The following is a 114,461-nucleotide window of genomic DNA, read 5'->3' on the forward strand; positions in this document are numbered from 1 at the left end:
CGGCAGGCGGCGGGACATGGTCGTGTACTGGTCGCAGCGGCGCACGAAGGCGTGGGGCATCCGCAACACCTTCGCCTGGTACACCAGCCACGGCTACCGGGGCGAGACGGTGGACGTGCGATGAGGGCGGCCGCGCACGAGCTGCGGGTGCAGCTGGCGGCGCACCCGCTCGCGTACCCGGTGATCCGCCTGCTCGGGCGGTTCGGCCCGGTGGTGCGGGTGCCCGGGCTGGGTGTCGTCGTGAACGAGGCGGCGGTGGCCAGGGAGGTGCTGACCGACACCGGCACCTTCCGCAGCGGCGGCGGCACCGAGGCGGACCTGTGGACGCCGGTGTTCGGCCCGTCGATGCTGGTCAACATGGACGGCCCGGAGCACCGGGCGATGCGGCGCAAGCTCGCGGAGTTCTTCACGCCGTCCTACGCCGGCCGGCTGGTCGAGGCGGTGTGCGCGGAACCGCTGGCCCGGGTGGCCGAGACGCTCGGCCGCGGCCGTCCGGTGGACGTCGTGCGCACGACGAAGATCGTCGCGGGTGCCGTGACCAGTGCGCTGGTCGGGTTCACCGTCACCGGCTCGACGGCCGAGCGGGAGGCGGCGTACCTGCGGATGGCCGGGCAGGCGACGGCGATCATCGGCCTGGTCAAGCTGGGCAGGCTCAGCCTGAGCGCCCAGCAGATCGCCCGGGCCCGCGCCATCGTCGCGGAGATCGGCACCACGACCTCGCGGGCCTGGGCGGCGGGCGACGAGAACACCGCCGTCGGCCGGATGCGCAGCTTCGGGCTGACCGAAGCCGAGGCGTGCGGGCTCGCGTCGGCGTTCCTGATCGCGGGCACCGAGACGATCGCCGGCCTGCTGCCCCGGCTGGTCGCGGTGCTGCACGACCACGGTGAGCTGGCCGGCGTCGCCGCGGCGCACCGGGCCGGTGACCCGGCGCCGGTGGCGGCCGCGATCGCCGAGACGGCCCGGCTGATCACCCCGGCCCCGATCATCCTGCGCAACGCGGTGCGGCCGGGCCGGATCGGCGGGGTCGCGGTGCGGCCCGGGGACCGGGTCGTCGTGTCGACGCTGAACTGCGCCCGGGCGCTCGGCCGGTTCGACCTCGGCCGCGCGCACCCGCCGCAGCTGCGGCACCTGTGGTTCGGGGCGGGGCCGCACTTCTGCCTCGGCTACCCGCTGGCCATGGCCGAGATCCACGCCGTGCTCGGCACCCTGTTCGACCACGCCCCGCTGCGGGTCACCGCCCGCCGGGCCGAATCCGGCGTGCTCTTCCCCGCCTACCGCCGACTGGAGGTCAGCCGCGCATGAACGACCTGGTGACCCGGTTCCTGGACACGGCCGCCGAACGGCCGGACGAGGTGGCCGTCATCGACCCGGACGGCCGGACGGCGACGTTCGGCGAACTGCGCCGGCTGACCCTGGAAGTGAGCACCGGCCTGCGGGCCGAGGGCTTGGCTCCCGGCGACGGCGTGCTGTTCGCGGTCCGGAACTCGGCCACCGCGATCGGCCTGTTCCTGGGCTTGCTGCGGGCCGGCGCGGTGGTCATCTCGGCGGACACGGCGGTCGGGCCGGCGCTGGTGTCGGCGCGGATGCGCGCGTACCGCCCGCGCTGGCTGATCGCGGAGTCGCTGTTCTTCACCACCAGCGTGGTGGGACCGGTCCGCGCGTTCTGCCGTCGCCGCGGCTGGCCGGTGCCGGACCTCCGGCAGCCGCTCGCCGACCCCGGTGTCCGGACCGTCCACATCGGACGCCGGCTGCCCGGCGTGCCGCGCTCGGCCCTGGCGCTGAAGGACCTCTTCGACCGGATGCCGTCCGCCGCCCCCGAACCGGATGCGGACGCGCCCGCGCTCGTCGTGTTCACTTCGGGCACCACCGAGCAGCCGAAGGGGGTCGTGCACTCGCTGCGGACCCTGACCGCGGCGGTGACGATGCTCGGCGAGTACCTTCCGTTCGCGCCCGGGGACGTGATGCACGCGGACGGCATCGTGGCCGGCCTGCCCGCGCTGCTGGGTGGCGCCCGGCTGTCCCTGCCGAAGCCGTCCGCGTCGCCGAAGCGCTTCGCCGAGGACCTCGCGACCCGGCGGGTGACCCACGCCTACGGGGTGCCGGTGCACCTGGCGGAGGTGTGCCGGGTGCTGCCGCGGTGGCCGGACCACGTCCGCCACCTGGTGATGGGCTCGGCGCCGGCGGCCCCGGCCGTGCTGCGCCAGGCGATGGCCGCGGTCCCCGCCGGGCAGGTGCTGTCCGTCTACGCGATGACGGAGGCGATCCCGCTCGCCGTCGCCCGCGCGGAGGACAAGCTGGCGCACATCGAGCGGGGGCTGCCGGGCGACCTGCTCGGCACGCCGTCGCCCGGGGTGAGCGCCCGGATCGCCGCCGACGGCGAACTGCTGGTCTCGGCGCCCAATGCGTGTCTCGGCTACCTGGGTGCGCCGCCGCTGACCGAGCTGGCCACCGGCGACCTGGCCAGGCTGGACGACGCCGGCCGGATCGTCCTGACGGGCCGCAAGAAGGACATGCTCATCCGGGGCTCGTACAACATCTACCCGGGGTTGTACGAGCCGTCGATCGCGCTGCTGTCCGGCGTCCGGGAGGCGGCGATGGTCGGAACGCCCGATCCGGTGACCGGAGACGAGAGCGTGGTACTCGCGGTGGTGGTCGACAGCGACGACGCCGACCCGGCCCGGCTGGTCCGGCGGCTGCGTCGCCGGCTGCCGGAGCTCATCGACGCCGAAGCCGTGCCGGACCGCATCGTGGTCCTGCCGGAACTGCCGCGGTCGGGCCGCTCGCGCAAGCTGGACCGCGGGCGCCTGCGCGAGCTGGTCACCGCGAGCCGGCCATGAGACTGGCGGTGACGGGCGCGACGGGTTTCGTCGGCGGCGCGGTCTGCCGGGCGGCCACGGCGGCGGGCTGGGAGGTCACGGCGTTCGGCCGGCGCCCGGCGGCGGACGCCCGCCACCTGGGCGGCGCCCGGTACCGGCCGTGGGACATCGGCGCGGCCAAGCTGGCGGACCCGCCCGACGTCGACGCGGTGGTGCACTGCGCGGCATCGGCGACCGACACGGGAGTGGCGGACGAGGTGTGGCGGACGAACCTGCTCGGCACCCACCACGTGCTGGTGTCGTTCCCGGACCGCCGGATAGTCCACGTGAGCAGCGCCAGCGTGTACGACCCGTACCGGCCGACGGTGCGGGCGAAGGAGCACGAAGCCCCGGTCAGCCGGTACCTCAACGCGTACGCGGCAGCCAAGGCGGCGGCCGAACGGCTCGTGCTGGCCATCGCCGACGACCCGGTGATCTTGCGCCCGCACGCGGTGTACGGCCCCGGAGACACGACGCTGCTGCCTCGCCTGCTGGAGAACGTCCGAGCGGGCCGGTTGCTGGTGCCGGGCAACGGCCGGGTCCTGGTCAGCATGACGGCGGTGAGCAGCGTGGCGCGCGCCTGCCTCCTGGCGGCGGCCGGTGACGCGGTGGGGGTGTTCAACATCGCGGACAGCGACCCGATTTCGATCGACCGGGCGTTGCGCGGCTTGCTGGCCTCGGCGGGGGTTCGAGCCCGGCCGCTGTACGTGCCGGCAGCGCTGTTGTCCCCGTTCGCGCGGGTGTTCCCGGGTGGGCGGTTGAACCGGTACGTGATCAGCCAGTTCGCGATGGAGCGAACACTGGACATCACGGCGGCGATCGACCGCCTGGGCTACGAACCGGAGCCGACGACGTTCCCGGCGCCTTGAGTGCCGAGGTCTTTCAGAAGCGGCGCGACATGGAGTTGGTGGCAGCGGGGTCGATACGCGCGGCTGTAAGGGCGGCCCTGGTGAGGTATGCACCTTGGAAGTCGATGTCCGACAAGTCCGCGTTGGTGAGGTTGGTGCCGGTGAAGCGGACTCCCCGGAAGCTCGCGCGGGCGGCCCGCACGCCGGCAAGATTCGCGTTGCCGACGATTGCGCCCTCGAGATCGGCGCCTTCCAGCATCGCGCCGGTCAGCCGCGCCAGCGAGAGATCGGCGCGGCGGAGGTTGGCTCCGCGAAGGTTCGCGCCGGCGAGCGATGCCCCCTTGAGATTCATCATGGACAGGTTGGCGCCCGGCAGGAACGCTGCGTTCAAGTCGAGCGCGATGTCGCCGGGCCATGGCCGGAGACCATCGAGCCTCAGGTAGGCGTCCGACGGACGGTGCAGGCAGAGCAGGCGCAGAGCTGTCCGGCGGACTTGGAGTTCTTGAGATCGCGCTTCATGCCGTTCGTGCTCTTCGGGCGTGGCGCCCTCGGACAGTTTGTCGGGCGGGCTGTACTGCATGCGCAGGTAGGCGCAGAACATGTTCAGGATCGTTTCGCGCTGCGACTCGTTGTCCTGGCCCAGCCGGTCGAGGGCGTAGAGGCCGCCCAAACGGACCGATGCCTTCGGCGATCCCAGCTGCTCGACGGCCTTCGCGTACAGCTCGGTGACCCGCTTCTCGGTCGCGTCGAACGTCACGTCGGCTGCGGTCAGTTCTTGATGCGTCTGCCGCCGAACCGCCAGCAGCAAGGCGAAGATGCCGGTTGCGCCGGCCGCGCTGCCCAGACCGGTCTTGATCGCCTCCACCCGGGCCGCGCCGGGATCGCGGGCCCGGTCGGCTTCCCCCAGCAACAGCGTGGTCGCGCCCCACGCGACGCCACCGACCACCAGAGCGGCTCCTGCCACCACCGTCCAGCTGACGCCGACCGGACGGGGAGTCCGGCGGGCCCGGTACCGCGACAACGCTCGTGACAACAGCCGCCACCACAGGCGGACGGTGATCGCCGCAGCGGCGACCAAGGCCGCCAGCTTCCCCAGGAACAGGGGGTGCAAGCGGAGCCAGCGGCCCAAGGCCGGCCAGTCGACCGGCACCTGGGTGACGAGAAGAACCAGTACGGCGACTTCCGCCAAGATCAACACCAGTGCGACCAAACGCGGCTGGTCTTCGATGAAGTCCTTCATACGCGGTGAGTCGTACCGCGCGTCTCTCTCGCTACGACCGAGGCGTCCCGGTACCGCAGAATCCCTTCCACACCAAGCAGGAACGTCTCGCAGATCGGTGCCGGGTCGGTCAGGCAGCCCGCCGCCATCGCGCCGTCGCGGAGGAGGACGAAGTGCCGGGCCGCCGGCTCCGGGGCCGTCTCGCCCGTTGCCGCGAGCAACTCCGTCACCGTGCTCAGGAACCACTCGCGGTGGGTCAGGACCGCCTGGTGCACCGGGTGGGCCGGGTCCGGGTACTCGGCCGCGGCGTTGAGGAACGCGCATCCGCGGAACCCGGGGGAGCGGATGCCGTCGGCGATCGTCGCCGCTACCGCGCGGACGATGTCCGCCGGTTCGTCCGCTGTCGCGCGGGCCGCGTCGACCTGGGTGCGGATGGCTTTGTCCGCTTCGGACAGGTACGCCACCAGCAGGTCGTCCTTGCTGGGGAAGTGGCGGTAGAGCGTGGCGCGGGTGACGCCCGCGTCGGCGATGACCCGGTCGATGCCGACCGAGTGCAGTCCCTCGGTGTAGAACAGCCGGCTCGCCGACGCGAGCAGCCGGGCTCGGGCTTCGGACACCAGTACTCCTGCCTCGCGGACGCTTCCTCCGCAGCCTAGCAGATAGAACGGTCGGTCTTGACGGCGTCGATGTCCGCTGCCATAGTCGGCAACGAGACAGATCGTTCTATCTACCGGGAGGGCTCATGACCACCGAAATCGCACCGTCCCTGCGACGGCTCTACTTCGTCCGCTTCGCCTTCGCCCTGGTCTGGGCGGGCCTGCTGTTCGTGACGGCGTCGAGCCTCGGGCCGGTCAGCGTCGCGCTGCTGGTGCTGTACCCGCTGTTCGACGTCGCCGCCGCGCTGGTCGACGCACGCACGTCGAGGACGGGCACGCTGTATGTGAACGTCGTGATCAGCCTGCTCGCCGCGGCCGGCCTGGCCGTCGCCGCCGCGTCCGGGATCCCCGGCGTCCTGCGCGTCTGGGGCGCCTGGGCGATCGTGGCCGGCGTGGTCCAGCTCGTCGTCGGCGTCGCCCGGCGCGCCCTCGGCGGACAGTGGCCGATGATCCTCAGTGGCGGGATCTCCGTGCTGGCCGGGGCTTCCTTCGTCTTCCAGGCCACAAAGGACGGTGCCTCGCTGGCGCCGCTCGCCGGTTACGCGACGCTGGGCGGCGTCTTCTTCCTCGTCTCCGCGCTGCGGCTGGGGACGCGGGACCGTCGCGCGGCTCAGGTCGGCTGAGGCGGCGCCTGCAGGCCCGAGAACACCGCGGCGATCAGGCGCCGCCCCTGTGCGGCGCCTTCGTCGTCGTTCGCGACGCGCCACAGGAAGCTCATCAGCATGATGATGTCGGCCGGGTCGTGCCCGGGGGCGATCGTGCCCTCGGCCACGCACGCCTCGACGAGCTTCGCCACCGCGGCCGCCGCCGGGGCCCCGGCGGCGCGGATCAGGTCCTGGGCCGCTTCGCTGTGCAGCGCGTCGCCCAGGCCGTGCTTGATGCGGATGTAGGCGGCGAGCGTCTCGAACCACTCGACGAAGGCGGCCTTCGCCGACGCGTGGCGCGTCAGGACCTCGTCGGCGGTGGTGGTCAGGCGCTCGATGTCGTGCCGGTAGGCCGCGAGGATCAGGTCTTCGCGGGTGGGGAAGTGGCGGTAGAGCGTGCCCGCGCCGACGCCGGCGCGCTTGGCGACCTCGCTCAGCGGCACGAGCGGATTCTGCGCGAAGAGCTCGTGCGCGGCCTCGATGATCGCGACACGGTTGCGCGCGGCGGCCTTGCGCTGGGTGCCGTACGTCCCGTCGGTCATGCCCCGATCATGCCCCATCTTTGACATGCGGAGAATCCTCCGCTAGCTTGGCGGCTACTTGCGGAGAATCCTCCGCGAGTTTTCGTCCAGGAGACTCCCCATGCGTTACGTGAAGCTCGGCACCACCGGCCTGGACGTCTCGCCCATCGCGGTCGGCGCGATGAGCTACGGCGAACCCGACCGCGGCCACCCCGTCTGGTCGCTCGGCGAGGCGGAAGCGCGCCCCCTGATCAAGCACGCGCTGGACGCGGGCATCAACTTCTTCGACACCGCGAACATGTACTCGGACGGGTCGAGCGAAGAGATCCTGGGCCGCGCCCTCAAGGACTTCGCGGTGCGCGACGACGTGGTGATCGCGACCAAGCTGCGTCACCCGATGCGTCCCGGCCCCAACGGCCGCGGCCTGTCGCGCAAGGCGATCATGACCGAGGTCGACCATTCGCTGCGCCGGCTCGGCACCGACTACATCGACCTCTACCAGGTGCACCGCAACGACCACGCGACCCCGCTGGAGGAGACCCTCGAAGCGCTCGGCGACCTCGTCAAGGCGGGCAAGGTGCGCTACCTCGGCGCGTCGTCGATGCACGCGTGGGAGTTCGCGAAGGCCCTGCACCTGCAGAAGCAGCACGGCTGGGCGCGGTTCGCGACCATGCAGAACCACTACAACCTCCTGGCCCGCGAGGAGGAACGCGAGATGATCCCGCTGTGCCTGGACGAGGGCGTCGGCACGATCATCTGGAGCCCGCTGGCCCGCGGCCGCCTCGCCCGCGCCTGGGACGACGCGAAGTCGACGGCCCGCGCCTCGACGGACGGCGCGTTCGCCGACATGCTGTACTCGCCCGCGGAGGAGGCGTCGAACCGCGCGATCGTGGAAGCGGTCGGCCGGATCGCCCAGGTGCGCGGCGTGAGCCGGGCCCAGATTGCCTTGGCGTGGCTGCACCGCCAGCCGGTGGTGACGGCCCCGCTGGTCGGAGCGGGCTCGGTGCGGCAGCTGGACGAGGCGGTGGCGTCGCTGGACGTCGTCCTGACCGACGCGGAGGTGCGCGAGCTGGAAGCGCCGTACACGCCGCGCTACGACTTCCAGGGGATTTCGGACGAAGCCGAGCTGGACGCGATCCGGGCCCGCATTCCCGGCATGGCGTTGAAGTAGCGCGGGTCCCGGCTGCGATCATCCCTCCTGCCGAACCACCCCCGCCCGTGGAGGAACACCGATGACCGCACCGGCGCGTGACGCGCTCGTCGCCGTGGCCGGGCTGCTCGCCCCCGGCGTTCCGGAGGTGGCCGCCCGCGCCGCGTCCGCCTGCGATGATCCCGATGGCTACCTCGTCGAGCACGCCGATCGGCTCGACGAGCGGGGCATCGACGAAGCCGGACCGGAGCTGCCGTGGATCGCGCTCGTCGACGCGCTCGACGATCACCGGCTGCTCGCCGAAGTCGACTGGAAAGAAGATCCCGGGGAGATCGCCGGGCAGCTGCAGGCCCTGCGCTCCGCGCCGGCCGCCGCGGAGTTGTGGGCGTCGCTCGGCCGGATCGAGCTGGCGACCCACGAATTCCTCCGCGCCGCGGGGGAGCGCTTGCGCGCCCGGGGAACCGCGCTGGCCGTGCTCGACATCGAGTCCGACTGCTACCCGCTCGTGCTCCTGCCCGCCGAGCGCGCCGATGAGCTGGTCGCCCTCGCCGCGGCCGCCGGGTTCACGGCCGTCGTCTTTTAGCTGGACGGCCGGACGGCCGGCGGTCCCGGTGGAGGGCGCGACCCCCAACGACGCGCCCGCCACCGGGTCGCCCCGGCATTCCCCCTCTTCCGCCGTGGCCCTAGGGTTCCGGACGTCGTCCTCGTTTCGTCCTCGCGCCGCCTCACCTGCGCGTTCCGGATCGCGGACGCGGGGGAAAGCCTTGACCGAGGGGGAATGCGATGAGGTTCCGGATTCTCGGGACGCTGGAAGTGCGCGCCCACGGGGACCGGATCACCCTGGCCAGCCCGCGCCAGCAGCGCGCGCTCGCCGCCCTGCTGCTCAACGCCAACTCCGTCGTGCCGGTGGAGCGCATGGTCGACGCGCTCTGGGAGGACGAGCCGCCCGTGACGGCCGTCAAGCAAGTGCGCAACTCCGTTTCGGCGCTGCGCAGCCGGCTCGGCGAGGCCGGCGCGTCGATCGTCACCGACGGCCCCGGGTACCGGCTGCAGGCCGGCTCCGACGACCTCGACTCCCTCCGGTTCCGCCGGCACCTCGCGGCCGCCCGCGGGCTCGCCGGGCAGGCGAAACTCGCCGACGCCGTCGAGGAGATCCGGGCCGCGCTCGCGCTGTGGCGTGGCCCGGCGCTCGACGGGTTGCGGACGACCACGCTCGCCGGGCGCGCCGCCGTGCTCGACGAACAGCGCGCCGAAGCCGTGGAGCTCTGCGCCGAATGGCAGCTGCGGCTCGGCGAACCGGGGGAGGTCGTCCGCCGGCTGACCGAGTTCTGCGGTGAGCACCCGATCCGCGAGCTGTCCCACCTGCTCCTGATGCGCGCGCTCGCCGAAGAGGGCCGCTACGCCGAGGCGTCGGCGGTCTTCCACGGCCTGCGCCGCCGGCTGGCCGACGAGCTCGGCGTCGACCCGAACCCCGACCTGCGGCGGCTCCACGAGCGGATCCTCGCCCAGGCCACCCCCGCCGAGCCGGACACCCCGGCCGAGCTACCTACCGCGGTCGCCGAACCGCCGCCGGCGCACCACTTCGACCGCGCGGTCGCCGAGCTGGCCGAAGCCGTCACGTGGCAGTGGCGCGCCGAAGCCGAGCTGCGTTCGCTGCACCGGCCGCAGCCGATCGCGCTGCGCTGGTCGGCGGACGTGCGGCCGGGACGGCCGGCGCTGCGCGGCGACCTCGACGACATCGCCGGAACCTTCGCCGCGTTGCCGACGCCGCAGCTGCTCGTGCTCGGCGAGCCCGGCTCCGGCAAGTCGGTGCTGGCGCTCATGCTGACGCTGGAGCTGCTGCGCGTCCGCACGCCCGGCGCCCCCGTCCCGGTGCTGCTGTCGCTGGCTTCCTGGGATCCGCGGCGGGAACACCTCGACCGGTGGCTGGCGGCCCGGCTCGCCGACAACCACCCGGCGCTGCTCACCGCGCGGGAGTACGGGCGCGACGCCCCCACCCGGCTCGTCCTCGGCGGCCACGTCGTCCCGGTGCTGGACGGCCTCGACGAGATGCCGACCGACCTGCGCGTCGCCGCGCTCGACGCACTGGACCAGACCATGGCCGGGGGCCGGGCGCTGGTGCTGACCAGCCGCTCGGCCGAGTACGAGCAGGTCAGGCGCGAATCCGGGCCGGTGCTCAGCGCGGCCACCGTGGTGCGGCTCGAAGCCGTCGACCGGCGGGAAGCGCTCACCTACCTCTCCGCGCGGCAGGGTACCGGGCAGGACCGCTGGCGGCCGGTCGCCGAACGGCTGCGCCGGGAGCCGGGCGCGCCGCTGGGCCGGGTGCTGCGGACGCCGCTGATGGTCGACCTCGCGCGGATCGCCTACGGCCGCCCCGGCGCCGACCCCGCGGAGCTGCTCGACGCCGAGGACGACGGCGTCCTCGAAGGACGGCTGCTCGATTCGTTCGTCCCCAACGCCTACGCGCAGGTGCCGCAGCCGCCGGGCCGCAACCCGCAGACCAGCCCGTCCGGGCGGTACACCGCGGCGCAGGCGGCGCACTGGCTCGGTTTCCTGGCCCGGCACCTCGAGCAGGCACGCAGCCGCGACCTGGCCTGGTGGCAGCTGTACCGGGCCGTTCCGGTCCGGACCCGCTCGGCGCTCGTCGGCGCGCTGGTCGCGGTGTTCTTCGTCGTCACCGGCTGGGTCGACGAAGGCCCGGGGCTGGCCGCGATCTACGGTGTCTCGTTCGGCGGCGCCGCCTACCTGACCCACCGCTTCGGGCGCGCGCCGGAACCGCTGCGCACCGAACTGCGCTTCGCGGGCGCCGCGGGGAAGTTCGCCGGCCGGTTCGCGCTCGGCGCCGTCGTGGGTGTCCTGCTCGGCCTGGGCTGGTCGCTGGCGACCGGCCTGGTCGTCCTGCTGGCGCTGGTGTTCGGCCTGGTGTTCGCGGTGCACGTGTGGCTGGCGAAACCGGTCGACGCCAGCCGCGTGGCCAGCCCGGGGACGATCCTGCGCAACGAGCGGACCGGCGCGATCGCGCTGGCCGGTTCCTTCCTGGTGTCGCTGGGGCTGTTCGACGGGATGGCGTTCGCGTTCACCGCCCAGACGCGGTTCCTGCCGGTGCTGGGCGGCCGGTACGACCTGGCGCTGGCCGTCGCGGGCGGGCTGGCGGGCGCGCTGTTCGGGTTCTTCATGGCCCGCGGCGCCGCCGCGGTGTGCTACGGCCTCGCGGGCGCGATCGCGGGCGGCCAGGTGTTCCCGCCGGCGACGAACCCGGTGCTGCCCTTCGTGGTCGGCGTGTGCTTCGGCGGCGGCATCGGCCTGGCGGTGCTGGTGACGCGCGCGTGGGGCAACTACTTCGTCCACCACGTCTGGCTGGCGGCGACCGGCCGGCTGCCCTGGCGCCTGATGCGCTTCCTGGACGACGCCCACCGCCGAGGCGTCCTCCGCCAGGTCGGCGGCGTTTACCAGTTCCGCCACGCCCGAGTGCAGGAACGGCTCGCGGGCGGGTCCGTCCCCCGAGTGTGACACCTTCGCTCGTTTTCGGTATCCCCGTGTCGGAAATCGGCCGGAAAACGGGCTTGGAAATCGCACGAAAGCGGGAATCGGCAGCGTCCGGTTGCCCTGCCGCCGCCGCGCGGTTTACGTTGGCCCTCCTACCGCACTGAGCCATGATCAGGGGTGATTCGATGCGACAGTGGCGGGTGGACGGCGGCGGTTCGATCGGAATCGACATTACCGTGCGGCGGATCGCGGATTCGGTGACCGTCGTCGCCGTGCGTGGCGAAATCGACAGCTCGAACGGCGAATCGCTGTCCGACGTCCTGCTCGGGGCGCTGCCGGAAACCACCCGGGTGATCGCCGACTTCAGCGCGGTGACGTTCTGCGGCAGTTCCGGCCTGCGGGCGCTGCTGCTCGCGAGCGATGCCTGCGTGGGCTGCGGAAGCGAATTGCTGGTCGTGCCCTCGCCGGTGGTCCGGCGCGCGGTCGAAGTGTGCCGGCTGAGCCCGCTGGTGTGCCTGGCCGCCGCGGAGGACACGGTGACCACTTTGCTGTCCTGACCCGGCCCTGCGGCGCCGGGACCGCATTCGGGGCGCGGGAAGGTCGTCACCGACGCGCTCGGGCCGTTGGCGTCGATCCTCCGGGTCAGGAGCGAGCCGGCGGACGCGGGAGGGAGCGGGGCGGCAGGTGCGGTACCGCGCCGAGCTCGGGCCGCACGTACCGCGGCTGTCCGGTCAGCGCGCGAAGCAGTTCTTCGATGCCGGCGTCGGACAATTCGGTGACGTGGTAGCGGTCGGCGCAGTAGGGCTGCAGGAACAGCGGGATCTCGTCGATCTCGTGGCCCGGCAGCACCACCGGCAGCAGCCGCGCCGTCCACGTGCGCCGGTCCTGGTGCAGCAGGTCGCGGATGGTCGCCGACTCGGCCTGCACACCCCGGTTGTCGCCCGTCTTCGCGAGACCGTCGCCGGCGCGCCGGTAAGCGGGCGAAGCGATGATCAGCACGAAGTCGGCCTTCGTGATCAGGCCGGTCGCCCACGCCTGCCAGTCCTGGCGGCCGGGCCCGGCCCACTGGTCCATGTCGGCGTCGATCCCGTTGCGCACCAGCAGTTCCGCCAGCGTCCGGACGGTTTCCTTGTGGCCGGGATCGTCGTGCGCGTAGGAGAGGAACACCTCCGGGCCGGACACCGGCGGCCGGCACACCACGCGGATCTCCCGCGGCCCGCCACCCGGCCGGAGCACGACCTCGCCGCCGCGCGCGAGCCCCGCCCGCTCCAGGCGGGCCACCACGTCGGCGGTGTCCCGGTCCTGCGGCGCCGCGCCGGGCACGCGGGCGTGCAGCACGAGACCGCCTGCCGTGACTTCGGCCCGCTCCAGGGAAAACACCAGCCGCGCGACGCCGGGCCGGACCGCACTGGCGCCGAGGTGCCGCAGGACGGTCGCGCTGATGGCCCCGAACACGGCGGCGCGGGCCACCGCCGGGTCCACCTGCGCTGCACCGGCGTGGAAATCGAGCAGGCCGTCCAGGGTCGCCCGCAGTTCGGCTTCGGGCGCCCCGAGCGCACCGGCGAGCTCGGCGACGAGCGCGGCATCGATGGTGACCCGGTCGCCGGTCGCGGAGGCCAGGCGGGCCAGCCAGTCGTCGAGCGTCACGGCGGTCATTCAACCGCAGCCGGAATGTCAGCGCGGCGGCGCGGTCGTTCGGCAGACGATGGACGCCGGCTCCAAGTCCGGCGCCTGACCTGCGGGCACTCCAGTGTGGACATTCAGCGGTGGAGGTGCCGGTCCCAGTCCTCCGGGACGCGCTCGGCGGGTCCCGGTGCGGTCTGGGTGAGCGGGCGGTGGGCGGGCTCGGCCAGCGCCGGGCCGGACTCGAACATCACCTCCTCGTCGTAGTCCCAGAACCACTCCTCGCCGGGCTCGAAGCTGCGCACGATCCGGTGGCCGGTGGCCGCGGCGTGGGCGCTGGCGTGCTGGCCGGGGGAGGAGTCGCAGCACCCGATGTGCCCGCATTCCGCGCAGCGCCGCAGGTGGAACCACCAGCCCTGCGGGTCCGCGGCGTCGCACTCCGCGCAGCCCGTGCCGCTGGGCGGCACCGAAGGGTCGATTCCCTGCATCCGAACTCCTCTGCTCGTCCTGCACGCGGCGGCGCGATCGGGGCACGCCGTCAGCGAAAGGCTACGGCCCGCCGCCGTCCGGTGCACCCGGCCCGGCATCCGTCGCCGCGCCCCCCGCGGTCGCGACGGCGAGGTCCTCGGGCGGAGCCCACAGCGGTGCGGCGCCGGCCCGCTCCGGATGCAGCCAGTGGTGGCGGGCCGCTGTCCCGTGCGCGATCTCGAGGAACGCCCGGACGGTCTCCGGCTGCTCGCCGTCGCGCCAGGCGAGTGACCACGGGTAGACCGGCTGCAGCTCCTGCGGCCGGTGGGCCGGGATGCCCGCCGCCGCGTACCGGCGGGCGTAGCTGTCGAACTCCAGCAGGTGCGCGCGGGCCGGGGCGCGGCTGAGCGCCGCGTGGCAGGTGTCGAACGTGCCCGGGTTGCCCAGCCAGTTCAGGGCCAGGCCGGTGTGCCGCTCCAGCGAGCTGAGGTAGTGGCCGTGCACGTTGTACAACGCCGTGCCGGGGGCGTCCGCGAAGACCTCCAGGGGTCGTTCGTGCACCGACACCGACGTCCGGTGCGGGTCGCCGGGCCTGCCGACCAGCCAGAACGGCTCCAGGCGCAGCAGCGCGTGCCGCCAGCCCGCCGGGTGGGCGGCCTGCATCGCGCCGGTGACGCGGATGATCGCCACGTCCAGGTGGTCCTCGAGCAGCGCGGTGAGCTGGCGGCCGCTGTCCATCTGGCTCTGCACGAGCCGGACGCCGGGGTGGGCGGCGAGGAACGCGTCGGCCACCACGCGGCTCGTGTCCAGCTCGAAGATGTGGGCGATCCGCAGGTGGTGCGGCGCCGGTTCGCGCAGCATCCGGTCCGCGGTGGCCAGCAGCTGCCGGGCGAGGTGCAGGAACCGCTCGCCGCGCGGGGTCAGGGCGACGTGGCGGCTGTCGCGCACCAGCAGGGGGCCGCCGACGTCGGCTTCGAGCTTGCGGATCTGCTTGGACAGCGTGGGCTGGCTGATGAACAGCTTGGCGGCGGCCCGCCCGAAGTGCAGCTCGTCGGCGACGGTGACGAAGTACCGCACCAGCCGGAGGTCGAGGTCCATGCGGCCTTCCGCGCGAAGGGGTGGAGCGGGCACCGACGATGCCACCACGGCTATCGATGCGCGCGCAACAGGTCTTGGACGTGGTGGCCGTGCATCGGGTTGGCTTCGGGAAAGCCCCCGCGCACTGGAGGATCGATGACCCCCGTCGTGTTCATCCACGGTCTGTGGCTGCACGCCACCTCGTGGAACCCGTGGATCGAGCACTTCCGGGCGGCCGGGTACGCCCCGGTCGCGCCCGGCTGGCCGCACGAGCCCGAGACCGTCGAGCTGGCCCGGGCGAACCCCGGCGCCGTCGCGGACGTCGGCATCGACGACGCCACCGGCCACTACGCGTCGATCATCGCCGGGCTCGAGTCGCCGCCGGTGCTCATCGGCCACTCCTTCGGCGGCCTGATCACCGAGAAGCTGCTGGGGCAGGGGATCGGCCTGGCCGGCGTCGCCATCGACCCCGCCCAGATCAAGGGCGTCCTGCCGCTGCCGCTGGCCCAGTTGCGCGCCGGCCTGCCCGCACTGGGCAACCCCGCGAACCTGCACCGGTCGGTGTCGCTGACGGAGAAGGAGTTCCGGTTCGGCTTCGGGAACGCGCTGAGCGAGGAGGAGTCGGCCGGCCTGCACCGGCGCTGGACGATCCCGTCGCCGGCCCGCCCGCTGTTCCAGGCCGCGGCCGCGAACTTCGTGCTGCACTCCCAGGCGCAGGTCGACACCGGCCGCGAGGACCGCGGCCCGCTGCTGCTGATCTCCGGCACCGCGGACCACACGGTCCCGGACGTGGTCACCCGATCGACGTTCAAGCAGTACCGGGACTCCACCGCGGTGACCGAGCTGAAGCAGTTCGAAGGCCGCGGCCACTCGCTGACCATCGACCACGGCTGGCGCGAAGTCGCCGACGCCGTGCTCGGCTGGCTGCACGAGCAGGGGATCCGCTGACATGGACCTCGGCCTGGACGGCGCGGTCGCCGTCGTCACCGGAGCCGGCCGGGGCATCGGCCTGGCCGTCACCGAAGCTCTGATCGCCGAGGGCGCGCACGTCGTGGCCGGCGCGCGCGTCCCCGGTCCGGACCTGGAAGCCCTGGTCCGGGCGAGAAAGGCGCACGCGCTGGCCGTCGACCTCGGCACCTCCGACGGCCCGGGCCGGCTCGCCGAACTGGCCCTGGCCGAACGGGGGCGGATCGACATCCTGGTCAACAACGTCGGCGCGGTGACCCCGCGGCCGAACGGTTTCCTGCTGGTCACCGACGACGAGTGGGCCCGCTCGGTGACCCTGAACCTGCTCAGCGCCGTCCGCGCCACGCGGGCCGTGCTGCCCACGATGGTGACCGCGGGCCGCGGGAGCATCGTCACGATCGCCTCGGTCAACGCGCACCTGCCCGACCCCGGCGTCATCGACTACAGCGCGGCGAAGGCGGCGCTGGTCAACTTCACGAAGTCGGTGTCGAAGGAGTTCGGCCCCCGCGGCATCCGCGCCAACGCGATCAGCCCCGGCCCGGTCGCGACGGACCTGTGGCTCGGCGCCGGCGGCGTGGCGGAAACCCTGGCCGCCGCGACGGGCGCGGACGCCGAAGCCGTCGCCCGCGAGGCCGCCGCCCACGCGGTGACCGGCCGCTTCACCCGGCCGGCGGAGGTGGCGAACCTGGTGGCGTTCCTGGCGAGCGACCGGGTGGCCGGCAACATCACGGGCGCCACCCTCACCATCGACGGCGGCTTCAGCACCGAGACGCACTGAGGTCTTCTCCGGGCTGGTGCGGCTGTTCGTCACGCTGGGCAAGCGGCTCCCGGCTGCCGGGAGTAGCCGGCCCGTGCGCGGGGTATCCGCGCCCTGACCGTCCGGAAGGGAATCGCCATGGGAATCCTCGTCGCCCTGCTCGTGGTCTGGGCCGTGCTCGTCGTGCTCGGCATCGTCGTCAAGGGGCTGTTCTGGCTGATCATCGTGGGCGCGGTGCTCTTCGTCGCGACCGGGGTGATCGGCTTCGTCAAGCGAGAGGCGCTCGGCCGCCGGCACTGAGCGCGACACCGGCCGCCGCGACGACGTCGAGGGCCGCTTCCGCGGGGGAGCGGTCGTCGGCGTCGTCGCCGCGCTCCGGGTGGGTGGCGACCGAGCCCGGATCGACACCCGTGACCACGATGCCGCTTTCGCGTAGTTCGGCGGCGAGGGCCACGGTGAGTGCGTCGAGGGCGTACTTCGCGAGCGAGTGGCCGGGCGCCCGGACCCCGCCGGTCCCGGCGGTGAGCTGGCCGGCGGCCGCGCTGGCGACGTTGACGATCCGCGCGCCGGGCGCCGCCCGCAGCAGCGGCAAGCAGGCCTGCACGAGGGCCAGCGCGCCGAGCACGTCGACGTCGTAGGCGGCGCGGGCCTCGGCCAGGTCGGCGTCGAGCAGGGACAGTGCGGTGAAGTCCGGCATGGTGGAGGCGTTGTTCACCAGCGCGTCGAGCCGGCCGAAGCGGGTGCGCAGGAACTCGGCGCACGCTGCGACGTCCGCCGGAAGAGTGACGTCGAGCCGGATCGCGTCGGCGGAAAGTCCTTCATCGGAGAGCTGAGCGGCCAGTGCGCGGGTCCGGTCGAGGTCCCGGCCGGCGAGGACCACGTGGTAGCCGCGGGCGGCGAATTCGCGCGCGACGGCGAAGCCGAGCCCTTGCCGGCGGCTCGCTCCGGTGATCAGTGCTGTTTCGTTCATGACTCCTACTGTAGGTGATCCCCACAATTGAGCCAACCCGCGGACGCTGACCTAGGATCGCCGGCATGGCCACTTCGTCCCCCGACCGTCCTCGCGCCCTGCTGCGCTGGCCCACCTACGTGATGGGGCACCTGCACCGCAGCGGCGTCAGCCGGATCGACGCGGCCCTGGCCGGCTCCGGGGTGTCCCTGCGCGAGTTCTACGTGCTGGTCTGCATCGGCGAATCCGGCCCGCTGTCCCAGCAGCGCGTCGCCGACCGGCTCGGCCTGGACCGCAGCGACCTGGTGAAGGTGCTCGACCGCCTCGAAGCCGCCGGCTGGGTGCTGCGGGAGCGCGACACCGAAGACCGCCGCCGGCACGTCCTCACCCTGACCGAGGCGGGGCGGGCGACGGTCGAGAAGGTCGAGGAGGTCTCGAGCGCGGTCACCGCCGAGCTGCTCGGCCTGCTGAGCCCGGCGGAGCAGGAAACGTTGCACCGCCTGCTGCTGAAGGCATTCGGGGAGCCGTCCGGCTGACGGCGGCCGAGCTCCGGTACCGGCCGTCCGAGGGCGGGTCAGCGGGTCGTCAGTGCGCCGTCAGCGTTCGCCGCAATCCTTGCCGGGCAAGCACGTTCGGAGAACCGGGAGGGTGACGGCGCGATGACTTCGCTGGTGGCGGTGTCCGCCTACGTGCCCACGACCGTTTCGATCGAATCGCTGCAGGACGAGCTGGGGCTCTCGGCCACGCAGCTGCGGCGCTTCCGCCGGATGTACGGCCTTTCCGACGTCTGCCGGTCGAGTGAGTCCGAAGCGGACATGCTGCTCGGCGCGGTCAGCAAGCTCGACTTCCTTGCCGGCCAGGAAGAACGCGTCCGCTACGTCGTGCGCGCCAAGACGATGCCGGCCGCCAGCCCGTACCCCGTCAACCCCATGCTCGGGGTGCGGGAGGCGCTCGGGCTGGAGCACGCGGCCATGTTCACCGTCACCGACCACGCCTGCGCTTCCGGGCTGCTCGCGGTCGACCTGTGCGGCACGCTGCTGGCCGCCGACGGCGATCCCGACGCGCTCGCGCTGGTCCTCACCGGCGAGAAGGCGTTCACCCACTCCGCGCAGGTCATCCCCGACGTCGCGATCATGGGCGAGGCGACGGCCGCGGTGCTCGTCGGCCCGGGCGACGCGCAGGACACGATGCTCGGCTACGCCACCACCACGCTCGGCGGCCCGGGTGGCGAAGTCATCCTCGACGACGAGCAGGCCGCGGAGTTCCGGCGCATTTACCCCGGTGCCGTCGCGGACGTCGCGCGCGAGGCCGTCGCGGCCGCCGGGCTGACCGTCGACGACATCGCCATGGTCCTGCCGCACAACGTCAACAAGATCTCGTGGGTGCGCGCGAGCGGGGCGCTGGGCATCCCGCGCAGCCGCATCTTCCTCGACAACGTCGGAACGACCGGGCACAGCTTCTGCGCCGACCCGTTCCTCAACTACCACACCGCGAACGGCCTGGGCCTGCTGGCGCCCGGGGCCTGCTACCTGATGATCTCGGTCGGCCTCGGGTCGACCTTTTCCGCCATGGTCTTCCGGAAATGAGGAGCGCTTCATGAGTGTCGAGTTCGAGATCCAGGGTGTCGGCATCACCGAACTCGCGGAGCGTCACGGCACACCGCTGTTCGTCTACGACGGCAACGAACTGGGCGGCCGGCTGACCGCGCTGCGCGAACGCCTGCACCCGCGGCTGGAGATCTTCTACTCGCTCAAGTCCAATCCGAACATCTCCGTCTGCGCCCTGCTGCACGCCCACGGCGCGCGGGCCGAGGTTTCGTCGATGGCCGAGCTGATCACCGCCCGGCGCGCCGGGGTCGCCGGCAACGACATCATCTTCCTCGGCCCCGGCAAGAGCGCGTCGGAACTGGCTGCGTGTCTCGATGAAGGCGTCTACACGGTCGTCTGCGAATCGTTCGGCGAGCTCCGGCTGCTCGACGACCTCGCGCGCGAGCGGGGGATCGAAGCGCGCGTCGCGCTGCGCGTGAACCCGAGTTTCGCGGTCAAGGGTTCGGGGCTCACCATGGGCGGCAAGCCGCGCCAGTTCGGCATCGACGAGGAGCAGCTGCTCGCGTCGACCGGGCTCGTGGCGCGGCACCCGAACCTGCGGCTGATGGGCGTGCAGGTCTACATGGGAACGCGGATCCTCGACGAGGAGCCGATCGTCGAGAACACGCGGCGGATCTTCGAGCTCGCCGAACGCGTTTCGCGCACGATCGGGTTCCCGCTGGAAATGGTCGACGTCGGCGGCGGCCTCGGGGTCGCGTACTTCGCCGGGGAACGGGACCTCGACCGCGACCTGCTGGCGTCGATGCTGAACCCGGTGATCGACGAGTTCGCGCAGCGGCACCCGGCGACCCGGCTGGTGATGGAACTCGGCCGGTACCTGACCGCCACGTCCGGGACCTACGTCGTGCGCGTCCGGTACACCAAGACCTCGATGGGGCAGAACTTCGCCGTCGCCGACGGCGGGACCAACCACCACATGGCGGCCGTCGGCATCGGGTCCTACGTCAAGCGCGACTTCCCGATCCGGCTGCTCAACCGCATCGACGAGCCCGCCACCGAAACCTGGCAGATCACCGGGCCGCTGTGCACGCCCAACGACGTGCTCGCCAAGAAGGCCGCCCTGCCGCCGGTGCGCAGCGGCGACCTGATCGGCGTCACCCGGTCCGGTGCCTACGGCCCGACGGCGTCCCCGGTGCTGTTCCTCAGCCACGGCTACCCCGCCGAGGTGCTGGTCTACGGCGGCCGCGCGCACCTGGTCAGCGAACGCGACCAGCCGGCGGACCTGCTGCGCCGCCAGCACCTGCACGAGTTCGCGCCGCTGGTCCCCGCGGGCGCGGAGCGCTAGGCGATGTACCGCGCGGCCGCACCGGTCCTGTCCGCCACGCCACCGCCCGGGCTGCAGCCGTTCCCGCTGCGCCTGGCGACGGCGATCCGGCGCGAATTCGGGCCCGGGGACCGGGAGATCGACGTCCCCGAGCTCCACCACTACTTCGCCGACCTCAGCCGCGGGCACGAGATCGGTTTCCGCCCCAGCCGGGTGACGCGGGCGCGGGGCAACACCTTCCTCGCGATGGCCCGCGACCTGCTCGCCGGGCAGCTGTCCAGCGAGCCGATCGACCTCGCGATCGTCGCGCACGCGGCGCCCGAGTTCGACCCGCGGCTCTCGGCACCGGTGAACCTGACGGCCGTGCTCCCCGGCGGGCCGCTCGTGTTCGCCGTGTCCGGGCAGGGCGGCCTGGCGCCGTTCAGCGCCCTGCGGATCGCGGCTTCCTACGTGCAGCGGCACGGGTACCGGCGCGTGCTCGTCCTGATCATGGACCAGGGTGTCACGCCGTACGACACCCCGGAACGCATCGGCGACGCCGCCACGGCCCTGCTCTTCGAGCCCGGCGGTGACCGCGCGATCCGCGTCGGTGTCCTGCCGGGCGTGGCGCCCGCCGCCGTGGCCGGGTTCCGGCAGCCGGGCACCGCCGCGATCGTCGGCCGGGAGCTCGACCGCACGGGTGCGTGGCCGGGAGCGGGCGTCGCCCCGCCGGAGTACCCGTGCACGGGACTGTGGGCGCCGCTTGCCGGCGGCCCGGCCGACGGCCCGCTCCTGCTGGCCGACTACGACCCGCACCACCGCGCGCTGGGCGTCTGCGTGGTGGCCGAGCCCGCCTGAACCGCCCCTATGATGGTGGTCGTCAGCGGGCTCAGGGTGGGGGACGGACAAGTGCGCGTGGTCATCGGCGAGGACCAGTTCCTGCTCCGGGACGGGCTGGTGCGGCTGCTCGAGGCGCACGACTTCGAGGTGTGCGCGGCGGTCGACAACGGGCCGGACCTGCTGGAGGCGATGCTGCGCGAGCGGCCGGACATCGCGATCGTGGACATCCGCCTGCCGCCGTCGTTCACCGACGAGGGCCTGCGCGCGGCGATCGAAGCCCGCCGCCGGATGCGGGGCTTCCCGGTGCTGGTCCTTTCGCAGTACGTGGAACGCCTCTACGCGGACGAGCTCCTCGCGGACGGCGAGGGTTCGGTCGGCTACCTGCTGAAGGACCGCGTGTTCCACGGCGACCAGTTCGTCGACGCGGTCCGCCAGGTCGCGGTCGGCGGCACGGTGATGGACCCGGACGTGGTGACCCGCCTGCTGACCCACAACACCCGCGACGACCGTCTGGAACGCCTGACGGCCCGCGAGCGCGAGGTGCTCAAGCTGATGGCGGAGGGCCGGTCCAACAGCAACATCGCCGGCGAGCTGGTGGTCTCGGAGAAGGCGGTTTCCAAGCACATCAACAACATCCTGGCGAAGCTGAACCTGCCGCAGTCCGAGGACGCCAACCGGCGTGTGCTGGCGGTGCTGGCCTACCTCAAGCACTAGGGTGTACCGATGCTGAACGAGGTGGCCGACGGCGTTTGGGTGCGGCAGAGCGAGTGGGTCTGGAGCAACAGCACCGTCGTGCGCGGGGAAACCGGGCTCGTCCTGGTCGATCCCGGGATCACCGGTGCCGAACTGGACCAGCTCGCCGACGACGTCGAGCGGCTCGGGCTTCCCGTCGTCGCCGGCTTCAGCACCCACCCGCACTTCGACCACCTGCTCTGGCACCCGCGGTTCGGTGACGTCCCGCGGTACGCCACGCCCGCCTGCGTCGAGGTGGCCACCGAAGCCCGGGAGCGCGCGCAGGCGATGGCGAAGGAAACCGCGCCGGACATCCCGCTCGACGTGGTCGCCCTGCTCACCCCGCTGCCCGACGGCGGGGGACCGGTGCCGGGCGAGGTCATCGAGCACGACGCGCACGCCGTCGGGCACGCCGCCCTGCTGCTCGCCGACCGGGGCGTCCTGCTCGTCGGCGACATGCTCTCCGACGTCCTGATCCCGCTCCTCGACCCCCGCCGCGACGGTCAGGAGGTCGCCTATCCGGCGGCGCTCGACCGGCTGGAGGAGGCCGCCCGGGACGTCGACGTCGTCATTCCCGGCCACGGCGCCGTCGCGAAGGGACCGGAGGAAGTGGCGGCCCGGTTCGCCACCGATCGCGCCTACCTCGACGCCGTGCGGCGGGGCGAGGAACCGGACGACGGGCGCTGGGGAAAACGGCGGTAGCTCAGGACCCGAGCGGCTCGAGGGTGCAGGGGATCTCGATCGTCACCATGGTCGGGCCGCCCAGCGGGCTGAGGATCGTGATGAAGCCGTCGAGCGGGGCCAGCCGCTTTTCGATGCCCCGCAGGCCCGTTCCGTTCTCGGTGTTCGCGCCGCCGCGGCCGGAGTCGCTGACGTTGATCACCAGCCGGCCGGACTCGTAGTGGACGTGGATCTCGCCCGTCTGCGCGCCCGAGTGCTTCATCGCGTTGTTCAGCACTTCGGACACCGAGAAGTACGCCGCGGTTTCGACCGCGAGAGAAGGCCGGCCGGGCAGGTCGATCGTGGTTGCGATCTGCAGCGGGTTTTCCAGGGCCAGCGTGCGGATCGCGTCGGCGATGCCGCGGTCGACCAGCACCGGTGGCTGGATGCCGCGGACGAGGTCGCGCAGCTGCTGCAGGGCTTTCGCCGAGCTGTTCTTCGCTTCGTCCATCAAGGACCGTGCGGCCTCGGGGTGGGAATCGAGCACGCGCATCGCGGCGTCGAGCGTCATCCCCATCGCCACGAGGTGCGTCTGCGCGCCGTCGTGCAGGTCGCGCTCGATGCGACGCAGCTCCGTCGCCTGGGAACCCACCGCGTCGTCGCGGCTTTCCGACAGGTGCTGCACGCGGTTCGTCAGCCGGGTGACCTCGGTCGGGGACAGCAGCGTGGCCGCCAGCTTCGCGTGCAGCCGGAGCAGGTGGGGTGCGCTCCACAGTGCGAGCGGGAAGTGCGCCAGGCCGAGGATGGCCGCGAACCAGGCCGTCGGCTGGTCGTCCACCGGGATGACGACGTACCAGCTGCCGAGCCACTCGGCGGCGTCGGACCCGACCAGGAACGGCATCGCCAGCCCGCGCAGCCCGTGCAGGATCAGCAGCAGCGGAGTCAGGGTCAGCAGGATCCCGAGGGAGCTGTCGACCAGCAGCCACAGCACGTCACGCCAGTTCGCGCGGTCGCCGAGCAGGTGGTGGCAGCGGCGCGCCGGCGAGCTGCCGCCCGCCGGCTCCGGCAGGTACGGCACAGGGATCCGCACGCCCGACCACGCGGCGGCCGACGCGCGCACGCCGTTGGTCAGGTACCGCATCAGGAGCACGGCCGGGGGCAGCACGAAGAGCCCGGCGCCCACGCCGAGCAGCGAGCCGGCGGTGACCACGACGACGAACACCGCCAGTTCGATCACCGCCACCACGGCGAGCGCGCCGCCTCGCAGGGTCGCCAGACCGCCGTCGCGCAGCAGCGACCGCGTCATGCCGGCGACCGGGCTTCCGCTAGTCATGGCGCCCATTATGCGCAGCCGGAACCGTTCTCCGCGGTAGTGCTAACCCCCGCATAAGTCCGCTCCCTAGCACCCTCGGAAATGGCTTCGCGGCTTCGTAACGTGGTCGCGGTAACGGATCGAAGAACGCGAAGCCACGCCAGGGGAGCCGCAGATGTACCAGCAAGGCGACACGGTCGAAGTCGTGCGGCTGCTGTCCGTACGCAAGGCGTACGGCAAGGACCGGGCCCAGGTTCTCGCCCTCGACAACGTGACGGCGGGCTTCGCCGGTGGCACGTTCACCGCCGTGATGGGGCCGTCGGGGTCAGGCAAGAGCACGCTGCTGCACTGCGCGGCGGGCCTCGACAAGCCGACGTCCGGCACGGTCACCCTCGGCGGCACGGACCTCAGCGCGATGCGCGAGGTCGAGCTGACGAAGCTGCGGCGCGACCGCATCGGCTTCGTGTTCCAGGCCTTCAACCTGCTGCCCGCGCTCGACGTCGAGCAGAACGTGACGCTGCCGCTGCGGCTGGCGGGACGGCGGGCCGACGCGGCCTTCGTGCGCCGCATCATCGAACAGGTCGGGCTCGGCAAGCGGAGCCACCACCGGCCCGCGGAACTGTCCGGCGGCCAGCAGCAGCGGGTGGCGATCGCGCGTGCCCTCGTCACGCACCCCGAGGTGATCTTCGCCGACGAGCCGACCGGGGCGCTGGACACGCGGTCCGCCCAGGAAGTCCTTACCCTGCTGCGGGACGCGAAGAACGCCTCGCGGCAGACCATCGTGATGGTCACCCACGACCCGGTCGCCGCCTCCTACGCCGACCGCGTGCTGTTCCTCGCCGACGGCCGCGTCGTCGACGAGCTGCGGCAGCCGAACCCCGAAGAGGTGGCCCGCCGGATGACCGGCCTGGTCGCCCGCACCGAACAACGGTCCCCGGAGGGACCCTGGCTGAGTGAGCTGACGCGCTGATGCTGGCACTCGTCCTGCGCACCCTGCGCTACCGCACCGGTGGTTTCATCGCCACCCTCGTCTCGGTGTTCGTCGGCACCGCCGTCATGCTCGCCTGCGGCGGCCTGATGGAAACCGGCATCCGGACCGTGATCCCGCCGCAGCGGCTGGCCGCCGCGCCGATCGTGGTGGCGGGCAACCAGTCCTACGACCTGCCCACCGTCGGCCACGGCGAGGACGCCGACCACGAGACGGCGACGCTGTCCGAGCGCGTCCGGCTGGACGGGGCGCTCGCGAACACGATCAGCGGAGTGCCCGGCGTCGCCCACGTGGTCCCGGACGTCTCCTTCCACGCCGACGTGCTCGCCGACCAGGGCGGCTCGTCCGTGCCCGGCACGCAGGCCGGCCACAGCTGGGTTTCCGCGGAGCTGGCGCCCTACCGGCTGACCGACGGCGTCGCCCCGATCCGCGAAGGCGAGGTCGTGCTCGACTCCGCGACCGCCGGCCGGATCGGCGCGCACGCCGGCAGCAAGGTCGACGTCGCCGTCCACGGCGGCGTCCACTCCTACCAGGTCACCGGCATCGCCGACGCCGGCCGCAAGATGGCGGGCGACGCGGTGTTCTTTTCGCCCGCCGAAGCCGGTGGGCTGAGCTCCGCGGCCGGGAAGGTCGACGCCTTCGGCGTGCAGCTCGCCCCGGGTGCCGACGTGAACGCCGTCAGCGCGCAGATCGCGACCGCGGTGCACGACCAGCACGCGGTGACGCTGACCGGCGACGCCCGCGGCTCCGCCGAGTTCGCCAGGGCGGCCGGCGACGGCGAGCTGCTGATCATCCTCGCGGCCGTGTTCGGCGGTCTCGCGGCGCAGGTCGCCATGTTCGTCGTCGCGAGCACGCTCACGCTTTCGGTGCAGCAGCGCCGCCGCGAGGTGGCGATGCTGCGGGCGATCGGCGCGACCCCGCGCCAGCTGAGCCGGATGATCACCGGCGAGGCGATGATCATCGGCGTGCTGGGCACCGCGCTGGCGATCGTCCCGGGCATGCTGCTCGGCGGCTGGCTCTTCGGGCGGCTGACCGGCTTCGGCGTGATCCAGCCGGTGCTCAAGTTCGAGCAGGGGTTCTACCCGGTCGTCGCCGCCGCGGTCGTCGGCCTGGGCTCGGCGTGGGGCGCCGCGTTCGTCGCCGCCCGGTACGCGGGCCGCACCCGGCCCGTCGAGGCGATGCGGGAGACCGCGATCCCGACGCGCTGGCTGACGCCGGCGCGGCTGTGGCTGGGGGTGTCGAGCCTGATCGGCGCGGTGGCACTGGCCTACCTGACGATCACCGTCGTCGACGGCCCGCTCGCGGCCAGCACGGCCGGCCCCGCCGTCACGCTGGTGGCGACGGCGGTGGCGTTGTTCGCCCCCGGGCTCACCCGGCTGCTGATCTCGGTGCTGCGCCGGCCGATCCACGCCCTGGGCGGCCTGCCCGGCTACCTGGCTTCGCTGAACGCGCGGGCCCGCTGGATGCCGATGGCCGGTGCGGTCACCCCGATCATGCTCGCCACCGGCCTGGCGATCTTCATGCTGTACTTCCAGACCACGGAGGTGGCGGTCGCGGAGAAGCAGTACTCCGATTCGCTGCTCGCCGACGCCGTGGTGACGTCCGCGACCGGCGACCTGCCCCCGGACCTGGTCGCCAAGGTGCAGCAGGCCCCCGGCGTCGGCGGCGCCACGGCGTTCGTGACGAGCAAGGGCTACAACGAAAAGCCGGCGGACTCGACGCAGGACGAGGACGGCGTGGACCTCACCGGGGTCACCGCCGACGGCATCGCCCAGGCGTGGGGGAGCATCGTCGCCACCGGGAAGCTCGACGACCTGCACGGCAACACGATCGCCTTGCCCGCGGACCTCGCGCAGCGGCTCGGCGTCGGCGTCGGTGCCAAGATCGTCATGCGGCTGGGCGACGGCTCCCTGGCTACCCTGGACGTCGTCGCGACGCTGCGGACCACGGCGGCCTCGGCTTCCGCGCTGCTGCCGGCCGACACGCTGGCCCCGCACACGGCGGCGGGCGCGGCCGACCGGATCCTCGTCATGGCGAAACCCGGTACCGGCGAAGCCGACCTGCTCACGGCGTTGCGCAGCCAGGTCGGGGGAGCGGACGGCGTGCAGGTGGCCGGCCGGGAAGCGCTCACCAAGGCGTTCGTGGCGGAGGTCCAGGCCAATGCCTGGGTCAACTACCTGATCGTCGGGCTCCTGCTCGTCTACGCCGCGATTTCCATGGTGAACACGCTGGTGATGGCGACGGCGGACCGGCGGCGCGAGTTCGGGCTGCAGCGGCTCATCGGGTCGACGCGGGGGCAGGTCATGCGGATGATGGCCGTGGAGGCGGGGATCGTGGCCGCCATCGGCGTGTTCCTCGGCACGCTGGTCGCCGCGTCGATGCTGGTGCCGTTCAGCGCGGCGGTGTCGGACAGCTCCTTCCCGTCCGGTCCTTTGTGGATATATCTTGTGATACTCGGGCTGGCCGTCGTGCTGACGGTGGTGGCCACCTGTGCGCCGACGTGGTTCACGTTGCGCACGAGGCCGTCGCCTTCGACGCTGGCCCCTGAATAGGTGACCTCGGGCGGGCCGGGGACCCCAGTGACGCGCTGACGACTCTCTCCCCCGGATTGTCAGCGCGCGGTCAGCCCGAGGTCACCGCTCCGGCATAGCGTCGGGGCGTGGACACAGAAGAGACGGCCGCCGGCCGCTGGGACGCCATCGTGGTGGGATCCGGGATCGGCGGGCTGGTGTGCGCCGGGTACCTGGTGGCCAGCGGGATGCGCGTGCTCGTGCTCGAACAGCACGACGTCGCCGGTGGGAACAGCCACGTGTTCCGGCGGCGGCGGGCCTACCAGTTCGACGTCGGAGTGCACTACCTCGGCGACTGCGGACCGGACGGCCTGCTGCCGCGGGTGCTCACCGGGCTCGGCCTCGGCGACCGGGTGCGCTTCCACCCGATGGACCCCGACGGGTTCGACCGGATCGTGCTGCCGAGCGTCACCGTGGACGTGCCGGCCGGGTGGGACCGCTACGCCGACCGGCTGCGGGCCGCGCTGCCGGCGGAGGCCGAGGGCATCACCCGCTACATCGACATCTGCGCGGCCGTCGCACGGGCGTGCCGCCAGTCCGCCTCGGCGGCGGGCCCGGGGGCGAAGGTGCCGGCCGTGATGCTGCGCTGGAGCCGCCGGACGCTGGCGCAGCTGTTCGACCACTGCGGCCTGTCGGCCCGGGCGCGCACCGTGCTGGCCGCGCAGTCCGGGAACTACGGCTCGGCGCCGGCGAGCACGCTCGTCGTCGCGCACACGATGATGCTCGACGACTACCTCCGCGGCGCCTACTACCCGGAGGGCGGCGGGCAGGTGATCGCCGCGTCGTTCGTCGAGCTGCTGGAGTCGCACGGCGGCACGCTGCTCACCCGCACCCGGGTCGACCGGATCCTCATCGAGCACGGCAAGACCGCCGGTGTCCGGCTGACCGACGGCACGATCCACCGCGCGCCGGTGGTCGTGTCCAATGCGGACTACTGCCGCACGGTCCTGGAACTGTGCGACGGCCGGGAGAACTTGCCCGAGTCCGTCGTGACCCGCGCCGAAACGGCGACGATGCGGCTGCCGCTGGCCGTCTGCTACGTCGCCCTCGACCGCGAGCTCCCGCTGCCGAGCGCGAACATCTGGTACTGGCCGAACGAAGACGTCGACGCCGCCTACGCGAAGGTGGAGGCGGGCCGGCTCGACGAACTGCCGTTCGCGTTCCTGTCCTTCGCGTCGCTGAAGGACCCGGTGCCGGGCGCGGCGTGCCCGCCGGGGCACACGAACTTCCAGATCATGACGGCCTGCCCGCCCGGGTACGCGCCCTGGGGGCTCGCCGACGGCCCCGCGCACGGGGCCCGGTACCGGCGCGAGCCGGCCTACGTCGGCGCCAAGGACCGGCTGACCGAGCAGATGCTGGACCTGGCCGAGGCGGCGATCGGGCCGTTCCGCGCGAACATGGTGCACGTCGAGACGTCGACGCCGCTGACCCAAGAGCGTTACACGCTTTCGACCGGCGGAACGGCGTACGGCCTGCAGACGTGGGGCCGCGTCGGGCAACGACCCGATATCGGTTCGGGCGTCGAAGGTCTCTACCTGACGGGCCAGAGCATCTTGCACGGAGGCGGCATCGTCGGCTGCGCCACCGGGGGTGCGCAGTGCGCGTCGACGATCCTCGGCCGGCCGGTCCTCGAGCAGGGCCCGCTGGGCAATCCCGAGCTGCTCCCGGAACGCGAGCCGAGCTGGGACCCGCTGCGCACCTCCCGCGGCCTGCGGCGGCGCGAAGCGCGCGGCCTGGCCCTGCTGGACCGGGTCGTCGCGGGCTGAAGGCACCACACCGAAAGAACTCGAGGCCCGGTACCGGGCTCGTGGGTAACGACTGCTGTCTTGACGAAGGGAATGGTGAGCACTGTGACCGAAACCGTGGCCGAACCGACCGAGGTCCTGGACGACCGCGTCGTCGCGGGGATCTGCGCCGCGCTCGAGTCCGTGCTGGAGGCCGAGGTGGCCGACCTCGGCCCGGAGACCCGGCTCGCGGACGCCGGGCTGGACTCCACCGGCGTGCTGGAACTGCTGATGCAGCTGGAAGAGGCGCTGGGCATCGAATTCGACGCGGAGAACCTCGAAATGAGCCACTTCGAATCGGTGGGGTCGCTGGCCCGGTTCGTCTCGGCGGAAATGGCCGCCTGAGCGATGACCACGATCTCGCCGCCGAGCACGGCGACCTGGCTGCGGTGCCACGACATCGCGCGGGCGGAAGGGATGGCCCCGGCGCTGGTGGCGCTGCACGCGGCGCTGCCGGCGGGGGCGCCGGCGTTCGGTGCCGGCGGTGTCGCGGTCCTGCCGGCCGGGCCGGTGGACGGCGACGTGCTCGTGGTCCGGACCGCGGAGCTGCCGGGCGGCGCCGTGGTCCTCGCGCGCACCGGCCGGCCGGTGGCCGCCACCGACCCGGTCCTGGCGACCGGGTCGGTGTGGCTGCGGCTGGGCCTGTCCGGCGCCCTGCTCGACGCGGCGCTGGACTACCTCGGCGGGCGGCGCAGCGGGGACACGACGTTGCTGCGCCGTCAGCTGGTCCAGGGCGCCGTCGCCGAAGCGCTGACCGGGCAGCTCCAGGTGCGGGCGGCCCTGACCGCGGGCGCGTCGACGCCGGCCGCACTGTCCTATTGGCACACCCGGCTCACCGAAACCGACCGGGTCCTGTTGCGCCTGCTGGGTGCGGCGGGATTCGCCCGGGGCGGCGCGGGCGAGGTCGCGGACGTGTCCGAGCTGCTCGCCGGCGCCTACACCGCGGAGGTCGCGGCGTGACGGCGACGGTGCTGGACGAACGGCTGCGGGCGCTGCAGGACGCGGCCCGCGAGTGGGGCGCGGAGTTCCGCACCGCGGGCGCCGGTCTCGATCTCGACCCCGACGCCGTCGGCGCGCACCTGGACCTGGCCGGGGTCCGCTGCCTCGCCGCCATGCTGATCCCGGCGGAGTACGGCGGCGCCGGCCTGCGTCTCGGCGGACACCGCTTCCACGGCATGACGGCGATCGAACGGGTCGTGGTGCTGGAGGAGCTCGCCCGCGGTGACGCCGGCCTGATGCTCGCGAGCCCCGGCGCGTCGATGTCCGGCGTGCTCGTCGACGTGCTGGCCGATCGCGAGCAGAAGGAGTGGTTCTACGGGCGGCTCCTCGAGCGTCCCACGTGGACGTTCTTCGCGCTGACCGAACCCGGCCGGGGTTCCGACGCCGCCGCGCTGGAGACGAAGCTTTCGCCGTCGGCCGACGGTGTGCACCGGCTCGACGGGCGCAAGAAGTACGTCGGCAACGCCGCGCGGGCCGCGCTGGGTGTCGTGTTCGCCCGCACCGGGCCCGGTCCGCTGGGTGTCACCGCGGTCCTGGTGGACACGGCGGATCCGGGGTACCGCGCCGAGCCGATCGAGACACTGGGGTTGCGTGCCGCGCGGATCTGCGAGGTGACGCTGGACGACGTGGCGGTGCCCGCCGAGCGCGTGCTCGGCCGGGACCGCTCGGCCGCCCGGCGGGGGATGTGGGCGTGCGTGCAGACGTTCAACCGGCTGCGGCCGGGGGTCGCCGCGATCGCGGTCGGCATCGCCGCGGCCGCCCACGACTACGTGCTGGCCGGCCGGCTCCGGCTCGACCGCGCCGAGCGCGACCGGCTCGAAGCTCTCGGCCACCGCATCGACAGCGTGCGCCACCTCGTGCACCTGTCCGCCATCGAGGTCGACGCCGACGGCTCCCGCGGCCACCTCGCCTCGGCGGCGAAGGCCGAAGCGTGCCGGCTGGCCGAAGAAGCCACGCTGGCGGCCTGCAGCTTCTTCGGGCCGCGCGCCCGCTGGGACCACGCCGTGCTCGACAAGCTCGTCCGGGACGCGCGCGGGGTGGAGTTCATGGAAGGCGCGGGCAACATCCAGAAGCTCACCCTCTTCCAGGGCCTGATCGCGGGGAAGGTCGGCCGTGGCGAGCCCTTTCCCGCCCACCACGGGAAAACGCCGACCGGAGGTTCGTCGTGCAGGTGATCACCAGGCCGGAGGAGTTCGACGTCACGGACCTGTACGTCGACCTCCGCCACGTCGTGGGCCGCCGGGTCCTGATGAAGTGCGAGGGTTTCAACTTCGCGCGGTCGAGCAAGCTCAAGCCGGCGCTGGAAATGGTGACGCTGGCCGAGCGCGCGGGCGTGCTGCGGCCGGGCTCGACCATCGTCGAAATGTCGTCGGGCAACCTCGGGGTGGCGCTGAGCCTGGTCGCCGCCAGCCGCGGCTACCGGTTCGTCTGCGTGACCGATCCGCGCAGCACCCTGCTGACCCGGCAGCTGATGCAGAACCTCGGCACCGAGGTGCTGGTCGCCGCCGATCCGGCCGCGGGCCTGCGGCTCGTCCGCCGGCTGTGCGCGGAGAACGCCGGCTACACCTGGCTGGACCAGTACGCCAACGCCGGCAACTGGATGGCCCACTTCCGCTCGACCGGCCCGGACATCCTGCGCACCGTGCCGGACCTGGACGTGCTCTTCGTCGGCGTCGGCTCGGCCGGCACCCTCACCGGCTGCGCCCGGTATCTCCGCCAGGTCCGGCCGCAGGTGCGGATCGTGGCCGTCGAGTGCGTCGGTCCCGGGCCGCGGGCCGCCCGGCGCTCCACGGCCGTCCGGACCAGCGTGCGGTTCCCGGTCATCGACATGTCCCTCGTGGACGACCTGGTGCGGGTCGAGGAAGCGGCCGCGATCCGCGCGTGCCGCCGGCTCGCGCAGCGCGGCTTCCTGCTCGGCGGTGGCTCCGGGATGGTGCTGGCCGGCGCGCTGGGCTGGCTGGAGGAGAACGACGCGGCCACGGCGGTGGTGATCTCGCCGGACCTCGGTGACCGCTACCTGGACACGATCTACCAGGACCAGTGGGTCATGGACAACTACGGCCCCGAAGCGCTGCCCGGCGGCGCCGAACACGAATCCCCGTACGCCAAAACACTCTTCGAGGTGCCCTGATGACCGCGGTCGACGCGTTCCTGCCCCTGTCCACCGCACAGACGGACGTCTGGTACGACGAACAGCTGTCCGGTGGTGGCCTCGCCTACGCGATGGCGGACTACCTCGACATCACCGGACCGCTGGACGTCGACGTGTTCCGGGCGGCGCTGCGGGCGCTGGCCGACGAAGCCGAGTGCTTCCGCGCCCGGTTCGTCGAGGTCGAGGGCGAACCGCGGCAGCTCATCGAGCCGCTGACCGAGCTGCCGATCCGCTACCCGGACGTGACCGGGGAAGCCGACCCGGAGGCCGCCGCGCTCGAGTGGATGCACGAAGACATGCGCCACCCCTTCTCCCTGGCGGACTTCCCGCTGTTCCGCGGCGCCCTGATCAGGGTCGGCGAGCAGCGGCACTTCTGGTACCTCACCACCCACCACCTCATCGGTGACGGCTTCAGCGCGGCGATCTGCCACCGCCGGCTGGGCGAGCTCTACAACGCGCTGCTGGCCGGGGAAGACCCGGGGCCCACCGCGCTGCCGCCGTTCCGGCTGCTGCTCGACGCCGACCTCGCCTACCAGGATTCGCCGCACCGGTTGCGGGACAAGGCGTTCTGGGGACGGCACTTCGACACCACGCCCGACCTGGTCAGCCTGTCCGGCAAGGAGCCGGCACCGGCCCGCGGCTTCCTGCGCCGCACGATGATCCTGCCCACGGAGACGGCGAAGGCCGTGCGCGAGGCCGCCGCGGGCGCGAAGGTGACGCTGCCGACGTTCTTCATCGCCGCGATGGCGGCCTACACGCAACGGCTTTCGGGCATCAAGGACCTGCTGCTGACCGTCCCGGTCGCGGCGCGTGCGGGCGTCCGCTCGCGGGCGACCCCGGGCATGGTCGCGAACTACCTGCCGCTGCGGATGGTGGTCGAGCCGCAGACGACGATCGCCGAGCTGCTGGGCCAGGCGTCGGGCGAGCTCGCCGCGACCCTCAAGCACCAGCGCTACCACGTGAACCAGATCCGCCGGGACATCGGCGTGCGCAGCGACGAGCGCCGCCCGTTCGGCGGCCCGTTCGTCAACGTGCTCCCGCCCGAACCCGGGCTGCGGCTCGGCGAGTGCCACACGCGCGTGATGAACCTGTCGACCGGGATCACGAACGACCTCTCGCTGACCGTCCTCGACGTCACCGAAGACATCATCGAGATCCACCTGAACGGCAACCCCGACCTCTACGACGCCGAGGGCGTCACGGCCCACCTGGAGCGGCTGGCCGGGTTCGTCGGCCGCCTCGCCGAGGCCGACTCGTCGGCGGTGCTGGGCGGGATCGACGTGGTGTCGGCGGACGAGCTGGGTGAGCTGCTGGCCGCCGGTGTCGGCGGTGCCGGGACGGTGGGGGCCGATGTGGTGTCGCGGGTGCGCGACATCGCGCTGGCCTCGCCGGAGGCGCCCGCGGTGGCCGACGGCGGGGACTGGGTTTCCTACGCGTCGCTGGTGGGCCGCGCGAGCGCGCTGTCGCGCCGGCTGCCGTCCCGCGGTGTGGTGGGCGTGCTGGCCGACCCGGGTGCCGGGTTCGTGGCCGCCGTGCTGGGCGTGCTGTGGTCCGGGGCCGCCTTCGTGCCGCTGGACGCCGGGATGCCGGTGGCCCGGCTGGCCGGGTTGCTCGCCGACGCCGGCGCGGACGCCGTGGCGGTGGGCGCCGGGTACGAGGAGCTGGCGGCCGAGGTCGTCACCGCGGCCGGCGGCGGTGCCGGGGTGGTCGTGCTCGACGACGCCGAAGACCGGGAGTGGGCACCGGTTCCCGCGGGCGACGCGGGTCTGGACCTGGGATATGTCATCTTCACGTCGGGTTCGACGGGCCGTCCGAAGGGTGCGATGGTGCATCGCCGGGGGATGGTGAACCACCTGCTGGCGAAGGTCGAAGACCTCGGTCTGGCGTCGTCGGACGTCGTGGTGCAGAACGCTCCGGTGACGTTCGACGTGTCGGTGTGGCAGATGCTCGCGCCGTTGCTGGTCGGGGGCCGCGTCCGGGTGGTGTCCCGGGCGGTCGCGGCGGACCCGGACGCGTTGTTCGGGTTGATCCGCGCCGAGGGCGTCTCGGTGCTGGAGGTCGTGCCGTCGCTGCTGCGGGCCGCGCTGGACTCCTGGGACCTGGCCGAGCAGCCGGACGTCTCCGGGCTGCGCTGGCTCGTGGTGACCGGCGAGGCGCTGCCGCCGGACCTGTGCGCGCGGTGGTCCGCGCGGTTCCCGGACGTGCCCTTGGTGAACGCCTACGGGCCGACGGAGTGCTCGGATGACGTGACTCACGCGGTGATCCGGACCGGTCCCGAGGTGGTGCCGATCGGCCGTGCGGTGCGGAACTCGCGGCTGTACGTCCTGGGTGACGAGCTGCGGCCGGTGCCCGCCGGCTCGGTCGGTGAGCTGTTCGTCGGCGGCCTCGTCGTCGGCCGGGGTTACGTCGGCGATCCGGCCCGGACGGCGGCGGTGTTCGTGGCCGACCCGTTCGGGGGCCGGGGTGCGCGGATGTACCGCACCGGCGACCGCGTCCGGATGCGGGAGGACGGGCAGCTGGAGTTCGTGGAGCGCCGCGACTTCCAGGTCAAGATCCGCGGGCACCGGATCGAGCTCGGCGAGATCGAGAGCGTCCTGCGGTCGGTGCCGGGGGTGCTCGACGCCGTCGTGCGCGTGCTCACCGACGCCGACGGCGGCAAGCGCCTCGCCGGCTACCTCATCGGCGTCGAGGGCGAAGGCCCGATCGACGCCGGTGCCGTGCGCAGCACCGCCCAGCAGCTGCTGCCGGACTACATGGTGCCCTCGGCGCTGGTCGTGCTCGACGAGCTCCCGCTCACCGAACACGGCAAGGTCGACCGCGAAGCGCTGCCCGCGCCGGACTTCCGGGCGGAGGTCGTCGGGCGCCGCCCCCGCAACACCGTCGAGACCGTCGTCTGCGACATCCTCGCCGAGGTCCTTTCGGTGCCGCGCGTGTACATCGACGACAACTTCTTCGCCCTCGGCGGCGACAGCATCAGCGCGATCCAGGTGGCCGGCCGCGCCCGCACGGCGGGCATCGAGCTCACCCCGCGGGACATCCTCGAGCGCCGGACGCCGGCCGCCATCGCCGAGCAGGTCGCCGTGCGTGAGCCGGGCATGGGCGAGCCGGTCGTGGCGGACGGCCCGCTGGTCGAGCTGACCGATGACGAACTGCGCGAGCTGGCTCCCGACGGCGGCCGCATCGAGGACGCGCTGCCGCTTTCCGCGCTGCAGCAGGGCCTGCTGTTCCACTCCGAGTTCGACCCGGACGGCGTGGACGTCTACACCGTCCAGGCGACCGCGGACCTCGCCGGCCCGCTCGACGTCGACGCCCTGCGCGACGCCTGCGCCGCCCTGCTGCGCCGGTACGCGACCCTGCGCGCCTACTTCCGGCACCGCCGCGGCGGTGACGCCGTGCAGCTGATCGCCGCCGAGGTCGGCCTGCCGTGGACCGAGCTCGACCTGTCCGCGCTGCCCGAGGCCGAGCGCGAGGAGCGGCTGGGCCGGCTGGCGGCCGAGGACCGGGAGCGCCGGTTCGACCTCGCGCACCCGCCGCTGGTCCGGTTCACCCTGATCAAGATCACCGCCGGGCGCTACCGGTTCCTCTGGACGGCCCACCACATCGCCACCGACGGCTGGTCGGTGCCGATCCTCATCCGCGAACTGGCCACGCTGTACACGCAAGGCCCGGCGGCCGCGCTGCCGGAGGTGGCGCCGTTCCGGAACTACCTCGCCTGGCTCGGCCGCCAGGACGAGCAGGAAGCCCGGCGGGCTTGGCGCGAGGTGCTCGACGGGCTCACCGAGCCCACGAAGGTCGCGCCGGAGCTCGACGGCCACCTGAAGGCCGTCCCGGAGTCGGCCGAGCTGGTGCTGAACCGGGACGAGACCGCCGAACTGGTGGCGTGGGCGCGCCGGCACGAGCTCACCCTGAACACCATCGTGCAGGCCTGCTGGGCGATCATGGTCGGCCGGCTCACCGGACGGCGGGACGTCGTCTTCGGCTCGGTCACCTCCGGGCGCCCGGCGGAGCTGCCCGGCGTCGAAACGATGGTCGGCATGTTCATCAACACCGTGCCGGTGCGGGCCGGCCTCGACCCCGCGGGCACGCTCGACGAGCTGCTGGTCTCCCTGCGCGACCAGCAGGCCACGATGTCGGCCTACCAGCACGTCGGCCTCGCCGAGGTGCAGCACGACGTGCCCGGCCTGGCCGGCACCGGCGAGCTGTTCGACACCGCGATCGTCTTCGAGAACGTGCCCGCGGACGACCAGGGCACCGAGGTGCTGCTGGGCGACGACGTGCGCGTGCTCGACGCCGTCACCGAGGACTCCCGCCACTACCCGCTGAGCCTGGTCGTGAACCCGGGCCGGGAACTGGCCTTCCGCTTCGACTACGCACCCGAGGCGTTCGACGCCGGCCGCGTCGGCCTGATCACCCGCATGTTCCGGCACCTGCTCGACACCGCGCTCGCCGATTCGTCGGTGCCGCTCGGCCGGGTGGACATCGTTCCGGTCGCCGACCTGGAACGCGGCGCCGGGACCACCGGGCCGGTCGGTCCCGACGTGGTGTCGCGAATCTGCGACATCGCGCTGGCCTCGCCGGACGCGCCGGCGGTGGCTGACGGTGGCGCGTGGGTCTCCTACCGGTCGCTGGCCGGCCGGGCGAGTGCGTTGTCCCGCCGGCTGGGTGGTGGTGTGGTCGGTGTGCTGGCCGATCCCGGAGTGGGGTTCGTGACGGCCGTGCTGGGCGTGTTGTGGTCCGGGTCGGCCTACGTGCCCTTGGACCCGACGCTGCCGGTGGCCCGGCTGGCCGGGCTGCTGGAGGATTCCGGCGCCGCGTCCGTCGTGGTGGGCGCGGGCTTCGAGGACCTGGCGGCCGAGATCGCCGGCGGCGGTACCGAGATCGTCGTGCTGGACGGCGCCGAGGACGCGGAGTGGGCACCGGTGTCCCGCGGCGACGCCGGTCTGAACCTGGGTTACGTGATCTTCACGTCGGGTTCGACGGGGCGCCCGAAGGGGGCGATGGTGCACCGCCGGGGGATGGTGAACCACTTGCTGGCGAAGGTCGAGGACCTCGGCCTCGAGTCGTCGGATGTGGTGGTGCAGAACGCTCCGGTGACGTTCGACGTGTCGGTGTGGCAGATGCTGGCGCCGTTGCTGGTCGGGGGCCGGGTCCGGGTGGTGTCGCGGGTCGTGGCGGCGGATCCGGACGCGTTGTTCGGGTTGATCCGCGCCGAGGGTGTTTCGGTGCTGGAGGTCGTGCCGTCGTTGCTGCGGGCGGCGCTGGACTCCTGGGACTTGGCCGGACAGCCGGATGTCTCGGGGTTGCGGTGGCTGGTGGTGACGGGTGAGGCGCTGCCGCCGGACCTGTGCGCGCGGTGGTTCGCCCGGTTCCCGGACGTGCCCCTGGTGAACGCTTACGGCCCGACGGAGTGTTCGGACGATGTGACGCATGCGGTGATCCGTACCGGTCCCGAGGTGGTGCCGATCGGCCGTGCGGTGCGGAACTCCCGGCTGTACGTGCTGGGTGACGAGCTGCGTCCGGTCCCCGCTGGCTCGGTCGGCGAACTGTTCGTCGGTGGCCTGGTGGTCGGCCGCGGTTACGTCGGCGACTCCGCCAAGACCGCGGCGGTGTTCGTCGCGGATCCCTTCGGCGAGCCGGGCACGCGGATGTACCGCACCGGCGACCGCGTCCGGATGCGTGGCGACGGGCAGCTGGAGTTCGTGGAGCGCCGCGACTTCCAGGTCAAGATCCGCGGCCAGCGCATCGAACTCGGCGAAATCGAAGCCTGCCTCGCCGCCCACCCCGGCGTCGGCGAAGCGGTCGTCACGGTCCACGGCACGGGCAACGACCGGCGGCTCGTCGCCTACGTCACCGGCTCCGCCACCGCCGAGGAACTGCGGGCGCACGCGACCGGGCAGCTGCCGGCGTACATGGTCCCGGGCGCGTACCTCGTCCTCGACCGCTTCCCGCTGACCGCGCACGGCAAGATCGACCGCAAGGCGCTGCCGGCGCCGGAACAGCACACGCGGGTCACCGTTCGCGGGCCGCGCACGCCGGTCGAGGCGACGCTCTGCGCCATCTGGGCCGACGTGCTCGGCGTGGCCGAAGTCGGCATCGACGACGACTTCTTCGTCATCGGCGGGCACTCCCTGCTGGCGAACTCCGTCGTGAGCCGGGTCCGGTCCGCATTGGACGCCGCACTGTCCATCCGGGACCTGTTCGAGGCGCGGACGGTCAGCAGGCTCGCGGGCCGGCTCGTCTCCGCGGGCCAGGCGGGCGCCGGCTTCCGGAAGCTCGCCCGGCCGGACCGGATCCCGCTGTCCCACGCCCAGACCCGGATGTGGTTCCTGAACCGGCTCGAAGGCGCCGGGTACAACATCCCGCTGGCCGTCCGGCTCGGCGGCGACCTCGGCGCGGCGGCGCTGGCGGCCGCGCTCGACGACGTCGTCGAGCGGCACGAGATCCTCCGCACGGTCTTCCCCGACGTCGACGGCGTCCCGTACCAGCAGGTGCTCCCGCCCGCCCCGGGCGAGCTGCTGGTCACCGCGGCGGTCACCGAGGACGAGCTCACCGCGACTCTCGAAGCCGCGGCGAGCCGTCCGTTCGACCTCGCCGCCGACCGCCCGCTGCGCGCCACGCTGTACCGCGTCGAGGACACCGGCGAGCACGTCCTGCTGCTCGTTCTGCACCACATCGCCGGCGACGGCTGGTCCGTCGACGTCCTGGCCCGCGACCTGGCCACCGCGTACGACGCGCGAGTGCGGGGAGCGGCGCCCGGCTGGACGGAACTGCCCGCGCAGTACGCCGACTACGCGGTCTGGCAGCGTGAGCTGCTCGACGACCGCCAGGCGGCGGACCAGCAGTGGGAGTACTGGCGCGACGCGCTCGACGGTCTCCCCGACGAGCTGCGGCTGCCCGCGGACCTCCCGCGCCGCGGCGCCACCGCCTTCCGCGGCGGTACAGCCGGCTTCGAGGTGCCGCCGTCCGTCCACAAGGGACTGGTCGCACTGGCCCGCCGGTCCGGCGCCAGCGTCTTCATGGTGGTGCAGGCGGCGGTGGCCGCGCTGCTCACCAAGCACGGCGCGGGCACGGACATCCCGTTGGGCAGCCTCGTCGCGGGCCGCTCGGACGAGGTGACGAACGACCTCGTCGGGTTCTTCGTGAACACCCTCGTGCTGCGCACCGACACGAGCCACAACCCGACGTTCGCCGAGCTCGTCGCCCGGGTGCGCGACACCGACCTCGAGGCGTACGCGCACCAGGACCTGCCGTTCGAGCTGCTGCTCGAAATGGCCCGGCCCGCGCGGTCGCTGTCCCGCCAGCCGTTGTTCCAGGTGATGCTCTCCTACTACGAGGTCCCGGACCCGCGGTTCGAGATCGGCGGCCTGCGGGTGCGGCCGGAGATCCTGCCCGCCACCGGCGCGAAGTTCAAGTTCGACCTGACGTTCCAGCTCGGCGAGCGGCCCGGCGAGGCCGGTCTGGAAGGCAGCATCGAGTACTGCGCCGACCTGTTCACCCCGGCGGCGGCGGAGCTGCTGGCCGAGCGGCTGACCCGGCTGCTGTCGGCGGTCGCGGACGACCCGGAGCTGCCGCTGAGCCGGATCGAGCTGCTTTCCGAGGACGAGCTCCCGGCCGCGGCCGGGACGGACGAACCGGCGGAGCTGCCGACGCTGCGGAACACCCGCGTCCCCGCGCTGATCTCGGCGGACGGCCGGCTGAGCCACGCCCAGCTGCGTCGTCGCGTGACGACGGAGGCGCGGAAGCTGGCGGCGGCCGGAGTCGGTCCGGAGTGGACGGTGACGGTCGGCGCGGAGTCGCCGGTGGACCGCGTGGTCCACATCCTCGCGGCGCTCGAAGCGGGAGCCGCGTACCGCACGGCCGACCCGGCCGAGGAACCCGGCGTGGCGATCGAGGTCGGCCGCCCCGGCCACCTCGGTCACGCCCCGGTGGCGCCCGGGCACGCGGCGGTTCACCTGCCGGACGGCACGATCCTGTCCCGCCGGGCCCTCGCCGAGTCCGTCGCGGCCGTCGGCGAGTCCGTTCCGGACGGCAGCCGGGTGATCGTCTCCGACCTGCCCGGCGCCGTCCCGGTCGTGCTCGCGGCGCTGGCCGCGGGGGGCTCGGTGCACCTGGCCGGGCCCGAAACCGGCGACGCCACCGCACTCGCGCGGCTGCTCGAAGGCGAGCTGCCCGCCGTGCTGTTCGCCACCGCCCACCAGGTCCGGGCGCTCGCGGCCCGCCACGAACCCGCCCTCGCCGGCGTCCGGGTGATCGTCGACGGCGAACCGCTCGCCGCCCCGCTCACCGAACGCCTCCAGCGCGCCGGTGCCGAGGTGCACACGCACCACGGCGGCCTCACCGGCCGGACCGCCCCCGGCACCCTGCCCGACCCGTGCCGCGCCACCCGCGCCTACGTCCTCGACGAGACGCTCCGGCCGGTCCCGCCGGGCGCCCACGGCGAGCTCTGGCTCGCCGGCCCGGCGATCGCCCGCGGCTACGCGGGGGAGCCCGGCCGCACCGCGGCCCGGTTCGTCGCGGACCCGTTCGTCCCCGGGGCGCGGATGTACCGCACCGGCGACGTGGTCCGCCGCGGGTTCGACGGCGGCCTGGTCCCGGCGGGCGGAGCCGTGCAGGCCCGCGGGTTCGCCGTCCGGCCCGTCGAGGTCGAGACCGCGCTGCTGCGGCACGCGAGCGTCGCGGCGGCCGAAGCCGTGGTCTGCGACGACCGGATCGTCGCCTACGTCGTGCCCCGCGGCAGCACCGCGGGCCTGCGTGAGCACCTGACGCGGGAACTGCCGGACTTCGCGGTGCCGTCGGCGATCGTCGAGCTCCCGGACATCCCGCTCACCGCGGCGGGCGAACTCGACCACGCGCGGCTGCCCGCCCCGAGCACGAAAGCGGACGGGCAGACGGCCGCCGAAGAGGTCCTGCGGCTGGCCTTCGCCGAAACGCTGGGCCTGCCGTCGGTCGACGTCGACGCGGACTTCTTCGCACTGGGCGGCAACAGCCTGCTCTCGGTGCGGCTGGTCGCGCTGGCCCGCAACGCCGGGCTGCGGTTCACCGTCGCCGATGTGCTGACGCACGGGACCGTCGAGCACCTGGCCGCGCTGGCCGGGTCCGGCGACGACGCCGGGGAGGTGCTCGACCCGTTCGCCCCGGTGCTGCCGATCCGGCCGGGCGGCGACCGCGAGCCGCTGTTCTGCGTGCACGCCGGACTCGGGCTGAGCCTGCCGTACCTGGGGCTGGTCCAGTACCTCGATCCCGGCCGCCCGATGTACGGGCTGCAGTCGCCGAACGTCGGCGGGGACGGCGACCTGCCGGTCAGCGTCGAGGACGTCGCCGAGGAGTACGCCGCCCGGATCCGCGAGATCCAGCCGGCCGGCCCGTACCACCTGCTCGGCTGGTCGTTCGGCGGGCTGCTGGCGCACGAAATCGCCGTGCAGCTGCAGGAAGCGGGCGAGCGGGTCGAGACGCTGTTCGTCCTCGACAGCTTCCCGGTCGACGCGACGGGGCAAACCCCGCCGACCAAGCACGAGCTGCTCGTCAGCTTCCTCGAACACCTCGGGTACGACGCCGGCGAGTTCGCCGGTGCGGACCTGTCCCCGGCGGACGTTCTCGACGTCCTGCACCGCGGCGGGTCACGGCTGGCCGGGATCGGCGAGGAGCGGATGTCCCGCGTGCTCGACGTGATGGCCAACAACGGCGAGCTCGCACTCCGGTACGAGCCCGCCCGCTTCTCGGGGCGCCTGCTGCTGTTCCTGGCGGCCGAGGGACGCACCGAGGACGACCTCGCCGCGCGGCCGGCCCAGTGGGCGCCGTACGTCGACGGCGGGATCGAAACGCACCGCATCGACTGCGGGCACGAATTCATGATGCACGCCCAAGCCCAGGCCGCCATCGGCCGGATCGTCGCCGCCGAACTGGACGGCTCTTCCGAGGAGGACGAATGACTGTGATTGCCCCGGCGGAGCGCCGCCGGTCCGCGGTGGGCGACGGGGTGGCGGAGGTGCTGGCGCTCGCCGGGCGCCGCCTCACCCACCTGCGCAACGTCCCGGCCCGCCTGCTCGCGGTCACGCTGAACCCGCTGATCACCATGCTGGCGATCGGGTACGTGTTCAAGGACGCGGTGATCGTGCCGGGCAGCGGCAGCTACCCGGAGTTCCTGTTCCCCGCGGCGCTGATGCAGGTCGGCCTGGCCGGCATCGCGCCCACCGCGATCGCCGTGGCCACCGACCTCAACGGCGGCCTGACCGACCGGTTCCGCTCGCTGCCGATCCTCCGGCCCGCCGTGCTGATCGGGCACTCCCTCGGCGACTTCGTGGTCGGGCTGATCGCGCTCGCCATCACGGTGGCGTCGGGCCTGCTCGTCGGCGGGCGGGTGCACACCGGGGTGCTGCCGCTGCTCGGCGGGCTCGGCCTGCTCGTCGTGTTCCTCTACGCGATGATCTGGGTCGGCATCCTGCTCGGCCTTTCGCTGCGGAACCCGGAGGCGATCGACGGCATCGGCGCGGTGGCGACGCTCGGCCTTTCCTTCCTCTCCAACGCTTTCCTGTCGACCGACCGGCTGCCGGGGTGGCTGCGGCCGGTCGCGGAGTGGAACCCGGTCAGCTCGGTGACGACGGCGGTCCGCCGGATGTGGGGCACCCCGGTCGACGAGACCGGGTTCCCGGCCCAGCACCCGGGCCTGGTCGTGACGATCACCCTCGCCGTCACCCTGGTCGTCGCCGGTTCCCTGAGCTTCCGCAAGTACCGGACCATCGCGTAGCGGGTCAGGTGGCGGTCAGCGGGCCGTCAGCCGATCCGAACACCATGACAGCAAGCCACCAGGCCCGAAACCAGACGGAGATGTGAAGTGACGAGTCCTTTCGACGATGAGAACGGCCGGTTCCTCGTGCTGGTCAACGCCGAGGAAGAACGCAGCCTCTGGCCGGTGTTCGCCGCGGTGCCGGCGGGCTGGACGGTCGCGCAGGGGGAGAGCTCCCGGGCGGACGCGCTCGCCCACGTCGAGGCGACGTGGACGGACCTGCGCCCGAAGAGCCTGCGGGACGCCGGCTGATGGCGACGGGCGAGCTCGACCGCGAAGCGGCCATCGAGGTCACGGGCCTGAGCAAGGGGTTCGGCAGTCACCAGGCGCTGGCCGGCATCGACCTGCGGGTGCCCGCGGGTTCGGTGCTCGGCCTGCTCGGCCCCAACGGCGCGGGCAAGACCACCACCGTCCGGATCCTCGCGACGCTGCTGGGCCCGGACGGCGGCACCGCGCGGGTCGCGGGCTTCGACGTCGCCACGCAGGCGAAGGAGGTGCAGCGCCGGATCGGCCTGGTCGGCCAGTACGCCGCGGTCGACGAGCTGCTCACCGGACGGCAGAACCTGCAGCTGCTCGGCACGCTGCTGCACCTCGGCCGGCGCGGCGCCCGCGAGCGGGCCGTCGAACTGCTCGAGCGCTTCGACCTGACCGCGGCGGCCGACCGCGCGGTCGGGACGTACTCCGGCGGCATGCGGCGCCGGCTCGACCTGGCGACCTGCCTGATCGGCCGCCCGTCGGTGCTGTTCCTGGACGAGCCGACGACCGGCCTCGACCCGGCCAGCCGCAGCACGCTGTGGGGGATCGTGCGGGGCCTGGTCGACGAAGGCGTCACGGTGCTGCTCACCACGCAGTACCTCGAGGAGGCGGACTACCTGGCCGACCACATCGTCGTGATCGACCACGGCCGCGTGATCGCCGAGGGCACCGCCGACGAACTGAAGCGCAAGATCGGCGCGGAGCGGCTCGAGATCGCCGTCGCGGACGCGAAGTGGCTCCAGCCCGCGGTGTCGGCGCTGTCCGGCGTGTCGGCCTCGGCCGTGGCCGTCGACGAACGCAAGCGCAGCATCGCGGTCGAGCTCCCCGACACCGCGGGCGGCATCGCCGCGGCGGCCGCGGCCCTACGCGACGCCGGCATCGAGTACACCGACTTCGCCCTGCGCCGTCCGACGCTCGACGAAGTGTTCCTCGACCTCACCGGGCGTCCTTCGGGCCCCTGACCCGGCCGGTGCTGTCCGGTGTTTCGGCTCCGGCAGTATCCGCCAGCCGACGGGAGGGGAGTTTCGCGGTCGAGCCGCCTGCCACGGTGGGCGGCCCCGCGGCCGCCTGCGTCACCGGGCGTCCTTCGGGCCCTTGACCCGCCACCAGTTCGTCCGGCCTCCGAGGACCGCTAGCCGCGGGAGGAGGAGGAACCGGACGATCAGGGTGTCGGCGATCAGGATCGCCGCGGTCGCCAGGGCGAACTCGCGGACGTCGCCGCTTTCCGTCAGGCCCCAGACCAGCCACATCACCACCGTCACCAGCAGCGTGCCGCCGGATGCCGACCAGGCCCGGCGGCACGCGTGCGCCACCGTGTTGCGGCGGGACATGCCGGCCAGCGTTTCGCTTCGCAGCCGGTGCAGCAGGTAGACCTGCAGGTGGTTCGCCGGCACGAGCAGCACGATCACCAGGACCATCGGCGCCCAGGCGGGCAGCGGGTCCACGAGGACGGCGAGCAGGCCCAGCCCGGCGAGCGCGGCGATCCCGTTCAGCAGGAAGGTCGCCAGCGCCACCACCGGCCGGCGGTAGGCGACGAGGGTCGCCACGCCCAGCACCACCAGCAACGTCAGCACGCCGCAGGCGTCCAGGTCGTCGACCAGGGGACGGCAGCCCGGGCAGCCGGGGGCGAACACGCGCAGCGATCCGTAGCCCGCGGCGGCGCCGAGGGTGAGCAGCCCGGCCGCGATCGCCGTGGGCCGCACGAACCGGGGCAGGTCACCGACCGTCAACCGCGCGGGCGGCTGCGGGGGCAGCGACCTCGGCGTGGTGAGCACGCGATCGTTCAGGGCGGGCAGCAGGCTCAGCGAGGCGACGGTCGACACCAGCACCGCCACGAGTACCGCGGTGACCAGCGGCAGCAGATCCGCGGTGCCGGCCAGCGCGACCGCGGCCAGCGACGCCGCCACGCCGCTGCCGGAAACGAGGGCGGCGTTGCCCGCCGTGCTCGCGACGATCCGTGCGGCGCGCGGCGCGTCGTGGCCGCCGGCCATCGCCTCCCGGCGGCGGCAGAAGGCGAACAGCATGTGCTGGACCGAAACCGTGATGACGACCAGCAGCGCCGCGTCGCCGGTGAGCGGCGACATCGCGACGGACTCGGACACGGTGTCCAGCAGCGTCGCCGACGCCGCCGTGACCACGCTGATGAACAGCGCGGACACGAGCAGCAGCAGCCGGGAGAACGGCACGCTCAGGAGCACCGCGATGGGCGCGGCCACCAGCGGCCACCAGTTCGCCGCCACGTCCGGGTCGGAGAAGGAGCCGCCGCCCAGCCGGTGGCCGTCGGCGAAGCCCGGCAGCTCGGCGACGGCCACGAAAACCAGCCAGAGGGCAATGACCGCGCTGGCGTGGTCGGCGGACCAGCAGGAGGCGCGGACGGCCAGCGAAGGCTTCACGATCGTCCCCGTTCGACCCGATGGGCATGCGGCGTTCGCGGCCGTTTCTATCCGCGCATGTGTTCGAGTCTAGTGAACCGTGATCGTTCGTTCACGGGGTGTGAGTCCCGGATCCGCGGTGGTGCTAGGCCGTGTGTGGTGGATCACAGAGCGTGGGCCTGGCGGTCGTCCTCGAGGACGTCCTCGCCGTAGAGGTCGGCCACCCACTGGTCGTGGTAGACGGTGTCGAGGTAGCGGTCGCCGAGGTCCGGCGCGATCGCCACCGCCGTCCCGGTTTCGCCGTGCTCGGCCAGCCACGTCAGCGCGCCGCTCACGACGGTGCCGGTCGACCCGCCGAAGCAGAACCCCTCCCGGGTCAGCGCCCGGCAGGTGCGCACGGTGTCCGCCTCGGCCACGTGCACGACGTCGTCGACGTGGGTGAGGTCGAGCATCGGCGGCCGGATCCCCGTGCCGAGCCCGGGGATCATCCGCCGGGCCGGCGGCGTCCCGAAGGTGACCGAGCCGACCGTGTCGACCGCGACCACCCGGGTGCCGGGCCGGTGCTCGTGCAGGTACCGGGCGCATCCCATGAGCGTCCCGGTGGTGCCGGCGCCGATGAAGACGACGGCGGCACCGGGGAAGGCTTCGGCGATCTGCGGGCCGGTCGTTTCGTAGTGGGCGCGCCAGTTCCCGGCGTTTTCGTACTGGTTGAGCCAGACGAACCCGCGCTCGGCGCACAGCCGTCTCACCAGCTCGATGCGCGCGCCCAGCAGGCCGTGCTCCGGGTGCGGTTCGGTGACGATGCGGACTTCGGCCCCCATCGTCTCCATCAGCTGCCGGGCCCCGAGCGTGCATCGCGAGTCGGTGACGCAGACGAACCGGTAGCCGGAGCTGGCGGCGACGAGGCTCAACGCGACGCCGAGGTTGCCGGACGAGCTCTCCACGAGCGTCGAGCCGGGCCGGAGGTCGCCGCGGCGCTCGGCGGCGGCGACCATCGACCGGGCGGCCTTGACCTTGATCGACCCGGCGAAGTTGAAGCCCTCGCACTTGAGGAAGAGCGAGCGGCCGGCGAACCGGCGGAGGTCGACGAACAGGTCGTCGGTGTTGAAGTCCTGCGGGGCGGTGATGATCGGCACGCCGGGCTCCTCCTCAGCGCTTGCCGTACCGGTCGAGTTCGAAGAAGAACTCGGGCACGGTCCGCAGCTCGCCGGAAGCGCACAGCTGGTCGTAGATGTGCTTGCCGACGGCCAGGTCGAGCACCCCGAGCCCGAACGGCGAGAAGATCAGCGGCTGGTCCTTCGGCAGGGTGGCCGTACCGGAGATGACGTCGTACAGCGTCCCGGTCAGGAAGTCCCGGCCACCGGTCCGCTGCTCGGCCAGGTGCACCGACGTGTTCGCCTTGAGGCAGTGCTCGACGTCGTCGACGACGTTGGTGCCGGCCAGGATCACCTCCGGCGCCAGGTCGCGCAGCGAGACGTGCAGGACCAGCGGGTTGTGCGCGAACCAGGCGGGGTCGTGGACGTGCGGCTCCCCGGCGACGGTCGCGAACACGACCAGGTCGCTCCCGCGGATCAGGTCCTCGGCGGTTTCGTGCACGGTGACCGACGGCTCCCCGGCCGCGCCCAGGTACCCGCTGAACCCTTGGGCGTGCGCCTGGTTCAGGTCGAACACGCCGACGTCGTCGAAGTTCCAGCCCCCGGCGGCCAGGTAGGTGTGGATGTACCGCGCGATCAGGCCGGTGCCGACGATGCCGAGCCGGGCCGGCCGCGCCCGGTCCCGCGTCAGCCAGTCGGCGGCGAGCGCGGCCGACGCGGCGGTGCGGGTGGCGCTGATGATGGAGCTCTCCAGGCAGGCCAGCGGATAGCCGGTCTTCGGGTCGTTCAGCACGAGGATCGCCGACGCTCGCGGCAACCCGCTCGCGACGTTCTCCGGGAAGCTCGAGATCCACTTGAGGCCGTCGACCGCGATGTCCCCGCCGACCGACGCCGGCAGCGCGATGATCCGGGAGGACGGCCGGTCGGGGAAGCGCAGGAAGTAGGACGGCGGGTTGATCGTGTCGCCCTCGCCGTGCAGGCGGTAGGCCGACTCGATGAGGTCGATGACGAGTTTTTCCTGACCGGCCAGGACATCGTGGACCTGCGCCCCGGAGATGACGGCGAACTCCGGGACGGACGTGCTCGTGCTCATGCGGAAAGCCTCCTGAGGCGCTCGGTGATGTTCTGGTCCAGGTCGTCGAGCTCCGCCACCGACGGGCCGATGAGCACGCCGTAGAGGCGCCCGGCGAACGCTTCGCCCGCGGCCGCGAGGCCGGCGCCGGCGTTGACGGTGGCGAAGTTGTTGACGAGCAGCCCGCTCCCGGACCCGGCGAACAGCAGGTCGCCGAGCGTCTCGCGCAGCCGCGCGAAGGGCAGGGGAGCGGTGAGGCGCACCGGGTAGTGCCGCGCCATCGCCACCGCGCCGGCGGGCACGAACCGCTCCTGCAGCGGCACCTGGTAGGTCGACATGTTGTTGCGCGCGTTGATCTCCAGCACCGGGAAGATCCCGCCGTCCGGCTCGACCAGCGCGTCGACGCCGACCACGCCGTAGTAGCCGTCCCGGGCCAGGCGGGCGCCGAGTGCGTCCGCCGCGTGCCGGATCACCGCGTGCTGGGCCTCGTCGAGCTGCGGCGGCATCCGGTGTCCCTTGTGGACGCCGTTTTCGGTGATGGCTTCCTTCACGAAGTCGAACCGCACCGAGCCGTCCCGGCCCACCGTGAACTGGTAGTTCAGGTCGGCGCGCTTGTCGACCCAGGTCTCGGTGACCAGTGCGATCCGGCCGCGGCCTGCCTTCTGCGCGGTGCGTTCGATCATCCGCTGCAGGCGCAGCAGCCGCTGCTCGCTGGTGACGACGGCGATGCCCTTCCCCGACACGCCGAACGCTTCCTTCACCACCACCGTGCCGCCCTCGGCGAGCACCTTGGCGGCCTCCGGGACGGCGTCGGCCAGCTGGGCGGGGGTGTCGCAGACCCAGCCGGGCGGTTGCCGCAGCCCGAGCTCGTCGGCCAGCTGCCTGCTGTAGACCTTGCTGTTGACGGCCTTGCAAAGCGCGGCGGGCGGCGTGGCCAGCGGCACGCCCGTGCGGGCCGCCAGTTCCTCCTCGACGGCCGAGGCGCCGTGGGGGAACAGGTGCGCGCCGTCGGCGGCCAGCTCCGCCAGCGCGGCGACGAGGCCCGCGTCGGCGAGCGCGTCCTGGCTGACGTTGCGCGCCGGGTCCGGCGCCGCCACGACGTGCACTTCCGGCAGCTCGAAGCCGAGGTCGAGCAGGTAGCGGCGGTAGTCCGGGTCGGGCGCGTGCTTCAGCACGACGTGGTCGCCCTTGCCGCCCAGCAGCAGCGCGAACTCGTCCATGCTGTTGACCACCGCCGTGCTGCCCGCGGCGGACACCCGCGGCAGGCCGAGCTCGTCGGCGGCCCACAGCTCCTCGACCTCGAAGTTGCCGAGGAAGACCAGCGGGTGCTCGGCCGAGCCGAGCGTGGCCGTCTTCAGCCGGGCGATGAAGTTCGGGCTCGTGGAATCGGTGTCCATCGCGGACCTCCCCCTCAGACGACGAGGCCGCCGTCGATCTCGAATACGCTTCCGGTGATGTAGGCGGCGCGGTCGGAAACCAGGTACGCCACCAGGTCGGCCACCTCCGCGGCGGTGCCGAACCGGCCCAGCGGGACGGCCGCGCGCAGCTTCTCGCGGGCCTTGTCCGTCATCTGGGCGGTCATGTCGGTCTCGATCAGGCCCGGCGCGACCGAGTTGACCCGGATGCCGAACCGGCCGACCTCCTTGGCCAGCGCCTTGGTGAACCCGATGACCCCGCTCTTGGACGCCGAGTAGTTCACCTGCGTCGGGTTGCCGTGCACGCCGGAGACCGAGGACAGCGCGACCACGCTGCCGCGGCGCTGCTTGAGCATCAGGAACACCGCCGGCTGGCACACGTTGTAGACGCCGTCGAGGTTGGTCCGCATGACGTCGGTCCAGCGGTCCTCGGTCATCGTCACGAACGCGCCGTCACGGGTGATGCCCGCCGACGTCACCACGGCGTCCGGGACGCCGACGTCGGTGGCCGTGGCGGCCACCCACTCGGCGGCCGCCTCGCGGTCGGTGACGTCGACCTTCGTCGCGACCGCGCGCCGCCCGAGCTCGTGCACCTCCTTGACCAGCACGTCGGCGGCCTGCTCGTCCGCGCGGTAGCAGAACGCGACGTCGTGGCCGGTTTCGGCGAGGCTCAGCACCACCGCGCGGCCGATCCCGCGCGAACCGCCGCTGACGAGGGCGACCTTGGGCGCGCTCATGCGGCGGGCTCGCCGAGCCGCAGCAGCGTGCACGCCACCGAACCGTCGTCGTCGCACGTGGTGACGACCGTGTGGTCGGCGCCGGCCCGCTCGGCGGATTCGGCGACGCTGAGGACGGCGGCGAGCTGGAACATCGCGCTCGCCGAAGCCGTGTCACCGAGGAGGTCCGCCGACGGCACCCGGTCGACGGCGGCGTCGCCGAACAGGCTCCGCAGCGCCACCGTTTCGACCGGTTTCCCGTGGGAGTCGGTGAAACCGCTGCCGGTCGCCGCCCACACCTGCTCGGGAGCGATCCCGGCCGAAGCGAGCAGCGCGCGGACGGCGACGGTGACGGTCCCGGCGAGGTCGTCGTCGAGGCACACCCGCGACTCGAACCCCGCCAGGGTGCCGAGCACCCGGCGGCCGGGCGGGCGCAGGTCCGCGGGTTCCAGCAGGAACATCGCGCAGCCTTCGCCGATGACCACCGGGTCCCCGCCGCCCCGGCGGTGGTGCTCGACCCACGCGCGGGCGGGGGAGTACTCCTCGGCGGCGCCGCAGAGCACCCGGGTCGCCCGGCCGGTCCGCAGCAGCCGCCGGGCGTAGTTCAGCGCGTGCGGCCCGGTGGTGCGGCCCGCGGCGATGGTCGCGTTCGGACCCTTGAGCCCGTGCCAGATCGCGGCCTGGCCGGCGGCGCAGTTCATCACGCAACCGGGCACCGCGGCCGGTTCGACGTGGTCGGGTTTGTCGCCGGTGAGCGACGCCCGGGTCAGGTCCATCATGCTCTGGACGCTGCCGGTCGTGGTACCCAGCACGAACCCGATGTCGTCGCGGTCGTCACCCGGCTCGACGCCGATGTCGGCGAGCAGGTGCTTCGCCGCCGCGACGGCCAGCCCGCTGACGCGGTTCATCGCGCGGGTGCCCTTCGGGCCGAAGAACTCCCGCGGCTCGAAGCCGGGGACCGTGCCCGCCGTGGCGGCGGGCCCGGGCGCCCAGCGTTGCGGATCCACAGTGGACACCGGGGACGTCCGGGTGCGGACGCCGTCGGCGAAGGAGGTGCGGTCGTGCCCGAACGGCGAGATCGCCGTCCAGGCCGAAATGACCGGAGGATTCAACGTGCCGGTGTTCATGCCACCGCCTCCCGCGGACCGTCGTAGCGGCCGATCAGCACGACCGAGTTGTTGCCGCCGAAGGCCCAGCCGTTGTTCTGCACGATCCGCAGGTCCGCCTCGATCGACACGTTGGGCACGCAGTCGACGGCGCACTCGGGGTCGGTTTCGATGTGGTTGATGGTCGGCGGGATGAAGCCCTCGGTGATGGCGACCGAGCAGCCGATGGCGGCCAGCGCGCTCGCCGCGCCCATCGAGTGGCCGAGCATCGACTTCATCGACACCACCCGGGGCGTGTCCTCGCCGAAGAGTTCGCGGATCGCCGCGGCTTCGGTCTTGTCGTTGGCGTGGGTCCCGGTGCCGTGCGCGGAGATCAGGTCGACCTCCGCGGGCTTGACGCCGGCGTTCTCCAGGGCCAGCTCCATGCAGCGGGCGATGCCGCCCTGGTGCGGGGCGACCGGGTGGTGGGCGTCGCAGGACAGGCCGTAGCCGAGGACTTCGCCGTAGATGCGGGCGCCGCGGGCGGTCGCCGACTCCAGGCTCTCCAGCATCAGGATGCCGGCGCCCTCGCCGGTCAGGATGCCCAGCCGGTTCTTGTCGAACGGGCGGCAGTAGTCCGGCGCGATGCTGCGCAGCCGGTAGAAGGAGGTGAACGTCTTGCGGCAGACGGCGTCCGCGCCGCCGCACAACGCGAAGTCGGCTTCGCCGAGCCGGATCGCGTCGAACGAGTGGCCGATCGCGTAGTTGCCCGCAGAGCAGGCCGTCGCGATGCTGCCGACCTCCACATTGGACAGCCGCAGCTCGTGGGCGATCGAGGTGGCGAGCCTGCCGGCCGAGGTGCGCCGGGCCAGCCGCGGGCTCATCGCCTCCGGGCCGCCGGCGATCTCCAGCGACACCATGCTGTCGAGCTCGTGCGACTCGCCGTCGGTCGTGCCGACCGACAGCAGGCAGCGTGCCTCCCGCAGCACGTCCAGGTCGATGCCGGAGTCCGCGACCGCGAGCCGGGCGGCGGCGGTCGAGAACCGGCTCGCGCGGCCGAGCGATTCGATGTCCACGTTGTGGATCCAGCGTTCCGGCTCGAAGCCGATGACCTCGCAGCCGTTGGTGTGCTCGAAGCCGGTCGTGTCGAAGACGCTGATCGGCCGGACGTTGCTGCGCCCGGCGCGCAGCGCCGCGGTGAACTCGTCGATGCCGGTGCCGAGGCTGGAAACCACCCCGCAGCCGGTGATCACCACCCGGCGTCCGGGTGCGGTGGAGTGTTCGCTCATCGCCGATCCCCTACCAGCCGGCGGATTCCGCGACGACGTCGTAGGCGCTGTTCAGATCGGTCATCCGGCGGAACTGCGCCTGATCGATCGTCACCCCGAACTTCTTCTCCAGCGCCGCGAGCACGTCCATCAGCGTGAGCGAGTCGGCTTCGTGGTCTTCGATGAAGTTGCTCGTCTCGGAGAGCTCGTTGTCCTCGAGTTCGAGGTGCTCGCGGACGATCGCGCGGATCTGTTCCCTGCGCTCGGACACTGCCGCTGTCATGACGACTCCTGGGTTTCGGGCGAACTTCGGCCTCGCCGGAAACTAGCCAGGGGAGATGACCGCCCTCTGACCGAACGCTGACGGAGCCCGGCGTCGGTGAGCCGTCAGCGGTCGGTCATCCCGGTGCGTCATGATCACGCCCAGCGATCACGGAAGCACGCGGGGGAAGGAGGCGGATGAGCCCGGAGCGGAACAGGGTCCGAGCGGTACGACAGCAGGGACGGCCGGTGGAGGCGCCGTCCCTGCGGTTCAGTCGAGCATGCAGTCCTGGACCAGGATGGCCTGGTACAGCTGTTTCAGCGCCCGGCCGGGTGAGAGGCCGAGCTCGTTGCCGAGCCACTTGCTGGTGTGGTGGAACACCGACAGCGCTTCGCTCTGCTGCCCGGTGCGGTAGAGCGCGAGCATCAACAGCTCGCTGAGCCGTTCACGGCCCGGGTTTTCGGTCGCCAGCAGCCGCAGTTCGTGCACGATGTCGTGCTGCTCGCCGACGGCCAGCCGGGCCGCGATGAGGTCTTCCTGGACCGCCAGCCGCCGCTCGTTCAGGTGCGTCGCCGCCGCCCGGCACCGCACCCCCTCCTGGACGTCCATCAGGGCCGGCCCCCGCCACTGCATCAGGGCTTCGCGGAGGATGCCGACGGCTTCGTGCGGAGCGGAACCCACCAGGGTGGTGCCGCGCCGCGCGAGCTCGAGGAACCGGTGCGAGTCGATCGACTCGGCGGGCACTTCGAGCTGGTAGCCGCTGTAGGTGGTCCGGACGATCTCCTCCCCGCTCGCGTCCGTGATCGGCTTGAACAGCCGCCGCAGCCGGGCGATGTTGGCCTGCAGTGCGTTGCGCGAGTTGGCGAGCGACCTGGGGCCCCACAGTTCGTCCGCCAGCTGCTCGTAGGACACCGGACGTCCCGGCGACAACGCCATCATCGCCAGTAAAGTCCGCACTTTCTTTGCACGTATTGCGTGAATTCTCCCGTTGGATCTTATTTCCAAGGCGCCAAGCAGTTCGATTTGCACTTCGTTCTAACCCCCAGATTCGATTGACCCGAAGAGTTGACGGCCGGGTCAGCCGAAGATGTATTTTTCGGTGATAGTGGCAGAGGGCCGGTGGCTTAGGTACCTCCGTTCGGACCAGTGAATCGCCTAACTCGTCAGTAGTGTCGCCAGGTGGACGGGTTGAGTATGGATGTATTCGGACATTGCCCGGCATGGTGGTGTTAGCACCACCATTAAAAGTGGTGCCAGCACTCCGACAGCCGGATGTGATCTACGCAGGTAGGGCGGCCGGGCTCGGCGCCCGGGCTTGCACGGCTGGTCGCGGCGTCATTACACCGTGGGCGCAGGGTGATCATCCGGTTGCGCTCGCGGACGGCCCGGCCGGTGGCCGGGCCCGGCGCGACCCCGGCGGCGCTCCCCGTCGCCGCTCCGCCGAAGACCGCCGGCCGGGTGCGGGCCGGCCCGGCATTCGGCGCGGGAAAGCCCATTCCGGAGCGGGTCCGAGGTGAAAATCCGGCCGTGGTATAGGTGACTGTTATTAGTCTGAAACTTATTCAGGTTTCATTGTCGACTTTGCATCCGGGTGCTTCGCCGGTATTCGGCCGCGAGGGGAACTCGGGTTACTCCGGCAAAGGCCACAGGCCGAGCTTCGTGAACTGCTCGCGGACGTGCTCGTCGACCGCGTCCGGGAACTCGTCGATGAGGTCGAGCGTCCGCCGGGATTCGACCCAGGCGTCGCCCTGCCGCCCCGTCGCCGCGAGCGCACGGACGATCGCGACGTGTGCCCGCACGGAACGGGCGTGGTCGGCCCGCGACCGGCACAGGCCCACGGTCTCGCGGGCGCGGAGCAGCGCCTCGGCGAGGTCGCCGCGGTCCAGGCTGACCTCGCCGAGCTCGAGGAGGGCGGTGACGGTCTCGTCGTGGTCCGCCGGGTGGCGGGCGAAGAGGTCCACGGCCTCCCGCAGGTGCGCGGCCGCGGTGCCGGGCCGGCCCTGCCGGCGCGCGAGGAGGCCGAGCCGGAGCACGGCCCGCGCCCGCAGCCGGGGGTCCGGCAGGTGCCCGGCCGTCTCGGCCGCCGCGGTCAGGTGCCCGGCGGCGAGCGCGAGTTCGCCGCCGCGCAGCAGTTCCGCCCCGAGCTCCAGGTGGGTCCGCGCGGCCAGGCCGGGCTCGTCGAGGCCCGCGTGGATCGCCAGCGCTTCCCGCGCGTGGGCGGTGGCCGGCTCGTGCGCACCGGCTTCGCCGTGGCGGGCCGCGAGGAACAGCAGGATTTCGGCGACCCCGCGCGGATCGGCGCTCGTGCGGAACAGCGTGACCGCGAGGTGGGCCGACTTCAGCGCCGCGTCGGGGTCGCCGAGGAGGTGGTGCAGCCGGGCGAGCCCGGCGAGCGCCTCGGCCTCGCTGCCGTGGTCGCGGGCGGCGACCGCGGCGGCGCGGACCGCTTCGTGGGCGGTGAGCCAGTCCGGCAGGTCCCGGCCGGCCGCCAGGTGCGGCCGCAGGACGCGCACCAGACCGGCCACGCGGTCGAGGTGCGTGGCCGCGCCGCGGCGGACGGCCGCGCAGATACCGGCGCGTTCGCGTTCGAGCAGGTCTTCGGCGGCGGCGTACCGGTCCGGATCGCTGCCGGCGCCCGGCCGGGTGGGCGCCAGCGTTTCGGCGGCGTTCGCGGCGAGCTCGGCGAACCAGTCGAGGAGCCGGGCCTGGGCCAGCGCGCGGACGTCGGCCGGATCGACCTTGACGGCCAGCCGCTCGCCGGCCGCCCGCGTCACCGCGTCCATCGTGTACCGGTCGTCCTGGACGCTCATCAGGTGCACCGCGCACAACCTGCCCAGGTGGGCTCGGGTGGTGTCGGCGTCGGTGCCGTCCAGCGCGGTCGCGGCGGCCAGGCCGAGGGCCGGCTCGCTGTGCGGGCTCAGGGTGCGGAAGGTGCGGGCGGCGCCCGCGTCGAGGCTGTCGTAGGACCACAGGATCGACGCCAGCAGCGTCCGGGTGTCGGCTTCGCCGGCCAGGAGCAGGTCCTCGGGGCCGGGCAGCCGGTCCGGGGCGGTGCCGGTCAGCGTGTCGGCGAGCAGCCGGATCGCCCGCGGCAGCCCGCCGGTCAGCCGGGTCGCGGCCTCGGCGGTCAGCAGGTGGGCTTCCGGCGTGAGGGCCGTCAGCAGTTTCGCCGTCTCGGCGGCGGTGAACCGCCCGACCTCCAGCCGGTACGCGCCGTGGTGGTTGACGAGGTCGGTGAGGCGGTGCCGGCTGGTCACGATCACGACGGCGTGCGCGCTGCCCGGCAGCAGCGGGATCACCTGGTCCGAGCTGCGGGCGTTGTCGAGGAAGAGGAGCACCCGGCGCCCGGCCAGCATGCTGCGGAACAGGGAGCTCCGCTGCGTCGGCGACGCGGGGACGGCCCCCACCGCGACACCGAGGGATTCCAGCAGTTCGGCGAGGACGCTGTCCGGGGCCCGGGCGGGGGCGGCGGCGTAGCCGGAGAGGTCGGCGTAGAGCCGGCCGTGCGGGAACCGGTCCTGCACGGCGTGGCCCCAGCGGAGCCCGAGTTCGGTCTTCCCGACGCCGACCGGGCCGGTGAGCACCACGACCAGCGTCGACGTCGGGCCGTTGACGTGCGCGCGCATCAGGCGCTGGTCCAGCTCGGCGAGCGGGCCGGCCCGGCCGACGAACTCGCTGACCGTCGGCGGCAGCTGCGCCGGCGGGATGGCGCGCAACGCCGCCTGCGTCCGGCTGTGGTCGGCCGGGGTGCGCACGTCGCGGGCCTGCAGCAACCGGCGGTGCTGGTCCTGCAGCTCGCGGGGCGGGCCGGTGCCGAAGGACTGGGCACAGCGGTCGTAGATCTGCCGCCAGCAGGTGTCGAATTCTTCGTAGCGCCCGAGGCCGTCGAGCGCGGCCAGCCGCAGCGCGGCGAACGTCGTGTCGTGTTCGTGCCCCTCCACGACCTCGCCCAGCCGGTCGAGGACCTCCTGGTGGTGGCCCCGGCCGAGCTCGATCGTGCAGAGGGCCTGGTAGCCGGGCAGGCGTTCGCGGTCTTCGAGGTCTTCCCGCCGGCTCTCCATCCACCGCGTGCCGAGGCCGTGCACCACCTCGCCCCGCCACAGGCCGAGCGCTTCGCGCAGAGCGTCCGCCGCGGCGTCCGGATCGCCGGCGTCGCGGGCCGCGCGGGCCGCCCGGACCAGGTCCTGGAACCGGGCGTAGTCGAGCTCGTCCGGGCCCGCGACGAACCGGTAACCGCCGTCCTGCGTGAGGATCCGCGCCTGGGCGCCGGCCCGGCGCAGCGTCGCGCGCAGCCGGCTGAGGTAGGCGTGCAGGTCCTTCTTCGCCTGCTGCGGCGGATCGTCCCAGAGCGCGTCGATCACCGTCCGGACGCTGACCACCCGGTCGTGGTGCAGCGCCAGCACGCCGAGCAGGAACCGTTCTTTCGCGCGGGCGACGCGGACCTGCTGCTCGCCGGCCCGCAGTTCCACCGGGCCCAGGATGCGGAACTCCATCGGGTTTCCTCGTCACCCCCGACAGTGCCGGCCAGGACGCGATGACGTGCACCCTAGCGCCCGGATGCCGCCGGAGACCGCGGCTGTCAAGGAACTGTCCAGTGACCGGCAACCGAAGTGTCAACCACCCGGACGCAGGATCGGTTCCTTGACAGCCGGCCCAGCGGAGGTGGCCAGATGCCGAAACCAGATGCGGCGCAGACGTGTGGCGGTGAGGGGTGCCGCAGGCGGGGGTGGTGGCGCCGGCTGCGGCAGCCGGCTCACGGCCGCGAACCGGCGGTGCACCGGACGATCCTCGCCGTCGACGTCGAGGGATTCTCGGCGCCGGGCCGGACCAACGCGGACCGGCTCGCGATCCGCGCCGGGCTGTACGAAGCGGTCCAGCGCGCCCTGGTCACCTCCGGTGTGGTCTGGGGCGACTGTCACCACGCCGATCTCGGTGACGGCATCCTCGTGCTGGCCCCGGCTGGCTACCCCAAGGCGATCTTCGGCGAGCGGGTGCCACCGGCCCTCGCGGCGGCCCTGACCGACCACAATGGACACAACCGGCCGGCCCGCCGGATCCGCCTCCGCATGGCCCTGCACGCCGGCGAAGTCAGCCACGACGCCCACGGCGCGACGGGACAGGCGATCGTCCACGCGTTCCGGTTGCTGGATTCTCCGGCGGTGAAGCAGGCGCTGGCGCGCTCGCCGGGCTGCCTCGCGCTGATCGCCTCGGCGTGGTTCTTCGACGAGGTCATCCGCCAGAGCGCGCTCAGCGGACCGGAGCGGTACGCCCGGGTCTTCGTGCATGTGAAGGAGACCAGCGCACAGGCGTGGATCCGCGAGGACGTATCGCGACCGGATTTCCCCGGCGGCGCCGGATTCGGCGTGATATCCTTGTGGTGACCGGATCCCTCGAATACCGGCCGGTCGCTTCCCTTCCGACGAGATCTGCCCGCTTCGACGACAGCCGCCGAATTCCGACGTCTTCGCCCAGCCCTGATCCCTTGTCCGGTGAACACCCGAGCCGCTGCTCCACGCGAGCGTGCGCGTGGACCGAAGTGAAGGGGAATGTCCATGACCGAAACCATTTTCGCCCAGGCGGCCGACCTCAACCAGGGTCTCGCGGCCATCGGCTACGGACTGGCGGCGATCGGCCCGGGAATCGGCGTCGGCCTCATCTTCGCCGCCGTCATCAACGGAACCGCCCGCCAGCCGGAAGCGAGCGGGAAACTGCAGACGATCGGGTATTCGACGTTCGTGCTGACCGAGGTGCTCGCCCTGATCGGCATCGTCGTCTATTTCATGGCGTCCCTTTCCTGAGGAATCGGGCGGCACGCGCCCGGCCCGGCCGGGCGCGTGCTTCCGTCCGATGAGGACTGTCACGCGCCGCCGAAACACACGAACGGCGTCAGCGGCTCACCCCGGGTCGCGTCGGCCAGGGCGCGCGGCGCCCGCACTCCGCGCACCACCGACCGGTGGTACGCGTACATCACCTCGACCGCCGCCTGGTCGTCGACGCGGGCCACGCTGGAAACCACCGTGTGGCTGCCCGAATACAGCAGCGCGGCGGTGAAGCCGAGGAACTCGTCGCCCGGGCGGACCACCGAACGGCCGACGTCGCAGGCCGACAGCACCACATGCCGCGGTGCCGTCTCGAGCTGGTGGACGTCGTAGGCCATCAGCGGGCCGTCCGCGAGGTCCAGGCGGGAGAACAGGACGTTCTCCGGTTCGTGGTGGCCGTGCGCCGCGAAGTGCACGATCGTCGCGTCCCCGAGTGCGCCCAACGTCGCGGCCACCGTGGCCCGCGCGCCCGTCAGCAGGGTGCCTTCCGGGTACACGGCGGAAATCCGGCTCGCTTCGGCGGGTGCGTGGTCGAGCGCGGGGCCCGCGACGACCAGGACGTGCCCGGCGGCCGGGCCGGCCGAGCCGCGGCGGGCCGCGTGCCAGGCCGACGGCGACGGGCTCACCGTCACCGGCCTGCCCCGCAGCGGGGGCAGCAGGCCCCACGGGACCGTCGACAGCGGCGCGTTCGGCACGATGACGACCTCCGCGTCGCCGATGGTGCCCGCGAGCGGGGCCAGCAGCTGCTCGGTCAGCACCGCGAGCTGCCGCTGCAGGGACGTCCGCACGACCTGGTCGATGGCGTGCGGCAGCCGTCGTCCGCACAGCGTGTCGAGGTCGCTGTGCAGCCGCGCCAGCGCTTCGGCGACCGTGGCCGGGTCGCCGAGCGCGACCAGCGCCGCCCGCCCCCTGGCGAGCACCAGCGCCTTGAAGCCGGCCCGGTCGGTCAGGAAGCTCAGCAGGACGCTGCCGGCGCGGTCCAGCTCCGCGGCGACGTCCGCGAACGACGCGCCGGCGTGGTAGCCGGTCCCGCCCCCGGTCTGCCAGTCGCGGGCGCGGATCACCCGTTCCAGCGCGAGGCACCGCCGCCGGGCCTGCGTCGCGGGCCGGCCGGCCAGCTCGGCCGTGCGTGCCTCGTGCGCGAGGTGCCGGAGCTCGGCGACGGCGTCGAGGGTGCGCTCGTCGGCGGGGGCGTGCACGGCCGGGACCTGGAACGCCCGGGCCCGCGACCGTTCCAGCCACCGGAAGACGACCTCGGGGTCCGCGGTGCCCAGCGCCGCGGCCAGCCCGGCCCGGGCGAGCTCGGCGCCCAGCGAGGCGGCCCCCGTCTGCAGGTCGAAACTGCCGAACCGGACGCGGTGCGCGTCGAGGCGGTCCAGCCCGGCCCGCGCGTTCGCGAACGCGCCCCGGCGGTCGCCGGTGGCCATCGCCAGCTCGGTCCGGGCCAGGCTGCGCACGAGGTGGCTCGTCAGCGGCGCCCCGGCGCCGAGCCGCTTCGCCAGCTGGTCCCCGGCGCGCCCGACCTCGTGCCGGGCGATGTTCGCCCGCGCCGAGAGCAGGGCCGCGGCTTCGGCGTCGTTGCGCAGCCCCAGCGCGGCCAGCTGATCGGCGAGCGCCGCCGTGGCCGCCGCCACCGCGGCCATCCGGCGGCCGGCCGCGAAGTCCGCGCGCAGGACGGTGAGCGTGGCCACCGCGGCCCAGGTTTCGTTGCCGCGGCGCCGGAAGTGCGCGCGCGCCCGCGCCGCCCACTGCCGCGCCTCCGCGGGCCGGCCGGTCGCCAGCGCCGCCCGCGCCCGCGTCAGCTCGGCCTCGGCGTGCTCCTGATCGAGCCGGGAGACGGCGAACAGGCCGAGCGCCGCGTCGAGCTCGATGGCGGCTTCGCTCGGCAGCCCGGCGGCGAGCAGCGCCCTGGCCTTGTCGACGCCCAGCGGGCCCAGCATCTCCGGGCACAGCTCGGCGTAGACCGCGCCGGCCGCGTCGAAGTCCCGCAGCGCACCCGGGATGTCGCCGGTGAGGACGCGGCACTGGCCCCGGCCGTGCCGGGCCTTGGCGACGAGCGCGCGTTCGGCCGGGTACCGGCTCCCGAGTTCCGCGCACTGGCCGAGGTCGGCCATCGCGGGCCGCACCCGTCCGGCGATCTGGTGCAGCAGCGCCCGGTTGAGCAGCGACCGCGCCAAGACCACCTCGTCGCCGGCGCGGCGCAGCAGCGGGACGGCTTCGTCCAGGTACGGCAGCGCTTCGCCCATCCGGCCGACGAGCACCAGCAGCAGGCCCCGCTGCTGCAGCAGGACCCCGCGGTCGGCCGGCGCCACCGCGGTCTCGGCGGTGTCGAGCAGCTGGAAGCCGCGCTCGCGGTGGCCGAGCACGACCTCCACGCCGGCCAGGCTGGTCAGCACCCGGGCGGCCAGCGGGTCCGGGCCGGCGCCGGGTGGCGGGCCGGCCGGCGACCACCCGAGCAGCCGCAGCGCGCCGAGCAGCAGCCGCCGCCCCGCCAGCGGCTGCCCGTTGTTGGTCGCCTCGACCGCCCGCCGTTGCAGGTCCCGGACCTGCGTGCCGAGGTCCGGGTCCGCCTCGGTCGTCACAGCTCGATGACCGGGGTGGTCACCGGCCGTCCGGCGCCGGCGGGCCGGACCGCCAGCCGGGCCGGCCCGCGGTGCGCGTCTTCGATCACGAACCGGCCCTGGTCGTCGCACCGGGTGGTCCGCGGTCCGGCCGTGGTCAGCAGTTCGACGTCGTGGGCGGCCGGCGGGGCGAGCCAGCCGTCCACCCGGACCGTGCCGGGCTCGCCGTCGGTCACGTTGACCAGCGCGGCGAACCCGTCCCGTTCGAACGTCAGCACGCGGCTGGTCCCGTCGCCGCGCGCCGAAGCGACCTCGAGCAGCACGGGCATCGACGTCAGCTCCGCCTCCAGGTTCGCCAGCTGCACCGCGAAGCGGACCCGGACGGCCAGCGACGGCGGCACCGGATCGGCGTCCGTCCACAGCTGCCGCAGCTCGGCCAGCAGGTCGTGGTCGTCCACGCCGGCCGGCCGCGGACGCCCGGTCACGGCCAGTCCCCGTCCGCGAGCAGGGACCGCAGCCGGCTCAGGCAGCGGCCCCGGGTCGGGCCGATGCTGCCCTTCTTCATCCCGAGCGCGGCGCTGACCTGGTCGTAGTCGGGCCGCGGCACGAACGCGACGATGCGCAGGAGCCGGCGGCACCGCTCGGGCAGCCGGTCGACCGCCTCCCACAGCCGCGCCCGGCGGTCCTCGGTCAGCACGTGGTGTTCCGGGCCGGGGGCGGCGTCCTCCCGGGCCGAAAACCCCCGCTCGTCGACGGGTTGCTCGGCCCGGTACCGGGCCTGGGCCCGCCACGCCTGGCGCTTGGTCACGGTGACCAGCCAGCCGGTCAGGGCGACCGGGGAGCGGATCTCCTCGAGCGAGTCCAGCAGGCGCAGCCACACGTCCTGGACGACGTCGCCACTGCGGTCCCGGTCGAGCCCCTGCGCGCGGGCGACGTGCCACAGCAGCGGCGTCAGCAGGCCGATCAGCTCGTCGAACGCCCCGCGGTCCCCGGCGCGGGCGGCGGTGAAGACCGCGGCCACCCGGTCGTGGTCGAGGGGGTGCGCCGGCGACCGGCCGGCCTCGGCAGTGCTCATGGCATCTCCGGGAGCGCCGCGCGGGCGCGCTTGACGGTCGTCTTCCGGTCCACTTTGCTCAGTGCGAGCTTCGCCTTCTGCCCGCCGACGCTCAGGAGCCGGTTCGCCACCTCGGCGGCGACCAGCGGCGTCGCGAACGACGTGCCGCTCCACACGGCGTACTCGCCGGTGAACTTGTCGGGGTCCAGCGAGGACCGGTTCAGGTTCGGGACCGTACGCTCCGGCGTCTCGGAACCGTTCGCGGCCGGCGGGTAGGTGCTCACCACGTTGACGCCGCTCGCCCACGCCGTCACGGACCGGTTTTCGTTGGAGAACAAGGCTTTGCTGCCGTCCGGGTTCAGCGCGCCGACCCCGATGACCTGGGGACCGCCGTCCGGGTCGGCGGGCCGGTCGGCCAGCGCGGCGGGCAGGAACGGCCGGTCGGTCGACTCGTTGCCCGCGGCGGCCACGACCACGACCCCGCGCCGGACCAATCCGTCGATCACCGCGATGAGCTCCGAGGTCCCCACCCATTCGTCGTAGTACCCCGCGGAGAAGGACACGACGTCGATCATCCGGCAGGGGCAGTCGTTCTCCTGCGCCTCGATCACCCGGTTCAGGATTTCGTGCAACGCCGTCAACGCGTCGCCCGAGTACCCGATCTTGTCGCTGTGCACCGCCCGGATCGCGAGCACGCGGGCCCGCGGTGCCGCCTGGCGGATGATCCCGGCGATGAAGGTGCCGTGCCCGTAGGCGTCCTCGAGCGCGCCGACGAGGGGCTCGGTGCACTCCGGGCCGTCCACGTACCCGTTGATGGGCTGGGAGGGCGGCGCGGCGCCGGCGGGGTGGTTCTTCGCGATCTCGGCCTGGATGTCCGGGGACACGGTGACGAACTCGTCGGCGAACGGGGTGTTCCCACCAGGTTCGTAGACGTCCAGCAGCGGGTGGGTGGCGTGGCCGCTGTCGACGACGGCGATCACCGGACGGCGGGCGGCGGGTGGCCGGTCCGGCGCCGCGCCGGGCAGGACCACCGGGAACCGGCCGCGGACCGACGACCGCAGCGAGCTCGTCGCCGGCGTGTCGCTGATCGCCCAGGGTTTGAGCACCATCGCGTCGTCGGTGGTGGCGATCAGGTGTTCCAGCGAGAACCGCGCCACCTCGGCGTGGGTGAGCACCGGTGCCCCGTCGGCGGCGCCCTCGTCCGGCCGGTCCTCACCGCCGGGCGGCGGGACCGAGGCCCGCAGGTGCTGCAGGGCGCGCCACGAATCGACGCTCACGACGATGCCGGCTTCCCGCGGCCGCAGCGCGACCCGGACGGGCGCCCGCTCGGGCGGGTTTTCCGGCGCTTCCGCCCGCAGATCGATCTGGCCGAGCAGGGCGTCGATCGCGCTTCTTTTCGCACCCAGGATTTCGGCCGGGATCAGCAGCACGCCCGGCCGGTAGACCGTCGGCCGGTACCGGGCGCCCGGCGCCGGCCACCCCTCGACGACGTTCAGGTCGGGGTCGAGCACCCGGCCGCCGTGCCGGTCCAGCAGTTCCGGGGAAATCGCGGGCACGAACCCGGGCGCGCCGGTGTCCGGCTCCCCGGGCCGGTGTTCATCCGGCGGATCGAATCGGACCACCATGTGTCGCTCCCTCGGGCCGGTGCGGCCGGCCTGCTGCCGAAGCCGCTGCCACGACGGGAAGGCCGGCGCGCGCCCCGGCAGATACGACTCCCCGGTCACGAAGCGGTGAACCCTCGGCCGGGATCGAGAATAACACGGGTATCGCACACCGTAATCGAGCTCACTCGACCGGTGTAAAGGCGCGAAAATCAGGTGATCAATGAAGCGGAAATGACCCGGGTGTGCGAAATCTTTTCGACGTCGAAAACAGTCCGGAAAATGCGCTCGAACGCTCGTCTCGCCCCGGCCGTGAACGAGCTCAGCGGGTGCCCGCGCCGAACTCGGCGGCGAACCCGTCGGCCGCCGACGGGAACCGGGGCCGCCAGCCCAGGCGCAACCGGGCCCGCGCGTTGTCCGCTCCGCGCAGCCGGTTCAAGAACGCCACGCCCCAGCTGCCCACGGCCGGCCGGGCGAAGGCCGCCGGGATCTTCCTCGGCGCCGGGGCGCCCAGCAGCCGGGCCAGTCCCGGCAGCCACTCGTGCAGCGGTGCCGGGTCGTCGTCGACGATGTTCAGCACCCCGGACACCAGGTCGCGGTCGACCGCCGCCACCACTGCGGCCGCTGCGTCGTCTGCGTGGGTGAAGGAGAACACCGCGTGGCCGCCGCCGGCCAGCGGCACCTTCCCCGCCCGCACCTGCCGGGTGAACGCCCCGTCGCCGGCGTAGGCCGTGCCCGGGCCGTAGAGGTGACCCAGCCGGAGCACCAGGCCGCCGGCGCGGGTGGTCAGGCGCTCCAGCTCCATCAGGGCCGCCAGCACCGGCGCGAACTGCGGGGGTGGCCCCGCCCGCCACAGCGGGGCGTCTTCGCCCGCCGGCCCGTCGTCGGGCTGGTAGCCGTAGGCCAGCCCGTGGCTGATGACGCGGGCCTCGCCGGCCGCGTCGAGCAGGTTCCGGGTGCCCTCGGTGCGCAGCCGTCCGGTCGCCGCCAGGTCCCGGGCCAGGTGTTTCGGGTCCGGCGCGGGCGGGATCGCCGTCAGCAGGTTGACCACGGCGTCCGGGGCCGCCCGCCCGACCGCCGCCCGCACGGCGTCGCGGTCGAGCGCGTCGGCCACCAAGACCTCCGCGCCGGCCGCCGCGAGCGGGGTCCGGTCGCGGCCCGGGCGGACCAGCGCCAGCACCTCGTGCCCGGCGGCGGCCAGCAACGGCACCACCCGGCCGCCGACCACGCCGGTCGCTCCCGCGACGAGAACCTTCATGACCGGAAGGGACGGGGCGCGGCCGGAGGAGGTTGACGACCTCAGCGTGTGACCTGGGTCACGACGACTGCATCAGGATGAAGTCGCCGTGCCCGCCGTAGCCGAGGACGTCTTCGGCGTACTGGGTGCCGTCGAAGGTGGGCAGCCACCACCGGTTCCCGATCCGCACGAGCATCGGGTGCGGGATGTTGGTGCCGTAGGGTGCGTTCAACGTGCCGAGTTTGCGCAGCTGCAGGTCGTACACCGGGTATTCGCGGGCGTTGCCGTCGCTGGCGAACAGGTACCACCGGCCGCCCACCCGCTGCAGGATGGTGCCTTCGGTCTGGCTGACCGACCGATCGGCGCCCAGCAGCGTCAGGCCGCGGTCGTAGTCCGCGCCCCGCGGCGCGGCCGCCAGCGCGGGGTGGAACACGAACGCCGGTTGCTGGGCCGGGCTTTCGACGAACGCGATGTGCCACCGGCCGCCGATCTTCGTCAGCGCCGGGTCCCACGAACTGACCGTCGTGGGCAGCGCCAGCTGCTCGGTGGGCAGGACGTGCACGCCCGAAAGCACGTCGTCGCGGGTGACGGTGTGGCGCACGTGGACGCCGTTGAAGGCGAAGTCGCCCCAGGAGCTCATCAGCAGGATGAACCGGTCGTCGTCGACGACGATCTGGCCGGCGTGGTCGCCGAGCACGACGCCGTCGCGCGCGAAGAACAGCGTCGCGACCTGCTCCAGCTTCGTGGGATCGGCCAGGTCGAGCGTCCACACCGCCCAGTGGGCCTGCTGGAAGAACCCGAGGCCGGCGTTGGTCATCGTCAGGTAGAGCTTGCCGTGGCGGATGTAGGGCCGACCGTCGGCGTACTGCACGACGTGCGGGTCGCGGACGCCGGCCTGGCCGTAGTAGCCGGCGCGGACCCGGCCCAGCCGGGCCGGGCCACGGCGGCCGTAGGCGTAGCCCAGCTTTCCCAGCACCGCCGGGTCGCGCAGGTCGATCCGCGCGCGGACCTGGTCGCGTTCGGTCAGCAGCGGCCGCCAGCCGGTGCCCCGGTCGGCCAGCACCGTGACGGCGTTTTCGTTGACCACCACGGCGAAGCCGAACGGCGCCCGCAGGTCGGCCGGCGCGGTCTTGACCACCGCGGTGCCGGCCGCGGTGGTGATCTCGATGGCCGCCTGCCCGGCGGTGGGGTCGTAGGTGCCGAGCACCGAAACCCCGTGGCCGGCGAGCCCGGCGACGACGGGAGCGCCCGCGTCGAGCACCTCGACGGTCACCGTTCCGTACGGCGCTTTCGGCCGGACGCCGGTCTCGACGAGCGCGCCGGGCCGGGCCGGCGTGTCGACCTGGACGAACTTCGGCGCGATCAGGTCGAACGGCCGGAACTGTTCGGTGATCGAGAACTTCAGGTCCAGCGGGCTCGTGCCGGACGCTTCGGCAGTGCCGCCGAACAGGCTCGCGGTCACGCCGGTCACCCCCAGTGCGGTGAGGGCTCGCAGCACGTCGCGTCGGTCGAAGTCGGTCACCGGTGACCTCCGGGGTGGGGACGGATCGGGCCGTGGCTTAGTTTGCAACGTGGCATGCCACGTTGCAACCGCCGAGTGGTCATTCGTCGGCGAGTGAGTCGAGCAGTTCGGCGGCCAGCTTGCCCGCCGGGCGCGCCCAGCGGTGGCGCAGGCTGCGGAACAGGGCCGCCGCGCGCGTGCCCGGCCAGCCCGGCGGCAGCAGCGCCGGCGGCAGCACCGGGTCGCGGCGGATGAGCAGGAGCCACTCCGCGCCCAGCCGGATGCTCCGGGACAGTTCGTCGAGCTCGCCGTGGGCGCTGCCGGTCCACGCGCGGAGGAACTGCTCGTAGCCGGCCGCGAGCTGCGGCAGGTCCCACGCCTCCCGGGCGATCCGCGCGGGATCGGTCCACATGAACGGTTCGGCGCGGAACACCTCGGCGTGGTCGAGCAGGTCGAGTTCGGCCAGGGCCGGCGCGATGTCGGCCGCCGACGTCGACACCCACAGGCCGCTGCGCAGCATGCCGAACCCGAACCAGTCCAGCCGCGTGCGCAGGGCGTGCCGGTCCGCGCGCCGGCTTTCCGGCACGGAGAACGTCAGCAGCGTCCACCGGCCGTCCCAGTGCCGGTCGACGACGTCGCCCTCGAGCTTCCGCTGCCCGTCGCGCAGCACCGCCGCGCCGTGCCCGGTCAGGCCCAGGAACGCCTGGCGGCCGCGGCGGACGGTGCGGAGCAGGTCGCGGCGGATCATCCGGCTCAGCGTCGCCCGCGTCGCGTGTTCGCCGACGCCGAGGCGGTCCAGCGCGGCGATGACCCCGCCGGTGGCCACCGCGATCCCGCGGTCCAGCACGTGGTCGCCGAGCAGGGTGAGCAGCAGGCTCTCCGGCCGCACGCCGGGCGTGCCCTCGCCGTCCGCTCCGGTCATGCGCCACCTCCTCGCCGCAGCCAACCTAACGCCCGGCGGATCGTTCGTCATCCGGCCGGTGATCGCCGGGAATATGTCGAAGGTTTGTTTCCCGGCCCGAAAGTTTCGATTCCCGGGTTGGGCTGAATCGCGTAAATGCTGGATGTTTCATTGACGGTCGTCGCGTATCTGCCTAACGTCACCGGGGGAGGGGGATCGCCGATCGGAGGTCACCGATGAGTCGATTCAGAACGGCGTTCGTGGCATTCGCGACCGGTTTGCTGATCGCGGCGACCGGAGTGGTCATCCCTTCGACGGCGGCGGCCGCGTCGCTGGTCGAGGTGACCGGTTTCGGGAACAACCCGGGCGGAATGCGCATGCACATCTACGTGCCGGACGCCCGGCCGGCCAACCCCGCGATCGTGGTCGCCATGCACGGCTGCGGCGGTTCGGGGCCCGGCTTCTACTCCGGCAGCGAATTCGCATCGCTGGCCAACCGCTACGGCTTCCTCGTCATCTACCCCAGCGCCCAGCAGCAGGCCGGATTCGGCAACTGCTTCGACACCTGGTCCGACGCGGCGAAACACCGCGGCGGCGGCAGCGACCCGGTGTCGATCGCGTCGATGGTGACCTACGCCGAACAGCACTACGGCGGCGATCCGAACCGGGTGTTCGCCACCGGTTCCTCTTCCGGCGGCATGATGACGAACGAAATGCTGGCCCTCTACCCCGACGTGTTCAAAGCGGGTGCGGCGTTCATGGGCGTGCCGTTCGGCTGCTTCTCCGGTGCGGCCGATTTCCCGCCGTGGTCGAGCAAGTGCACCGGCGGTGGCGGCGCGAACCGGACGCCGCAGCAGTGGGGTGACGCGGTCCGGCAGGCCTACCCCGGCTACACCGGCCCCCGCCCGCGTGTCCAGCTGTGGCACGGCACCGCGGACACGCTCGTGCCCTATGCGCTGCTGCAGGAGGAAATCGAGCAGTGGACCGACGTGTGGGGGCTGAGCCAGACCCCGACGTCCACGGACACGCCACAGGCCGGCTGGAACCGGCGCCGCTACGCCGACAGTTCCGGCACGGTCCGGGTGGAGGCCTACAGCATCCAGGGTGCCGGGCACAGCCTGCCCGCCGCCGGCATGGCGGCGGTGGCCATCGCCTTCTTCGGGCTGTCCTGACACCGTCAGCTCGGTACGCGCGGGGTGAGGGCGGCGAGGACGTCCAGGGCGGCCGCGTGCACCCCGGGGGCGGCGGCGAGGTAGCTCTCGACGGCAGGGTCCCACGGCTCGCCGCCGAGCCCGGTCACCACGCCGCCCGCCTCCCGGACCAGCAGCACGCCCGCCGCGTGCGACCGGACGTTGTCGAACTGCCAGTGCAGGTCCAGCCGGCCCGCGGCGACCTGGGCGAGCTGCTGGCTCACCGGGACCGAGATCCGCACGTGCAGCGCGGCCTTCGACATGGCCGTGAACGACGTGCCCATCCGCTCCAGCAGCTCGGCGTCGTGGCCCGGCTGGGCCTGGCCGGTGCCCGTCAGCGCACCGGCCAGCGACGTCTTGGCCGACACCCGCATCCGGTCGCCGTTGAGGAACGCCCCGCCGCCTTCGAGTGCGGTGAACATCTCGTCCGGCACGGGGAAGTAGAGCACCGCGAGCACCGGACGCCCGTCGCGGACGAGGCTTACGCCGATGTTCCAGTCCGGCGTCCCGTGCACGGCGTTGACGTTGCCGCCGACCGGGTCGATCAGCCACCACTCGCCCGCCGGCAGCGGGCCCGACCCGTGCTCGTCGTCGAGCCAGCGCGCCTGCGGCCGGATCGCGGCCAGCGCGGGCCGCAGCACCTCGGCGACGGCCGAGTCGTTGGCGTGCAGGCTGTCCAGCACCGCCGGCAGGCCCGGCTGCCGGGAGTCGGGGGAGTAGCGCGTCAGCATCCGCGTACCGGCCTCGCGGACGGCGGTGGTCGTGGCGGTGAGCAGGTCCTGGCTCATGGTTCCTCCTGTGGTTGTCTTGCGTTCGTGCAACTCGACTTGAACTTGCTCACCGTGCTCGACGCCCTCCTGGAGGAGGGCAGCGTGATGGGCGCGGCCGAGCGGCTGCACCTGTCCTCACCCGCGGTCAGCCGCACCCTGGGCCGGCTGCGCGCGGTGACCGGCGACGACATCCTGGTCCGCACCGGGCACACGATGGTCCCGACGCCGTACGCCCGTTCGGTCCGCGAGGACGTGCACCAGCTGGTGCGCCAGGCCCGCGAGGTGCTCCGCCCGGCCCGCGAGCTCGACCTCGGCGAACTGGACCGCACCTTCACGATCCAGTGCCACGACGCGCTCGCCGCGTCGGTGGTCCCGGTGCTGGTCGGCCGGCTCCAGGACCAGGCGCCGGGAGCGCGGCTGCGGGTGCTGGCGGAGCACTCCGCCGACACCGACGACCTGCGGCACGGCCGCGTCGACCTGGAGCTCGGCGGGGCCCGGCCGCACCTGCCCGAGTTCCGGTCGGCGGTGCTCGGGCACGATGAGCTGGTCGTGGCCATGCGCCCGGGTCACCCCTGCGCCACCGGCCTCGACCTGCGGTCGTACGCTGCGGCACCGCACGTGCTGGTCTCCCGCCGCGGCCGGCTCACGGCGCCGATCGACGACGTGCTCGCCGCCGAGGGCCTGCGCCGCCGGGTGGTCGCGGCGGTGGCGACGGTCGCCACCGCCTTGCAGCTGGCGGCCCGCAGTGACGTGCTGGTCAGCTGCACGGAGATCCTCGGCCGCCCGCTGGTCGACGCGTTCGGCCTGATCACCCGCCCGCTGCCGGCCGCATCCCCGGCGGCGGAGATCTCCTGCACCTGGCACCAGCGCTACGACTCGGACCCCGCCCACGCCTGGCTGCGCGACCAGGTACGCGTGGCCCTGGACGAGGTGACTGCCGCCTAGCCGGGCCGGCGGTGGTGCATCGGTGGTGGCGTTGCAGTTTCGGTTGCGGTCACCGCCGCCTGGCTGGCCGGCGCCGGGTCAACCGGCCAGCGGCACGGCCACGGCGCCCGTGAACCGGGGCGTCTCGGCTTCGTCGAGCATCGCCGCCGCCACGGTGTCGCGGCTGATCGTCGTCGTGAGGTCGAAGGGGGGCGCCGCTTCGAGGGCGACCGTGCGGCGGGCCGGGCTTTCCGGGCCGTCGGCGAGCATTCCGGCGTGGAACACCGTGCCGCCGGCCGCGAGGATCGTGCCGTCCGCTTCGACCTTGTCGCCGAGGCGGTCGCCCAGCACCTTCGCGAGCACCTCGGAAGCGGTGCTCGCGGACGGGCCCGTCCCGTAGGCCCCGAGCCAGATGATCCGCTGGGGGCCGGCCGCGACGACCGCCTCGGCGCCGGCCAGCAGCACGCCCGCCCGGTCCGTGCCGAGCCCGGACAGGACCACCGAGCCCGGCCCGATGACGGCCGCGAGGCTCGCGGGGTCTTCGACGTCGCCCGCCACCTTGTGCAGCCCGGCCGCGGCGGGAACGTCGATGCGCCCGGGGTCGCGGGCGATCGCGGTCACGATGTGCCCGCGCTGCAACGCTTTCCGCGTCAGCGCGAGTCCGGTCCGGCCGGACGCCGCGAGGATCGTGAGGTTCATGCCGGCCACGCTAGGGGCGCCCCCGGATGACTTCAAATGCCAAGTCGGCAAGGGATGGTTTACCGAAACGCAAGCGGGCCGCGGTGCCCGTGGCGGGCACCGCGGCCGCGCGGTCAGCGGTGCGCGCCGGTCAGCGGCGCCGGGGTGTACCGCAGGTAGCGCCCGGGGGCGCCGAGGGCGGCCGCGGCCGCGTTGAGCCGCTCGGGCCGCAGGTCGGGCCAGTGGCCGGTGCCGATGCGGGCTTCGAGGGCGTGCAGGGCGGCCAGGGTTTCCGGCGGCTGGAACGCGCAGTGCCCGGCCGCGTCGACGTACGCCTGGCGCAGCAGGGATTCCCGGCCCGCGGCGCGGACCCGGTGGGCGTACCAGTTCTCCTGCTCCACCGGGACGAGGTGATCCGCGGTCGTGTGGATGTCGAGTTCGGGAACGCGCAGCCGCCCGGTGACCGTCGAGGTGCGGGCGAGCGTGGCGATGGCGCCGGGGTCGGCCGTGATGTCCGCGTGGCGGGTGAGGTCGGCGAGGTCGGCGTCGAGGTCGAGACCGGCCTGGCGGTACAACGCCCGGACCTGCCGGGCCAGCGGGCTGCCCGACAGCAGCGCGCGGTAGTCGGTTCCCGCGTTGGCCGCGCTGTTCCCGCCGGCGGCGAGCTCGATCTGGTAGCGGCCGGACAGGACGAACCCGAGCACGAACTGCGTCAGCGCCAGCTGCTGTTGCTGTTCCTGGCCCGCGTAGTCGGTGGGGCCGGGCGGCGTGGCACCGGTCAGCCAGGTGGCTGTGTTCATCAGCGCGGCCCCGAGAGCGGTCCGGGCCCGGCCGGCCGCGGTGCCCTGGGCGTCGGCGACGATCTTCGTCAGCGACGCGCCCGCCGCGGACGCCTCGTCGGCGCTCGCGTACCGGACGAACTTCACCGGCTGCGTGGGCGCGAGCAGGCGGGACAGCGCGTACTCGCCGTCGAGCTGGTAGTCGTTCAGGTTCAGCGCGCCGGCGACCAGGCCGCACGTCGTCAGCACGCCGTCGAGCCGGCGCGCGCCGGACTCGGCCTCGAGCGCGCTGACCAGCCCGCCCATCGACGTGCCCCACGCGATGGTGCGGCGCGGCTCGCCGATCCGCCGCGCGAGTTCGCCGAGCGAGGCGAACTGGTCTCGCACGGCGGAGCTGAGCGCCCACCACGACGGGCCGCTGTAGGACGAGCCGACCAGCGCGTAGCCGCCGTCGAGCAGCGCTTGCCCGGTCGCGGCGTCCGGGGCGTTCTGCGCCACGAGCGGGCCGAAGCCGTGGCTGTAGAGGATGACGGTCCCGTTCCAGGCGGAGGGCACGTCGGCGACCCAGCTCGCGCCGTCGGGCAGCTGCCCGGTGTAGTGCGCGGGGGCGGCGGCGTGCGCCGGGCCCGCGGTGGTGAGGCCGAACGCGGTGAGCGTCGCTGCGAAGAGCGCGCCGGCGCGGCGGAGCCACCTGCTCATGCTCGGTTTCCTTCCGTTCGGACGGGCGTGGGCGCGGTCGCTTCCGGGGTGAGCTCGCGGCGGTGGGTTTCCCGCAGCGCCAGGACGCAGACCGCGGACAGCAGGCAGAACGCGGCGATGGTCCACGACACGGGGGTCGTCGACGGGCCGTTGGCGCGCTGGAGCTCGGCGAAGATCAGCGGGGCGAATCCGGCGCCGAGCCCGGCGAGCTGGTAACCCAGCGACGCGCCGGTGTACCGGTTTTCGGTGGCGAACAGCTCCGAGTACAGGGCGGCCAGCGGGCCGTACATCATCGGGTGGATGACGCCCTGGCCGATCACCAGCGCGAGCACGAGCAGCAGGCCGCTCCCGTCGCGGACCATCGGGAAGAGCGCGAACCCGAACGCCGCCATGGCGACCACACCCGCCAGGACGACCGGGCGGCGGCCGATCCGGTCCGACAACGCGGACCACAGCAGGATGCCCGCCACCGCGCAGGCCGACGACAGCGTGAGCGCGTTCAGCACCTCCTGCCGCGGATGTCCGTGCTGGACGCCGTAGGCGAGCACGAACGTGGTGAGGGTGGCCTGGACGACGAACGCGGCGAGGCCGACGCCGACCCCGAGCAGCAGCACCCGCGGGTGGTCCCGCAGGACGGCGACGACCGGGAGCCGGCGGCGTTCTTCCTTGCGGGCAGCCAGGAACGCGGGCGTCTCCTCGACGCGGGAGCGCACGAAGAGCCCGATCGCGAGCAGCACGATGCTGAGCAGGAACGGGATCCGCCAGCCCCAGGCGAGGAAGTCCGCCTCGGAGGTCAGCGCGGCGGTGCCGGACATGACGAGCGTCGAGACGACCATGCCGCTCGGCGCACCGGCGTTGGTGAAGCCGGCCCACAGGCCGCGGCGCGACCGCGCGTGCTCGGCGGACATCAGCACGGCGCCGCCCCACTCGCCGCCGACGGAGATGCCCTGGACGACCCGGAGCAGGACCAGGCCCAGCGGTGCGACCGGGCCGATCTGGTCGTAGCCGGGGAGCAGGCCGATGAGGAAGCTCGACACGCCCATCAGGGTCATGGTCAGCACGAGCATCCGCTTGCGGCCCAGCCGGTCGCCGAAGTGGCCGAAGAGCAGGCCGCCGAGCGGGCGGGCGAGGTAACCGGTGGTGAACGTGCCGAAGCTGGCCACCGTGGCCAGCGCCGGATCGAGGTCGGCGAAGAAGACCTTGCCGAAGACCACCGCGCTGGCCGTGGCGTAGAGGAGGAAGTCGTAGTACTCGATCATGCTGCCGAGGAAGCTGGACGCGACCGCTCTGCGCAGCTGACTGCTCATGGGGCTCACCCTCGTCGATGGGGGCGGTGCGGCGGGGAACAGGTTCGTCCGGGGCGGACGACGGGAGAACGGGGCCCAACGTTAGTCAGAGCCATGACGGCCGTCAATATTCTGCACAACATCAAGTGGGTGCGGCCGCGGGTTACGCTGACGCTCGTGGCGCACCTCGACGAAACCGGCTCCGGGCCCCGCCCGAAGTCCGTCATGCTCACCTTCCTGGGCATCCACCTGCTCGGCCGTCCGGCGGCGATCTATTCGGGCAGCGTGATCGACGTGTTCGCCGGGGTCGGCGTCTCGGAGGAGGCGGTCCGTTCGACGCTGACCCGCATGGCGGGCACGGGATTGCTGACGCGGCACCGCCACGGGCGCAAGGTCTACTTCGGCCTGAGCGACCGCCTCGCGGCGGTCCTGGAGGACGGCCGCCGGCGCATCTGGGAAACGGGCGCGGTCAACCGGTCACCGGACAGCGGCTGGACACTGGTCGGCTTTTCCCTCCCGGACACCCGCCGCGGCGACCGCCACGACCTCCGCCGTCAGCTGACGTGGGCGGGATTCGGCCTGCTGCAGAACGGGTTGTGGGTCGCCCCGGGCGTCCGTGACGTCACGGCGATCGTCGAGCAGCTGGGGCTGGACGGGCACGTCACGGTGTTCACGGCCCAGCCGGCGAAGCCGACGGAAGCGGCCTCACTGGTCGGCAAGGCGTTCGACACGGCGACGATCGCCTCGCGCTACCACGACTTCCTGGAGAAGTGGGACGCCGGGAAGCCGTCCTTCCCGGACGACCTGACCCGCCAGCTGGTGCTCCACTCGGACTGGCTGCACGTGGTCCGCCGCGACCCGCACCTGCCGGCCGAGCACCTGCCGCGCGACTGGCCGGCCATCCAGGCCGAGACGCTGTTCCGCAAGCTGGACGAAGACCTGCGCGAGGGATCGACGGCGTTGGCGGCCGAGAGGTTGGAGCTGCTGCCGATCTAGGCCGCGGTTGTCGACGCGGGTGGTTGGCCGCGCCGGCGGTGGCTTGTGTCCAGTGGCGAGGGGATGAGCTCGGCGCTGATGCGGGGTGTCCGGGCTCGCGACAGGGTGGCGGGTCCGGCGGCCGAGAGGTTGGAGCTGCTGCCGATCTAGCCCGCCGGGTAGCTGTGCAGGCCCTGGCCCGTCTTGCGGCCCAGTCTGCCGGTGCCGACGAGCTCGGCCAGCAGCGGGCACGGGCGGTACATCGGGTTTCCGGTGCACTCCAGCAGCACCACCAGCGTGTCCAGGATGACGTCGAGGCCGATGAGGTCGGCCGTGCGCAGCGGGCCCATCGCGTGGCCGAAGCAGTTCTCGAAGACCTCGTCGACCGTGGCCGCGTCCGCGATGCCGTCGCCGACCGTCGCGATCGCCTCGTTGATCGTCGCCATCAGGACCCGGTTGGCGACGAAGCCCGGGCCGTCGGCGACCACGATCGCCCGTTTGCCGATGGCCGTCAGCAGGTCCGTCGTGGTGCGGACGGTCTCGTCGCCGGTCGCCGCCGCGCGGACCACCTCCACCGTGTCCTTCAGCGGGGCCGGGTTCATGAAGTGCGTGCCGATGATCCGGTCCGCGCGGGCCGTCACGGCGGCGAGCCGGCCGATCGGGACCGCCGACGTGCACGACGCCAGGACCGTCCCGGCGGGACACAGGCGGTCCAGCTCGGCGAACAGGCTTTCCTTCACCGGCAGCCGTTCCGCGGCGCACTCCACGACGAACTCGCTGCCGCCGAGGTCGTCGAGCCGGGCGGTCCAGCGGATCCGGTCCGGGACCCCGGCGGGCGGGCGGGCGCCGCCGAGCAGCGCGGCCATCCGCAGGCCGGCGCGGACCCGGTCCGGGCCGCGGGTCAGCGCGCCCGGGTCGCGGTCGGCGACGACGACGTCGTGCCCGGCCGCGGCGAAACACTGGGCGACCCCGGTGCCCATCACGCCCGCGCCCACCACCCCGATCTTCACCGGCTTCTCCCGTCGACGATCCGGACGTGCCCGGGCGGTGCCGGCGGCGGCCGCCGCGGGTCGAAGACGAGCTCGGCCCCGGTACCCGGTTCGAACCCGGCGAACCGCAGCGTCACCAGCATGATCCGGTTGGCGTCCGTCGGGACGAACTGCGCGACCGGACGCCGTCCGCGCGCGAGGACGTCCCGCACGAGGTGGCCGAGCAGGACGGTCCCGATGCCCCGGTTGAGCACCCGGCACGAGGTCAGCAGCAGCTCCAGGACGACGTCGGAACCGGCTTCGCGCAGCACGGCGAGCCCGACGGTGCCGTGCGCGCCGAACCGGTCGGCGACGTCCGCGACGAGCACTTCGTGGTCCCGGGCCGCGCACAGTTCGCGCAGCTGCCCGGCGTCGAGGGTGCGGCCCGTGGTGTTGAGCTGGTGGGTGCGCAGGGTGAGTTCGTGCGCGCGGGCGAAGTCGGCCTCGGTCGCGGCGCGCACGGTCATCGTGAGCCCGAGCGAGGCGAGGAACTCCGCCGGCGGGCCGGCGAACGCGCGTTCCGCCGCGACGCGGTCCCGTTCGGCGAGGTACCGGTGACGGCGGTGACGTGCCTCGTCGGTCACCTGTGCCGGCCGGAACTCGGCCAGCTGCGCGAGTTCGCCGACGCGCTCGGCGGGGTAGCAGCGCACCATCGGCAGCGCGGCGGCGACCTCGGCGCGCTCGGCCGGGTCGTTGTCGGCGAAGGCGATGGTGTCCAGGCCGATGTTCAGGTCCGCGGCGATCCGCCGGATCGAGCCGGACTTCTCGCCCCAGCCCACTTCGAACGCGCAGAACAGATCGGTCAGGCCGTGTTCGGCGAGGTGCCCGGTGGCGCGTTCCGGCTCGCCCCGGCCGGCGACGGCGTGCAGGATGCCCCGGCGGTCCAGCGTGTGCAGGGCTTCGACCGCGGCCGGAAAGGGCCGTGGCCGGTCGCCCTCGAGCACGACGCCGTCCCAGAGGGTGTCGTCCAGGTCCCAGACCAGGCACTTGACCGTCTTCACGGCCGCCACCGCAGCGCGTACCCGCCGAGCTGCTGTTCGGCGACCTCGTCGGCGCCTTCGATGATCCGCATGACCTTGGCGTCGCGGAAGAAGCGGCCCACCAGGCTGTCTTCGGCGCAGCCGGCCGCGCCGAGGACCTGCCCGGCCCGGTCGGCGACGGCGGCGGCCGCACCGGCCGCCACGTACTTGGCCAGCACCGTCCCGGCCACGGCTTCCGGTGCGCCGGTTTCGCGAAGCGTGGCCGCGCGGGCGCACAGCTCCCGCGCGGCGCTGACGTCGGCGAGGCTGCGGCCGAGGAGGGCGCGCACGGCTTGGTGGCCGGCGAGCCGCACGCCGCCCTGGACGCGGTCCGCGGCGTGGCCGGCGGCGGTGCGCAGGCACGCTTCCGCCAGGCCGACGCAGCCCCAGGCGACGGTGAACCGCCCGTGGTCCAGGGCGGTCGCCACGACGTGGGACAGCCCGAACCCGGGCGGCGCGAGCAGGTTTCCGGCCGGGACGTCGACGTCGTCGAACCGCACGTGGGCGAGCTGAGCCGCGCGCATCCCGAGCTGACCCCGCACCGGCTCGACGGCCGTGCCCGGCCGGCCGGCTTCGACCAGCACGGTGACGGGACGGCCGTCGCACACGGCGAGCACCAGGAAGACGTCGGCGACCTGCCCGAAGGTGACCCACAGCTTGCGCCCGCGCACGCGCACCCGCCCGGCCTCGCGCACGGCGGACGTGGTCACCGCGGACAGGTCGCTCCCGGCGCCCGGTTCGGTGGCGGCGAACCCGGCCAGGACGTCCCCGCGCGCGAGCGCCGGCAGCCAGTGCGCGCGCTGGCCGGTGGTGCCCCAGCGGAGAACGGCCGCGGCGACCATGCCCTGGACGGTGACCAAGGCTCGCAGGGAGCTGCACACGCCACCGAAATCGGCGCACAGCTCACCGAGCTCGGCCTGGGTGCGGCCGGCACCCCCGGCGGAAACGGGCAGGTCGGCGGCCAGGAAACCGGCGTGCGCCACGGCTTTGACGACTTCCGCCGGAACGGCGCCGCGCGCGTCCCAGTCCGCCGCGTCCGGCCGCACCGAATCCGCGAACGCGGCGGAGTCCACTGTGGTCACCGAAACCCGGCCGATCGTTTCCGCAGCACGAATCCGGTGACCCGGTTCAGGGTCCGGAAATTGTCGAGATCGAGGTCTTCCACGTCGACGGCGATCCCGTACCGGCGTTCGACGTGCGCCACCAGTTCCAGCGCCAGCAGCGAGTTCACCAGCCCGAGCGCGAAGTAGTCTTCGTCGGGACCGGGCGTGTTCCCGGCCGTCGCGGTGGCGAAGAAACCGGACAGTTCCGCCAGGATTCCTTCGGCAGTGAGTTCCGCGCCCACGGGCTGCTGGCCTGCCACGCACCCTCCCTCGACGAATTCCCCCCACCCGAAGCTAACACGCCCCGCGGCGCGGCGGACGGCGCCGAACGGCGTAATCGCCCGCCCGCCGGATTTGTCTGTCCGTTGTGGACGATCAATTCCCTTGTGGTGACGCGCAATAGCAGACCGATCCCTCGTTCGGCGGCTTGCCGCTGCCGGTCGGCCGCTGAAAGTATCCAACGATCGCTCGCCGGGAAATCGGGGAAACCGTTCCGCCATCGCGCATCGAGCACTGGGGACAGCTGGGGATGACTGCCACGACCGGAACAGTGGGTGAGCTGCTCGCGGAGCGGGCCGCCCGCGACCCCGCCGGGACCGCGGTGGTCTGCGGACCGAACCGGTTGAGCTACGCGGAACTGGCGGCCCGCACGGGCGAACTGGCGGCGCGCCTGGTGTCGCGGGGTGCGGGGCCGGAGAGCCGGACCGGGCTGTTCGTGGAGCGCAGCACGGACATGGTGGTGGCGGTGTTCGCGGTGCTCGAAGCGGGGGCCGCGTATGTACCGATCGACCCGGCCCACCCACCGCGCCACCGGGCGGCCCTGCTGGCCGACGCGGGGGCCCGGCTCGTGGTGACCCAGCCGGAACTGGCGGCCGAGCTGCCGGACGGGTGTGAGCCGGTGTTCGTGGCCGCCACGCCTTCACCGCACTGCGCAGGCGATGACGGTGGGCCGGGGGCAAGTCCGCCCGGGGCGGCGGAAGCCCCCGGCGGCGCTGCCCCGGCCACCCCTCGCCTGCGGATCCGGCCCGACAACCTCGCCTACGTCCTCTACACCTCCGGCTCGACCGGCCGGCCCCGGGGCGTGCTCGGCACCCACCGCGGCCTGGTCCGCCTCTACGACTCCCACCGCACCCGGATCTTCGACCCCGCCGCCCGCGCGGCCGGGCGGCGGCTCCGGGTCGCCCACACCGCCGCCCTGTCCTTCGACGCCTCCTGGGTTCCGCTGCTGTGGATGCTGGCCGGCCACGAACTGCACGTGCTCGACCGGCTCGATCCGCAGACCGCCGTCGCCGCGCTCGCCGACGCCCGGGTCGACGTTCTCGACGCCACCCCGTCCTACCTCCGGATGCTGCTGCTCGCCGGGCTGCTGGACGGGCCCGCGCGGCCTCGGGTCGTCGTCACCGGGGGCGAGCCCGTCGATCCCGACCTCGGGGCGACGCTCGCCGCCGCCGGGGTCGCGGTCCACAACGCCTACGGCACCACCGAGACCACTGTGGACAGTCTCGTGTGCCCGGCCGTGCCGGACGGTCACGTCCTGGTCGGGCGGCCCGTCGGCGGGACACGGGCGTACGTGCTGGACGCCGCCCTGCGGCCGGCGGCCGCCGGGGAGCTCTGGCTCGCCGGTGACGGCCTCACCCGCGGGTACCTCGGCCGGCCGGGGGCGACCGCCGCCGCGTTCGTCGCCGATCCCGCCGGGCCGCCCGGGGCGCGGATGTACCGCACCGGTGACCTCGTGCGCCGGCGGGACGACGGGCTGCTCGACTTCCTCGGCCGCGCCGACGCCCAGGTCAAGATCCGCGGCATCCGCGTCGATCCCGCCGAAGCCGAGCCGGTCCTGGCCGGGCACCCCGAGCTGGCCGCGGCGGCCGTCGTCGCGCGGCGGGACGGCCGCGACGACCACCTGGTCGCCTACGTCGTCCCCGTCACCCCGCCGGCGCCGCCACCCGCGCGGCTGCGGGCGTTCCTGCGCGGCCGGGTGCCGGAGCACCTCGTGCCCGCACGGTTCGTCGAGCTGGACGCGCTGCCGCTGACCGCCGTCGGGAAGGTCGACCGCGGTGCGCTGCCCGAACCGGACCACCGGCCGGGCGCCGCCGCGCCGCGGGACGCCACCGAGGAACTCGTCGCCGGGATCTGGCGCGAAGCGCTCGGCCTGCCGGACGTCGGCGTCCAGGACGACTTCGTCGAGCTGGGCGGCGACTCGATCCTCGCGATGCGGGTGGCCGGCACGCTCAACCGGCGCTTGGGCACGGCGCTGCCCGCCCGGACCGTGTTCGAGCACCGCACGGTCGCCGGGCTCGCCGCCGCGATCCCCGCCGCGCACACCGGCCACGCGCCGACGCCCACCGCGCCGGCGGCCGCGTTGCCGCTGTCGTCGGGTCAGCAGCGGCTCTGGTTCCTCGACCAGCTCAGTCCCGGCGGCGCGGAGTACAACACCAGCGCCGGGTTCCGGCTGCGCGGCCCGCTGTCCCTCGGCGCGCTGGCGAGCGCGCTGACCGCGCTGGCCGGGCGCCACGAGTCGCTGCGCACGACGTTCCCCACCGTCCGGGGGCGCGGGGTCCAGGTCGTCGGGCCGCCGGTGGCCGTCCGGCCGGACGTGCGGGCCCCCGAAGACGTCGAACGGGAGCTGCTCGCCGAGGTCCAGCGGCCCTTCGACCTCGCCCGCGGCCCGGTGTTCCGCGCGACGGTGTTCGAGCTGGGGGCCGACCACCACCTGCTCGTCCTGGTGCTGCACCACATCGTCACCGACGGCTGGTCGATGGGGGTGCTCGCGGACGAGCTCGGCCGGCTCTACTCCGCCGCCGTGGGCGGCGCGGTGGCCGAGCTGCCGCCGTTGCCCTTGCGCTACGCCGACTTCGCCGCCTGGCAGCGCGACCGGCTCGCCGGACCCGAGCTGGACGACCGGATCGCCTACTGGGAGCGGCAGCTGGCCGGGGTCCCGGCCCTGGAACTGCCCACCGACCGGCCCCGGCCGCCGGTGCGCGGGACGGCGGGGGCGACACACCGGTGCACCGTGCCCGCGGCCGTCACCGCCCGGCTGGCGGACCTCGGCCGCGAGCGCGGTGCCACGCTGTTCATGACGCTGATCGCGGCGACGCAGGTGCTCTTCGCGCGCTACACCGGCCAGCGCGACATCGCGCTCGGCACGGTCACGGCCGGGCGCTCGTGGGACGAACTGGCCGGGCTCGTCGGCTTCTTCGTCAACACGGTCGTGATCCGGTCCCGGCTCGACGGCGACCCGTCCTTCGCCGGCTTCCTCACCGATGTCCGCTCGACGGTGCTCGACGCGATGGCCCACGACGACGTCCCGTTCGGCCGCCTGGTCGAACTGCTCGCCCCGGACCGCGACGCGAGCCGGTCGCCGCTGGTGAACGTGATGGTGGTGCTGCAGAACGCGCCGTCGGCCACCCCGGAGCTCGGCGGACTGGTGGTCGAGGAGCTCGACCTGCCCCGGCGGTCGGCCCAGTTCGACCTCACGCTGGAGTTCGAGCCACGGGACGGCGGCCTGCGCACCGTCATCGAGTACAGCACCGAGCTGTTCGACGCCGGCACGATCCGGCGGCTGGCCGAGAACCTCCTGGCCCTGCTCGAAGGCATCGCCGACGACCCGGGGCGGCCGCTGTCCCGGCTGCCGTGGCCGGCCCCGGCGCAACGCCGTGAGCTCCTCGAGGCGGGCCGCTCGACCGCGGACGGCCCCGGGCGCACCGTGCTCGACGTCTTCGCCGATCGCGTCCGCGAGCGCCCGGACGCGATCGCGGTGACCTGCGCCGGCGCGGCCCTGACCTACCGCGAGCTCGACACCCGCGCGAACCGGCTCGCGCACGGCCTGATCGCCCGCGGCGCCCGCCCGGACACCCGGATCGGCCTGTGCGTCCCACGGGGCATCGAGGCGATCACCGGAATGCTCGCCGTCCTGAAGGCGGGAGCCGCCTACGTCCCGCTGGATCCGCGCTACCCGGACGAGCGATTGGCGTTGCTGCTCGAGGATTCCGGCGCCACGGTCGTCCTGACGACCCGGGCGGTGCGTGACCGCGTCCCCGGCGGAACCCCGGTGCTGGTCCTGGACGACGAGGCGGAAGCCGGCCGGTCCGGTGACTGCCCGGAACGCCGGGCCCGGCCGGAGAACCTGGCCTGCGTGCTCTACACCTCCGGCTCGTCGGGCCGGCCGAAGGGCGTGCTGATCGAGCACCGCTCGGTGACCCGGCTGTGCGCCGACCCGTACGCCCGGCTCGGCCCGGACGACGTCGCGACGCAGTACGCGCCGCTGTCGTTCGACGCCTCGACGCTGGAGATCTGGGGCGCGCTGCTGTCCGGGGCCCGGCTGGCCGTCGACACCGACGACGTGCCGTCGGTCGAGGCCCTCGGCGCCTTCGCCCGCGCCGAGGGCGTCACCTCGCTGTGGCTGACCGCGGGGATGTTCCACGAGGTGGCCGCGGCCGACCCCGGCGTGTTCGCCGGGCTGCGGCGGCTGGTGTCCGGCGGTGACGTCCTGTCGCCGCAGCAGTGCGCCCGGGTCCTGCGGCGGTGGCCGCGGCTGGAGCTGGTCAACGGCTACGGGCCCACCGAGAACACCACGTTCACCACCTGCCACCGCGTCCGCGACCACGACGCCGGGCGTCCGGTGCCGATCGGGCGGCCGATCACCGGGACGTCCTGCCTGGTGCTGGACCGCAACCTCGACCCGGTGCCGGCCGGGGTGCCCGGCGAGCTGTACGTCGGCGGCAGCGGCCTGGCCCGCGGGTACCTGGACCGGCCCGGCCTGACGGCCGACCGGTTCGTCGCCGACCCGTTCGGGCACGGCACCCGGCTGTACCGCACCGGCGACGTCGTGCGCTGGCGCGCCGGCCCCGAGTGGGTGCTGGACTTCCTCGGCCGGTCCGACGACCAGGTCAAGATCCGCGGCTTCCGGATCGAGGTGGGCGAGATCGAGGCGGCGCTGCGGCGGCACCCGGACGTCGGCGAGGCCGTCGTGCTGGCCCGGGAGGACACTCCCGGCCACAAGCGGCTGGCCGGGTACGTCATGCCGCGGCGGCCGGTCGAGCCGGGCGCGCTGCGCGAATTCCTCGCCAAGAGCCTGCCGGGACACCTCGTCCCCGGCGCGCTGGTGCTGCTCGACCGGTTCCCGCTGACGCCGCAGGGCAAAGTCGACCGCCGTGCGCTGCCCGCGCCGCGGACGCGGGCCGCCCGCGCCCACACCGCACCGCGCGGGCCCGCCGAGGAGCTGGTCACCCGGGTGTGGGCCGAAGTCCTCGGCGTCGAGCGCGTCGGGGCGGCGGACAACTTCTTCGAGCTGGGCGGCGATTCGATCCTCGGCATCCAGGTGGTGGCGCGGGCCCGGCAGCTCGGGCTGCGCCTCAGCGCGAAGGACGTCTTCCTCCGGCAGACCCCGGCGGCGCTGGCCGCGGCCGGGGTCTGGGCGGAATCGGCAGTGCGCGAGGTGCCCCCGCCGGCCGGCCCGGTGCCGCTGTCGCCGATCCAGCACTGGTTCTTCGAGACGATCACCGAGCGGCGCGGCCACTTCAGCCAGTGGGTGTCGGCCGAGCTCGCCGCGGACGTCGACCGCAAGGCGCTGCGCACGGCGGTCGAGGAGCTGGTCCGCCACCACGACGCGCTGCGGCTGCGCTTCCGGCATGTCGGCGGCGAGTGGCGGCAGGAGTACACCGACGCGGTGCCCGGCTTCCGCACCGACCCGGTGTCCACAATGGACTTCTTCGAGCTGGACGGCGGGGCGTTGTTCACGGCGGTGCTCGACGGCACGCGCCTGCTCCTGGTGGCCCACCACCTGGTCGTGGACGGCGTCTCGTGGCGGATCCTGCTCGCCGACCTGCGCACGGCCTACCGGGCGGCGCGCGCGGGACGGCCGGTGGAACTGCCGCCCCGGACCACCTCGTTCGGCGATTGGGCGCGCCGGCTGGCCGGGCACGCGGCCGCGGGCGCGTTCGACGGCCAGCTCGCGTTCTGGCGCCGGGCGGCCGAAGGCGCCGGTGCCCGACCCGACGGCGAGCCCCGGCCACCTCGCGCGGTGACCGTCCGGCTCGGGGCGGGGGAGACCGCGGCGTTGCTGCGCGAAACCCCGGCCGCCTACCGCACCCGCATCGACGACCTGCTGGTGAGCGCCCTCGCCCGGGTGCTCGCGGAGTGGACCGGCCACGAGCGGGTGGTGCTGGAGCTGGAAGGCCACGGCCGCGAGGAGATCTTCGGCGACATCGACCTGTCCCGGACGGTCGGCTGGTTCACGACGCTGTACCCGTGCGCGGTCGACGTGCCGGCCGAAGGCGGCTGGGGCGCGGTGCTCAAGGCGGTGAAGGAGGCGTTGCGCGCGGCGCCGGACCGCGGCCTGGGGTACGGCGCGCTGCGGTACCTGGGTGACGCGCCGGTACCGGCGCCCCGGCCGGTGGCGGCGTTCAACTACCTCGGCCGGTTCGATCTGGGCGACGGCGGGCCGGAGACCGGCGAGCTGTTCCGCGCGCCCCCTTCGGCGATCGGCTTGACCCGGGCCCCGCACCGCACCGGCACCGCCCGGCTGGACATCACCGCGGCCGTCACCGCCGCGGGCGAGCTCGAGTTCGAGTGGAGCTACTCCCCGGGCGTGCACGACGAGCCTGCCGTCACCCGCCTCGCCGACGGCGTCCTCGCCGCGTTGACGGAGATCGTCGCCCACTGCGCCGACCCCGCCGCCGGTGGCGGCACCCCGTCGGACTTCCCGCTCGCCGCCGCCGACCAGGCCGAACTCGACCGGCTCCTCGGCGACGGCCGCAACGTCGAAGACGTCTACCCGCTCACGCCGATGCAGGCCGGCATGCTCTTCCACAGCCTGTCGGAACCGGGCACCTACCTCGAGCAGCTCTCCTTCACCCTGAGCGGCGCCGACGACCCGGCGGCGCTGGAACGCGCCTGGCGGCGGGCCGTCGACGAGATCCCCGCCCTGCGCACCGCCGTGCGCTGGACCGGCGTGCGCGAGCCGGTCCAGGTGGTGCACCGGGCCGTGACGCTGCCGGTGACCGTGCACGACTGGCGATCCCGGCCGGGCAGCGAAACCGCGCTGCTCGCCGCCGACCGGGCGGCCGGGCTGGACCCCGCCGTGCCGCCCTTGATGCGTGTCACGCTGATCCGGCTCGCCGGCGCGCGGATCCGGGTGCTGTGGACCTTCCACCACGTCATCCTGGACGGCTGGAGCGTCTTCGAGGTGCTCACCGACGTCCTCGCGCACTTCTCCGGGCAGCCCGCCAAGCGGCGCCGCCCGTTCTCCGACCACCTGGCGTGGCTCGCCCGGCAGGACGCGACCGCGGCCGAAACCCACTGGCGGAAGGTCCTTTCCGGACTCACCCCGACCCGGCTGCCGTACGACCGCTCACCCGGCCGGGCCCACCGGACGCGCTCACGGTCCACAGTGGAGCGCGAACTGTCCGCTGTGGAATCACAACGGCTGGCCGCCTTCGCCCGGCGGCACCGGCTGACCGTCAACGCCGTCGTGCAGGGCTCGTGGGCGCGGCTGCTCGCCCGCCACGGCGGTGACCAGGACGTCTGCTTCGGCGCCGTCGTCGCTGGACGGCCGCCGGAGCTGCCCGGGGTGGACGCGATCGTCGGCATGTTCGTCAACACCGTGCCCGTGCGCGTGACCGTCGCCGAGGCGGAAGACCGGCCCGGCTGGTTCCGGCGCCTGCAGGCCGACCAGGCCGAGGCACGCCGGTTCGGGCACGTCTCGCTCGCCGCCCTGCGCCGCTGGAGCGGGCTGCCCGCCGCGGCCGGCCTCTTCGACAGCATCGTCGTGTTCGAGAACTACCCCTTCGACCGGGACGCACTGGCCGCACGCGGGCTGCACGTGGCGGACCTGGCCGCCGTCGAGATCACCAACTACCCGCTGGCGCTGGTCGCCCACGGCAGCGCGCGCGACGGCGAATCCCTGTCCCTCGCCCTCGGCTACGATCCCGCGCTGTTCGACGCCGGCACGGCCGAAGCGCTCGCCGACGAACTCGCGGACCTGCTGCGGGAACCCACGCGGCCGGCCGCCCCGCCGCGGCAGCGCCCGTCCCGGCCGCCCGCGCCGGTGCCCGCCGCCGCCGCCTACCTCGCGCCCCGCACCGCCACCGAACGGACGCTGAGCCGGATCTGGGCCGAGGTGCTCGCGGTCGAGCAGGTCGGCGTCGACGACGACTTCTTCGCCCTGGGCGGCGATTCGCTGCTGTGCCTGCGCGTCACCGCCCGCCTGCGTGCCGACTTCGGTGCGGCGCTGCCGCCGCGGGCGCTGTTCGACAACCCCACGGTCGGGGCGCTGGCCCTGCTGCTGGAGCACCCCACCGTCGAAGCACTGGGCCGGGCGGTGGACCGCGGCCTGAACCCGCCGAAGGACTACGAGCTCTAGGAGGTCGGAGCCGGTGCGCAACGACGACGTGGCGATCATCGGGGTGTCCGCCCTGCTCCCGGGCGCCCACGGGCTGGACGCCGTGCACGACCTGCTCGCCGCCGGCCGGGACGTGGTCGGGCAGCCCGATCCGGAGCGGCTGCGGCAGACCGGTTTCCCGGACGGCCCCGGCTACCTGCCGATGGGCTACCTCGACCGGATCGACCGGTTCGACCACCGGTTCTTCGGGGTGCCGCCGGCCGAGGCCGCCTGGATGGACCCGCACCAGCGGCTGATCCTGCAGCTGGCCCACGAAGCCCTGGAGAACGCCTGCTACGCCCCGCAGGCCCTGCGGGGCTCCCGCACCGCCGTCGTGCTCGGGAGCTCGCGCAGTGACTACGAAGACCTCTTCGAAGAGGAGGACCCGCAGCAGATCCTCGGCATCATCGGGGCGGCCCTCGCGGCGCGGATCAGCTACCGGCACGACTTCACCGGGCCCGCGCTCGTCCTCGACACCGCGTGCAGCGGCAGCCTGGTCGCGATCGCGCACGCCGTCGCGCTGCTGCGCAGCGGCGCCGCCGAGCTGGCGCTGGCGGGCGGCGTCAGCGTGCGGCCGGTGCCGATCCGGGAGGCCGGGCACGTCCCGGTCCGCGGCGTCGAGTCGCCCGAAGGCCGCTGCCGGCCGTTCGACGAGAAGGCCACCGGCGCGGTCGGCGGCGAAGGCGGCGGGATCGTCGTGCTCAAACCGCTGCCGGCGGCGCTCGCCGACGGCGACCACGTGCACGCGGTGCTGAAGGGCATCGCCGTCAACCACAACGGCTACCGGATGGCCAGCATGAGCGCGCCGAGCCGGCAGGCCCAGACCGAGGTGATCACCGCGGCCTGGCACGACGCCGGCGTCGACGCGTCCACCGTCGGGTACGTCGAGTGCCACGGCTCGGCCACCCCGCTCGGCGACGTCGTCGAAGTCGAAGCCCTGCGGCAGGCGTTCCTCGACGCCGGCGTGACGTCCCCGCACTGCGCGATCGGCTCGATCAAGGGCAACATCGGGCACCTGGACAACGCCGCCGGGGTCGCCGGGCTGGTCAAGGTGCTGCTCAGCGTGGGCCGCGGCGTCCGCTACCCGACCGCGCACTTCGAGACGCCGAACCCGCTGATCGACTTCGGCGGCCCGGTGCGGGTCAACCCGGCGTTCGGCGAGTGGGACGGCGACGGACCGCGACGCGCGGGCCTGAGCTCCTTCGGGCTCACCGGGACCAACGTGCACGCCGTCGTCGAAGAGCCCTCGCCGCCCGCGGCGCCCGCCGAGCCGGCGGGGACGAGCCACCTGGTCACGGTGTCGGCGAAGTCGGCGTCCGCCCTCGCCGGCTACCGCGACCGCGTCGCCGCCTTCGCCGAAGAGAGCGGGCACGGCGTGCTGACGATCGGCCACGCCATGAACCGCGGCCGCGACGACCACCCGTTCCGGATCGCCGTGGTCGCCGGCGAGCCCGCGGGCCTCGCGGCGGCGCTGCGGTCGGCCGCCGTCCCGGACGCGCCGGTCGCGGACGAGCCGCCGGTGGTGCTGCTCTTCTCCGGCGACGGCGGGGTCGAACCCGAGGTCTGGCGGGAGCTGTGCGCGGCGTGGCCGGTCCTCGGCGACCGGCCGCTGCCCGACGAGCCGGCGCCGCGGCTGGTCGCCGTCCAGCACGCCCTGCACCGGCTGGCCCGGTCGCTGGGCATCCCCGACACCCACCTCGTCGGCTCCGGCGCGGGCAACCTGTCGGTGCGGATCGCCCGCGGCGAGATGTCGCTCGTGGACGGACTGGCGGCCGCGGCGGACCGGGCCGTCGGCTCCGAGCTGGACGCCGCCCGGCTGGCCGAAGCGGTCCGCGGGTTCGTCCGGGACGGTGCGGTGCTGGTCGAACTGGGCACCGGCGGGGTGCTGTCCCGGACGATGCGCCGCCTCGCGCCCGAGCTCGGCTGCGTCGAGCTGGTCGCCGGCGGCGGCCGGCGGGCGGTACTGCGGCAGCTGGCCTCGCTCTACCGGCTCGGCGTCCGGCTCGACTGGGACAGCCACTACGCCGGGGTCACCGTGCCGCGGATCGAAGCCCCGGCGTACCCGCTCGAGAGCGTCCGCTGCTGGTGCCGCCCGCCGGGGGCGCCGGCCGTCGAAACCCGCGCCCCGCAACCACCACCGGCCGTCGTGTCCGATGTGGACACCGAGCGCCGGGTCGCCGAAGTCTGGGCCCGCGCTCTCGGCGAGGACGAGCTCGGCCCGGCGTCGGACTACTTCGCCCACGGCGGGACGTCGATCGCGGCGATCACCGCGTTGCGCACCATGGAACGCGACTTCGGTGTCGAGCTGACGTTCGCCGACCTGTACGGCCACCCGACCGTGCGGGCCTTCGCCGCCCGGATCGAGGCGATCCGCGCCGAGGGCGGCCGGACCGGTGCCGTGCCCGCCGTCTCCGTGCTCCCGCGCGACGGCCGGCTGCCGCTGTCGTTCGGCCAGGAACAGCTGTGGTTCCTGGACCGGCTGAACCCCGGCACCGCGCTCTACAACATCCCGCACGACCTCCGCCTGTCCGGGCCGCTGGACGAAGCCGCGCTCGCCGGGGCGGTGCGGGACCTCGTCGACCGGCACGAGGTGCTGCGCACCTGCCTTCCCGACGACGACGGCGTCCCCTTCATCCGGCTGCTGGAAACCCCGCCACGGCTGGTCGTGCACGACCTCAGCGGGCTGCCCGAACCCGAACGGCTCGCGGCGGCGCACGAGCTGGCCGACACGGAGGCCGTCCGCCCGTTCGACCTGGCCACCGGCCCGCTGGTGCGGATCACCCTGGTGCGCCTGGCGCAGGACGATCACGTGCTGCTGTGGACCTACCACCACATCGTCTTCGACGGCTGGTCCCCGACGGTGTTCTTCCGCGACTTCACCGAGCTCTACCAGGCCCGGCTGGCCGGCCGCGCGCCGGACCTGCCGGAGCTGCCCTTCCAGTTCGCCGACTTCGCGGCCTGGCAACGGGAGCGGCTGACGGGGGAGACCCTCGAACGCGGCCTGCGGTTCTGGCGCACCGAACTGGCCGGGCTGCCCACCGCGCAGCTGCCGCTGGACCGGCCGCGCCCGCCGGCCCAGACCTTCGACGGCGACCTCGTCGAGTTCACCGTCGCCGAACCGGCGGCCGAAGCCGCCCGCAAGTTCAGCCGCGAACACGGCGTGACGACGTTCGTCACCATGCTCGCGCTGGTCGACGCCCTGCTGCACCGCTGGGCCGGGTTCACCGACGTCGTCGTCGCGGTGGCCACCTCCGGCCGGACGCACCCGGCGACGCACGAGCTGATGGGGTACTTCAACAACCTGCCGCCGTTCCGCACGCGGGTCGACGGGTCGCTGTCGTTCACCGCGCTGGTGCGCCGCTGCGCGGACACCGTCGCGCAGGTGCTCGACCACGAGGAGATCCCGCTCGAAAAGATCGTCTCGGCGGTGTGCGGACCGCGCGAGCCCGGCCGCCAGCCGCTGTTCGACGTGGCCTACACCTACCAGAACGTCCCGCAGGACACCGCCGAACTGGGCGGCCTGGGCTGTTCGCGCTTCGCCGAGAGCGGCACGATCGCCGGGATCGCGCCCGGCACCGCCAAGTTCGACCTGACCGTCGGCGTCATCGACCAGCAGGACGGGCCGATGGACGGCTACTTCGAGTACGCGACGGCGTTGTTCGACCGTGAGACGGCGAACGCGCTCGCCCGGCTGCTGCCCGGCCTGCTCGACGCCGTGCTGCGCGCACCCGACCGCCCGCTCGGCGAACTCCCGGCCGTCGCCGGCGAGCCGAGACCCGCCCCCACCCACCGGAGCAGTGAGCCCGCCATGACCGTACCCTCCCTTGTGGACAGTGAGCCGATCGCCCGCGCCGAGCACGTCCTCACCGCGATCTGCGCGGACCTGCTGACCGGCGGCCCGGTCGTGCCGAAGGACAACTTCTTCGACCTCGGCGGCGATTCGGTCCTCGGCGTCCGGGTGGCCGCGCGGGCGGCGAAGGAGGGCGTCCACTTCACCCCGCAGCAGCTGCTGCAGTGCCGCACCCTCGCCGAGCTGGCCCGGGCCGCGGTCGTCGACGGCCCGGCACCGGCGCTTGCACCGGCGCCGGCGAGCGCGCCGGCCCCCGAGCCCCTCCGGGCGATCCCGCCGACCCCGATCATGCACAGCTTCCTGCGCCGGATGCCCGACGACGTCGGCGACTTCGTCGACGTGCACACGGTGGAAACCACGCCCGAGGTCGCCCCGGCCGCGATCCGGACGGCGGTCTCGCACCTGCTGGCCCTGCACGAACCGCTGCGCTACCGGCTGCGGCGCAACGCGCTGGGCGCCCGGCTCGAGGTCGCGGACGTGACCGCGGCGGACGTGTTCGACACGATGGTGCTCCCGCCGCTGGATGCCGAAGAGGAGCTCGGGATCGTCGCGGACGACTGCCTGGCGATGAAGGCGGAGATGGATCCCGCGCGCGGGCCGCTGTTCCGCGTCCGCCACTACGACCGCGGCCGCGCCCGCGGCGGCCTGCTCGTGCTGCTGGTCAACCACTTCGTCTTCGACAACATGTCCACTGTGGTCGTCCTCGACGACCTCGACGTCCTGCTCGGCGACCTCACCGCGGGCCGCACGCCGTCACTCGCGCCGCGGCCGCCGCGGTGGCGCGAGTGGGCCGAGCACCTGCGGGCCATGGCCGCCTCCGACGAGCTCTCGGCGGAGCTGACCTACTGGACGGCGACCCTGCGGTCGGGCGCGGCGGCCGGCACGATCGGCGGCTCGCCCGGCGACGGCATCACCACCCGGACCCTCGACGACCCCGCGGTCGCGACGCTGCTGTCCGCCGGCGGCGCGGAAGGCCGGGAAGCGGCGCTGTGCGCGGTTTCGTGCGGCCTGGCCCGGTGGCAGGACGCGCCGAGCGCGTTCGTGATGACCGAGGGCGAGGCCACCCCGAACCCGTTCCGGCTGGCCGGGCGCGGCCCGTCGGTGGGCTGGTTCACCACCCTGCACCCGCTGGTGCTGCCGGTCGAGCCGGGCAGCACGGCCCGGGACTGCCTGCCGGAGATCACCGACCGCGCGCGGTCGGTGCCGAACGACGGCGTCGGCTACGGGATGCTGCGCCACCTCTCGCCGGACTCGCCCGGCACCGCGCGGCTGCGGGCCCTGCCGGAACCGGAGGTGCTCGTGCTGCACGGGCCGAGCGACACCTCCGCGTTCGACTCCGGCGTCCGCCTGCTGCGGACCCGCTGGGACCTGTCGGTGAACCTGAAGCGCGCGGTGGCGTCCTGGTTCCCGCTGGTCGTGACGAGCGCGGTGCGGGACGGCGCGCTGCGGCTGGCCGTGGCCGGCGGGGTCGGCGAGGACCGCCTGGACTCCCTCGCCGACGAGATCGTCCGCGCCTTCACCGAACTCCCCGGCGCGTGATCGCGCTCGCGGCCTCGGCGTGGTACCTGCCCGAGACGTCCCTCGCCGTCGCCGAACTGCCCGAGCTGGCCACGCTTCCCGAAACCGAACGCGCCACCTGCGCCGCACTGGGCATCGACCGGGTCCCGGCCGACGACACCCTCACCGCGGCCGAGCTGGCCGCCCGGGCGGGCCGGCGCGCGCTGGCCACCGCCGGCCTCGACGCCGCCGACGTCGACGTCGTCCTGACCGTGGAGCCGCGCGCCCCGGAGACGCTGGTCAGCTCGGAAGCCACGCGGCTGCAGGCGATGCTCGGCGCGGACCGGGCGATGGCGTTTTCCGTCGGCGGCCTCGGCTGCGCGTCCCTCACCCCGGCGTTGCTCGCCGCGAGCGGGTTGCTGCGCGCGGATCCGGGCCTGGAAAACGTGCTCGTGGTGCACGGGAGCAAGCCCGCGACCCCTGCTCGCTACCGCCACCCGGTCACGGTCAACGGCGACAGCGGGGGCGCGCTTCTGCTGCGCCGCCGGGGAAAGCTCCGGATCCGGGACATCCTGCTGGAGACGAACGGGGCCTACGCGGACCTGTTCCGCGTCGAATACCGCGACGAGGAGTTCGCCCGCTGGCGCGAAGAGTGCACCGACCCGGCGGTCTATTCCTTCCGGCTGGCCGTGGAGACGCGCAACCGGCTGCGGGACCTGCTCGCCCGGCTCCTCGGCCGCAACGGCCTGACCCCGGCCGACGTCCCGTGCTACCTCACGCAGAACCTGTCCACGGCCGCGTTCCGGAACTGGTCGGAGGCGATCGGCGTCCCGATCGCGAAGGCGTGCTTCGAGAACCTGGCCCGCTACGGCCACCTCGGGCCCAACGACGTCTTCTTCAACCTCTCCGGTGCCCGGGAAACCGGCGAGTTCGACGGCCGCGCGGTGCTGCTCAACATCAGCCCGGCCGCGGCCTGGAGCGCCCTGCTGGTCACCACCGGCGAGGGCACGGCCCACGAGCTGTGAAGCCCGGGGCGGGCGGTGGCCGCCCGCCCCGGGTGGTTCACCGGGTCAGCGCCGGCACGGGTTGCCGGCCGGGTGCGCGGCGGTGCCGTGCACGTCGGCCTGGGACTCCGCCAGCACGATCTTCGCCAGCGGGGTTTCCAGCACGACGGCCTGCTGCTTCACGACGCCGTTCGCGATGGTCTGGCCGTTCAGCTTCAGCGAGCCGATGACCAGCGCGATGGTCAGCGGCGCCGTGCCCACCGTGACCGGGACGCCGTTGATCTTCAGCGAGGCGATGTTCGAGCTGCCGGTCAGCGCCGGGGCGAGGCCGCCCGGAGCCGGCTGGCAGGTCGCCGCCGCCTGCGACTGGATCACGCCCAGCTCGATGGTCAGCCCGACCGTGCTGATCACCGTCTTGTCGATCTTGGCCGACGCCAGCGCGTGGTCACCCGCCGCCGGAGCCGCCGACTGGTCGTCGGGGCTCAGGTCGGTCGAGGCGGTCAGCGCGTGCGTCTGGACCTTGATCAGGCCGGCGTTGAGCGTCGCGTCGAGGACGGTCTTGCTGTCGTCGGCGCAGGGCAGGTTCGCCGGGTTCGCCACGGCGGCGGTGATGCCGATGACGTTCGCGGCGGTGCCGGTGCAGGAGAACACGCCGTCCCGGTCGTCGTCGACGATCGTGCCGACGCCGGTGGGGTCGACCAGCCCCGCGCCGACCGGGTTCGAGAGTGTCACGGTGAACGTCTCGTCCGGCTCGTCGACGGTGTCCGGGTCGACCAGCACGGTCACCGGCTTGGCCGTTTCACCGGGGGCGAAGATGACGTCCCCGCTCGCCGCCTGGTAGTCCGCCGGTGCGGTGGCGGTGCCGTTCGCGGTGGCGTAGTGCACCGTCACCGGGTTCGGGCTGGCACCCCCGAGCAACGACACGGTGAAGGTCGCCGGCACCGGCGCGCCGCCGGAGCCCTCGTCCACCGTGACGTCGTTGATGCTCAGACCGAGTACCCGCACGGTCGTCGTCTCGACGAAACCGCGGGACACGCCGTCGACCAGGTAGTCGACCGTGCAGTGGTACGTGCCCGGGGCGGCGTCGGCCGCGGCGGCGACGGTCTCGGTGAACGTCGCGACGTCCCCGCTGGGCACCTTGACGCTCGCCGGGGCGTTGGTGACCGTCAGCTGCGGGTCGCAGCCGGTGACCTTCGGCGTCACCGTGACCTCGATGGACTTGATGCCGTCGAGGATGGCCTGCGACACCTGGTCGGCCGGCACGTTGTTCAGCAGCACGCCGCCGGTGGCCGTGGCGATGGCGCTCGCCTGGCCCTCGGCGTCCAGCGCACCGACGTTGACCGCGACGACCCGGATGTTCGCCGCCTTGAGCGCTTCGATGGTCTGGGCCAGGGTGTGCCCGCCACTGGGGTCGTGCGACGGCGCGTCGCCGAACCAGGCGATGATGCGGGTGCCGTCGGGGCGGAAGCTGACGGCCCCGCTGGCCAGTTCGTACAGGGCGTTGAGGTCGGCTTCGGGGGTGTCACCGCCGCCGGCCGCCGACCACTGGTTGATGCCGGCCTGCACCGCCGCGGTGTTGCCGGTGATGGCCTGGTTGACCTTGAACGGCACGGAGTCGGAGAAGTCCTTGTACTCGGCCACGCCGAACTGGGCGGTCGGCTGCGCGGCGAGCACGTCCCCGGTGATGGCGTTCGCGTTGGCGCGGACGTTGTCGATCGCGCCGCCCATGCTCCCGGTGGTGTCCGCGAGCAGCACGAGGTCCGGGTTCGGCGGCACGGCGGAGGTGGTGACGTGCTTGGTGACGCCGGCGCTCTGCCCGGCGGCGAGCGTGAGGTCGACGGTGGCCGGATCGACGCCGGGCGGCGCGGCGGCCGCCACCGCGGCCGGGAGGAGCAGGGCACTGACCGTGGTCAGCGCGACGAACAAGGAGCTCCGCGACATGGACTTCCCTTCCGAAAGGCCGGTTTATTGCGGGTTGCCTGGGGAAGACGGAATGCGCGGGATTTCGTTAGCGGCGAGCCGGAGCGTCACTCGGAGCGCCGCATGTCAAGGAGCTCAACGGGTTGCGGCGCCCGGTCAGGTCTACGGAGAACAGGGCCGCGCTGCGCCGGAATACGGAAGATCGCCGCGGCGAAATCACACTATCCGGTGAGGGGAGTCGCTCGACACGGCACTTTCCGTGCCGCGGATTGGCACAATGCGCCGCGGTTCCCGGCCCCGGGTACGCGAATTACCACCGGATGTCGTAACGCGAAACGCCGTTTCGCGCCTGCCGGTGCTCAGCCGGCGTGCGGCGGCCGGCCCAGATCGGTGAGCACGGCACGGGCCGCCCGCGCCCCTGAGGCCAAGGCGCCCTGGAGGGAGCTGGTGTCCCGGTGGTCGCCGCACACGTACACGCCGTCGCCCAGGCGGACCGGACGGCGGATCTCGTGCGGTGGCGGCATCGACGGCAGGCCGTGGGGGATCTCGTACCGGCCGATCAGCGGCCAGCGGCTCGTGTCCGTGCGGTACAGCCGGCCCAGCGCCCGGCGCACTTCGTCCTCCGGCAGCGTGGTCAGCGCCGACGCGCTCACCAGCGCCGCTCCCGGCGGGGCATAGCTGCGGCACACCTCGCTGACCACGCTGGTGTTGGTCACCGGCCCGCCCCGCGCGTCGACCACGATGACCGGTTCGCGCAACGGCGACCGTGGCGGCGTGAAGTACCACGTGGTCCCGCTGTTCCACCGCGGCGCTTCGACGCCGGTCAGCCGGGCCGCCGTGGAGCCGTCGGTCGCGACGACGACCGCGCGGGCCGTCCAGGTCTCGCCGCCGGCCGTGCGGACCCGGCCCGGGCGCACTTCCTCGACCGGCGTGTCCAGGTGGACCGCCGACGTCGGCAGGGTGCGGGCGATCTGCCGCGGGAGCTCGCCCATGCCGAGCGCCGGCAGCGACGGGGCCGACCGCAGGAAGCTGCGCCACACCAGCTGGAAGAACCGTGCCGAGGTGGTCAGCTCGCCCTCCAGGAACACCCCGGAGAGGAACGGCCGGAACACGGTCTCCACGGCCCGCGCGGACACCCCGGCGCGCCGCAGCTCGTCGAGCGTCGTGCGGTCGTCACGGTCGACGATCGCCTTCGCCGGTCCGGCGGCGACGCGGGCGGACAGCGCGCCCAGCGCCGCCAGGTCCTTGGCCGACAGGTAACGCCGGGCCGCGATATCACGCAGCGCCTTGGGCGTGTCGATCGGGTTCCCGAGCAGCGAGACGCGGTCGTCGTCGGCCACCCGGACCGCGCGCCAGAACCGGCCCAGCCGCAACGCGTCGACGTCCATCAGCCGCCGGATCGCCGGGTAGGCCGGGTTGAGGATCTGGAACCCGCGGTCGAGGCGGAAGCCGTCGACGACGTCGGTCCGGACGCGGCCGCCGACGTCGTCCGCGGCCTCCAGCACCGCGCAGGGCACCCCGGCCCGGTGCAGCGTCACGGCGGCGGCCAGCCCGGCGAGGCCGGCCCCGGCGATCACGACTTCGTGGTCCGTCATCACGCTCCCCGGGCGGTGGCCGAAGCGAGCCGGTTCAGCAGGCCGATCCGGCCGCGGTTGGGCACCGAGCGCAGCGGGTGCCCGGCGAGTCCCCAGCCGGCGAGCAGCGCGTTCGCCGCGGCCCAGCCGGTGGTGGCCGCGCGTTCCATCAGCGCGACCGGCAGGTCGATCCGCACGCCGTCGCCGGCCAGCGCCAGCGCCGGGTCCGGGGTGGTGACCGTGGGGCGGCGCGCGAAGTCACCGAGCCCGAAGAGCGGGCAGTCCTCGCGCCACAGCGAAATCGAGCCGGTGACGCGCGCGCCGAGCGTTTCCGGGTAGATCGCGTGCATCCGGTCGTCGACCGCCTTGACCAGGGTCTCGCGGTCGTCGGTCGCGGCGGCGTAGGCGTGGAGCTCGACGACCGAGCCGCCGGTGCGGCCGGCCCACCGCCGCGCCTCGCCCTCGTACCGGTCGAGCAGGCTGATGTTGTCCAGCGGCGGCACGCTCCCGGTGCCCAGGAAGGCCGGCCGGGCGGCGTCGACCGGCCGGTCGAGCCAGAGCCGGCGGACGAGGAACGGCGGCGCGGTGCGCAGGCCCGCGACGGCGTCCCGCCACTCGGGCGTGCCGACGCCGGGCGAAGCGGCGACGATCTCCTGCAGCCCGCGCACGTCACAGGCGAGAACGACGGCGTCGAACGGCGTGGAGTCCTCCGCCGTGGTGACCGTGAACCCGGCCGCCGTGCGGTCCAGCGATGCCACCGGGGTACCGGACCGGATGGTCACCCGGCGATCGGTCAGGTACCCGGCCAGGGGATCCCACAGGGCCTGCGGGAACGGCTCGGCCGGCACGTCGAACACCAGGCCTTCGCTGGAACCCAGGAAGTACAGGTGGAACATGGTCGCCAGCTCCGCGGCGGAAAGCTCGCGGGGATCGGCGAAGAAGCTGCGGGAGAACACCTCGAACGCCAGGTGCCGGGCCGCCTCCGGGAAGTTGATGGCCTCCAGGAAGCCGGCGGCGTCGGTGCCGTCGAGCCGGTGGTAGATCTCCGGCACGCTCACCGTCGCCAGCGGCAGGGCGCCGCGGCCGTTGAGGCGCAGCAGGTCCCGCGCGGTGAACGTCGGGCTCCGCCAGGCGAACGCCAGCGCGTTCCACGGCGGTGTCCGGGGGAGCCCGGCGAAGGTGTCCGTGCGGCCCTGGGCGTCCAGCAACGGGTAGTCGGCCAGCGGCGTGAGCCGGTCCAAGCCGGGATCGGTGCGCATCAGCAGCGACCGCAGGTTGTAGTACTGGCGGAAGAAGGCGTGGAAGCCCCGGCTCATCGTCACCGGCGTCCCGTCCGGCAGCCGGTCGGCCCAGCCGCCGACCCGGCCGCCGAGGTGGCCGTCCCGCTCGAACAGCGTCACGGTGACACCCCGCTCGGCCAGCCCGGTGGCCGCGGTGAGGCCCGCGATGCCGCCGCCGACGACCGCCGCGGCCGGCCGACGGCCGAGCCGCCCGGCGTCGGGCAGGCCGGGCGGTGCCGGCCGGGTCTCGATGCGGCGGTCGGTGCCGAGGGTCACGGGTGCTCCTGCGGGTTGGTGCCGAGGACGGTGTGGACGATGCCGCGCTGCCAGCCGGGCATCGTGCCGGTCCGGACGTCGGTGAACCCGGCGTCGGCGAGCCGGCCGGCCAGCGCACCGATCCCGTCGAACTCGGCCACGCTGCGGCGCAGGTGGCGGTAGAGGGTCGCGTCCCCGGTGGTCGCCTTCCCCAGCGGGATGATCACGCCCGCGCAGACGGCGTTCCACACCCACCGGGCGCGCCGCGAGTCGCGGACGGAGTACTCGTGGATCGCGATGCGGCCGCCGGGACGCAGCAACCCGCGCAGCCGCCGCAGCTGCGTGTCCGGGTCGGTCAGGTTGCGCAGCAGGTACGCCGCCAGGATCGCGTCGAACGGGCCGGAGATCCCGGCCAGCTCCTCGACCGGCGTGTGCACGAAAGTGACGTCGCCGGGCCAGGTCTTCGCCCGGGCCCGCGCGAGCATCTCCCTGGAAGCGTCGAAGGCGGTGATCTCCGCCCCGGGCGCGGCCGAGAGCAACGCGGCCGTCGACGCGCCGGTGCCGCAGCCGGCGTCCAGCAGCCGCAGGCCCGTGCCGTCCGCCGGCAGGTCCAGCCGCCGCGCCGAAATCCGGAGGTGCTCGTGGTAGCCCGGGTTGGCCCCGACCAGCCGGTCGTACCAGCGTGCTTCGGTATCGAAGGCCGACGGCACCGAAGCGCGGGGGAGACCGTCCTTGGACAGCTGGGTCATGTTCGCTCCTCGCGGGGGCCGGTCCGTTCCCACACCAGCAGCACCGCGGTCACGAGCGCGAAGCCGAAGAGGAAGTCCTCGACCGGGATGTCCCACGGGAAGCGCCAGCCGGTGATGTGCTCGGGGGAGTAGCGGACGATCGGGTCCGACAGCTTGGTGAGCCAGCCGTCCACCGGGATCTGGAAGGCGGTCACGATGGCCATCGTGACCCAGTAGGCCGCCCGCCGGAACAGGCCCGTGCGCAGCAGGCGGAGCTCGGCCAGCACGACGAGGACCACCGCGGCGACCGCGGGCACGGTGTAGCCCCAGGGGATCACCGGCGCGCCTCCTTCCGGGCGAGCCGGCGCACCAGCGCGGCGGTGAGCTGGACGGCCTCGTAGGTCAGCAGCCCGCAGATCGGGATCACCACGAAGAACAGGACCTCCTCCAGCGGCACGGCGAAGGGCGCGCGGACCCCGGTGACGCGGCCCGGCGCGTAGTCCCAGACGCGGCCGGCGATCGCCAGCGCGTCCCAGACGAGGAACACCAGCGCCACCGGCAGCACCGTGCGGACCAGCCGCCGCGGCTGCCGGTACACCCGTGCGCCCGCGAGCTCCAGCGGCAGGGTCACCAGGACGCAGGCCGCCAGCACGACGAGGTATTCGACCTGGCCCACGTCAGCCCACCGCCACCGGGAGCGCCGGCGCCGGGTGCCGGGCCCGCGCCCACTGCGTTCGCGCGACCGCCCCGCACGCCACCAGCAGCCGCTGCCCGCGGGAAACCGCCGCACGCCCGGCGAAGACGTCGTGGCCGGCGGCTTCGATGCGATCGAGGATCCGCCCGTACAGGGTCGCGGCCGTGGCCACGCACGGGCGGGAAACCGGGTGCAGCATGGCGATCCCGGGGCGGGCCTCGGCGTACACGTCGCGGGTGACGGCGATCTGGTTCCGGATCGCGGCCCGGACCGGCTGGTCGGCCCGGCCGCGGCGGGCGCACCACGTCAGCCGGTCGCGGTCGACGCCGTGCGCGGCCAGTTCGTCGGCCGGCAGGTAGACGCGCCCGCGGGCCAGGTCCTCGGCGACGTCGCGCAGGAAGTTGGTGAGCTGGAAGGCTTTCCCGAGCGCGGCGGCCCGCGGCTCGGCCTCCTCGCGCGGCGCGACGGTGCCGAGCACCGGCAGCACCTGCAGCCCGATCACCTCGGCCGAGCCGTGCACGTAGGTGTCGAGCTCGGCGCGGGTGGCGTAGCCGGTGACGGTGAGGTCCATCCGCATCGAGGTGAAGAAGGCCCGGAAGTACGCCTCGGGCAGCGCGTACCGCGCCGCCGTGTCGATCACGGCGGTGAGCAGCGGGTCGTCGCTCACGCCGGCCTTCAGATCGGCCAGGAAACGGTCTTCGACCTCGTGCAGCCGGGCGGACAGGGTTTCCGGGGTCGCGTCGGCGGCCGGCTCGTCGACGATGTCGTCGAGCCAGCGGGCGAAGCCGTAGAGCGCGTGGATCGCCGGCCGCTGGGCCGGGGTCAGCAGCCGCGTCGCGAGGAAGTAGGTGCGGCCGTGGCGGGCGTTGAGCTCGCGGCACCACGTGTAGGCCGAGCGCAGTCCCGGTGCGCGGATGCCGGCGGCGTCGAGTTCACGTCGGGTCATCGGGTCCCTCCGGTGATCCGTTCGGCGGCCAGTCTGCCGGAAATGAGCACGGTCGGCACCCCGACGCCGGGCACGGTGGCGCCGCCGGCCAGGACGGCGTTGTCCGTCCCGCGCGGCAGGTTGCGCGGCCGGAACGGCCCGGTCTGGGCGAAGGAGTGCGCGTAGCTGAACGGCGTCCCGGCGACCAGCCCGCGCTCCGCCCACTCGGCCGGCCCGAGCACGTGCGTGAACTCCGGTTCGAAGCCGGGCAGCAGCCGGTCCCGGGCGACGTCGAGGATCTCCTCGGCGTAGGCGTCCGACTCGCGTGTCCAGTCCGCGGACCCGCGGTCGAGGTTGGGCACCGGCGCGAGCACGGAGTAGAGCTCGCGGCCGGGCGGGGCGAGCCCGGGATCGGACGCGGTCGGCCGCGTGACGAGCAGCGACGGATCGCTCATCCGCCGTCCCTGCGTGATCAGCTCGTCGAAGGTCGACCACCAGCCGTGCCCGAAGGAGATCGTGTGGTGGGCGACGTCCGGGTGCCGGGCGGGGCCGCCGGCGTGCACCACGAGCGCCGACGGCGCGGCCCGGAGCGGGACCGGCCGCCGCGGCTGCCGGCCGAGCAGCCGGTAGCTCTCGGGCAGCTCGGTGGTGAGGACGACGGCGTCGCACGGGTACCGGGCCCCGGAGGCGGTGCGGACGGCGGTGACGCGGCTGCCGCGGCGTTCGAGGGTGTGCACGGCGTCGCCGTACTCGAACTTGACCCCGGCCTCGGCCGCGACCCGGGCCAGCGCCCGGGGCAGGGCGGCGATGCCGCCGGTGGGGAAGTACACCCCGCCGACGGTGTCCATGTACGAGATCACCGCGTACAGCGCCAAGGCGTGCATCGGGGATTCGCCCGCGTAGAGCGCCTGGAAGGTGAAGACCCGCTTGAGCCGCTCGTCGGCGAGGAACCGGCCGACCCGGCCGTCGAGCCGGCGGAACCCGCCCAGAGCCACGAGCCGGGCCAGTTCCGGCCGCAGCATGCCGAGCGGGGAGTCGATGTTGGCGTCGACGAACCGGCCGAACTCCGCGCGGTACAGCTTCGTCAGCCACTCGCGCAGGCGGATGTAGCCCGCGGCCTCGGCCGGCCCGGCGAACTCGCGGACGGCTTCGGTCATCGCGTCCGCGCCGGAGTGCACGGGCAGCGTGCTGCCGTCGGCGAACTGCGCGACGTACGCCGGATCGAGGCGGGTCAGCGGCAGTTCCGCGGCCAGGTCGGCGCCGACCGCGGCGAAGGTGTCCCGCAGGATCGACGGCATGGTCAGCACGGTCGGGCCGGTGTCGAGCAGGTAGCCGCCGCGCTCGACGCGGCCGGCGCGGCCGCCCGGGCCGGGGTCGCGCTCCAGGACGGTGACCTCGCGGTCCCGGCCGGCGAGGTGCAGCGCCGCGGCCAGGCCGGCCAGCCCGGCACCCACGACGACGACGCGGTCCGCCGGTCCGGGCACCGTCCTCATCGGTCGCGGTCCGTGCAGCGGGCCGCGAGCGCGGCGAGCAGGTCGGCGGCCGGACGCGGGACCACCGCGGGGTCGATCGCCGCGAGCGCCTTGTCGGCCCGTTCCCGGATCAGCTCGCCCAGGCGGTCGCGTGCCCCGGTGGCCACGATCAGCTCCCGCCAGCGTCCGACGGCGTCGTCGTCGACGGCGGGGAGGTCGAGCAGCTCGGCGAGCTCGGTCTGCCGGCGCCGGTCGGCCATCGCCGCGGCGAGCACGACGACGCTGGACGCCTTGCGGTCGCGCAGGTCCTGCCCGGCGGGCTTGCCCGTGACGGCCGGGTCGCCGAACACGCCCAGCAGGTCGTCGCGGAGCTGGAACGCCTCGCCGACCAGGCCGCCGAACTCCGAGAGCCCGGCGGTCAGCTCCGGGCCGCAGCCGGCCAGCGCCGCGCCGAACTCCAGCGGCCGCCGCACGGTGTAGTTGCCGGACTTGCGGCGCAGGACGTCGAGCAGGGTGTCCCAGCTGGGCAGCGCCCGCGCGTCGTTGACCAGGTCGGCGAGCTGGCCGACGGCCAGCTCGGCCCGCATCGAGTCGTAGTGCGGCCACGCGCGGGCCAGCTGCGCCGGGGGCAGCCCGCTTTCGCGCAGCAGCTGCTCGGACCAGACCAGGAAGAGGTCGCCGAACAGCGTCGCGGCGGACTCGCCGAAGCGGGTGGCCGAGCCGGCCCAGCCCTGCTCCTCGTGCCACCGGGCGAACCGGACGTGCAGGGCGGCCCGGCCCCGGCGCAGTTCCGAGCCGTCCATGACGTCGTCCTGGACCAGGGCGAAGCAGTGCAGCAGCTCGAGCGCGGCGGCCGCCCGGATCGCCGCGTCGGAGTCCGGTTGCCCGCACCGCCAGCCGACGTAGGCGAACAGCGGCCGGAGGCACTTCCCGCCCGCGACGAACTCGGGCACCGCCGTTTCCGCGAGCGCGCCTTCGCTGCGCCCGGCGAAGTGTTCGGCCGCCCGCTCGGTCACGAAACCGTGCGCCTCGGCCAGGCAGCGCAGGCCCAGGGCGTCCAGCCGGTCGGCCGGCGTCATCGTCGCGGTCATCGCCGCCCTCCCACAGTCAGGCTATTCGATTCGCAACCGTTTCATATGGGGTGTAGCTTGTCCACTTGAACGAGTGAAGACGGGACGCGCCGCCCGGGCTCGACCGGGACATCGCCGGAGGCGTGCCGGATAAACTGTGAACTGCGGCACATGTCGGACGTCAGGAGCGGACAGGGGCCCGGCTTGTAGGAACGTGATGCGGATGGACGTCGACGCGGGGGAGGGCCGGGGTTCGTGGACGCCCGGCAAGGTCGCCGAACTGCTCGGCGTCTCGCCGGTGACGCTGCGCACCTGGGCGGCGCGCTACGGCGTCGGCCCCTCCCTGCGGGACGACGGCCGGCACCGGCGCTACTCCGACGCCGACGTCCGCCGGCTGCAGCACATGCAGCGCCTCATCGACCGCGGCCTGCGCGCCCGCGAAGCCGCCGCGGCGGTCTTCTCGGGCCTGGCGGACGCGGTGCCGGACGTCCCGGCCGGCCGGCGCATCGAAGAGCTGGAGGTGGCGGCGGAGGGCCTCGATTTCGCGGCGCTGGCGGCGTTGCTGGACGAGCTGCTCGACGCGCTGGGCCCCGCACGCGCGTGGACCGACGTGCTCGTCCCGGTGCTGGGCCACCTCGGCGGCCGCTGGCTGCGCGGCGACGTGTGCTTCGAGTCCGAATGGGCGCTGACGGGCGAGATTTCCCTGGCCTTGCAGCGCTACAGCGCCCGGTTCGCGAACATCCCGCCCGGCCGCGTGGTGCTGCTGGCGTGCTGCCCGGACGAGCGGCACAGCCTGCCGATGGAGGTGCTGCGGGCCGCGATGGTGGAGATCGGCATCCCGGCGGTGTACCTGGGCCAGCTGGTCCCGGCCGAGACGACGGCGGCGGTCGCGGCCAAGCTCGCCCCGGCAACGGTGTTCCTGTGGTCGATGTCCCCGGCCACGGCAGACGACGGCCTGGTCCGCCGGCTGCGCGGACACGGCTTCGACGTCGTGCCGGCCGGGCCGGGATGGGAGAGCCTGGCCGGGCGCGACGGGGCGTGGGTGAATGACCTGGCGGGGGCGCTGGACCTGGCGGCTGAGCGGGTGAAGGCGTAGGCCTGCCTGGGTTTCGGCGGTCATCGGCGCGCTCGATCGGGCTCGTCGGCACCTGAACGCGTGGGTTCGTGCTCTGGCGCCTGGCGTTGAGGCGCTGTGGTGTTCCGCGCGGTTTCGGCGGTGACCGGCGCGCCCGACCCCGCCCATCGGCACCTGAACGCGTGGCCGCCCTCCCGGAAGCGTTGCGCAATCGCTCCACATGGCTGAGGATGGCTCGCGTGCCGGTCCGGTCGGCCGGCTGCGTCGGGTGGGAGTGTGTCACGTGGACTTCAAGCGGCAGGTGATCGAGCGCTGGCCGGCGCGGTGGCCCGTGCGGCCGTTCCGGGAGCCGGCCTGGGCGCGGCAGGAACCCACCTACCGGGAATGCAGTCCCGCGCTGATCGAAGCCGCCGTCAAGCGGGCGGGTACCCGGCCGTCCGGCAACTGGTTCGTCTTCGCGGCCGCCCGCGAGGTGCGCGCGGACCGGCCGCTCGGGGTGCGGGTGGCCGGCCGCGAACTGGTCGCGTGGCGCGGGCCGGACGGTGGCCTGCTCGTCGGCCCGGGCGCGTGCCCGCACCTCGGCGCCCCGCTGGACCAGGCGCGGGTGCACTGCGGGGAGCTGGTCTGCCGCTGGCACGGCCTGCGCGTCGGCGCGGACCGTCCCGGGTGGACCGCCCTGCCGTCCCACGACGACGGCGTGCTCGCGTGGGTCCGCCTCGACCGCGCCGGCGGCGAGCCACCCACCGAACGCCCGCCGGTGCCGGTCCGTCCCGGCGGGACGACGGTCGACGCGGTCGCGACGCTCGCGGGCGTCTGCGAGCCGGAAGACGTCGTGGCCAACCGCCTCGACCCGTGGCACGGCGCCTGGTTCCACCCGTACTCGTTCGCGCGGCTGCGCGTGCTGTCGGCGCCGCAGGGCGTCGACGTCGCGGAGGAGGACGACCGGTTCGTCGTCGAGGTGACGTTCCGCCTCGCGGGGAAGATCGGCGTTCCGGTGGTCGCGGAGTTCACCTGCCCCGGCCCGCGCACCGTGCTGATGACCATTGTGGACGGTGAGGGGACCGGCAGCGTGGTGGAGACGCACGCCACCCCGCTCGGTCCCGGCGACGGCGGCCGCCCGGAAACGGCGGTGATCGAGGCGACGATCGCGGCGTCGGACCGGCCGGGGTTCGCCCACGCCGCCCGGTTCGCGCCGGCGCTGCGGCCGCTCATGCGCCGGGCCGCCGCGCGGCTGTGGCGGGATGACCTGGCCTACGCGGAACGCCGGTACGCCCTGCGCGCGAACCCCCGCTGACCGCCCCGGCCGCCAGCCCGGTGCGCCAGAACCGTTGCAGCGCCGGGAAAGCCAGGATCAGCGGGCTGATCGACAGCAGTGAACCGGTGACGACGATCGCCTTCAGGTCCGGATCCCGCGTGATCTGGGGTGTTGAGCATGTACAGCCCGAACGTCACCGGGTACAGCCGGTCGCTGGCCAGCATCACGAGGTGGCCGATCGACTCAGGCGGTGGCGCGGGTGATCAACGAAACCGGCAGTGAAATCCGCTCGCCCGTGTCCGCCAGCAGGGCCCGGACCAGGGCCTGGCCGTGGTCGTACTTGTCGATCCGGACCGTGCTGAGCGGTGGGTTCAGGTAGGCCGACATCTCCAGGTCGTCGAAGCCGACCACGGCGCAGTCGGCCGGGACGGCCGCTCCGCGCGCGAGTACCGCCTGCACCGCGCCGATGCCCATCAGGTCGTTGAACGCGAAGATGCCGTTGACGTCCGGCCAGGCGTCGAGGAGCTGCCGGGTCGCCTCGGTGCCACCCGCGATGCTCGGCGGTCCCTGCACGATCCGGGCCGAGACGTCGCCGAATCCGTGGGCGGCGCAGGCGGCGAGGAAGGCCAGCCGGCGTTCGTCCACCGCGACCCCGACCGAGCTGTCCAGCATGCCGAGGCAGGCGTCCGGGCGTCGGGCCAGCAGCTCCACCGCGGCCGCGGTCCCGGCCGCGAAGTCGTTGCTCACCGAGGCCGCCACGTCGGTCGGCAGCTCGCGGTCGGCGACGACCAGCGGCACCAAGCGCGCGTAGCCGGCGAGGACGTCTTCGGGTGTCCCGTAGAAGAACCCGATGACGCCCCGCGCGGAGCGGGCCAGCGCGTCCTCGATGGCGTCGCGTTCGCGGCCCGGGTCGGCATCGGTGTTGTACAGCACGACGCTGCACCCGGCGGCCTCCGCCGCGTCGTACACCCCGCGCGCCACGGCGGGGTAGAAGGGGTTCGCGATGTCGGACACGACGAGCGCGATGACGTCCGAACGCTGGGTGCGCATGCCCTTCGCCAGCGCGCTCGGCCGGTAACCCAGCCGGCTCGCGGCCGCCAGCACGCGCTCGCGGGTCTCGGGCGCGATCTCCGGCAGGTCCCGCAGGGCACGCGAAACCGTCTGCCGGCCCACCCCGGCCGCCTTGGCCACGTCTTCGATCGTCACGCGCTTGATCCGCGGCAGCCGCCCGGTCACCCCGCCACCTCCCTCCGCGGTCCGACGAAGAGCCTAAGGGGTCGCCGCCGGGAAGTGGATGTTCGGGCGGGGGACCCGAGGTCGCGGCCGGTCACACCTCAGCCGGCAGGCCGAAGCGCCCGGCGCCAGTAGTCGGTGACGCTCCGCCGCAGCGCCTCCGTCTCGACGCTCCCCGGATCGAGCAGCCGTTGCAGCGCGATCCCGCGCAGCTGCCCCACGACCGCCGTCGCGGTCTCGGCCGCGCTGACGCTCCCGTCGATCGTCCCGTCCTTGATCCCGGCCTCGACGTCCGCTTGCAGGTCGGCGCGGAAGGCCGCGTCGCGCTCGCGGAAGATCGGGGCCAGGTCCGGCTGGGTGGCGGCCTCCGCCCACAGCACCAGGAACGCCTGGTTGAACACCTCGATCCGGCCGAGCCGGCCGAGGTAGCCGTCGATCAGGCGCAGCAGGCGGTCGAGTCCCGGGGGGACGTCTTCGAGGCCCGGGACGAAGCCGGTCTGCGTGGCCCGCGCCAGCCGTTCGACCAGGGCCTGCTTGCCGCCGAAGTGGTGGGTCACGATGCCGCGGCTGTACCCCGCGCGTTCCCCGACGCGGGCGAGCGTCAGCGAACGCACGCCCTGCTCGACGACGAGTTCGGCGGCGGCGGTCAGCAACGCGGCTTCGGCCTGGTCTCGGCGTTCCTGCTGGGTGCGGCGGGCGGTCGGCATGGGAGAAGCTTAGCAAAGGAACTTGCGTGTCGACCAACAAGTATGTGTAGGGTGGCGGCGAACCTCTGAAGGAGGACCTGATGATCGAAATCGAAGACCGCGCCCTCGACGCCCTGCTCGCCGACGACCCGGGCGGTCCGGTCGTGATGCTCAACCTGCTGCGGTTCCGCCCGGACGGCGGCCGCGAAAGTTACCAGCGCTACGCCGAAGCCCTCCGTGGCGAGCTGAACGCCCGGTACGGCCTGGAAGTCGAGTACATCGGCCACGGCGGGCAGGCGCTCGTCGCCGAAGAGGGGCAGGCGTGGGACATGGTGGCCCTGGTCCGCTACCCGGACCGCGCGGCGTTCGCGGCCATGGTCCGCGACCCCGAATACCAGGCGATCACCCACCTGCGCACCGAAGCGCTGGTGGAATCGGTGCTGCAGCCGACCACACCGGCCGTGGCCTGATGCCCGCGGTGTTCGTCCACGGGAACCCCGAGACGGCGGCGGTCTGGGACCTGCTGCTGGCCGAACTCGCGCGGCCCGACGTGGTCTGCCTGTCGCCGCCCGGCTTCGGCGCGCCGCTGCCCGCCGGGTTCCCGGCGACCCACGCCGGCTACCGCGACTGGCTGGTCGCGGAACTGGCGGCGTTCGGCGAGCCGGTGGACCTGGTGGGGCACGACCTCGGCGGCGGGCACGTCGTCAACGTCGTGCTGAGCCGGCCGGAGCTCGTCCGCAGCTGGGTCAGCGACGCGCTCGGGATGTATGACCCGGGGTACGAATGGCACGAACTCGCCCGCCGCTGGCAGACGCCGGGCGTCGGGGAGGCCGACGTCGCGGCGCGGTTCGGCGGCACGGCCGCGGACCGGGCCGCGGTGCTGGTGGAGCGGGGGATGGGCGAAGCCGTTGCGGCGCGCGTCGCGGCCGGGCAGGACGCGGCGATGGGCCGCGCGGTGCTCAGCCTGTACCGGTCCGCCGCCGCGGAGGGCGTTCCCGGCCTCGGCCTGCCGCTGGAACGCGCGGCGGCCCGGCCGGGACTGGCCGTCTTGGCCACGGCCGACCACGTCGCCGGCACCGAAGAGCAGCGCCGCTGCTCGGCGGCGCGTGCGGGCGCCCGGGTCGCCGTCCTCGAGGGCCTCGGCCACTGGTGGATGACCCACGAGCCGGCTCGCGCCGCCGCGGTGCTGACCGGGTTCTGGGCGTCCGTTTCCTGAGATCAGCGGGCGGCGCAGGCCAGCGCGGACAACGGCTGGTCGGCGCCGGACACCACGGCGCCCCAGGTGGTCGTCGCCCCGGCGGCCAGTGTCCCGTTGTAGGACTGGTTCGCCGCCTGCACCTGCCGGCCGGTCTGGGTCAGCGCGGCGTTCCAGGAATTGGTCACCTGCTGGGTGCCGGCGAACGAGAACGACGTCGTCCAGCCCGCCACCGCGGCCGAACCGGTGTTCCGCACGGTGAACTGCAGCTGGTGGCCGCCGTTCCAGGTGGACGTGACGGCGGCGGTCGCCGTGCACGACACCCCGGCCGGGGTGGTCGGCGTCGTGGGCGTGGTGGTGGGTGTCGTGGTCGGGGTGCCGGTGCCGGTCGTGTAGCTGATCCCGGTGTAGGCGGCCGAACACCCCGACAGGCACTGGTCCGGCAACGTGAACCGGTAGACGCGGCCGTCGTTGACGAGCGCGTCACTCGCGTCGCGGACCCGGATCGCGTACGCCGTGCCCGCGGTGGCGGTCGGGCCGATCACGAACGCCTGCCCCAGATCGCTGTCCGGTTGCGCCTGCTGCCACGTGCCGTCCGCGCCGAGGAACTCCACGCCGTGGACGCCGTTGGGCAGGTGTGACACGGCGATGGCCGTCCAATACCGTTGCGCCCCTTGGAGGAAGCCGAGTTTCAGGTCACCGGTGTAGGCCGGGGCGGGCACGTAGGACCACGAGACGTGCCGGTTGTTCCAGTGCGCGGGGTTCATGTCCCCGACCGGGGCGCCGTTCTTCACGAACCGGTTGAGCGACGCCGTCGACAGGTCGAGGTGGCCGGGATCGTCGCGGCACCAGGCGTTCGCGTCGCCGCAGCTGTCGGCCACGACCATGGTCAGCTGGGCGCCGGCGTAGCCGTCGGTCACCCAGGACCCGTTGCGGCAGAAGGGTTGTCCCGGTGCGCCGTCGTTGACGCCGGTGCAGTAGTCGCCGATGGTGACCTGGACGAACCGCCCGCAGTTGCGGCCGTTGTCCCACAGCCCGATCTTGGCAGCCTGCGCCGGTGGGATCGGCCGCGGGTAGAAGCTGTAGTCGCCCGGGGTGTTGTAAACGTTGAGGGCCACGAAATCCGGCGAGTCGAGCTGCTCCTGGGGCAGGCCGCAGCCGCCGTAGGGCGCGCCGAGCGCGTCGAAGTGGGTGGCGTTGCCGGTCACCGGCGTCGACAGTGCGGCGCCCGACGGCCCCGGCCACAGCACGGAAACCCCGAGCACCAGCAGGGCGACCGCGGCGAGCACGGCCGGCCGCGCGGCACCCCGGCGGGCGGCGGATCCCATGGACTCTCCTTCCGCCTTTCGTGCCGGGGCAGGCGGAAGCGACCCCGGCGGCGCCTTCTGGAAGCGCTCCCAGAGTCCTCCGGGGATCGGCGGTTGTCAATCTTTCCGGTGATCCGCGGCGGCACGCGACCGGAGTGCGTGCCGCCGTCGGCTCAGGGGCGCCAGGCCGGGTCGCGGCCGAGGAAGCCGATCAGCCGGTCCTGCGCCGAAGCGTCGCCGGCGACCGGCACCGCCGGGCCGAACTGCCCGCTGCCGCGCAGCATTTCCTCCATCGGCTGCATCCCGGCCAAGGTGGCCGCGCAGCGCTCCTCGCCGAGGTCGACCTCGTGCCCGAGGGCCTTGGCGAGATCCCAGGTGTGCATCCAGATGTCGTTGGTGTAGAACTGGTCGATCGCCTCGTCCACGGGCCGGTCGCCGGTGTGCGGGTTGCTCAGCACCCGCCCCGCGGGGTCTTCGACGATGGCCTGGATGTCGGCGACGTGCTGCTTCCAGGCGCCCGCCGGGTCGGCTTCGACGTCCAGCGCGGGCAGCTCGATCCCGGCGCCACCGAGGAAGGCCCGCGGCCACTCGACGAGGTGCTTCACGACGTCGAGCGCCGTCCACCCCGCGACCGGGCTGGGCCGCGCCCAGTCGCCGGCCGAGGCCCGCTCCGTCAGTTCGGTGAACCGGGCGGCGTCGTGCGCGTGCCGCTGCGCGGGGCCGGTGGGTGTCATTTCACGCCTCCTTGGCGAGCAGTTCGTCGAGCTTGGCGTAGCCCTCGGTGAGGCCGGTCTGCATGCCGCTCGCCAGCATGCCGTCCCGGGTTTCGAAGTCCTGCACCACACTCAGCACGTGCAGCCGGGTGCGGCCGCCCTCGAGTGCTTCGAGGGTCAGGGTTTCCAGGGCGACGCCGTCGGGCTCGCCGTCGTAGGTGAACGTCCACACGATCCGCTCGTTCGGCCGCACGTCGTGGAAACTGCCGTGGAAGGCGGCGATCTCCTCGCCGTTGCGGTCGTTGGCGAAGGCCCACGCGCCGCCGGTCCGCGCGTCCCACCGGGTGATCCGCGTGGTGACCGAGCGCGGCCCGATCCACTGCGCGTAGAGCTCGGGGTCGACGTGCGCGCGGAACACGAGCTCGGGAGCGGCGTCGAACTCCCGGACGATCCGGATCGTCGGGACCCGCTCGTCGGCCTGGATGCCGGTTTCGTGTTTGGCCAGGGTCATGATGCGTCCTCACGGGATCGGGCCGGGTCGCCGGTCATCCGGCCCAGCAGGGCGTCGAGCCGCCGGTAGCGCTCCTCGGCCTGCCGCCGGTACCGCTCGATCCACTTGGTCATCAGGTCGAACACCTCGGCGTCCAGGTGGACCGGCCGGCGCTGGGCGTCCTTGCTGCGCGTCACCAGCCCGGCCTCTTCGAGCACCTTCACGTGCTTGGAGACCGCCTGGAGGCTCATGTCGTACGGTTCCGCCAGCTCGCCGACGGTCGCGTCCGCGCCGGCCAGCCGGGCCACCAGGTCGCGCCGGGTGGGGTCGGCCAGTGCCGCGAACACCCGGTTGAGCCGTTCGGTGCCTTCGTCCACCTGCTTCTCAACTCCTCGGTTGAGCACGAACCTAGAGCGCAGGCGGGCCGTTGTCAACCTGATGGTTGAGCAGTGGGCGGGGGCGCCGCACCCGGCACCCCCGCCCGCTGCCTCAGAAATTGTCCGGAGTGCTGATGCGGCTCCGGACGAGTGCGCCGGACGCGGTCAGCGTGCCGGTGCCGTAATCGGTGCCCGCGCAGGTTCCTGGGCGCAGCGCGGCGCTGCTTTCGTCCGCGTCGGAGTACGTCCAGTTCGCGTAGCTGATCTTCAGCTGGTCGAGCAGGTCCAGCCAGGTCGTGGTGCTCGCCTGGTCGAGTGTCCCGCCGCCGGTGGCGGTCACCGTGCCGAACTCGGTGACGAACAGCGGCAGCTTCGCGGCCGCCCGGCTCACCGTGGCGCGGTAGTTGTCCTTGTGGCTGGCGGCGTAGAAGTGGAACGTGTACATGATGTTGGCGGCGTTGACGGGGTTGTTGACGATCTCGGTTTCGTCGGACCCGTCGGAGACGCCGAGGGACGACCAGCCGCGGGTGCCGACGATCACCACGGCGTCCGGGTCGGCGGTGCGGATCACGGGGATGACCTGCTCGGCGTAGCTCTTGATGCCGGCCCAGCTCACCCCGTTGGGTTCGTTGGCGATCTCGTAGACGACGTTCTTCCGGGCCGCGTTGCGGGCGGCCACCGCCGCGAAGAACGTCTTGGCGCGGTCGAGGTTGTAGTTCGGGTCGCCGGGGGTGAGCGTGTGGAAGTCGATCACCGCGTACATCCCGCGTTCCTCGGCTTCGCCGACCAGGCTGTTGACCCGGTCGGTGAACCAGGCCGGGTTGGTCTCGTACCCCTTTTCCTGCACGTACATGGCGATGCGGAGCAGGTCGGCGTGCCAGTCGTTCGCCAGCGCGTCCAGGGAGCGGTCGTTGTAGCAGCTGTCGAACCACTGGAGGCCGTGCGTGCTCATGCCGCGCAGCTGGATCGCCCGCCCGGCCTCGTTGCACAGGTGCACGCCGCAGACGTGCAGCTGCCCGTTCGCCGCCAGCGGCGTGCTGCCGGACGGCGGCGTGGTGGTGGTCGTGGTGGGCGTGCCGGGCGTCGTCGTCACCGGGCCGGTGGACCCGGTGCAGGTGACGCCGTTCAGCGTGAACGACGCCGGCACCGGGTTGGCGCCGGTGGTGGTGCCGGTGAAGCCCAGGTCCGCGGCGGCGCCCGTGGCCAGCGTCCGGTTCCAGTCGGCGCCGGCGGCGGTGGCGGTCGCGCCGGACTGCGACCAGGTGGCGTTCCAGCCCTGGGCCACGCGCTGGCCGCTGTCGGGGAAGGTGAACTGCAGCGACCAGCCGGTGATCGGGTCGCCCAGGTTGGTGACCTTCACCCCGGCCTGGAAGCCGCCCTGCCACTGGTTGGTGATCGTGTAGTCGACCCGGCAGCCCTGCGCCGCGGCGGAGGCCGCGGGCATCAGCAGGAGAAAAGTCGAGCCGAGAACCGTCGCGCCGGCGGTGGCCAGCGCAGCGATGGAGCGCTTCATCGAACTCCCTATGCGTAGTCTTCGAGTGTTTCGACCGGCCGGGAGCGCTCCCAGACAGGAGAACATCCGGCGGAGGCAGCCGTCAAGTGCGGTGTGCCGGTCGAGACGCCGGAGTTCGCCGCGTGCACGGGGTGCTGGGGGAGGTGTTGCCCGCCTCCGTCGAGGCGCCGCTCCCGCCGTCCCGGTCCACAATGGACCGGTGCAGGGCTCAGTGTTCGCGGTTGACGGCGCTGATCTCGTCCTGAAGCCGTTCGCGGGCCGTCGAAAGCGAGTCGCGCGCAGCAGGCGCCGATGTCGTGGCCGGCTCGCCCGCCGGGCCCGGTACCGGGAAGACCTGGTGCTCGCCGGGCAGCGGGACGCCGGGGCAGATGGTCGCCGCCGGGCGGGTGCCGCCCAGGAAGAAGCCGTTGACCAGGTTGTCCACGCAGGAATTGCCGCTGACCGCGTACTGGCCGTGGAACGGCGAGTCCGCCACCGAAATCATCGGGACGCCGGCCGCCCGCGCCGCCGCCTCCGCCTGCTCGTAGCCGGTCTGGGGGTCGAACTCGCCCTGGACGACCAGGACGTTCTTCGCCGCGCGCGGCGGCAGCACCGGCAGCTGGTGCCGGGGCGGGTCGGACCAGAAGCCGCACGCCTCGCTGAGGCCGTACGCCCAGCCGAACAGCGGGTACGCCGGCCCCTGCAGGTCGCTCAGCAGCTTGTACCAGCTCGCGGTGCGCGTCGGCTGGTCGCCGCACGCCACGGCCAGCCGCGTGCCCGGGACGTCGGCGTAGTCCGGCTCCGGCGGGTCCGCGGCGATGTCGGCCGCGGTCAGCCGGTCCGCCGGGCGGCCGAAGACCGCGCGCGACGCCCGGTCGAGGCCGGCCCGCAGCGCGGCGGGCGGCGGCGTGGCCGCGCCGTCCATCGCCGCCGCGCCCTTGGTGAGGATCAGGGCGCCGGTCAGCCACTGCCGGCTGCTGCCGTTGCCGACGAAGACCGAGTCGAAGACGTCCGGCGGCACGCCCTTCTTCTTGAAGAAGATGCGCAGCCGCTCCCACTTGGCCCGGACCTCGGCGGCGGTCTTGCCGAGCTGGTCCGGGAACCGCCGCGCCAGCCAGGGCGCGTAGACACGGTCGAACTGGCGCTGGTCGATCTTCGGGAACGCTTCGAACGCGGCCTGGAGACGGCCTTCGAAGTTCACGCTGGAGTCGAGAACCATCCGGCCGGCCTGCTCGGGGAACAGCGACGCGTACTTCGCGCCGAGCCAGGTGCCGTAGGAGAAACCGAGGTAGTTCAGCTTTTCGTCGCCCAGCAGCGAGCGGATCAGGTCCATGTCGTGCGTGGTCTGCCAGGTGGTGATGAACGGCGCGAGCGCGTCGCTCTGGCACGCCTCGGCCAGGACGCGCGGTGTCCGCTGGTGCAGCGAGATGCTCTGGGCCGAGCGGTCACGGGCGTCGAGGTCGTCCTCCTGCGGCAGCCGCCCGAGCGGCACGCGGCAGATGTACCCCGGGTCGTCGCCGCCTTCCTGGCCGGTGCCCCGGGGGTCCATCCCGACGATGTCGTAGTGGTCGTTGAGCGACGGCTCCAGGCTCGCCAGCGCGCCGGCGAGCGAAGTGCCCTGGCCGCCGGGCCCGCCGGGGTTGACCAGGATCGCGCCCTGGCGCGTGCCGGTGGCCTGGACCCGGCTGATCGAGACCTTCAGGTCGGTGCCGGCGGACGGCGCCGCCCAGTCCCGCGGGACGGTGATCCGGGCGCACTGCGCGGCCCGGGAGTGGGCGCCCTGCCTGAACGGGCAGGCGCCCCAGGCGACCTGCTGCCCCCGGTAGGGCGCCAGCGGGTCGGGCGTGGTGGCGGCGGCGGGCGCCGTGGCCGCCACCAGGACCGAGACGGCCACCGCCAGCCCTGCTCGGGACGTTCGCACCGCAGTTTTCCTTCCTCGCGCACCGGCCGGAAAGATCCAATCACGGCCGGCGGGGGAGCGGCAGCCCGAACACCGCGGCTCGCCGTGCGGATTCCTTCGATCCGGTGAACACCGCGGTGCAGGTCAGGTGCGGTACGGGCCGTGGTTGCCGAGATCGGGGGCGACCCGCGGCTGCGGGCCGTCCTGGCCGGGCACCGGGGTGACGGCGGGCCGCCACGCCGGGTCGGTCGCCACCGGCTCGACGACCACCTCGGTGGCCGGCCGGAGGTAGGCCTCGGCCGGCGGCCGCTCGGACTCGCGGTCCTGGAAGTGCTCCTCGACGATCCGGTCCTGACGGCGGCGCGCGAGGACGGCCAGCGTGAGCACGTGCGCCACGGCCATCAGCAGCAGGAAGACGCCGATCCGGCCGACCAGCGCGGCCGTCGAGCCGGACCACTGCGGGCCGACCACCGAGAGCAGCGCGAGCACGCCGAAGGAGACGAGGTGGAAGACGGTCACCACCATCCAGGCCATCGAGC

General features: G+C 73.5%; 92 protein-coding genes (2 of these 92 only partly in view). 41 read left to right on the forward strand and 51 right to left on the reverse strand.

The genetic code is table 11. The annotated features are described in order from the left end of the window. The 4 genes in view from AB0M93_RS03565 to AB0M93_RS03580 are tightly spaced (each overlapping or abutting the next) and all read left to right on the forward strand, a layout consistent with a single transcriptional unit that may run on beyond the window. Nucleotides 1–124 carry the end of a glycosyltransferase gene (locus AB0M93_RS03565; RefSeq protein ID WP_364267967.1) on the forward strand. It extends 635 nt beyond the left edge of the window, so only the last 124 of its 759 coding nucleotides appear in the window; its start codon lies beyond the left edge, outside the window; the stop codon is at nucleotides 122–124. Then, a complete protein-coding gene (locus AB0M93_RS03570; protein ID WP_364267969.1) occupies nucleotides 121–1,302 on the forward strand; it encodes a cytochrome P450 in 1,182 nt (393 codons plus the stop codon). Before AB0M93_RS03565 ends, AB0M93_RS03570 begins: the two co-directional genes overlap by 4 nt. Next, nucleotides 1,299–2,837: a class I adenylate-forming enzyme family protein gene (locus tag AB0M93_RS03575; protein ID WP_364267971.1), complete on the forward strand. Its 1,539-nt coding sequence runs from the start codon at nucleotides 1,299–1,301 to the stop codon at nucleotides 2,835–2,837. The genes AB0M93_RS03570 and AB0M93_RS03575 overlap by 4 nt, the downstream gene beginning before the upstream one ends. After that, nucleotides 2,834–3,724, forward strand: a complete 891-nt coding sequence (locus tag AB0M93_RS03580) for an NAD(P)-dependent oxidoreductase (protein ID WP_364267973.1) — start codon at nucleotides 2,834–2,836, stop codon at nucleotides 3,722–3,724. The genes AB0M93_RS03575 and AB0M93_RS03580 overlap by 4 nt, the downstream gene beginning before the upstream one ends. A gap of 13 nt (nucleotides 3,725–3,737) precedes the next feature. Here the strand turns inward: AB0M93_RS03580 and AB0M93_RS03585 are convergent, their stop codons facing one another. Continuing rightward, a complete protein-coding gene (locus AB0M93_RS03585; protein WP_364267975.1) occupies nucleotides 3,738–4,943 on the reverse strand; it encodes a pentapeptide repeat-containing protein in 1,206 nt (401 codons plus the stop codon). After that, a complete protein-coding gene (locus tag AB0M93_RS03590; protein WP_364267977.1) occupies nucleotides 4,940–5,539 on the reverse strand; it encodes a TetR/AcrR family transcriptional regulator in 600 nt (199 codons plus the stop codon). Before AB0M93_RS03590 ends, AB0M93_RS03585 begins: the two co-directional genes overlap by 4 nt. Before the next feature lie 125 nt (nucleotides 5,540–5,664). On the opposite strand from AB0M93_RS03590, the gene AB0M93_RS03595 reads away from it, so the two are divergent. Further along, entirely contained in the window at nucleotides 5,665–6,201 is a 537-nt protein-coding gene (locus AB0M93_RS03595; protein ID WP_364267979.1) for a hypothetical protein, read from the forward strand. On the opposite strand, the gene AB0M93_RS03600 is transcribed toward AB0M93_RS03595, so the two are convergent. Beyond that, on the reverse strand, nucleotides 6,189–6,764 hold the full coding sequence (locus AB0M93_RS03600; protein WP_364267981.1) for a TetR/AcrR family transcriptional regulator: 576 nt from the start codon (nucleotides 6,762–6,764) through the stop codon (nucleotides 6,189–6,191). The two genes, AB0M93_RS03595 and AB0M93_RS03600, sit on opposite strands and share 13 nt — an antisense overlap. A 100-nt stretch (nucleotides 6,765–6,864) precedes the next feature. Here AB0M93_RS03600 and AB0M93_RS03605 point away from each other — a divergent pair, with 100 nt between their 5' ends. The 4 genes from AB0M93_RS03605 (at nucleotide 6,865) to AB0M93_RS03620 (ending at nucleotide 11,936) form a co-directional block, all read left to right on the forward strand. After that, a complete protein-coding gene (locus AB0M93_RS03605) occupies nucleotides 6,865–7,914 on the forward strand; it encodes an aldo/keto reductase (protein ID WP_364267983.1) in 1,050 nt (349 codons plus the stop codon). Between the two features lie 61 nt (nucleotides 7,915–7,975). Then, nucleotides 7,976–8,476: a hypothetical protein gene (locus tag AB0M93_RS03610; RefSeq protein WP_364267985.1), complete on the forward strand. Its 501-nt coding sequence runs from the start codon at nucleotides 7,976–7,978 to the stop codon at nucleotides 8,474–8,476. Nucleotides 8,477–8,676: 200 nt separating this feature from the next. Continuing rightward, entirely contained in the window at nucleotides 8,677–11,403 is a 2,727-nt protein-coding gene (locus AB0M93_RS03615) for a BTAD domain-containing putative transcriptional regulator (protein WP_364267987.1), read from the forward strand. Nucleotides 11,404–11,564: 161 nt separating this feature from the next. Then, nucleotides 11,565–11,936, forward strand: a complete 372-nt coding sequence (locus AB0M93_RS03620) for an STAS domain-containing protein (RefSeq protein ID WP_364267989.1) — start codon at nucleotides 11,565–11,567, stop codon at nucleotides 11,934–11,936. 85 nt (nucleotides 11,937–12,021) lie between these two features. Here AB0M93_RS03620 and AB0M93_RS03625 read toward each other — a convergent pair whose 3' ends face one another. The 3 genes from AB0M93_RS03625 to AB0M93_RS03635 form a co-directional block, all read right to left on the reverse strand. Next, nucleotides 12,022–13,035, reverse strand: coding sequence for a toll/interleukin-1 receptor domain-containing protein (locus tag AB0M93_RS03625; RefSeq protein WP_364267991.1), 1,014 nt, complete (start codon nucleotides 13,033–13,035; stop codon nucleotides 12,022–12,024). 104 nt (nucleotides 13,036–13,139) lie between these two features. Continuing rightward, the gene (locus AB0M93_RS03630) at nucleotides 13,140–13,490 is read right to left on the reverse strand and encodes a UBP-type zinc finger domain-containing protein (protein ID WP_364267993.1); all 351 of its coding nucleotides are present in this window, start codon (nucleotides 13,488–13,490) and stop codon (nucleotides 13,140–13,142) included. 61 nt (nucleotides 13,491–13,551) lie between these two features. Then, complete coding sequence (locus AB0M93_RS03635) at nucleotides 13,552–14,568, reverse strand: LysR family transcriptional regulator (protein ID WP_364267995.1); 1,017 nt, start codon at nucleotides 14,566–14,568, stop codon at nucleotides 13,552–13,554. A 135-nt stretch (nucleotides 14,569–14,703) separates the two neighbouring features. Here AB0M93_RS03635 and AB0M93_RS03640 point away from each other — a divergent pair, with 135 nt between their 5' ends. The 3 genes from AB0M93_RS03640 to AB0M93_RS03650 all read left to right on the forward strand — a co-directional run bounded on the left by AB0M93_RS03640 (nucleotide 14,704) and on the right by AB0M93_RS03650 (nucleotide 16,570). Continuing rightward, entirely contained in the window at nucleotides 14,704–15,495 is a 792-nt protein-coding gene (locus AB0M93_RS03640; RefSeq protein WP_364267997.1) for an alpha/beta fold hydrolase, read from the forward strand. A 1-nt stretch (nucleotide 15,496) separates the two neighbouring features. Further along, nucleotides 15,497–16,291, forward strand: a complete 795-nt coding sequence (locus tag AB0M93_RS03645; protein ID WP_364267999.1) for an SDR family oxidoreductase — start codon at nucleotides 15,497–15,499, stop codon at nucleotides 16,289–16,291. 117 nt (nucleotides 16,292–16,408) lie between these two features. Beyond that, nucleotides 16,409–16,570, forward strand: coding sequence for a hypothetical protein (locus tag AB0M93_RS03650; RefSeq protein ID WP_003102310.1), 162 nt, complete (start codon nucleotides 16,409–16,411; stop codon nucleotides 16,568–16,570). Here AB0M93_RS03650 and AB0M93_RS03655 read toward each other — a convergent pair. Beyond that, a complete protein-coding gene (locus AB0M93_RS03655) occupies nucleotides 16,539–17,240 on the reverse strand; it encodes an SDR family NAD(P)-dependent oxidoreductase (protein WP_364268001.1) in 702 nt (233 codons plus the stop codon). The two genes, AB0M93_RS03650 and AB0M93_RS03655, sit on opposite strands and share 32 nt — an antisense overlap. Before the next feature lie 65 nt (nucleotides 17,241–17,305). Here AB0M93_RS03655 and AB0M93_RS03660 point away from each other — a divergent pair, with 65 nt between their 5' ends. The 6 genes from AB0M93_RS03660 (at nucleotide 17,306) to AB0M93_RS03685 (ending at nucleotide 22,343) form a co-directional block, all read left to right on the forward strand. Continuing rightward, nucleotides 17,306–17,755, forward strand: coding sequence for a MarR family transcriptional regulator (locus tag AB0M93_RS03660; protein ID WP_364268003.1), 450 nt, complete (start codon nucleotides 17,306–17,308; stop codon nucleotides 17,753–17,755). A gap of 123 nt (nucleotides 17,756–17,878) precedes the next feature. Continuing rightward, the gene (locus AB0M93_RS03665; RefSeq protein ID WP_364268005.1) at nucleotides 17,879–18,805 is read left to right on the forward strand and encodes a 3-oxoacyl-[acyl-carrier-protein] synthase III C-terminal domain-containing protein; all 927 of its coding nucleotides are present in this window, start codon (nucleotides 17,879–17,881) and stop codon (nucleotides 18,803–18,805) included. Between the two features lie 10 nt (nucleotides 18,806–18,815). Continuing rightward, the gene (locus AB0M93_RS03670) at nucleotides 18,816–20,111 is read left to right on the forward strand and encodes a type III PLP-dependent enzyme (RefSeq protein WP_364268007.1); all 1,296 of its coding nucleotides are present in this window, start codon (nucleotides 18,816–18,818) and stop codon (nucleotides 20,109–20,111) included. Nucleotides 20,112–20,114: 3 nt separating this feature from the next. Continuing rightward, on the forward strand, nucleotides 20,115–20,927 hold the full coding sequence (locus tag AB0M93_RS03675; protein WP_364268009.1) for a hypothetical protein: 813 nt from the start codon (nucleotides 20,115–20,117) through the stop codon (nucleotides 20,925–20,927). A gap of 51 nt (nucleotides 20,928–20,978) precedes the next feature. Next, the gene (locus AB0M93_RS03680; protein WP_364268011.1) at nucleotides 20,979–21,623 is read left to right on the forward strand and encodes a response regulator transcription factor; all 645 of its coding nucleotides are present in this window, start codon (nucleotides 20,979–20,981) and stop codon (nucleotides 21,621–21,623) included. Nucleotides 21,624–21,632: 9 nt separating this feature from the next. Continuing rightward, nucleotides 21,633–22,343: an MBL fold metallo-hydrolase gene (locus AB0M93_RS03685; RefSeq protein ID WP_364268013.1), complete on the forward strand. Its 711-nt coding sequence runs from the start codon at nucleotides 21,633–21,635 to the stop codon at nucleotides 22,341–22,343. Between the two features lies 1 nt (nucleotide 22,344). Here AB0M93_RS03685 and AB0M93_RS03690 read toward each other — a convergent pair whose 3' ends face one another. After that, a complete protein-coding gene (locus AB0M93_RS03690; RefSeq protein ID WP_364268015.1) occupies nucleotides 22,345–23,634 on the reverse strand; it encodes a sensor domain-containing protein in 1,290 nt (429 codons plus the stop codon). Between the two features lie 154 nt (nucleotides 23,635–23,788). Here AB0M93_RS03690 and AB0M93_RS03695 point away from each other — a divergent pair, with 154 nt between their 5' ends. From AB0M93_RS03695 to AB0M93_RS03745, 11 genes are all read left to right on the forward strand, one after another. Then, complete coding sequence (locus AB0M93_RS03695; RefSeq protein ID WP_364268017.1) at nucleotides 23,789–24,583, forward strand: ABC transporter ATP-binding protein; 795 nt, start codon at nucleotides 23,789–23,791, stop codon at nucleotides 24,581–24,583. Further along, nucleotides 24,583–27,153, forward strand: a complete 2,571-nt coding sequence (locus AB0M93_RS03700; protein ID WP_364268019.1) for an FtsX-like permease family protein — start codon at nucleotides 24,583–24,585, stop codon at nucleotides 27,151–27,153. Before AB0M93_RS03695 ends, AB0M93_RS03700 begins: the two co-directional genes overlap by 1 nt. Nucleotides 27,154–27,260: 107 nt before the next feature. Next, the gene (locus tag AB0M93_RS03705; RefSeq protein WP_364268021.1) at nucleotides 27,261–28,937 is read left to right on the forward strand and encodes an NAD(P)/FAD-dependent oxidoreductase; all 1,677 of its coding nucleotides are present in this window, start codon (nucleotides 27,261–27,263) and stop codon (nucleotides 28,935–28,937) included. A gap of 84 nt (nucleotides 28,938–29,021) precedes the next feature. Continuing rightward, nucleotides 29,022–29,300 (forward strand): acyl carrier protein, encoded by a 279-nt coding sequence (locus AB0M93_RS03710; RefSeq protein WP_360175756.1) that lies wholly within the window; start codon nucleotides 29,022–29,024, stop codon nucleotides 29,298–29,300. Nucleotides 29,301–29,303: 3 nt separating this feature from the next. Continuing rightward, entirely contained in the window at nucleotides 29,304–29,915 is a 612-nt protein-coding gene (locus tag AB0M93_RS03715; protein ID WP_364268023.1) for a DUF2786 domain-containing protein, read from the forward strand. Next, nucleotides 29,912–31,129 (forward strand): acyl-CoA dehydrogenase family protein, encoded by a 1,218-nt coding sequence (locus AB0M93_RS03720; protein WP_364268025.1) that lies wholly within the window; start codon nucleotides 29,912–29,914, stop codon nucleotides 31,127–31,129. Before AB0M93_RS03715 ends, AB0M93_RS03720 begins: the two co-directional genes overlap by 4 nt. Next, nucleotides 31,120–32,085, forward strand: coding sequence for a pyridoxal-phosphate dependent enzyme (locus AB0M93_RS03725; protein WP_364268027.1), 966 nt, complete (start codon nucleotides 31,120–31,122; stop codon nucleotides 32,083–32,085). Before AB0M93_RS03720 ends, AB0M93_RS03725 begins: the two co-directional genes overlap by 10 nt. Then, nucleotides 32,085–42,035, forward strand: coding sequence for an amino acid adenylation domain-containing protein (locus AB0M93_RS03730; protein ID WP_364268029.1), 9,951 nt, complete (start codon nucleotides 32,085–32,087; stop codon nucleotides 42,033–42,035). Before AB0M93_RS03725 ends, AB0M93_RS03730 begins: the two co-directional genes overlap by 1 nt. Next, a complete protein-coding gene (locus AB0M93_RS03735) occupies nucleotides 42,032–42,850 on the forward strand; it encodes an ABC transporter permease (protein ID WP_364268031.1) in 819 nt (272 codons plus the stop codon). Before AB0M93_RS03730 ends, AB0M93_RS03735 begins: the two co-directional genes overlap by 4 nt. 87 nt (nucleotides 42,851–42,937) lie before the next feature. Then, the gene (locus AB0M93_RS03740) at nucleotides 42,938–43,141 is read left to right on the forward strand and encodes an MbtH family protein (protein ID WP_103349347.1); all 204 of its coding nucleotides are present in this window, start codon (nucleotides 42,938–42,940) and stop codon (nucleotides 43,139–43,141) included. Beyond that, nucleotides 43,141–44,106: an ATP-binding cassette domain-containing protein gene (locus AB0M93_RS03745; RefSeq protein ID WP_364268033.1), complete on the forward strand. Its 966-nt coding sequence runs from the start codon at nucleotides 43,141–43,143 to the stop codon at nucleotides 44,104–44,106. The genes AB0M93_RS03740 and AB0M93_RS03745 overlap by 1 nt, the downstream gene beginning before the upstream one ends. A 111-nt stretch (nucleotides 44,107–44,217) precedes the next feature. Here the strand turns inward: AB0M93_RS03745 and AB0M93_RS03750 are convergent, their stop codons facing one another. The 10 genes from AB0M93_RS03750 to AB0M93_RS03795 all read right to left on the reverse strand — a co-directional run bounded on the left by AB0M93_RS03750 (nucleotide 44,218) and on the right by AB0M93_RS03795 (nucleotide 56,921). Then, nucleotides 44,218–45,537, reverse strand: a complete 1,320-nt coding sequence (locus AB0M93_RS03750; protein ID WP_364268035.1) for an MMPL family transporter — start codon at nucleotides 45,535–45,537, stop codon at nucleotides 44,218–44,220. Between the two features lie 143 nt (nucleotides 45,538–45,680). Beyond that, entirely contained in the window at nucleotides 45,681–46,652 is a 972-nt protein-coding gene (gene sbnA, locus AB0M93_RS03755) for a 2,3-diaminopropionate biosynthesis protein SbnA (RefSeq protein ID WP_364268037.1), read from the reverse strand. 13 nt (nucleotides 46,653–46,665) lie between these two features. Beyond that, the gene (gene sbnB / locus AB0M93_RS03760) at nucleotides 46,666–47,703 is read right to left on the reverse strand and encodes a 2,3-diaminopropionate biosynthesis protein SbnB (RefSeq protein ID WP_364268039.1); all 1,038 of its coding nucleotides are present in this window, start codon (nucleotides 47,701–47,703) and stop codon (nucleotides 46,666–46,668) included. After that, nucleotides 47,700–49,079 carry an ATP-grasp domain-containing protein gene (locus AB0M93_RS03765; RefSeq protein ID WP_364268041.1) on the reverse strand — a complete coding sequence of 460 codons (1,380 nt, stop codon included), beginning with the start codon at nucleotides 49,077–49,079 and terminating at the stop codon, nucleotides 47,700–47,702. The genes sbnB and AB0M93_RS03765 overlap by 4 nt, the downstream gene beginning before the upstream one ends. Nucleotides 49,080–49,093: 14 nt before the next feature. Then, nucleotides 49,094–49,834: a 3-oxoacyl-ACP reductase FabG gene (gene fabG, locus AB0M93_RS03770; protein ID WP_364268043.1), complete on the reverse strand. Its 741-nt coding sequence runs from the start codon at nucleotides 49,832–49,834 to the stop codon at nucleotides 49,094–49,096. After that, entirely contained in the window at nucleotides 49,831–50,940 is a 1,110-nt protein-coding gene (locus AB0M93_RS03775; RefSeq protein ID WP_364268045.1) for a beta-ketoacyl synthase N-terminal-like domain-containing protein, read from the reverse strand. Before AB0M93_RS03775 ends, fabG begins: the two co-directional genes overlap by 4 nt. Further along, nucleotides 50,937–52,187: a beta-ketoacyl-[acyl-carrier-protein] synthase family protein gene (locus AB0M93_RS03780; RefSeq protein WP_364268047.1), complete on the reverse strand. Its 1,251-nt coding sequence runs from the start codon at nucleotides 52,185–52,187 to the stop codon at nucleotides 50,937–50,939. The genes AB0M93_RS03775 and AB0M93_RS03780 overlap by 4 nt, the downstream gene beginning before the upstream one ends. Nucleotides 52,188–52,197: 10 nt before the next feature. Further along, the gene (locus tag AB0M93_RS03785) at nucleotides 52,198–52,449 is read right to left on the reverse strand and encodes an acyl carrier protein (protein WP_364242132.1); all 252 of its coding nucleotides are present in this window, start codon (nucleotides 52,447–52,449) and stop codon (nucleotides 52,198–52,200) included. Between the two features lie 249 nt (nucleotides 52,450–52,698). Continuing rightward, nucleotides 52,699–53,385, reverse strand: a complete 687-nt coding sequence (locus AB0M93_RS03790) for an AfsR/SARP family transcriptional regulator (RefSeq protein WP_364268049.1) — start codon at nucleotides 53,383–53,385, stop codon at nucleotides 52,699–52,701. Nucleotides 53,386–54,056: 671 nt separating this feature from the next. Next, entirely contained in the window at nucleotides 54,057–56,921 is a 2,865-nt protein-coding gene (locus tag AB0M93_RS03795) for a BTAD domain-containing putative transcriptional regulator (RefSeq protein WP_364268051.1), read from the reverse strand. Nucleotides 56,922–57,098: 177 nt separating this feature from the next. Here AB0M93_RS03795 and AB0M93_RS03800 point away from each other — a divergent pair, with 177 nt between their 5' ends. Further along, the gene (locus AB0M93_RS03800; RefSeq protein WP_364268053.1) at nucleotides 57,099–57,809 is read left to right on the forward strand and encodes a hypothetical protein; all 711 of its coding nucleotides are present in this window, start codon (nucleotides 57,099–57,101) and stop codon (nucleotides 57,807–57,809) included. A 171-nt stretch (nucleotides 57,810–57,980) separates the two neighbouring features. Next, nucleotides 57,981–58,226, forward strand: a complete 246-nt coding sequence (locus AB0M93_RS03805; RefSeq protein WP_364268054.1) for an ATP F0F1 synthase subunit C — start codon at nucleotides 57,981–57,983, stop codon at nucleotides 58,224–58,226. Between the two features lie 59 nt (nucleotides 58,227–58,285). Here the strand turns inward: AB0M93_RS03805 and AB0M93_RS03810 are convergent, their stop codons facing one another. From AB0M93_RS03810 to AB0M93_RS03840, 7 genes are all read right to left on the reverse strand, one after another. Then, entirely contained in the window at nucleotides 58,286–60,829 is a 2,544-nt protein-coding gene (locus AB0M93_RS03810; RefSeq protein WP_364268056.1) for a CHAT domain-containing protein, read from the reverse strand. Next, a complete protein-coding gene (locus tag AB0M93_RS03815; RefSeq protein WP_364268058.1) occupies nucleotides 60,826–61,293 on the reverse strand; it encodes a hypothetical protein in 468 nt (155 codons plus the stop codon). The genes AB0M93_RS03810 and AB0M93_RS03815 overlap by 4 nt, the downstream gene beginning before the upstream one ends. Then, a complete protein-coding gene (locus tag AB0M93_RS03820) occupies nucleotides 61,290–61,883 on the reverse strand; it encodes a sigma-70 family RNA polymerase sigma factor (protein ID WP_364268060.1) in 594 nt (197 codons plus the stop codon). The genes AB0M93_RS03815 and AB0M93_RS03820 overlap by 4 nt, the downstream gene beginning before the upstream one ends. Then, nucleotides 61,880–63,487, reverse strand: a complete 1,608-nt coding sequence (locus AB0M93_RS03825; RefSeq protein WP_364268062.1) for a S8 family serine peptidase — start codon at nucleotides 63,485–63,487, stop codon at nucleotides 61,880–61,882. The genes AB0M93_RS03820 and AB0M93_RS03825 overlap by 4 nt, the downstream gene beginning before the upstream one ends. A gap of 298 nt (nucleotides 63,488–63,785) precedes the next feature. After that, the gene (locus tag AB0M93_RS03830) at nucleotides 63,786–64,721 is read right to left on the reverse strand and encodes an NAD(P)-dependent oxidoreductase (RefSeq protein WP_364268064.1); all 936 of its coding nucleotides are present in this window, start codon (nucleotides 64,719–64,721) and stop codon (nucleotides 63,786–63,788) included. Nucleotides 64,722–64,779: 58 nt separating this feature from the next. After that, on the reverse strand, nucleotides 64,780–66,222 hold the full coding sequence (locus tag AB0M93_RS03835) for a hypothetical protein (RefSeq protein ID WP_364268066.1): 1,443 nt from the start codon (nucleotides 66,220–66,222) through the stop codon (nucleotides 64,780–64,782). A gap of 79 nt (nucleotides 66,223–66,301) precedes the next feature. After that, the gene (locus AB0M93_RS03840; protein WP_364268068.1) at nucleotides 66,302–67,123 is read right to left on the reverse strand and encodes a PaaX family transcriptional regulator C-terminal domain-containing protein; all 822 of its coding nucleotides are present in this window, start codon (nucleotides 67,121–67,123) and stop codon (nucleotides 66,302–66,304) included. A 215-nt stretch (nucleotides 67,124–67,338) separates the two neighbouring features. Here AB0M93_RS03840 and AB0M93_RS03845 point away from each other — a divergent pair, with 215 nt between their 5' ends. Next, a complete protein-coding gene (locus AB0M93_RS03845) occupies nucleotides 67,339–68,274 on the forward strand; it encodes a PHB depolymerase family esterase (protein WP_364268070.1) in 936 nt (311 codons plus the stop codon). A 5-nt stretch (nucleotides 68,275–68,279) separates the two neighbouring features. On the opposite strand, the gene AB0M93_RS03850 is transcribed toward AB0M93_RS03845, so the two are convergent. Beyond that, entirely contained in the window at nucleotides 68,280–69,080 is an 801-nt protein-coding gene (locus AB0M93_RS03850) for an inositol monophosphatase (protein WP_364268072.1), read from the reverse strand. 27 nt (nucleotides 69,081–69,107) lie between these two features. On the opposite strand from AB0M93_RS03850, the gene AB0M93_RS03855 reads away from it, so the two are divergent. Further along, entirely contained in the window at nucleotides 69,108–70,007 is a 900-nt protein-coding gene (locus AB0M93_RS03855; RefSeq protein ID WP_364268074.1) for a LysR family transcriptional regulator, read from the forward strand. Between the two features lie 78 nt (nucleotides 70,008–70,085). On the opposite strand, the gene AB0M93_RS03860 is transcribed toward AB0M93_RS03855, so the two are convergent. The 3 genes from AB0M93_RS03860 to AB0M93_RS03870 all read right to left on the reverse strand — a co-directional run bounded on the left by AB0M93_RS03860 (nucleotide 70,086) and on the right by AB0M93_RS03870 (nucleotide 73,449). Next, the gene (locus AB0M93_RS03860) at nucleotides 70,086–70,685 is read right to left on the reverse strand and encodes an NAD(P)H-binding protein (protein ID WP_364268076.1); all 600 of its coding nucleotides are present in this window, start codon (nucleotides 70,683–70,685) and stop codon (nucleotides 70,086–70,088) included. A gap of 113 nt (nucleotides 70,686–70,798) precedes the next feature. Further along, on the reverse strand, nucleotides 70,799–72,142 hold the full coding sequence (locus AB0M93_RS03865; protein ID WP_364268078.1) for an alpha/beta hydrolase: 1,344 nt from the start codon (nucleotides 72,140–72,142) through the stop codon (nucleotides 70,799–70,801). After that, on the reverse strand, nucleotides 72,139–73,449 hold the full coding sequence (locus AB0M93_RS03870) for an MFS transporter (RefSeq protein WP_364268080.1): 1,311 nt from the start codon (nucleotides 73,447–73,449) through the stop codon (nucleotides 72,139–72,141). Before AB0M93_RS03870 ends, AB0M93_RS03865 begins: the two co-directional genes overlap by 4 nt. A 93-nt stretch (nucleotides 73,450–73,542) precedes the next feature. On the opposite strand from AB0M93_RS03870, the gene AB0M93_RS03875 reads away from it, so the two are divergent. Further along, the gene (locus AB0M93_RS03875; protein WP_364268082.1) at nucleotides 73,543–74,424 is read left to right on the forward strand and encodes a PaaX family transcriptional regulator C-terminal domain-containing protein; all 882 of its coding nucleotides are present in this window, start codon (nucleotides 73,543–73,545) and stop codon (nucleotides 74,422–74,424) included. Between the two features lie 146 nt (nucleotides 74,425–74,570). Here the strand turns inward: AB0M93_RS03875 and AB0M93_RS03880 are convergent, their stop codons facing one another. Genes AB0M93_RS03880 through AB0M93_RS03895 form a run of 4 tightly spaced genes read right to left on the reverse strand, consistent with a single transcriptional unit; the run spans nucleotide 74,571 to nucleotide 77,813 of the window. Further along, nucleotides 74,571–75,413: a 3-hydroxyacyl-CoA dehydrogenase family protein gene (locus tag AB0M93_RS03880; RefSeq protein WP_364268083.1), complete on the reverse strand. Its 843-nt coding sequence runs from the start codon at nucleotides 75,411–75,413 to the stop codon at nucleotides 74,571–74,573. Beyond that, a complete protein-coding gene (locus tag AB0M93_RS03885) occupies nucleotides 75,410–76,432 on the reverse strand; it encodes an HAD-IIIC family phosphatase (protein ID WP_364268085.1) in 1,023 nt (340 codons plus the stop codon). Before AB0M93_RS03885 ends, AB0M93_RS03880 begins: the two co-directional genes overlap by 4 nt. Then, complete coding sequence (locus AB0M93_RS03890; RefSeq protein WP_364268087.1) at nucleotides 76,429–77,532, reverse strand: acyl-CoA dehydrogenase family protein; 1,104 nt, start codon at nucleotides 77,530–77,532, stop codon at nucleotides 76,429–76,431. The genes AB0M93_RS03885 and AB0M93_RS03890 overlap by 4 nt, the downstream gene beginning before the upstream one ends. After that, a complete protein-coding gene (locus AB0M93_RS03895) occupies nucleotides 77,529–77,813 on the reverse strand; it encodes an acyl carrier protein (protein ID WP_364268089.1) in 285 nt (94 codons plus the stop codon). Before AB0M93_RS03895 ends, AB0M93_RS03890 begins: the two co-directional genes overlap by 4 nt. 269 nt (nucleotides 77,814–78,082) lie before the next feature. Here AB0M93_RS03895 and AB0M93_RS03900 point away from each other — a divergent pair, with 269 nt between their 5' ends. Genes AB0M93_RS03900 through AB0M93_RS03910 form a run of 3 tightly spaced genes read left to right on the forward strand, consistent with a single transcriptional unit; the run spans nucleotide 78,083 to nucleotide 92,302 of the window. After that, nucleotides 78,083–85,912, forward strand: coding sequence for an amino acid adenylation domain-containing protein (locus AB0M93_RS03900; RefSeq protein WP_364268091.1), 7,830 nt, complete (start codon nucleotides 78,083–78,085; stop codon nucleotides 85,910–85,912). 13 nt (nucleotides 85,913–85,925) lie between these two features. After that, on the forward strand, nucleotides 85,926–91,319 hold the full coding sequence (locus AB0M93_RS03905) for a condensation domain-containing protein (protein WP_364268093.1): 5,394 nt from the start codon (nucleotides 85,926–85,928) through the stop codon (nucleotides 91,317–91,319). After that, the gene (locus tag AB0M93_RS03910) at nucleotides 91,316–92,302 is read left to right on the forward strand and encodes a 3-oxoacyl-ACP synthase (RefSeq protein WP_364268095.1); all 987 of its coding nucleotides are present in this window, start codon (nucleotides 91,316–91,318) and stop codon (nucleotides 92,300–92,302) included. The genes AB0M93_RS03905 and AB0M93_RS03910 overlap by 4 nt, the downstream gene beginning before the upstream one ends. Before the next feature lie 45 nt (nucleotides 92,303–92,347). On the opposite strand, the gene AB0M93_RS03915 is transcribed toward AB0M93_RS03910, so the two are convergent. The 9 genes from AB0M93_RS03915 to AB0M93_RS03955 all read right to left on the reverse strand — a co-directional run bounded on the left by AB0M93_RS03915 (nucleotide 92,348) and on the right by AB0M93_RS03955 (nucleotide 102,220). Continuing rightward, nucleotides 92,348–94,222: a Calx-beta domain-containing protein gene (locus tag AB0M93_RS03915; protein WP_364268097.1), complete on the reverse strand. Its 1,875-nt coding sequence runs from the start codon at nucleotides 94,220–94,222 to the stop codon at nucleotides 92,348–92,350. A gap of 338 nt (nucleotides 94,223–94,560) precedes the next feature. Then, nucleotides 94,561–95,796, reverse strand: coding sequence for an NAD(P)/FAD-dependent oxidoreductase (locus tag AB0M93_RS03920; protein ID WP_364268099.1), 1,236 nt, complete (start codon nucleotides 95,794–95,796; stop codon nucleotides 94,561–94,563). Next, on the reverse strand, nucleotides 95,796–97,331 hold the full coding sequence (locus AB0M93_RS03925) for an NAD(P)/FAD-dependent oxidoreductase (RefSeq protein WP_364268101.1): 1,536 nt from the start codon (nucleotides 97,329–97,331) through the stop codon (nucleotides 95,796–95,798). Before AB0M93_RS03925 ends, AB0M93_RS03920 begins: the two co-directional genes overlap by 1 nt. Continuing rightward, entirely contained in the window at nucleotides 97,328–98,059 is a 732-nt protein-coding gene (locus AB0M93_RS03930) for a class I SAM-dependent methyltransferase (protein WP_364268103.1), read from the reverse strand. Before AB0M93_RS03930 ends, AB0M93_RS03925 begins: the two co-directional genes overlap by 4 nt. Further along, entirely contained in the window at nucleotides 98,056–98,376 is a 321-nt protein-coding gene (locus tag AB0M93_RS03935; RefSeq protein ID WP_364268105.1) for a lycopene cyclase domain-containing protein, read from the reverse strand. The genes AB0M93_RS03930 and AB0M93_RS03935 overlap by 4 nt, the downstream gene beginning before the upstream one ends. Next, nucleotides 98,373–98,714 carry a lycopene cyclase domain-containing protein gene (locus AB0M93_RS03940; protein WP_364268107.1) on the reverse strand — a complete coding sequence of 114 codons (342 nt, stop codon included), beginning with the start codon at nucleotides 98,712–98,714 and terminating at the stop codon, nucleotides 98,373–98,375. The genes AB0M93_RS03935 and AB0M93_RS03940 overlap by 4 nt, the downstream gene beginning before the upstream one ends. Nucleotide 98,715: 1 nt before the next feature. Then, nucleotides 98,716–99,678, reverse strand: coding sequence for a phytoene/squalene synthase family protein (locus AB0M93_RS03945; RefSeq protein WP_364268109.1), 963 nt, complete (start codon nucleotides 99,676–99,678; stop codon nucleotides 98,716–98,718). Next, entirely contained in the window at nucleotides 99,675–101,150 is a 1,476-nt protein-coding gene (crtI, locus tag AB0M93_RS03950) for a phytoene desaturase family protein (protein WP_364268111.1), read from the reverse strand. The genes AB0M93_RS03945 and crtI overlap by 4 nt, the downstream gene beginning before the upstream one ends. Further along, nucleotides 101,147–102,220: a polyprenyl synthetase family protein gene (locus AB0M93_RS03955; protein WP_364268113.1), complete on the reverse strand. Its 1,074-nt coding sequence runs from the start codon at nucleotides 102,218–102,220 to the stop codon at nucleotides 101,147–101,149. Before AB0M93_RS03955 ends, crtI begins: the two co-directional genes overlap by 4 nt. Nucleotides 102,221–102,422: 202 nt before the next feature. Between AB0M93_RS03955 and AB0M93_RS03960 the strand changes: the two genes are divergently transcribed. Both AB0M93_RS03960 and AB0M93_RS03965 read left to right on the forward strand, forming a co-directional pair. After that, nucleotides 102,423–103,295 (forward strand): MerR family transcriptional regulator, encoded by an 873-nt coding sequence (locus AB0M93_RS03960; protein WP_364268115.1) that lies wholly within the window; start codon nucleotides 102,423–102,425, stop codon nucleotides 103,293–103,295. 262 nt (nucleotides 103,296–103,557) lie between these two features. Further along, the gene (locus AB0M93_RS03965; RefSeq protein WP_364268117.1) at nucleotides 103,558–104,568 is read left to right on the forward strand and encodes a DUF5914 domain-containing protein; all 1,011 of its coding nucleotides are present in this window, start codon (nucleotides 103,558–103,560) and stop codon (nucleotides 104,566–104,568) included. Between the two features lie 204 nt (nucleotides 104,569–104,772). On the opposite strand, the gene AB0M93_RS03970 is transcribed toward AB0M93_RS03965, so the two are convergent. Then, on the reverse strand, nucleotides 104,773–105,765 hold the full coding sequence (locus tag AB0M93_RS03970) for a LacI family DNA-binding transcriptional regulator (protein WP_364268119.1): 993 nt from the start codon (nucleotides 105,763–105,765) through the stop codon (nucleotides 104,773–104,775). A gap of 98 nt (nucleotides 105,766–105,863) precedes the next feature. Next, the gene (locus tag AB0M93_RS03975; RefSeq protein WP_364268121.1) at nucleotides 105,864–106,469 is read right to left on the reverse strand and encodes a TetR/AcrR family transcriptional regulator; all 606 of its coding nucleotides are present in this window, start codon (nucleotides 106,467–106,469) and stop codon (nucleotides 105,864–105,866) included. An 80-nt stretch (nucleotides 106,470–106,549) separates the two neighbouring features. Between AB0M93_RS03975 and AB0M93_RS03980 the strand changes: the two genes are divergently transcribed. Further along, entirely contained in the window at nucleotides 106,550–106,918 is a 369-nt protein-coding gene (locus AB0M93_RS03980; RefSeq protein ID WP_364268123.1) for a DUF1330 domain-containing protein, read from the forward strand. After that, nucleotides 106,918–107,664, forward strand: coding sequence for an alpha/beta fold hydrolase (locus AB0M93_RS03985; protein WP_364268125.1), 747 nt, complete (start codon nucleotides 106,918–106,920; stop codon nucleotides 107,662–107,664). The genes AB0M93_RS03980 and AB0M93_RS03985 overlap by 1 nt, the downstream gene beginning before the upstream one ends. A 2-nt stretch (nucleotides 107,665–107,666) precedes the next feature. Here the strand turns inward: AB0M93_RS03985 and AB0M93_RS03990 are convergent, their stop codons facing one another. The 7 genes from AB0M93_RS03990 to AB0M93_RS04020 all read right to left on the reverse strand — a co-directional run. Continuing rightward, nucleotides 107,667–108,971 (reverse strand): cellulose binding domain-containing protein, encoded by a 1,305-nt coding sequence (locus AB0M93_RS03990; protein WP_364268127.1) that lies wholly within the window; start codon nucleotides 108,969–108,971, stop codon nucleotides 107,667–107,669. 152 nt (nucleotides 108,972–109,123) lie between these two features. Beyond that, entirely contained in the window at nucleotides 109,124–109,684 is a 561-nt protein-coding gene (locus tag AB0M93_RS03995; protein WP_364268129.1) for a maleylpyruvate isomerase family mycothiol-dependent enzyme, read from the reverse strand. A gap of 1 nt (nucleotide 109,685) precedes the next feature. Further along, nucleotides 109,686–110,174 (reverse strand): SRPBCC family protein, encoded by a 489-nt coding sequence (locus AB0M93_RS04000; protein WP_364268131.1) that lies wholly within the window; start codon nucleotides 110,172–110,174, stop codon nucleotides 109,686–109,688. Next, on the reverse strand, nucleotides 110,171–110,530 hold the full coding sequence (locus tag AB0M93_RS04005; RefSeq protein ID WP_364268133.1) for a metalloregulator ArsR/SmtB family transcription factor: 360 nt from the start codon (nucleotides 110,528–110,530) through the stop codon (nucleotides 110,171–110,173). The genes AB0M93_RS04000 and AB0M93_RS04005 overlap by 4 nt, the downstream gene beginning before the upstream one ends. 112 nt (nucleotides 110,531–110,642) lie before the next feature. Continuing rightward, nucleotides 110,643–112,043, reverse strand: a complete 1,401-nt coding sequence (locus tag AB0M93_RS04010; RefSeq protein WP_364268135.1) for a cellulase family glycosylhydrolase — start codon at nucleotides 112,041–112,043, stop codon at nucleotides 110,643–110,645. Nucleotides 112,044–112,251: 208 nt separating this feature from the next. Further along, entirely contained in the window at nucleotides 112,252–113,943 is a 1,692-nt protein-coding gene (locus AB0M93_RS04015) for an alpha/beta fold hydrolase (protein ID WP_364268137.1), read from the reverse strand. A 123-nt stretch (nucleotides 113,944–114,066) separates the two neighbouring features. Continuing rightward, nucleotides 114,067–114,461, reverse strand: the 3' portion of a protein-coding gene (locus AB0M93_RS04020) for a hypothetical protein (RefSeq protein WP_364268139.1). It continues 124 nt past the right edge of the window; 395 of the gene's 519 nt are visible here — the last part of the coding sequence; its start codon lies off the right edge, out of view; its stop codon occupies nucleotides 114,067–114,069.

Source organism: Amycolatopsis sp. NPDC051102 (assembly GCF_040682815.1).
Taxonomy (GTDB): Bacteria; Actinomycetota; Actinomycetes; order Mycobacteriales; family Pseudonocardiaceae; genus Amycolatopsis.

What these genes read in the sequence shown, in the direction of transcription:
- AB0M93_RS03960 (WP_364268115.1), top strand. Translation starts at nt 102,423, where the DNA reads ATGGACGTCGACGCGGGGGAGGGCCGGGGTTCGTGGACGCCCGGCAAG.
- AB0M93_RS03570 (WP_364267969.1), top strand. Translation starts at nt 121, where the DNA reads ATGAGGGCGGCCGCGCACGAGCTGCGGGTGCAGCTGGCGGCGCACCCG.
- AB0M93_RS03635 (WP_364267995.1), bottom strand. Translation starts at nt 14,568, where the DNA reads ATGGACCTCGACCTCCGGCTGGTGCGGTACTTCGTCACCGTCGCCGAC.
- AB0M93_RS03735 (WP_364268031.1), top strand. Translation starts at nt 42,032, where the DNA reads ATGACTGTGATTGCCCCGGCGGAGCGCCGCCGGTCCGCGGTGGGCGAC.
- AB0M93_RS03805 (WP_364268054.1), top strand. Translation starts at nt 57,981, where the DNA reads ATGACCGAAACCATTTTCGCCCAGGCGGCCGACCTCAACCAGGGTCTC.
- AB0M93_RS03715 (WP_364268023.1), top strand. Translation starts at nt 29,304, where the DNA reads ATGACCACGATCTCGCCGCCGAGCACGGCGACCTGGCTGCGGTGCCAC.
- AB0M93_RS03955 (WP_364268113.1), bottom strand. Translation starts at nt 102,220, where the DNA reads ATGACCGCGACGATGACGCCGGCCGACCGGCTGGACGCCCTGGGCCTG.
- AB0M93_RS03930 (WP_364268103.1), bottom strand. Translation starts at nt 98,059, where the DNA reads ATGACCCAGCTGTCCAAGGACGGTCTCCCCCGCGCTTCGGTGCCGTCG.
- AB0M93_RS03615 (WP_364267987.1), top strand. Translation starts at nt 8,677, where the DNA reads ATGAGGTTCCGGATTCTCGGGACGCTGGAAGTGCGCGCCCACGGGGAC.
- AB0M93_RS03870 (WP_364268080.1), bottom strand. Translation starts at nt 73,449, where the DNA reads ATGAGCAGTCAGCTGCGCAGAGCGGTCGCGTCCAGCTTCCTCGGCAGC.
- AB0M93_RS03670 (WP_364268007.1), top strand. Translation starts at nt 18,816, where the DNA reads ATGAGTGTCGAGTTCGAGATCCAGGGTGTCGGCATCACCGAACTCGCG.
- AB0M93_RS03665 (WP_364268005.1), top strand. Translation starts at nt 17,879, where the DNA reads ATGACTTCGCTGGTGGCGGTGTCCGCCTACGTGCCCACGACCGTTTCG.
- AB0M93_RS03575 (WP_364267971.1), top strand. Translation starts at nt 1,299, where the DNA reads ATGAACGACCTGGTGACCCGGTTCCTGGACACGGCCGCCGAACGGCCG.
- AB0M93_RS03995 (WP_364268129.1), bottom strand. Translation starts at nt 109,684, where the DNA reads ATGACACCCACCGGCCCCGCGCAGCGGCACGCGCACGACGCCGCCCGG.
- AB0M93_RS03945 (WP_364268109.1), bottom strand. Translation starts at nt 99,678, where the DNA reads ATGACCCGACGTGAACTCGACGCCGCCGGCATCCGCGCACCGGGACTG.
- AB0M93_RS03840 (WP_364268068.1), bottom strand. Translation starts at nt 67,123, where the DNA reads ATGACCGGAGCGGACGGCGAGGGCACGCCCGGCGTGCGGCCGGAGAGC.
- AB0M93_RS03980 (WP_364268123.1), top strand. Translation starts at nt 106,550, where the DNA reads ATGATCGAAATCGAAGACCGCGCCCTCGACGCCCTGCTCGCCGACGAC.
- AB0M93_RS03620 (WP_364267989.1), top strand. Translation starts at nt 11,565, where the DNA reads ATGCGACAGTGGCGGGTGGACGGCGGCGGTTCGATCGGAATCGACATT.
- AB0M93_RS03800 (WP_364268053.1), top strand. Translation starts at nt 57,099, where the DNA reads ATGCCGAAACCAGATGCGGCGCAGACGTGTGGCGGTGAGGGGTGCCGC.
- AB0M93_RS03990 (WP_364268127.1), bottom strand. Translation starts at nt 108,971, where the DNA reads ATGGGATCCGCCGCCCGCCGGGGTGCCGCGCGGCCGGCCGTGCTCGCC.
- AB0M93_RS03730 (WP_364268029.1), top strand. Translation starts at nt 32,085, where the DNA reads ATGACCGCGGTCGACGCGTTCCTGCCCCTGTCCACCGCACAGACGGAC.
- AB0M93_RS03820 (WP_364268060.1), bottom strand. Translation starts at nt 61,883, where the DNA reads ATGAGCACTGCCGAGGCCGGCCGGTCGCCGGCGCACCCCCTCGACCAC.
- AB0M93_RS03685 (WP_364268013.1), top strand. Translation starts at nt 21,633, where the DNA reads ATGCTGAACGAGGTGGCCGACGGCGTTTGGGTGCGGCAGAGCGAGTGG.
- AB0M93_RS03610 (WP_364267985.1), top strand. Translation starts at nt 7,976, where the DNA reads ATGACCGCACCGGCGCGTGACGCGCTCGTCGCCGTGGCCGGGCTGCTC.
- AB0M93_RS03660 (WP_364268003.1), top strand. Translation starts at nt 17,306, where the DNA reads ATGGCCACTTCGTCCCCCGACCGTCCTCGCGCCCTGCTGCGCTGGCCC.
- AB0M93_RS03875 (WP_364268082.1), top strand. Translation starts at nt 73,543, where the DNA reads ATGACGGCCGTCAATATTCTGCACAACATCAAGTGGGTGCGGCCGCGG.
- AB0M93_RS04000 (WP_364268131.1), bottom strand. Translation starts at nt 110,174, where the DNA reads ATGACCCTGGCCAAACACGAAACCGGCATCCAGGCCGACGAGCGGGTC.
- AB0M93_RS03975 (WP_364268121.1), bottom strand. Translation starts at nt 106,469, where the DNA reads ATGCCGACCGCCCGCCGCACCCAGCAGGAACGCCGAGACCAGGCCGAA.
- AB0M93_RS03605 (WP_364267983.1), top strand. Translation starts at nt 6,865, where the DNA reads ATGCGTTACGTGAAGCTCGGCACCACCGGCCTGGACGTCTCGCCCATC.
- AB0M93_RS03850 (WP_364268072.1), bottom strand. Translation starts at nt 69,080, where the DNA reads ATGAGCCAGGACCTGCTCACCGCCACGACCACCGCCGTCCGCGAGGCC.
- AB0M93_RS03825 (WP_364268062.1), bottom strand. Translation starts at nt 63,487, where the DNA reads ATGGTGGTCCGATTCGATCCGCCGGATGAACACCGGCCCGGGGAGCCG.
- AB0M93_RS03830 (WP_364268064.1), bottom strand. Translation starts at nt 64,721, where the DNA reads ATGAAGGTTCTCGTCGCGGGAGCGACCGGCGTGGTCGGCGGCCGGGTG.
- AB0M93_RS03580 (WP_364267973.1), top strand. Translation starts at nt 2,834, where the DNA reads ATGAGACTGGCGGTGACGGGCGCGACGGGTTTCGTCGGCGGCGCGGTC.
- AB0M93_RS03775 (WP_364268045.1), bottom strand. Translation starts at nt 50,940, where the DNA reads ATGAACACCGGCACGTTGAATCCTCCGGTCATTTCGGCCTGGACGGCG.
- AB0M93_RS03700 (WP_364268019.1), top strand. Translation starts at nt 24,583, where the DNA reads ATGCTGGCACTCGTCCTGCGCACCCTGCGCTACCGCACCGGTGGTTTC.
- AB0M93_RS03985 (WP_364268125.1), top strand. Translation starts at nt 106,918, where the DNA reads ATGCCCGCGGTGTTCGTCCACGGGAACCCCGAGACGGCGGCGGTCTGG.
- AB0M93_RS03860 (WP_364268076.1), bottom strand. Translation starts at nt 70,685, where the DNA reads ATGAACCTCACGATCCTCGCGGCGTCCGGCCGGACCGGACTCGCGCTG.
- AB0M93_RS03780 (WP_364268047.1), bottom strand. Translation starts at nt 52,187, where the DNA reads ATGAGCGAACACTCCACCGCACCCGGACGCCGGGTGGTGATCACCGGC.
- AB0M93_RS03625 (WP_364267991.1), bottom strand. Translation starts at nt 13,035, where the DNA reads ATGACCGCCGTGACGCTCGACGACTGGCTGGCCCGCCTGGCCTCCGCG.
- AB0M93_RS04010 (WP_364268135.1), bottom strand. Translation starts at nt 112,043, where the DNA reads ATGAAGCGCTCCATCGCTGCGCTGGCCACCGCCGGCGCGACGGTTCTC.
- AB0M93_RS03915 (WP_364268097.1), bottom strand. Translation starts at nt 94,222, where the DNA reads ATGTCGCGGAGCTCCTTGTTCGTCGCGCTGACCACGGTCAGTGCCCTG.
- sbnB (WP_364268039.1), bottom strand. Translation starts at nt 47,703, where the DNA reads ATGAGCACGAGCACGTCCGTCCCGGAGTTCGCCGTCATCTCCGGGGCG.
- AB0M93_RS03765 (WP_364268041.1), bottom strand. Translation starts at nt 49,079, where the DNA reads ATGGACACCGATTCCACGAGCCCGAACTTCATCGCCCGGCTGAAGACG.
- AB0M93_RS03695 (WP_364268017.1), top strand. Translation starts at nt 23,789, where the DNA reads ATGTACCAGCAAGGCGACACGGTCGAAGTCGTGCGGCTGCTGTCCGTA.
- crtI (WP_364268111.1), bottom strand. Translation starts at nt 101,150, where the DNA reads ATGAGGACGGTGCCCGGACCGGCGGACCGCGTCGTCGTCGTGGGTGCC.
- fabG (WP_364268043.1), bottom strand. Translation starts at nt 49,834, where the DNA reads ATGAGCGCGCCCAAGGTCGCCCTCGTCAGCGGCGGTTCGCGCGGGATC.
- AB0M93_RS03630 (WP_364267993.1), bottom strand. Translation starts at nt 13,490, where the DNA reads ATGCAGGGAATCGACCCTTCGGTGCCGCCCAGCGGCACGGGCTGCGCG.
- AB0M93_RS03650 (WP_003102310.1), top strand. Translation starts at nt 16,409, where the DNA reads ATGGGAATCCTCGTCGCCCTGCTCGTGGTCTGGGCCGTGCTCGTCGTG.
- AB0M93_RS03865 (WP_364268078.1), bottom strand. Translation starts at nt 72,142, where the DNA reads ATGAGCAGGTGGCTCCGCCGCGCCGGCGCGCTCTTCGCAGCGACGCTC.
- AB0M93_RS03640 (WP_364267997.1), top strand. Translation starts at nt 14,704, where the DNA reads ATGACCCCCGTCGTGTTCATCCACGGTCTGTGGCTGCACGCCACCTCG.
- AB0M93_RS03920 (WP_364268099.1), bottom strand. Translation starts at nt 95,796, where the DNA reads ATGACGGACCACGAAGTCGTGATCGCCGGGGCCGGCCTCGCCGGGCTG.
- AB0M93_RS03690 (WP_364268015.1), bottom strand. Translation starts at nt 23,634, where the DNA reads ATGACTAGCGGAAGCCCGGTCGCCGGCATGACGCGGTCGCTGCTGCGC.
- AB0M93_RS03655 (WP_364268001.1), bottom strand. Translation starts at nt 17,240, where the DNA reads ATGAACGAAACAGCACTGATCACCGGAGCGAGCCGCCGGCAAGGGCTC.
- AB0M93_RS03900 (WP_364268091.1), top strand. Translation starts at nt 78,083, where the DNA reads ATGACTGCCACGACCGGAACAGTGGGTGAGCTGCTCGCGGAGCGGGCC.
- AB0M93_RS03645 (WP_364267999.1), top strand. Translation starts at nt 15,497, where the DNA reads ATGGACCTCGGCCTGGACGGCGCGGTCGCCGTCGTCACCGGAGCCGGC.
- AB0M93_RS03845 (WP_364268070.1), top strand. Translation starts at nt 67,339, where the DNA reads ATGAGTCGATTCAGAACGGCGTTCGTGGCATTCGCGACCGGTTTGCTG.
- AB0M93_RS03795 (WP_364268051.1), bottom strand. Translation starts at nt 56,921, where the DNA reads ATGGAGTTCCGCATCCTGGGCCCGGTGGAACTGCGGGCCGGCGAGCAG.
- AB0M93_RS03745 (WP_364268033.1), top strand. Translation starts at nt 43,141, where the DNA reads ATGGCGACGGGCGAGCTCGACCGCGAAGCGGCCATCGAGGTCACGGGC.
- AB0M93_RS03785 (WP_364242132.1), bottom strand. Translation starts at nt 52,449, where the DNA reads ATGACAGCGGCAGTGTCCGAGCGCAGGGAACAGATCCGCGCGATCGTC.
- AB0M93_RS03585 (WP_364267975.1), bottom strand. Translation starts at nt 4,943, where the DNA reads ATGAAGGACTTCATCGAAGACCAGCCGCGTTTGGTCGCACTGGTGTTG.
- AB0M93_RS03595 (WP_364267979.1), top strand. Translation starts at nt 5,665, where the DNA reads ATGACCACCGAAATCGCACCGTCCCTGCGACGGCTCTACTTCGTCCGC.
- AB0M93_RS03600 (WP_364267981.1), bottom strand. Translation starts at nt 6,764, where the DNA reads ATGACCGACGGGACGTACGGCACCCAGCGCAAGGCCGCCGCGCGCAAC.
- AB0M93_RS03675 (WP_364268009.1), top strand. Translation starts at nt 20,115, where the DNA reads ATGTACCGCGCGGCCGCACCGGTCCTGTCCGCCACGCCACCGCCCGGG.